The 100,286-nt window shown below is 72.2% G+C and carries 100 protein-coding genes and 1 tRNA gene; 46 read left to right on the top strand and 55 right to left on the bottom strand.

The genetic code is table 11. From position 1 onward, the window contains the following. The first annotated feature begins 261 nt into the window (after positions 1–261). The 4 genes from nhaA (at position 262) to ACZ7IF_RS14205 (ending at position 3,525) form a co-directional block, all read left to right on the top strand. Positions 262–1,707, top strand: coding sequence for a Na+/H+ antiporter NhaA (nhaA, locus tag ACZ7IF_RS14190; protein WP_470969345.1), 1,446 nt, complete (start codon positions 262–264; stop codon positions 1,705–1,707). Between the two features lie 54 nt (positions 1,708–1,761). Next, the gene (locus tag ACZ7IF_RS14195) at positions 1,762–2,220 is read left to right on the top strand and encodes a phage holin family protein (protein ID WP_007264954.1); all 459 of its coding nucleotides are present in this window, start codon (positions 1,762–1,764) and stop codon (positions 2,218–2,220) included. Further along, positions 2,217–3,176, top strand: coding sequence for an alpha/beta fold hydrolase (locus ACZ7IF_RS14200; RefSeq protein ID WP_470969352.1), 960 nt, complete (start codon positions 2,217–2,219; stop codon positions 3,174–3,176). Before ACZ7IF_RS14195 ends, ACZ7IF_RS14200 begins: the two co-directional genes overlap by 4 nt. A 175-nt stretch (positions 3,177–3,351) precedes the next feature. After that, complete coding sequence (locus ACZ7IF_RS14205) at positions 3,352–3,525, top strand: hypothetical protein (RefSeq protein WP_007264956.1); 174 nt, start codon at positions 3,352–3,354, stop codon at positions 3,523–3,525. A 61-nt stretch (positions 3,526–3,586) separates the two neighbouring features. On the opposite strand, the gene ACZ7IF_RS14210 is transcribed toward ACZ7IF_RS14205, so the two are convergent. The 3 genes from ACZ7IF_RS14210 to nth all read right to left on the bottom strand — a co-directional run bounded on the left by ACZ7IF_RS14210 (position 3,587) and on the right by nth (position 6,420). After that, positions 3,587–4,789 carry a MarP family serine protease gene (locus ACZ7IF_RS14210; RefSeq protein ID WP_470970379.1) on the bottom strand — a complete coding sequence of 401 codons (1,203 nt, stop codon included), beginning with the start codon at positions 4,787–4,789 and terminating at the stop codon, positions 3,587–3,589. A 13-nt stretch (positions 4,790–4,802) separates the two neighbouring features. After that, positions 4,803–5,519 carry an NUDIX hydrolase gene (locus tag ACZ7IF_RS14215; protein ID WP_470969364.1) on the bottom strand — a complete coding sequence of 239 codons (717 nt, stop codon included), beginning with the start codon at positions 5,517–5,519 and terminating at the stop codon, positions 4,803–4,805. 145 nt (positions 5,520–5,664) lie between these two features. After that, on the bottom strand, positions 5,665–6,420 hold the full coding sequence (gene nth, locus ACZ7IF_RS14220) for an endonuclease III (protein ID WP_470970385.1): 756 nt from the start codon (positions 6,418–6,420) through the stop codon (positions 5,665–5,667). A gap of 358 nt (positions 6,421–6,778) precedes the next feature. On the opposite strand from nth, the gene ACZ7IF_RS14225 reads away from it, so the two are divergent. Together ACZ7IF_RS14225 and ACZ7IF_RS14230 are read left to right on the top strand one after the other, a co-directional pair. Beyond that, positions 6,779–7,453, top strand: a complete 675-nt coding sequence (locus ACZ7IF_RS14225) for a Crp/Fnr family transcriptional regulator (protein WP_007264960.1) — start codon at positions 6,779–6,781, stop codon at positions 7,451–7,453. A gap of 157 nt (positions 7,454–7,610) precedes the next feature. After that, positions 7,611–8,414: a nucleotidyltransferase domain-containing protein gene (locus ACZ7IF_RS14230; RefSeq protein WP_470969371.1), complete on the top strand. Its 804-nt coding sequence runs from the start codon at positions 7,611–7,613 to the stop codon at positions 8,412–8,414. Here the strand turns inward: ACZ7IF_RS14230 and ACZ7IF_RS14235 are convergent. From ACZ7IF_RS14235 to ACZ7IF_RS14255, 5 genes are all read right to left on the bottom strand, one after another. Then, entirely contained in the window at positions 8,411–8,716 is a 306-nt protein-coding gene (locus ACZ7IF_RS14235; RefSeq protein WP_470969377.1) for a hypothetical protein, read from the bottom strand. The genes ACZ7IF_RS14230 and ACZ7IF_RS14235 overlap by 4 nt on opposite strands. Further along, a complete protein-coding gene (locus tag ACZ7IF_RS14240) occupies positions 8,713–9,558 on the bottom strand; it encodes an MBL fold metallo-hydrolase (protein WP_470969384.1) in 846 nt (281 codons plus the stop codon). The genes ACZ7IF_RS14235 and ACZ7IF_RS14240 overlap by 4 nt, the downstream gene beginning before the upstream one ends. Then, a complete protein-coding gene (locus tag ACZ7IF_RS14245; RefSeq protein WP_470969387.1) occupies positions 9,555–10,460 on the bottom strand; it encodes an NUDIX hydrolase in 906 nt (301 codons plus the stop codon). The genes ACZ7IF_RS14240 and ACZ7IF_RS14245 overlap by 4 nt, the downstream gene beginning before the upstream one ends. Positions 10,461–10,956: 496 nt before the next feature. After that, positions 10,957–11,427 carry a RidA family protein gene (locus ACZ7IF_RS14250; protein WP_470969391.1) on the bottom strand — a complete coding sequence of 157 codons (471 nt, stop codon included), beginning with the start codon at positions 11,425–11,427 and terminating at the stop codon, positions 10,957–10,959. Further along, positions 11,424–11,585 carry a DUF4177 domain-containing protein gene (locus ACZ7IF_RS14255; RefSeq protein ID WP_007264966.1) on the bottom strand — a complete coding sequence of 54 codons (162 nt, stop codon included), beginning with the start codon at positions 11,583–11,585 and terminating at the stop codon, positions 11,424–11,426. Before ACZ7IF_RS14255 ends, ACZ7IF_RS14250 begins: the two co-directional genes overlap by 4 nt. Before the next feature lie 46 nt (positions 11,586–11,631). On the opposite strand from ACZ7IF_RS14255, the gene bagA reads away from it, so the two are divergent. Both bagA and bagB read left to right on the top strand, forming a co-directional pair. Then, entirely contained in the window at positions 11,632–12,618 is a 987-nt protein-coding gene (gene bagA, locus ACZ7IF_RS14260) for an ATPase BagA (RefSeq protein ID WP_470969396.1), read from the top strand. Between the two features lie 17 nt (positions 12,619–12,635). Continuing rightward, positions 12,636–14,021, top strand: coding sequence for an ATPase BagB (gene bagB, locus ACZ7IF_RS14265; RefSeq protein WP_470970389.1), 1,386 nt, complete (start codon positions 12,636–12,638; stop codon positions 14,019–14,021). A 38-nt stretch (positions 14,022–14,059) separates the two neighbouring features. Here bagB and ACZ7IF_RS14270 read toward each other — a convergent pair whose 3' ends face one another. Beyond that, positions 14,060–14,410: a WhiB family transcriptional regulator gene (locus ACZ7IF_RS14270; RefSeq protein WP_361602800.1), complete on the bottom strand. Its 351-nt coding sequence runs from the start codon at positions 14,408–14,410 to the stop codon at positions 14,060–14,062. Between the two features lie 397 nt (positions 14,411–14,807). Between ACZ7IF_RS14270 and ACZ7IF_RS14275 the strand changes: the two genes are divergently transcribed. Further along, positions 14,808–17,195 (top strand): transglycosylase domain-containing protein, encoded by a 2,388-nt coding sequence (locus ACZ7IF_RS14275; protein WP_470969402.1) that lies wholly within the window; start codon positions 14,808–14,810, stop codon positions 17,193–17,195. 72 nt (positions 17,196–17,267) lie between these two features. On the opposite strand, the gene ACZ7IF_RS14280 is transcribed toward ACZ7IF_RS14275, so the two are convergent. Then, positions 17,268–17,729 (bottom strand): GatB/YqeY domain-containing protein, encoded by a 462-nt coding sequence (locus ACZ7IF_RS14280; protein WP_470969407.1) that lies wholly within the window; start codon positions 17,727–17,729, stop codon positions 17,268–17,270. A gap of 68 nt (positions 17,730–17,797) precedes the next feature. Between ACZ7IF_RS14280 and ACZ7IF_RS14285 the strand changes: the two genes are divergently transcribed. Continuing rightward, the gene (locus tag ACZ7IF_RS14285) at positions 17,798–18,736 is read left to right on the top strand and encodes a metallophosphoesterase (protein WP_470969410.1); all 939 of its coding nucleotides are present in this window, start codon (positions 17,798–17,800) and stop codon (positions 18,734–18,736) included. 101 nt (positions 18,737–18,837) lie between these two features. Further along, positions 18,838–18,911, top strand: a tRNA-Pro gene (locus ACZ7IF_RS14290). Positions 18,912–18,988: 77 nt separating this feature from the next. Here ACZ7IF_RS14290 and ACZ7IF_RS14295 read toward each other — a convergent pair. The 4 genes from ACZ7IF_RS14295 to ACZ7IF_RS14310 are packed head-to-tail and all read right to left on the bottom strand — an operon-like array spanning position 18,989 to position 22,111. Continuing rightward, positions 18,989–20,155 carry a site-specific integrase gene (locus ACZ7IF_RS14295; protein ID WP_470969414.1) on the bottom strand — a complete coding sequence of 389 codons (1,167 nt, stop codon included), beginning with the start codon at positions 20,153–20,155 and terminating at the stop codon, positions 18,989–18,991. Beyond that, positions 20,152–20,355, bottom strand: coding sequence for a helix-turn-helix domain-containing protein (locus ACZ7IF_RS14300; RefSeq protein ID WP_470969418.1), 204 nt, complete (start codon positions 20,353–20,355; stop codon positions 20,152–20,154). The genes ACZ7IF_RS14295 and ACZ7IF_RS14300 overlap by 4 nt, the downstream gene beginning before the upstream one ends. Then, entirely contained in the window at positions 20,352–21,743 is a 1,392-nt protein-coding gene (gene repSA, locus ACZ7IF_RS14305) for a replication initiator protein RepSA (protein WP_470970395.1), read from the bottom strand. The genes ACZ7IF_RS14300 and repSA overlap by 4 nt, the downstream gene beginning before the upstream one ends. Positions 21,744–21,769: 26 nt before the next feature. Further along, entirely contained in the window at positions 21,770–22,111 is a 342-nt protein-coding gene (locus tag ACZ7IF_RS14310) for a hypothetical protein (protein ID WP_470969421.1), read from the bottom strand. 196 nt (positions 22,112–22,307) lie between these two features. Between ACZ7IF_RS14310 and ACZ7IF_RS14315 the strand changes: the two genes are divergently transcribed. The 4 genes from ACZ7IF_RS14315 (at position 22,308) to ACZ7IF_RS14330 (ending at position 26,097) form a co-directional block, all read left to right on the top strand. Next, complete coding sequence (locus tag ACZ7IF_RS14315) at positions 22,308–23,066, top strand: GntR family transcriptional regulator (protein ID WP_470969424.1); 759 nt, start codon at positions 22,308–22,310, stop codon at positions 23,064–23,066. Positions 23,067–23,092: 26 nt separating this feature from the next. Beyond that, on the top strand, positions 23,093–23,590 hold the full coding sequence (locus tag ACZ7IF_RS14320) for a P-loop nucleotide/nucleoside kinase family protein (RefSeq protein ID WP_470969429.1): 498 nt from the start codon (positions 23,093–23,095) through the stop codon (positions 23,588–23,590). Between the two features lie 110 nt (positions 23,591–23,700). Continuing rightward, the gene (locus ACZ7IF_RS14325; RefSeq protein WP_470970402.1) at positions 23,701–23,916 is read left to right on the top strand and encodes an HAD family hydrolase; all 216 of its coding nucleotides are present in this window, start codon (positions 23,701–23,703) and stop codon (positions 23,914–23,916) included. A 1,737-nt stretch (positions 23,917–25,653) separates the two neighbouring features. Next, positions 25,654–26,097, top strand: a complete 444-nt coding sequence (locus ACZ7IF_RS14330) for a luciferase domain-containing protein (RefSeq protein ID WP_470969432.1) — start codon at positions 25,654–25,656, stop codon at positions 26,095–26,097. Between the two features lie 64 nt (positions 26,098–26,161). On the opposite strand, the gene ACZ7IF_RS14335 is transcribed toward ACZ7IF_RS14330, so the two are convergent. Further along, a complete protein-coding gene (locus ACZ7IF_RS14335; protein WP_470969435.1) occupies positions 26,162–26,863 on the bottom strand; it encodes a hypothetical protein in 702 nt (233 codons plus the stop codon). 251 nt (positions 26,864–27,114) lie between these two features. Between ACZ7IF_RS14335 and ACZ7IF_RS14340 the strand changes: the two genes are divergently transcribed. Both ACZ7IF_RS14340 and ACZ7IF_RS14345 read left to right on the top strand, forming a co-directional pair. Beyond that, positions 27,115–27,639 (top strand): potassium channel family protein, encoded by a 525-nt coding sequence (locus tag ACZ7IF_RS14340; RefSeq protein ID WP_470969438.1) that lies wholly within the window; start codon positions 27,115–27,117, stop codon positions 27,637–27,639. Then, positions 27,636–28,949, top strand: a complete 1,314-nt coding sequence (locus ACZ7IF_RS14345; protein WP_470969441.1) for a chloride channel protein — start codon at positions 27,636–27,638, stop codon at positions 28,947–28,949. The genes ACZ7IF_RS14340 and ACZ7IF_RS14345 overlap by 4 nt, the downstream gene beginning before the upstream one ends. Here ACZ7IF_RS14345 and ACZ7IF_RS14350 read toward each other — a convergent pair. After that, a complete protein-coding gene (locus ACZ7IF_RS14350) occupies positions 28,941–29,753 on the bottom strand; it encodes an alpha/beta fold hydrolase (protein ID WP_470969444.1) in 813 nt (270 codons plus the stop codon). The two genes, ACZ7IF_RS14345 and ACZ7IF_RS14350, sit on opposite strands and share 9 nt — an antisense overlap. Before the next feature lie 102 nt (positions 29,754–29,855). On the opposite strand from ACZ7IF_RS14350, the gene ACZ7IF_RS14355 reads away from it, so the two are divergent. Next, complete coding sequence (locus tag ACZ7IF_RS14355; protein WP_470969447.1) at positions 29,856–30,506, top strand: TetR/AcrR family transcriptional regulator; 651 nt, start codon at positions 29,856–29,858, stop codon at positions 30,504–30,506. A gap of 131 nt (positions 30,507–30,637) precedes the next feature. Here the strand turns inward: ACZ7IF_RS14355 and ACZ7IF_RS14360 are convergent, their stop codons facing one another. The 3 genes from ACZ7IF_RS14360 to ACZ7IF_RS14370 all read right to left on the bottom strand — a co-directional run bounded on the left by ACZ7IF_RS14360 (position 30,638) and on the right by ACZ7IF_RS14370 (position 32,785). Then, positions 30,638–31,231 carry an HD domain-containing protein gene (locus tag ACZ7IF_RS14360; RefSeq protein ID WP_470969450.1) on the bottom strand — a complete coding sequence of 198 codons (594 nt, stop codon included), beginning with the start codon at positions 31,229–31,231 and terminating at the stop codon, positions 30,638–30,640. Positions 31,232–31,241: 10 nt separating this feature from the next. Then, positions 31,242–32,543 (bottom strand): cytosine deaminase, encoded by a 1,302-nt coding sequence (codA, locus tag ACZ7IF_RS14365; RefSeq protein ID WP_470969453.1) that lies wholly within the window; start codon positions 32,541–32,543, stop codon positions 31,242–31,244. A 74-nt stretch (positions 32,544–32,617) separates the two neighbouring features. Continuing rightward, positions 32,618–32,785: a hypothetical protein gene (locus ACZ7IF_RS14370; RefSeq protein WP_164720908.1), complete on the bottom strand. Its 168-nt coding sequence runs from the start codon at positions 32,783–32,785 to the stop codon at positions 32,618–32,620. 109 nt (positions 32,786–32,894) lie between these two features. Between ACZ7IF_RS14370 and ACZ7IF_RS14375 the strand changes: the two genes are divergently transcribed. Both ACZ7IF_RS14375 and ACZ7IF_RS14380 read left to right on the top strand, forming a co-directional pair. Beyond that, the gene (locus ACZ7IF_RS14375) at positions 32,895–34,730 is read left to right on the top strand and encodes a S9 family peptidase (protein WP_470969457.1); all 1,836 of its coding nucleotides are present in this window, start codon (positions 32,895–32,897) and stop codon (positions 34,728–34,730) included. A gap of 43 nt (positions 34,731–34,773) precedes the next feature. Further along, positions 34,774–35,595, top strand: coding sequence for an SURF1 family protein (locus ACZ7IF_RS14380; protein ID WP_470969461.1), 822 nt, complete (start codon positions 34,774–34,776; stop codon positions 35,593–35,595). On the opposite strand, the gene ACZ7IF_RS14385 is transcribed toward ACZ7IF_RS14380, so the two are convergent. The 7 genes from ACZ7IF_RS14385 to ACZ7IF_RS14415 form a co-directional block, all read right to left on the bottom strand. After that, positions 35,573–36,724, bottom strand: a complete 1,152-nt coding sequence (locus ACZ7IF_RS14385) for a hypothetical protein (protein WP_470969464.1) — start codon at positions 36,722–36,724, stop codon at positions 35,573–35,575. The genes ACZ7IF_RS14380 and ACZ7IF_RS14385 overlap by 23 nt on opposite strands. Next, on the bottom strand, positions 36,721–37,272 hold the full coding sequence (locus ACZ7IF_RS14390) for a SigE family RNA polymerase sigma factor (protein WP_470970407.1): 552 nt from the start codon (positions 37,270–37,272) through the stop codon (positions 36,721–36,723). The genes ACZ7IF_RS14385 and ACZ7IF_RS14390 overlap by 4 nt, the downstream gene beginning before the upstream one ends. A 430-nt stretch (positions 37,273–37,702) precedes the next feature. Continuing rightward, entirely contained in the window at positions 37,703–38,773 is a 1,071-nt protein-coding gene (locus tag ACZ7IF_RS14395) for an aspartate-semialdehyde dehydrogenase (protein WP_470969467.1), read from the bottom strand. Then, positions 38,770–40,050: an aspartate kinase gene (locus ACZ7IF_RS14400; protein WP_470969470.1), complete on the bottom strand. Its 1,281-nt coding sequence runs from the start codon at positions 40,048–40,050 to the stop codon at positions 38,770–38,772. The genes ACZ7IF_RS14395 and ACZ7IF_RS14400 overlap by 4 nt, the downstream gene beginning before the upstream one ends. 173 nt (positions 40,051–40,223) lie before the next feature. Beyond that, positions 40,224–40,871: a DUF5063 domain-containing protein gene (locus tag ACZ7IF_RS14405; protein ID WP_470969474.1), complete on the bottom strand. Its 648-nt coding sequence runs from the start codon at positions 40,869–40,871 to the stop codon at positions 40,224–40,226. Beyond that, the gene (gene recR, locus ACZ7IF_RS14410) at positions 40,864–41,463 is read right to left on the bottom strand and encodes a recombination mediator RecR (protein ID WP_470969478.1); all 600 of its coding nucleotides are present in this window, start codon (positions 41,461–41,463) and stop codon (positions 40,864–40,866) included. Before recR ends, ACZ7IF_RS14405 begins: the two co-directional genes overlap by 8 nt. Positions 41,464–41,529: 66 nt before the next feature. After that, positions 41,530–41,874 (bottom strand): YbaB/EbfC family nucleoid-associated protein, encoded by a 345-nt coding sequence (locus tag ACZ7IF_RS14415; RefSeq protein ID WP_470969484.1) that lies wholly within the window; start codon positions 41,872–41,874, stop codon positions 41,530–41,532. A 274-nt stretch (positions 41,875–42,148) separates the two neighbouring features. Here ACZ7IF_RS14415 and ACZ7IF_RS14420 point away from each other — a divergent pair, with 274 nt between their 5' ends. Further along, positions 42,149–42,874, top strand: coding sequence for an SLATT domain-containing protein (locus ACZ7IF_RS14420; RefSeq protein ID WP_470969488.1), 726 nt, complete (start codon positions 42,149–42,151; stop codon positions 42,872–42,874). Between the two features lie 101 nt (positions 42,875–42,975). Here the strand turns inward: ACZ7IF_RS14420 and ACZ7IF_RS14425 are convergent, their stop codons facing one another. From ACZ7IF_RS14425 to ACZ7IF_RS14435, 3 genes are all read right to left on the bottom strand, one after another. Beyond that, positions 42,976–43,626 (bottom strand): hypothetical protein, encoded by a 651-nt coding sequence (locus tag ACZ7IF_RS14425; protein WP_405979981.1) that lies wholly within the window; start codon positions 43,624–43,626, stop codon positions 42,976–42,978. Between the two features lie 101 nt (positions 43,627–43,727). Next, positions 43,728–44,399, bottom strand: a complete 672-nt coding sequence (locus tag ACZ7IF_RS14430) for a GntR family transcriptional regulator (RefSeq protein WP_470969492.1) — start codon at positions 44,397–44,399, stop codon at positions 43,728–43,730. A 107-nt stretch (positions 44,400–44,506) separates the two neighbouring features. Next, complete coding sequence (locus ACZ7IF_RS14435; RefSeq protein WP_470969495.1) at positions 44,507–45,859, bottom strand: aminotransferase class III-fold pyridoxal phosphate-dependent enzyme; 1,353 nt, start codon at positions 45,857–45,859, stop codon at positions 44,507–44,509. Positions 45,860–46,023: 164 nt separating this feature from the next. On the opposite strand from ACZ7IF_RS14435, the gene ACZ7IF_RS14440 reads away from it, so the two are divergent. The 5 genes from ACZ7IF_RS14440 (at position 46,024) to ACZ7IF_RS14460 (ending at position 50,052) form a co-directional block, all read left to right on the top strand. Further along, positions 46,024–46,653, top strand: coding sequence for a DJ-1/PfpI family protein (locus ACZ7IF_RS14440; protein ID WP_470969498.1), 630 nt, complete (start codon positions 46,024–46,026; stop codon positions 46,651–46,653). Then, complete coding sequence (locus ACZ7IF_RS14445; RefSeq protein ID WP_470969501.1) at positions 46,646–47,122, top strand: MarR family winged helix-turn-helix transcriptional regulator; 477 nt, start codon at positions 46,646–46,648, stop codon at positions 47,120–47,122. The genes ACZ7IF_RS14440 and ACZ7IF_RS14445 overlap by 8 nt, the downstream gene beginning before the upstream one ends. A gap of 153 nt (positions 47,123–47,275) precedes the next feature. Beyond that, the gene (locus ACZ7IF_RS14450) at positions 47,276–48,892 is read left to right on the top strand and encodes a serine/threonine-protein kinase (protein ID WP_470969504.1); all 1,617 of its coding nucleotides are present in this window, start codon (positions 47,276–47,278) and stop codon (positions 48,890–48,892) included. Positions 48,893–48,973: 81 nt separating this feature from the next. Continuing rightward, the gene (locus tag ACZ7IF_RS14455; RefSeq protein ID WP_470969509.1) at positions 48,974–49,411 is read left to right on the top strand and encodes a nuclear transport factor 2 family protein; all 438 of its coding nucleotides are present in this window, start codon (positions 48,974–48,976) and stop codon (positions 49,409–49,411) included. Between the two features lie 5 nt (positions 49,412–49,416). After that, positions 49,417–50,052: a LysE family translocator gene (locus tag ACZ7IF_RS14460; protein WP_470969512.1), complete on the top strand. Its 636-nt coding sequence runs from the start codon at positions 49,417–49,419 to the stop codon at positions 50,050–50,052. A gap of 30 nt (positions 50,053–50,082) precedes the next feature. Here ACZ7IF_RS14460 and ACZ7IF_RS14465 read toward each other — a convergent pair whose 3' ends face one another. After that, entirely contained in the window at positions 50,083–50,562 is a 480-nt protein-coding gene (locus ACZ7IF_RS14465; RefSeq protein WP_470969517.1) for an HIT family protein, read from the bottom strand. Between the two features lie 288 nt (positions 50,563–50,850). Between ACZ7IF_RS14465 and ACZ7IF_RS14470 the strand changes: the two genes are divergently transcribed. The 8 genes from ACZ7IF_RS14470 (at position 50,851) to ACZ7IF_RS14505 (ending at position 58,775) form a co-directional block, all read left to right on the top strand. Further along, a complete protein-coding gene (locus ACZ7IF_RS14470) occupies positions 50,851–51,780 on the top strand; it encodes an alpha/beta hydrolase (RefSeq protein ID WP_470969521.1) in 930 nt (309 codons plus the stop codon). Beyond that, entirely contained in the window at positions 51,773–52,990 is a 1,218-nt protein-coding gene (locus ACZ7IF_RS14475) for an acyltransferase family protein (RefSeq protein WP_470969525.1), read from the top strand. Before ACZ7IF_RS14470 ends, ACZ7IF_RS14475 begins: the two co-directional genes overlap by 8 nt. A gap of 10 nt (positions 52,991–53,000) precedes the next feature. Then, a complete protein-coding gene (locus ACZ7IF_RS14480; protein ID WP_470969529.1) occupies positions 53,001–54,380 on the top strand; it encodes a sensor histidine kinase in 1,380 nt (459 codons plus the stop codon). After that, positions 54,377–55,048: a response regulator gene (locus tag ACZ7IF_RS14485; RefSeq protein WP_470969533.1), complete on the top strand. Its 672-nt coding sequence runs from the start codon at positions 54,377–54,379 to the stop codon at positions 55,046–55,048. The genes ACZ7IF_RS14480 and ACZ7IF_RS14485 overlap by 4 nt, the downstream gene beginning before the upstream one ends. 87 nt (positions 55,049–55,135) lie before the next feature. Beyond that, on the top strand, positions 55,136–56,461 hold the full coding sequence (locus ACZ7IF_RS14490; protein ID WP_470969535.1) for a sensor histidine kinase: 1,326 nt from the start codon (positions 55,136–55,138) through the stop codon (positions 56,459–56,461). Beyond that, positions 56,458–57,117 (top strand): response regulator, encoded by a 660-nt coding sequence (locus tag ACZ7IF_RS14495; RefSeq protein ID WP_285547313.1) that lies wholly within the window; start codon positions 56,458–56,460, stop codon positions 57,115–57,117. The genes ACZ7IF_RS14490 and ACZ7IF_RS14495 overlap by 4 nt, the downstream gene beginning before the upstream one ends. Positions 57,118–57,126: 9 nt before the next feature. Further along, positions 57,127–58,344, top strand: a complete 1,218-nt coding sequence (locus ACZ7IF_RS14500; RefSeq protein WP_470969540.1) for a cytochrome P450 — start codon at positions 57,127–57,129, stop codon at positions 58,342–58,344. Between the two features lie 89 nt (positions 58,345–58,433). Then, on the top strand, positions 58,434–58,775 hold the full coding sequence (locus ACZ7IF_RS14505) for a hypothetical protein (RefSeq protein WP_470969543.1): 342 nt from the start codon (positions 58,434–58,436) through the stop codon (positions 58,773–58,775). A 69-nt stretch (positions 58,776–58,844) separates the two neighbouring features. On the opposite strand, the gene ACZ7IF_RS14510 is transcribed toward ACZ7IF_RS14505, so the two are convergent. Next, the gene (locus ACZ7IF_RS14510; protein ID WP_470970412.1) at positions 58,845–59,663 is read right to left on the bottom strand and encodes a diacylglycerol kinase; all 819 of its coding nucleotides are present in this window, start codon (positions 59,661–59,663) and stop codon (positions 58,845–58,847) included. A 184-nt stretch (positions 59,664–59,847) separates the two neighbouring features. Here ACZ7IF_RS14510 and ACZ7IF_RS14515 point away from each other — a divergent pair, with 184 nt between their 5' ends. The 3 genes from ACZ7IF_RS14515 to ACZ7IF_RS14525 all read left to right on the top strand — a co-directional run bounded on the left by ACZ7IF_RS14515 (position 59,848) and on the right by ACZ7IF_RS14525 (position 62,498). Further along, entirely contained in the window at positions 59,848–61,131 is a 1,284-nt protein-coding gene (locus ACZ7IF_RS14515) for an adenylosuccinate synthase (protein ID WP_362458830.1), read from the top strand. A gap of 160 nt (positions 61,132–61,291) precedes the next feature. Continuing rightward, on the top strand, positions 61,292–61,921 hold the full coding sequence (locus ACZ7IF_RS14520; RefSeq protein WP_470969549.1) for a DUF6879 family protein: 630 nt from the start codon (positions 61,292–61,294) through the stop codon (positions 61,919–61,921). 82 nt (positions 61,922–62,003) lie between these two features. Further along, positions 62,004–62,498: a carboxymuconolactone decarboxylase family protein gene (locus ACZ7IF_RS14525; protein WP_470969553.1), complete on the top strand. Its 495-nt coding sequence runs from the start codon at positions 62,004–62,006 to the stop codon at positions 62,496–62,498. A gap of 21 nt (positions 62,499–62,519) precedes the next feature. Here the strand turns inward: ACZ7IF_RS14525 and ACZ7IF_RS14530 are convergent, their stop codons facing one another. Further along, a complete protein-coding gene (locus tag ACZ7IF_RS14530) occupies positions 62,520–64,151 on the bottom strand; it encodes an ADP-ribosyltransferase domain-containing protein (RefSeq protein WP_470969555.1) in 1,632 nt (543 codons plus the stop codon). A 170-nt stretch (positions 64,152–64,321) separates the two neighbouring features. Here ACZ7IF_RS14530 and ACZ7IF_RS14535 point away from each other — a divergent pair, with 170 nt between their 5' ends. After that, the gene (locus ACZ7IF_RS14535) at positions 64,322–64,999 is read left to right on the top strand and encodes a macro domain-containing protein (RefSeq protein ID WP_470969558.1); all 678 of its coding nucleotides are present in this window, start codon (positions 64,322–64,324) and stop codon (positions 64,997–64,999) included. Between the two features lie 23 nt (positions 65,000–65,022). On the opposite strand, the gene ACZ7IF_RS14540 is transcribed toward ACZ7IF_RS14535, so the two are convergent. From ACZ7IF_RS14540 to ACZ7IF_RS14560, 5 genes are all read right to left on the bottom strand, one after another. Next, the gene (locus tag ACZ7IF_RS14540) at positions 65,023–65,898 is read right to left on the bottom strand and encodes an alpha/beta hydrolase (protein ID WP_470969562.1); all 876 of its coding nucleotides are present in this window, start codon (positions 65,896–65,898) and stop codon (positions 65,023–65,025) included. 171 nt (positions 65,899–66,069) lie between these two features. Beyond that, positions 66,070–67,281 carry a kynureninase gene (gene kynU / locus ACZ7IF_RS14545; RefSeq protein WP_470969566.1) on the bottom strand — a complete coding sequence of 404 codons (1,212 nt, stop codon included), beginning with the start codon at positions 67,279–67,281 and terminating at the stop codon, positions 66,070–66,072. Beyond that, on the bottom strand, positions 67,274–68,122 hold the full coding sequence (locus tag ACZ7IF_RS14550; RefSeq protein ID WP_470969569.1) for a tryptophan 2,3-dioxygenase family protein: 849 nt from the start codon (positions 68,120–68,122) through the stop codon (positions 67,274–67,276). Before ACZ7IF_RS14550 ends, kynU begins: the two co-directional genes overlap by 8 nt. Positions 68,123–68,251: 129 nt before the next feature. Then, positions 68,252–68,665, bottom strand: coding sequence for a DUF3151 domain-containing protein (locus ACZ7IF_RS14555; RefSeq protein ID WP_470969572.1), 414 nt, complete (start codon positions 68,663–68,665; stop codon positions 68,252–68,254). 163 nt (positions 68,666–68,828) lie between these two features. Beyond that, entirely contained in the window at positions 68,829–69,929 is a 1,101-nt protein-coding gene (locus tag ACZ7IF_RS14560) for a CE1758 family FMN-dependent luciferase-like monooxygenase (protein ID WP_470969575.1), read from the bottom strand. 277 nt (positions 69,930–70,206) lie between these two features. On the opposite strand from ACZ7IF_RS14560, the gene ACZ7IF_RS14565 reads away from it, so the two are divergent. After that, a complete protein-coding gene (locus ACZ7IF_RS14565) occupies positions 70,207–71,394 on the top strand; it encodes an IS701 family transposase (RefSeq protein WP_470969578.1) in 1,188 nt (395 codons plus the stop codon). Positions 71,395–71,414: 20 nt separating this feature from the next. Here the strand turns inward: ACZ7IF_RS14565 and ACZ7IF_RS14570 are convergent, their stop codons facing one another. The 10 genes from ACZ7IF_RS14570 to ACZ7IF_RS14615 form a co-directional block, all read right to left on the bottom strand. Next, a complete protein-coding gene (locus ACZ7IF_RS14570) occupies positions 71,415–73,346 on the bottom strand; it encodes a helix-turn-helix domain-containing protein (RefSeq protein ID WP_470969582.1) in 1,932 nt (643 codons plus the stop codon). Between the two features lie 135 nt (positions 73,347–73,481). Further along, positions 73,482–74,189, bottom strand: a complete 708-nt coding sequence (locus ACZ7IF_RS14575; protein WP_470969588.1) for an AfsR/SARP family transcriptional regulator — start codon at positions 74,187–74,189, stop codon at positions 73,482–73,484. A gap of 73 nt (positions 74,190–74,262) precedes the next feature. Continuing rightward, the gene (locus tag ACZ7IF_RS14580; protein WP_470969592.1) at positions 74,263–74,970 is read right to left on the bottom strand and encodes a ScbR family autoregulator-binding transcription factor; all 708 of its coding nucleotides are present in this window, start codon (positions 74,968–74,970) and stop codon (positions 74,263–74,265) included. A gap of 228 nt (positions 74,971–75,198) precedes the next feature. Beyond that, on the bottom strand, positions 75,199–76,221 hold the full coding sequence (gene fbaA, locus ACZ7IF_RS14585) for a class II fructose-bisphosphate aldolase (RefSeq protein ID WP_007265022.1): 1,023 nt from the start codon (positions 76,219–76,221) through the stop codon (positions 75,199–75,201). A gap of 302 nt (positions 76,222–76,523) precedes the next feature. Continuing rightward, on the bottom strand, positions 76,524–77,063 hold the full coding sequence (gene pyrE, locus ACZ7IF_RS14590; RefSeq protein WP_267034081.1) for an orotate phosphoribosyltransferase: 540 nt from the start codon (positions 77,061–77,063) through the stop codon (positions 76,524–76,526). Positions 77,064–77,084: 21 nt separating this feature from the next. Beyond that, positions 77,085–77,873, bottom strand: a complete 789-nt coding sequence (locus ACZ7IF_RS14595) for an aldose epimerase family protein (protein WP_470969597.1) — start codon at positions 77,871–77,873, stop codon at positions 77,085–77,087. Between the two features lie 19 nt (positions 77,874–77,892). After that, the gene (locus tag ACZ7IF_RS14600) at positions 77,893–78,726 is read right to left on the bottom strand and encodes an SRPBCC domain-containing protein (RefSeq protein ID WP_470969601.1); all 834 of its coding nucleotides are present in this window, start codon (positions 78,724–78,726) and stop codon (positions 77,893–77,895) included. A 54-nt stretch (positions 78,727–78,780) separates the two neighbouring features. Further along, complete coding sequence (locus ACZ7IF_RS14605) at positions 78,781–80,421, bottom strand: polyamine aminopropyltransferase (protein WP_470969604.1); 1,641 nt, start codon at positions 80,419–80,421, stop codon at positions 78,781–78,783. 107 nt (positions 80,422–80,528) lie between these two features. Then, positions 80,529–81,047 (bottom strand): DUF2617 family protein, encoded by a 519-nt coding sequence (locus tag ACZ7IF_RS14610; protein ID WP_042801168.1) that lies wholly within the window; start codon positions 81,045–81,047, stop codon positions 80,529–80,531. A gap of 362 nt (positions 81,048–81,409) precedes the next feature. After that, complete coding sequence (locus ACZ7IF_RS14615) at positions 81,410–81,634, bottom strand: hypothetical protein (protein WP_470969607.1); 225 nt, start codon at positions 81,632–81,634, stop codon at positions 81,410–81,412. A 128-nt stretch (positions 81,635–81,762) separates the two neighbouring features. Between ACZ7IF_RS14615 and ACZ7IF_RS14620 the strand changes: the two genes are divergently transcribed. Then, complete coding sequence (locus ACZ7IF_RS14620) at positions 81,763–82,950, top strand: pyridoxal phosphate-dependent aminotransferase (RefSeq protein WP_470969610.1); 1,188 nt, start codon at positions 81,763–81,765, stop codon at positions 82,948–82,950. Positions 82,951–82,958: 8 nt separating this feature from the next. Then, on the top strand, positions 82,959–84,110 hold the full coding sequence (locus ACZ7IF_RS14625; protein ID WP_470969614.1) for a glycosyltransferase family 39 protein: 1,152 nt from the start codon (positions 82,959–82,961) through the stop codon (positions 84,108–84,110). A 13-nt stretch (positions 84,111–84,123) separates the two neighbouring features. Here ACZ7IF_RS14625 and ACZ7IF_RS14630 read toward each other — a convergent pair whose 3' ends face one another. Both ACZ7IF_RS14630 and clpB read right to left on the bottom strand, forming a co-directional pair. Beyond that, on the bottom strand, positions 84,124–84,663 hold the full coding sequence (locus ACZ7IF_RS14630; protein ID WP_470969618.1) for a type III secretion system chaperone family protein: 540 nt from the start codon (positions 84,661–84,663) through the stop codon (positions 84,124–84,126). A 110-nt stretch (positions 84,664–84,773) separates the two neighbouring features. After that, complete coding sequence (clpB, locus tag ACZ7IF_RS14635; RefSeq protein WP_470969622.1) at positions 84,774–87,374, bottom strand: ATP-dependent chaperone ClpB; 2,601 nt, start codon at positions 87,372–87,374, stop codon at positions 84,774–84,776. Between the two features lie 169 nt (positions 87,375–87,543). Here clpB and ACZ7IF_RS14640 point away from each other — a divergent pair, with 169 nt between their 5' ends. Then, entirely contained in the window at positions 87,544–87,948 is a 405-nt protein-coding gene (locus ACZ7IF_RS14640) for a pyridoxamine 5'-phosphate oxidase family protein (protein ID WP_470969625.1), read from the top strand. 175 nt (positions 87,949–88,123) lie between these two features. Here the strand turns inward: ACZ7IF_RS14640 and ACZ7IF_RS14645 are convergent, their stop codons facing one another. Then, complete coding sequence (locus ACZ7IF_RS14645) at positions 88,124–88,438, bottom strand: Rieske (2Fe-2S) protein (RefSeq protein WP_030228709.1); 315 nt, start codon at positions 88,436–88,438, stop codon at positions 88,124–88,126. A 312-nt stretch (positions 88,439–88,750) separates the two neighbouring features. On the opposite strand from ACZ7IF_RS14645, the gene ACZ7IF_RS14650 reads away from it, so the two are divergent. Beyond that, a complete protein-coding gene (locus ACZ7IF_RS14650) occupies positions 88,751–89,782 on the top strand; it encodes a helix-turn-helix transcriptional regulator (protein WP_470969628.1) in 1,032 nt (343 codons plus the stop codon). 104 nt (positions 89,783–89,886) lie between these two features. Here the strand turns inward: ACZ7IF_RS14650 and ACZ7IF_RS14655 are convergent, their stop codons facing one another. Genes ACZ7IF_RS14655 through dnaK form a run of 4 tightly spaced genes read right to left on the bottom strand, consistent with a single transcriptional unit; the run spans position 89,887 to position 94,077 of the window. After that, the gene (locus ACZ7IF_RS14655; protein WP_427708201.1) at positions 89,887–90,354 is read right to left on the bottom strand and encodes a heat shock protein transcriptional repressor HspR; all 468 of its coding nucleotides are present in this window, start codon (positions 90,352–90,354) and stop codon (positions 89,887–89,889) included. A 1-nt stretch (position 90,355) separates the two neighbouring features. Further along, the gene (gene dnaJ, locus ACZ7IF_RS14660) at positions 90,356–91,528 is read right to left on the bottom strand and encodes a molecular chaperone DnaJ (protein WP_470969631.1); all 1,173 of its coding nucleotides are present in this window, start codon (positions 91,526–91,528) and stop codon (positions 90,356–90,358) included. A gap of 39 nt (positions 91,529–91,567) precedes the next feature. Further along, positions 91,568–92,233: a nucleotide exchange factor GrpE gene (grpE, locus tag ACZ7IF_RS14665; RefSeq protein ID WP_470969634.1), complete on the bottom strand. Its 666-nt coding sequence runs from the start codon at positions 92,231–92,233 to the stop codon at positions 91,568–91,570. Further along, positions 92,233–94,077 (bottom strand): molecular chaperone DnaK, encoded by a 1,845-nt coding sequence (dnaK, locus tag ACZ7IF_RS14670; RefSeq protein ID WP_470969638.1) that lies wholly within the window; start codon positions 94,075–94,077, stop codon positions 92,233–92,235. Before dnaK ends, grpE begins: the two co-directional genes overlap by 1 nt. 254 nt (positions 94,078–94,331) lie before the next feature. Here dnaK and ACZ7IF_RS14675 point away from each other — a divergent pair, with 254 nt between their 5' ends. Next, positions 94,332–94,859 carry a sugar transferase gene (locus ACZ7IF_RS14675; RefSeq protein ID WP_470969641.1) on the top strand — a complete coding sequence of 176 codons (528 nt, stop codon included), beginning with the start codon at positions 94,332–94,334 and terminating at the stop codon, positions 94,857–94,859. Positions 94,860–94,969: 110 nt separating this feature from the next. Then, entirely contained in the window at positions 94,970–97,885 is a 2,916-nt protein-coding gene (locus ACZ7IF_RS14680) for a heterodisulfide reductase-related iron-sulfur binding cluster (protein WP_470969645.1), read from the top strand. 81 nt (positions 97,886–97,966) lie between these two features. Here ACZ7IF_RS14680 and ACZ7IF_RS14685 read toward each other — a convergent pair whose 3' ends face one another. Beyond that, positions 97,967–98,962 carry a hypothetical protein gene (locus ACZ7IF_RS14685; protein WP_470969649.1) on the bottom strand — a complete coding sequence of 332 codons (996 nt, stop codon included), beginning with the start codon at positions 98,960–98,962 and terminating at the stop codon, positions 97,967–97,969. A 232-nt stretch (positions 98,963–99,194) separates the two neighbouring features. On the opposite strand from ACZ7IF_RS14685, the gene ACZ7IF_RS14690 reads away from it, so the two are divergent. Then, entirely contained in the window at positions 99,195–100,148 is a 954-nt protein-coding gene (locus ACZ7IF_RS14690; protein ID WP_470969652.1) for a Yip1 family protein, read from the top strand. Positions 100,149–100,286: the final 138 nt, after the last annotated feature.

Consider the following 100,286-nt stretch of genomic DNA (forward strand, 5'->3'; position numbering starts at 1 on the left):
CCCCCCCCCCCCCCCCCCCCCCCCCCCCCCCCCCCCCCCCCCCCCCCCCCCCCCCCCCCCCCCCCCCCCCCCCCCCCCCCCCCCCCCCCCCGCGCGTTTAAGGTGAAGATCACCCGATATGACCGAACGGGCCCCGCAAAAGACGGACCCTGTAAAATATGAAAAGCGTCAAGATTTGACGTCCTAAAAATCTCAGGGTGCGCCGGGAAGTCTGGTCGGCAACTGCATGTGTCATGCCGTCGACCGACCGGAGGTTCCTCCGTGGCAACGCCCACCCCCCGCCACAAACTGCTCGGCCGCCTCTCCCTGCCCGAGCGCCGCTTCGTCGCGAACGCCCTGCGCACGGAGACCGTCGGCGGCGTCCTGCTGCTGGTGGCCGCGATCGCCGCCCTCATGTGGGCGAACATCCCCGCCGTCTCGGCGAGCTTCGACAGCGTCCGGTCCTTCCACATAGGCCCGGCCTCCCTCGGCCTGGACCTCTCCCTCCAGCACTGGGCGGCCGACGGACTGCTCGCGGTCTTCTTCTTCGTCGCCGGCATCGAGCTCAAGCGCGAACTCGTCGCGGGCGACCTGCGCGACCCCAAGGCCGCCGCCCTCCCGGTGATCGCCGCGATATGCGGCATGGCGGCACCCGCGCTCGTCTACCTGCTGGTCAACGCCCTGGGGAACGGCTCGAACGCCGGCTGGGCCGTCCCGACCGCCACCGACATCGCCTTCGCCCTCGCCGTCCTCGCGGTCATCGGCACCTCGCTGCCCTCCGCGCTGCGCGCCTTCCTGCTGACCCTGGCCGTGGTCGACGACCTGTTCGCCATCCTGATCATCGCGGTGTTCTTCACCAGCGACCTGAACTTCGCGGCGCTCGGCGGCGCCGTCGCCGGCCTGGCCCTCTTCTGGTTCCTGCTGCGCGCCGGCGTCCGCGGCTGGTACGTCTACGTCCCGCTCGCCCTGGTCATCTGGGGCCTGATGTACAACAGCGGCGTCCACGCCACCATCGCCGGCGTGGCCATGGGCCTGATGCTCCGCTGCACCCGCAGGGAGGGCGAGCAGCACTCGCCCGGCGAGCACATCGAGCACCTGGTGCGTCCCCTGTCCGCCGGACTGGCGGTTCCGCTCTTCGCCCTGTTCTCCGCCGGGGTCTCCCTTTCGGACGAATCCATCGCACAGGTCTTCACCCGCCCCGAGACCCTCGGCGTGGTGCTCGGCCTCGTCGTCGGAAAGGCCGTCGGCATCTTCGGCGGCACCTGGCTGGCCGCCCGCTTCACCCGGGCGGAGCTGAACGAGGACCTGGCCTGGCCCGACGTACTCGCCGTGGCCTCGCTCGCCGGCATCGGCTTCACCGTCTCCCTGCTGATCGGCGAACTCGCCTTCGCCGGGGACGAGGTCCTCACCGACGAGGTCAAGGCCGCCGTACTGATCGGCTCCCTCATCGCGGCGATCGTCGCGAGCGTCATGCTCAAGCTGCGCAACCGCACGTACCGGGCCCTGACGGAGGCCGAGGAGCGCGACGAGGACCGCGACGGGATCCCCGACATCTACGAGCAGGACAACCCGGACTACCACCTGCGGATGGCGAGGATCCACGAGGAGAAGGCCGCCGAACACCGCCGCAGGGCCGAGGCCGTGGCCCTCGCGCGGGCCCGGAGCACGGAGCCGGCCGCCGGCGAAGCGGCGGGCGGGTCCAGCGCCCGCGCCGACCGTCCGGCATGATCTGAGGGACGACGGAGGACAGCCGCCGGCAGACGACGACAGAGGGAGACAGAGATGAGCGCAGTGGACCAAGGGGCTCCGGGAGCCGAGCGCACACTCGGCCAGCTGGTCGCCGCGGCCACCGCCGAGATGTCCGCCCTGGTGCACGACGAGATCGCCCTCGCCAAGGTCGAGATCAAGCAGGACGTCAAGCGCGCGGGCATCGGCAGCGGCGCCGCGATCGCCGCCGGCGTGCTCGTGCTCTTCTCCCTCCCCGTACTGAGTTTCGCCGCGGCCTACGGCATCCACAATCTCGGTCTCGGGCTGGCCTGGTCCTTCCTCATCGTCGGCGGCGCGTTCTGGCTGCTCGCGGGCCTGATCGGGCTCCTGGCGGTGGCGAAGTTCAAGAAGATCAAGCCGCCCGTGAAGACCATGGACTCCGTCAAGCAGACCGCCGCGCTGGTGGGAACCGTCAAGCCGCACCCGCGGCCGGTGAGTGACCAGGCTGTGGGTGTGGCACGCTCGTCCTCATGACAGCGCCCTCGGCAGACTCCGGCAATCCGCCCACCGCCGCCACGGCGGTACGGCTCGACCTGCCCGGCGGGCGGGCGGTGACGCACCGGGACGTCGCCGCCAACGGCGCCCGCTTCCACGTCGCGGAGGCCGGTGACGGGCCGCTGGTGCTGCTGCTGCACGGGTTCCCGCAGTTCTGGTGGACCTGGCGGCACCAGCTGACCGCCCTCGCGGACGCCGGATACCGGGCGGTGGCCATGGACCTGCGCGGGGTGGGCGGCAGCGACCGCACCCCGCGCGGCTACGACCCGGCGAACCTGGCGCTCGACATCACCGGGGTCATCCGGTCCCTCGGCGAGCCGGACGCCGCCCTCGTCGGACACGACCTGGGCGGCTACCTCGCCTGGACGGCGGCCGTGATGCGGCCCAAGCTGGTGCGCCGGCTGGTCGTCTCCTCCATGCCGCATCCGCGCCGCTGGCGCTCGGCGATGATGGCCGACTTCGGCCAGACCCGGGCGAGTTCCCACATCTGGGGATTCCAGCGGCCGTTCATCCCCGAGCGGCAGCTCGTCGCCGACGGCGGGGCCCTCGTCGGGGAGCTGATCCGGGACTGGTCCGGGCCGCTGCTCCCGGAGGACGCCGATCTGGACGTGTACCGGCGGGCGATGTGCATCCCGTCCACCGCGCACTGCTCGATCGAGCCCTACCGCTGGATGATGCGGTCGATGGCCCGCCCGGACGGACTCCAGTTCTACCGGCGGATGAAGCGGCCCGTACGGGTGCCCACGCTGCACCTGCACGGCTCGCTGGACCCGGTGATGCGCACGCGCAGCGCGGCCGGCTCCGGGGAGTACGTCGAAGCCCCCTACCGCTGGCGGCTCTTCGACGGTCTGGGGCACTTCCCGCACGAGGAGGACCCGGACGGTTTCACCACCGAGCTGCTGAACTGGCTCAAGGACCCCGAGCCCGACCGCTGACGGACCGTCGCCGGAGTGCGGGGCAGCGCCGCCTGACTGACCGTCCGCGAAATGCCCGACGGGCCGTCGGTCCGCCCGTACGACAGTCCTACGGGCATTCAATTGCCCGGCGCATAGGCCAATTGGCCGCGCCGGACGGGGTTACGGACCTTGGACCCCGGGCACAGCTCGTTGTATGGGCTGGACGCACGACCACGGTGACACCGCACGCGAACGCCGCTCGGCCAGGGTGCCGGGCACGCACGACAGGACCGGCCGGGACGGCCACGACCCCCGGCTCGGGATTCCGCGCATCCTCCGCCGCCGCGCCCGCTGGGTCTCGGCGCGGCTGCGCCATCCACGCATGTAGGAGCAGCCGGTGACGCGCCCGGGAGCGGCGCCCCGCTGACCGGTACGCGCTCGCGTACCGGTCAGAGGGCGCAGCCCTGGGTGTCCACCCGGCGCTCGGCGGTCTTCCCGATGCGGATGTCCTCGCGGATCTCGTCCGCCGTCAGGGCGTAGCCGGTGTTCGGGTCGTCGAGCGACTTCGCGAAGACGACCCCGTACACCCTGCCTTCGGGCGTCAGCAGCGGGCCGCCGGAGTTGCCCTGGCGGACGGTCGCGTACAGCGAGTACACGTCGCGGCGGACGGTGCCCCGGTGGTAGATGTCCGGGCCGTTGGCGTTGATCCGGCCGCGGACACGGGCCGCGCGGACGTCATAGGCGCCGTTCTCCGGGAAGCCGGCGACGATCGCGTCGCTGCTGCCCGTCGCGTCCTTGTCGGTGAACTCCAGCGCCGGGGCCTTCAGCTTGGGCACGTCCAGGACGGCGATGTCGCGCTCCCAGTCGTAGAGCACGACCTTGCCGTCGTAGAGCTTGCCCTCGCCGCCGATCTGCACGGTCGGCTCGACGACCCCGCCGACGACGTGGGCGTTGGTCATCACCTTGCCCGGCGCGAAGACGAAGCCGGTGCCCTCCAGGACCTTGCTGCAGCTGGGCGCGGTGCCGACGACCTTCACGATCGAGAGCTTGGCCTGCTGGGCGACCCCGCTGCGGGCGAGGGCCGGGTCGGGGGCCTTCACCTCGGTGATCGGCTCGTTCGAGAACGGGCTGAATACCTGCGGGAAGCCGTTGCGGGCGAGCGTGGAGCTGAAGTCCGAGAACCAGGTGTTCGCCTGGGCGGGCAGCACGCGCGACACGCCGAGGAGCACCTTGGAGTTGCGGACCTCCTTGCCCAGGGTGGGCAGCGAGGTCCCGGCGAGCGCCGAGCCGATCAGCCAGGCCACGAGCAGCATGGCGACGACGTTGACCAGGGCGCCGCCGGTCGCGTCGAGGGCGCGGGCCGGCGACCAGGTGATGTGGCGTCTGAGCCGGTTGCCCAGGTGGGTGGTCAGCGCCTGGCCGATGGAGGCGCAGATGATGATGACCACGACGGCGATCACCACCACGGTGGTGGACACCTGGGTGCCGTTGTCGGTCACCCGGTCCCAGATCAGGGGCAACAGGGCCACGGCGATGAGGCCACCGCCCAGGAAGCCGATCACCGACAGGATGCCGACGACGAACCCCTGGCGGTAGCCGACGATCGCGAACCACACGGCGGCGACCAGCAACAGGATGTCCAGCACGTTCACGTGGGTCACCGTCTCATGCGTGCCAGTCGAGCGGGACGTGACGTGAGCGGTCCCACGGTCGCTCCCAGCCCGAGAAGTGCAGGATCCGGTCGATGACGCCGGCGGTGAAACCCCAGACCAGGGCCGATTCCACGGTGAATCCGGGGCCTTCGTGCCCCCGCGGGTGGACCACGGTGACCCGGTGGGCCGGGTCCGTGAGATCCGCCACGGGGACCGTGAAGACCCGGGCCGTCTCCGCCGGGTCCACCGCGCCGACCGGCGAGGGCTCGCGCCACCAGCCGAGCACCGGGGTCACCACGAACTCGCTGACCGGGATGTAGAGGCGCGGCAGCACCCCGAAGAGCTGGACGCCGGCCGGGTCCAGCCCGGTCTCCTCCTCCGCCTCGCGCAGGGCGGCGCGCAGCGGGCCGGTGGTGTGCGGGTCACCGTCCTCCGGGTCGAGGGCGCCGCCGGGGAAGGAGGGCTGCCCTGCGTGCGAGCGCAGGCTGCCGGCGCGCTCCTGGAGCAGCAGCTCCGGGCCGCGCGGGCCCTCGCCGAAGAGGATCAGCACGGCGGACTGGCGGCCCCTGCCGTCCTCCGGGGGCAGGAAGCGGCTGAGCTGGCGCGGCTGGACGCTCCGGGCGGCCGCCACGACGGGGTCGAGCCAGGCGGGCAGGCCGGCCGTCGTGAGGGCCAGGCCGTCTCCCCCGCGGGCGGCTGCCGTGGTCTCGTCCTGCGTACCGCGCGTCATGGGCACCCCTGTCCGCATTCCTCTGTCAACACCGTCTCCCACACCGCTGAACGCGGTCCGGTTCCCGATTCGTTCCGCGGGGGCGCGGGGGTCTGGCGCCGCACGCCCCCGCACCCGCCCCGCCGCCGCCCGCTACAGACCGCGCTCAGGGCTCCGTACGGGCTCCCAGCGGCAGCGCCGGGAGGCCCGGGTAGTCCGGGGGCGGGGTCAGGCGCTGGCCCGGCTGGCCGCCCTTCTCGTACTTCAGCAGCTTCTTCGCCTTCTCCGGGTCCGTCTCGCCCTCCCCGTAGGCCGGGCAGAGCGGGGCGATGGGGCAGGCGCCGCAGGCGGGCTTGCGGGCGTGGCAGATCCGGCGGCCGTGGAAGACGACGCGGTGGGACAGCATCGTCCACTCGCTCTTGGGGAAGATCGCGCAGATCTCCGCCTCGACCTTCTCCGGGTCCTCCTGCTCGGTCCACTTGAAGCGGCGCACCAGCCGGCCGAAGTGGGTGTCGACGGTGATCCCGGGGACCCCGAAGGCATTGCCGAGCACCACGTTGGCCGTCTTGCGGCCGACTCCGGGCAGGGTGACGAGGTCCTCGATCCGGCCCGGCACCTCGCCGCCGAAGTTGTCGCGCAGCGCCTGCGAGAGGCCGAGCAGGGACTTCGCCTTCGCCCGGAAGAACCCGGTCGGCCGGATGATCTCCTCCAGCTCCTCGGGCACGGCCGCGGCCATGTCCTCGGGGGTCGGGTAGGCGGCGAAGAGGGCCGGGGTGGTCTGGTTCACGCGCAGGTCGGTCGTCTGCGCGGAGAGGACGGTCGCGACCAGGAGCTCGAAGGGATTGCGGAAATCCAGCTCCGGATGGGCGTACGGGTACACCTCCGCGAGCTCGCGGTTGATGCGGCGGGCCCGGCGGACCATCGCGAGGCGGGATTCCGGCCTCGCCGCCACCGGTTTCTTGGCCGAACCTTTGCCCAAGGGGACAGGTCGCACCTTTTCGGACGCCTCCACGGGGGCTTGTTCGCCCACGGCTGAATTCTGGGTCGCCGTCACTCCCGCGGACCCCTTGGCCTGTGCTCTCACCGGCTTATTGGACACCCGGCCAGCCTAAGGCCGGCCGCTGACACCCGCCCGGACCTCAGGTAACACCACCCCGATCGGCCTCTCGCCGCACAGCACGCCCATCCGTCCGGCATCCTTGTGATTGATCGCACTGTTTGAGCCGTCCGGCAAAATGGGGAGCGGTCCCCACTGGCTGGTCGACATAGGAGAGAGACTCGTGGACGACGTTCTGCGGCGCGCCCCGCTCTTCGCGGCGCTCGATGACGAGCAGGCCGCGGAGCTCCGCGCCTCCATGGCCGAGGTGACCCTCGCACGCGGCGACGCCCTGTTCCACGAGGGCGACCCCGGCGACCGGCTGTACGTCGTGACCGAGGGCAAGGTGAAGCTCCACCGCACCTCGCCCGACGGCCGCGAGAACATGCTGGCCGTCCTCGGTCCCGGCGAGCTGATCGGCGAGCTGTCGCTGTTCGACCCGGGCCCCCGCACCGCCACCGCCACCGCGCTGACCGAGGTCAAGCTCCTCGGCCTCGGCCACGGTGACCTCCAGCCGTGGCTGAACGCCCGGCCCGAGGTCGCGACCGCGCTGCTGCGCGCCGTCGCCCGGCGCCTGCGCAAGACCAACGACCAGATGTCCGACCTGGTCTTCTCCGACGTTCCCGGCCGTGTCGCCCGGGCGCTCCTCGACCTGTCGCGCCGCTTCGGCGTGCAGTCGGAGGAGGGCATCCACGTCGTCCACGACCTCACCCAGGAGGAGCTGGCACAGCTCGTCGGCGCCTCCCGCGAGACCGTGAACAAGGCCCTGGCCGACTTCGCGGGCCGCGGCTGGCTGCGCCTGGAGGCGCGTGCCGTGATCCTGCTGGACGTGGAGCGGCTCGCCAAGCGCTCGCGCTGACCAGCTGAGGCAGTCTTCGCGGAGGGGCCCCGTCCGGGTGCGGACGGGGCCCCTCCGCGCGTTGCGGCGGCCGTACGGCACGGCCGGCGGTACGGCACGGCCCGGCACCGGCCGTTAATACCGGCCGGTCAGCGCCCGGGACGTGCACAGTAGGGCCATGGGGCACAGAGGGCTGGACGCGTACGGGTACTTCGAGCGGGAGGGGTCCCTCGGGCGGGTCCGGCCCGAGTTCGCGGGCCTGGTCGCGGCCGCGCGGGCCCGGGTCGCGGAGGCGTACGGGCGCCGGCTGCACAGCGCCTACCTCTACGGCTCCGTGCCGCGCGGGACGGCCCGGCCGGGGCGCAGCGACCTCGACCTGCTGATCGCCCTGTACCGGGAGCCGGGCGACGAGGACCGGGACACGGCGGAGGTGCTGGGTCGGGGGCTCGACCAGGACTTCCCGCAGATCGACGGGGTCGGCATCCTGCTGTACGGCAAGGACCGGCTGCTGAGCGAGCAGGAACGTTACGACCTGGGCTGGTTCCTCGCCTGCCTGTGCACCCCGCTGCTCGGCGACGACCTGGCCGAGCACCTGCCCCGGTACCGGCCCGACAGCCTGCTCGCCCGGGAGGCCAACGGGGACCTGGCAGCCCTGCTCCCGCGGTGGCGGGCCCGGTTCGAGGCCGCCTCGGAGCCCGCCGAGTTCCGCAGGATGAACCGGTTCTTCTCCCGGCACCTGGTGCGGACCGCGTTCACCCTGGTCATGCCCCGGTGGGGCGGCTGGACCAGCGACCTCGCCGAGTCCGCGGAGGTCTTCGGCGAGTACTACCCCGAGCGGGCGGACCAGCTGCGGCGCGCGGCCGCCGTGGCACTGGACCCGGTCGACGACCCCGCCGTGGCGCGGGCCTACCTCGACGACCTCGGGCCGTGGCTCGCGGACGAGTACACGGCCCGGCACGGGACGAAGACGCCGCGGGACTAGGCCTTGGGGGCGGCGGGCTCCTCCAGGGCCTCCACGGCCCGCTTGGCCTCCGCCAGGCCCGCGCCCGTGATCTTCCGGTAGACCTTGATCGCCGAGATGGTGCGGCCGTCACGCACCAGCGCGCGCACCTCGTCCATCCCGGCCGGCTCGGGCTCCTCGATGCCGAAGTGGTCCAGGACCAGGCCCAGCCTGCGCTCCAGCCGGTCGGCCTTGTCCTCCAGGGCCCGCACCTTGAGGTTCAGGGTCGAGGTGATCCATCCCGCCGTCGCGAGCAGCGCGAGCGTCAGGAACAGCGTGTTCATTCGGGTCCCCCCGGGATCAGTCCGTGATCACGAAGGTACTCCAGCTGTGCCTGTACCGACCACGTGGCGGCCGGCCACAGGGAGCGGTCCACGTCCGCGTAGACCCGGGCGACGACGGCCTCTGCCGTGGTCAGCCCGTTCTCCACGGCCGTCTCGATCTGGGCGAGCCGGTGGGCGCGGTGGGCGAGGTAGAACTCGACCGCCCCCTGCGCGTCGTCCAGTACCGGACCGTGGCCCGGGAGGACCGTGTGGACGCCGTCGTCGACGGTCAGGGAGCGCAGCCGGCGCAGGGAGTCCAGGTAGTCGCCGAGCCGGCCGTCGGGGTGCGCGACGACGGTGGTGCCGCGGCCGAGGATCGTGTCGCCGGTCAGCACGGCCCGGTCGGCCGGCAGGTGGAAGCAGAGCGAGTCGGCGGTGTGCCCGGGGGTGGCCACCACGCGCAGCTCCAGGCCGCCGGTGCGGATGACGTTCCCGGCGGCCAGGCCCTCGTCACCGAGGCGCTGCGCGGGGTCGAGGGCGCGGACCTTCGTACCGGTGAGCTCGGCGAAGCGGCCGGCGCCCTCGGCGTGGTCGGGGTGCCCGTGGGTGAGGAGCGTCAGCGCGACCCGCTTGCCGGCCTGCTCGGCGGCGCCGATGACCGCCCGCAGGTGCCCCTCGTCCAGGGGGCCCGGGTCGATGACGACGGCCAGCTCGGAGTCGGGCTCGGAGACCAGCCAGGTGTTGGTGCCGTCCAGGGTCATCGCCGAGGCGTTCGGGGCCAGGACGTTGACCGCGCGGGCCGTGGCCGGCCCGGAGGAGACGGTCCCCCGGGGCTGGCCGGGGAGGGCGGCGGCATCGGTCATGCGGGGTCTCCCGGGCGCACTCGCTTGGTGAACTCGTCGTGGCCCGGCCAGCTGAGCACGAGTACGCCGTCCTCCAGCGCGGCCCGGGCCAGAACGGGGGTCAGGTCCTGCCCGCCGGCCGCGGCGAGCGCGTCGGCGGCGCTCCCGTACGGCTCCAGGGAGCGCAGGGTGGAGATGGTCGGCGGCATCATCAGCAGCTCGCCCTTGTCGTACCCGTCGGCGGCGTCGGCGGGGCGGATCCAGACGGTCCGGTCGGCCTCGGTGGAGGCGTTGCGGGTGCGCTGCCCCTCCGGGAGGGCGGCGACGAAGAACCACGTGTCGTACCGGCGCGGCTCGAACTCCGGGGTGATCCAGCGGGCCCACGCCCCGAGCAGGTCGGAGCGCAGCAGCAGGCGGCGGCGGTCGAGGAACTCGGCGAAGGACAGCTCGCGCGCCACGAGGGCCTCGCGGTCGGCCTCCCAGTCGTCGCCGGTGGTGTCGCCGACGACCGTGTCGGGGGTCTGGCCCGCGAGCAGCACACCGGCCTCCTCGAAGGTCTCGCGCACGGCCCCGCAGACGATCGCCTGGGCGGTGGCGGAGTCCGTGCCGAGGCGCTGCGCCCAGAGGTCCAGGCCGGGTCCGGCCCAGCCGATGCGGTGGTCCTCGTCACGGGGGTCGACGCCGCCGCCGGGGTAGGCGTACGCGCCGCCGGCGAAGGCCATGGAGGAGCGGCGGCGCAGCATGTGCACGGCGGGGCCGGCGGGGGTGTCGCGCAGCAGCATCACGGTGGCGGCGCGTCTGGGCTCCACCGGGGTGAGGCTCCCGTCCGCGAGCGCGCGGATGCGGTCGGGCCACTCCGGGGGGTACCACTGCCCTCCGGCGGGCGGCTGGCTGGGCGAGGGCTGACCGTGCTGATTCGGCATGGCGGGATGCTACGGGCATCCGGCCCGATGTTCGAGGCCCCTGCCCTGGCCGGGCGGATCTTGGGGGCACTGCCGCTGCCCTGGCCGGGCGGTTACGGGAGGCAGCTGCCCCCGGCTGCGTCTGGGCCGGGCGGCGGCCCGCCGCTGCGCGGGACCGTCCCCTACCCGCCCTTCGCCCGTTCCCCGGGCCGCGCCCGGACCCGCGCCTCAGGCGCCGGCGGTGCTGAAAGGCCCTGGGGCTCCGCCCCAGACCCCGCGCCTCAAACGCCGAGGGGCTGGATTTGGCTGAGCCCGCCTCGAACATGCCGCGCGGCGGCTGAGGCGAGAACGGGTGAGGGGCGGGGAGGGGCCAGGCCCGCGCAGCGGCCCACCGGCCGCAGACGGGCACCGGCCCCAGCCACCGGAACCGGCCCCGCCCCAGGCCCGCCGGACGGGGTCCGGCGCAGCGGCGCGAAGCCGGTGAGGCCGCCTGCGGCCGAGCCGCGCGAGGGGGGTGTCAGGAAGGGAGCAGCTCGACCTGGATCTCGATCTCGACCGGCGCGTCCAGCGGCAGCACCGCCACACCGACCGCCGACCGCGCGTGCACGCCCTTGTCGCCGAGCACCTCACCCAGCAGCTCGCTCGCACCGTTCAGCACGCCCGGCTGCGCCGTGAAGTCGGGGGCCGAGGCGACGAAGCCGACGACCTTCACCACACGGGCGATCCGGTCCAGGTCACCGACCACGGACTTGACGGCGGCCAGCGCGTTCAGCGCGCACGTCGCCGCGAGCTCCTTCGCCTGCTCCGCGGAGACCTCGGCGCCGACCTTGCCGGTGACGGGGAGCTTGCCCTGCACCATCGGCAGCTGGCCCGCGGTGTACACGTACGCGCCCGACCGGACCGCCGGCTGGTACGTGGCCAGCGGCGGGACGACCTCGGGCAGAGTCAGGCCGAGCTCGGAGATCCGGGCCTCGACGACGCCGCTCATGCCTTCTCCCGCTTGAGGTAGGCCACGAGCTGCTCGGGGTTGTTCGGGCCGGGCACGACCTGGACGAGCTCCCAGCCGTCCTCGCCCCAGGTGTCCAGGATCTGCTTGGTGGCGTGAACCAGCAGGGGGACCGTCGCGTATTCGAACTTCTTGGTCATGGGGGCGAGCGTAACGCCTGAGAAGGAGTGGTTAGGCTCGGACGCTGTGAGCAGGCTCCAGGTGGTCAGCGGCAAGGGCGGCACCGGCAAGACCACGGTCGCCGCCGCACTCGCGCTGGCCCTCGCGCGCGAGGGCAGGCGGACTCTTCTCGTGGAGGTCGAGGGCAGGCAGGGCATCGCACAGCTATTCGGCACGGAATCGCTCCCCTACGAGGAGCGGAAGATCGCCGTGGCGCCCGGCACGGGCGGGGGTGAGGTGTACGCGCTCGCCATCGACGCCGAACGGGCGCTGCTGGACTACCTCCAGATGTTCTACAAGCTCGGCTCGGCCGGCCGCGCCCTGAAGAAGCTCGGCGCGATCGACTTCGCGACGACGATCGCGCCCGGTCTGCGGGACGTCCTGCTGACCGGCAAGGCGTGCGAAGCGGTGCGGCGCAAGGACAAGGCCGGGCGGTTCGTCTACGACCACGTGATCATGGACGCGCCGCCGACCGGGCGGATCACCCGCTTCCTGAACGTCAACGACGAGGTGGCGGGGCTGGCCCGGTTCGGGCCGATCCACAACCAGGCGCAGGCCGTCATGAAGGTGCTCAAGTCCCCGGACACGGCCGTGCACCTGGTGACCCTGCTGGAGGAGATGCCCGTCCAGGAGACCGCGGACGGGATCGACGAGCTGGTGGAGGCGGGGCTTCCCGTCGGCCGGGTGATCGTCAACATGGTGCGCCCGCACCACCTCGACGAGGACACCCTGCGCGCGGCCGCGGAGGGCCGCCGCACGGAGATCGCCAAGGCCCTGTCCCGGGCCGGGCTGGGCGGGGCGCGGCGGGGCGGGCTGGCCGAGCGGCTGGTGGAGCCGCTCCTGACGCAGGCAGCCGAGCACGCGAGCCGGGTGGAGCTGGAGCGGGAGCAGCGCGCGGTGTTGGCGGGGCTCGACGTGCCGACGTACGAACTCCCCCTGCTCGGCTCGGGGATGGAGCTGGCCGGGCTGTACGAGCTGGCGGCGGAGCTGCGCAAGCAGGTGGGCGCCGAATGAGCGGGGGCGGGGAGAGCATGGGGCTGGACACGCCGCAGCGGCTGGCGGTCGACGCGCTTCTGGACGATCCGGGGACCCGGATCATCGTGTGCTGCGGCGCGGGCGGGGTCGGCAAGACCACGACCGCGGCCGCGCTGGGCGTACGGGCGGCCGAGCGCGGGCGGAAGGTGGTGGTGCTGACCATCGACCCGGCGCGCAGGCTGGCCCAGTCGATGGGGATCGACTCGCTGGACAACACCCCGCGCCGGGTGCCCGGCATAGAGGGGAGCACCGGCGGCAGCGGGGCGGGCGACGGCGAACTGCACGCCATGATGCTGGACATGAAGCGGACGTTCGACGAGATCGTCGAGTCGCACGCGGACGCCGAGCGGGCGCGGGCGATCCTGGCGAACCCCTTCTACCAGTCCCTGTCGGCCGGGTTCGCGGGCACGCAGGAGTACATGGCGATGGAGAAGCTGGGGCAGCTGCGGGCCAGGGACGACTGGGACCTGATCGTGGTGGACACCCCGCCGAGCCGGTCCGCGCTGGACTTCCTCGACGCGCCGAAGCGGCTGGGGTCGTTCCTGGACGGGAAGTTCATCCGGGTGCTGATGGCTCCGGCGAAGGTCGGCGGCCGGGCCGGGATGAAGTTCCTCAACGTCGGCATGTCGATGATGACCGGCACGCTGAGCAAGCTGATGGGTGCCTCGCTGCTGAAGGACGTACAGACGTTCGTGGCGGCGATGGACACGATGTTCGGAGGGTTCCGGACGCGCGCGGACGCGACGTTCCGGCTGCTCCAGGCTCCCGGTACGGCCTTCCTGGTGGTCGCGGCTCCCGAGCCGGACGCACTGCGCGAGGCGGCGTACTTCGTGGAGCGGCTGGCCGCGGAGAAGATGCCGCTGGCCGGTCTGGTGCTGAACCGGGTGCACGGGAGTGACGCGGGACAGCTGTCGGCGGAGCGGGCGCTGGCCGCCGCAGAGAATCTTGAAGAAGGCGGCATTGTCGATCAGAAGTCCGGGAAAGCTGGACTTCGTGACGCCGCCGACGACGGCTCCCCCGGTGTGGGCGGCGAGGACGGGACGACCGCTGACGCGGACGGCACGACCGACGCGACCGACGCGACCGACGCGACCGACGCGACCGACCTGAACGACGCGAACGACGCGAACGACGCGAACGACGCGAACGACGCGAACGACGCGAACGACCTGGACCAGATCACCGCAGGACTGCTGCGCCTGCATGCCGAGCGGATGCAGGTGATCGCGCGTGAGCAGCGCACACGCGATCGCTTCACCTCTCTTCACCCGGAGGTGGCGGTGGCCGAAGTGGCCGCCCTGCCCGGCGATGTGCACGACCTCGCCGGGCTGCGGGCCATCGGAGAGCGACTCGCGGCCGGGGTTCCGGCCGGAGGAGCATAGGCGTACGTACGAGTGGTGCCGGCGCGGCGCCCGGGTGGTTACCCGGCTGCCGCGTAGGTCTCGTACGTCACGTCGATCTCCGCGTCGACATCCACGGTGAGGATGCCCGTACTGCGCTCGTACTCCGTGCGGGCGGTTTCGAGCAGCCGTCGCCACGAGGTGACGGTGGGACGCCTGCGCAGCAGTGCGCGTCGTTCCCGCTCGGTCATGCCGCCCCACACTCCGAACTCGACGCGATTGTCGAGTGCGTCGGCCAGGCACTCGGTCCGCACCGGACACCCGGTGCACACCGCCTTGGCCCTGTTCTGTGCCGCTCCTTGAACGAACAGTTCATCCGGATCGGTAGTGCGGCAGGCTGCCTGCGCACTCCAGTCGGTAACCCAGCCCATCCCGGTGCCGTCCTCTCCCGAATCGAGGCTCCCCCACGGCGGTAGCGGCATATTCACCGCTGCCAGTTGAGGACGTTACGGAAGGCGGGCACAGTGCAACACCCCCGACGGGCCCAATCTTGAATGGTCCGAACGGACTATGGGTAAGCGGCAGATCACCCGACGGAGTGATCCGGCGACATGCCCGGCCATTCCGGCGATTCGGGTGAAATCGGGGAGGCGCCGGTGAGCGGCCGTCAGAGCGAAGGGCGGGATTCGGACATGAGTCCACCCCATTCGGGGAGGGTGAAAATCAAGCCGAGGGGTTGATGTCGCACCGCACTGCTGTGACAGTTGGGGACAGCTTAGGCCAAGGCATTCGCGCATGTCCGGTGAATGAGAACGTAGGCTGCCCTCTATGGGAAAGAAGCGCTCGGGCGCAGGGCTGACGGGGCCGCAGCAGGCCGCCAAGTTCCTCGGGGTGTCGGTTCTCTCCGGAGTCGTACTTGCCGGCATCGCGATCCCGGGCGCCGGCGCTCTGGGCCTCGCCGCCAAGGGCACGGTCGAGGGTTTCGATGAGATCCCGGCCAATCTGAAGACGCCTCCGCTGAGCCAGCGCACCACGATCCTGGATGCCGAGGGTGGCTTGATCGCCACCGTCTATTCACGGGACCGGCAGGTCGTGCCGCTCACGGCCATGTCGCCGTACATGCAGAAGGCGATCGTCGCCATCGAGGACTCGCGTTTCTACGAACACGGCGCGGTCGACCTCAAGGGCATCCTCCGCGCGGTGAACCGCAACGCGCAGGAGGGCGGGGCGGCGCAGGGCGCCTCCACGCTCACGCAGCAGTACGTGAAGAACGTCTTCGTCGAAGAGGCCGGCGACGACGAGACGAAGGTGCGCGAGGCCCAGGAGAAGAGCCTCGGCCGCAAGATCCGCGAGCTGAAGTACTCGATCCAGGTCGAGGAGGAGCTCGGGAAGAAGAAGATCCTCGAGAACTACCTCAACATCACCTACTTCGGGCAGGGGGCGTACGGCATCGAGTCCGCCTCCCAGCGCTACTTCAGCAAGCCCGCCAAGGACCTGACGCTGGAGGAGTCGGCGCTGCTCGCCGGCCTCGTGCAGTCGCCGAGCCGGTACGACCCGGTGAACGACAGCCAGGAGGCGATGAAGCGCCGCAACGTCGTCCTCCAGCGCATGGCCGACGTCAAGGACATCTCGCAGGCCGAGGCGGACGAGGCGAAGGCGAAGCCGGTCACGCTGAAGGTGACCCGGCCCAAGAACGGCTGCATCACCGCGGTCAAGGGCGCGGGCTTCTTCTGCGACTTCGTGCGCGCCACCTTCCTCTCCGACCCGGTCTTCGGCAAGACCCGCGAGGAGCGGGCCAAGGTCTGGAACCAGGGCGGCCTGACCGTCCGTACGACGCTGGACCCGCAGTCGCAGGAGGCCGCCAACGCCTCGATCAAGGACCACGTCAACGAGGACGACTCGATCGCCACGGCCGTGACCATGGTCCAGCCGGGCACCGGGAAGGTCCTGGCGATGGGCCAGTCGAAGCCGTACGGCTTCGGGAAGAACGAGACGCAGATCAACTACTCCGTGGACAAGCGGATGGGCGGCTCCAACTTCGGCTTCCAGGTGGGCTCCACGTTCAAGCCGTTCATCGCGGCCGCCGCCATAGAGCAGGGCATGGAGCCGACGAAGGTCTACTCGGCCCCGAACAAGATGGAGTACCCGAGCCCGGTGTCGCGCTGCTCGGGCCCGGCCTGGCAGAACCTGCCGGCCGGCAACGGCAAGCTGCAGACCGCCGAGAACGAGACGCGGGACGAGGCCGGCCCGTACGCGCTGAAGACGGCGATGGAGAAGTCCATCAACACCTACTTCGTGCAGATGATCTCGGACATCGGCATCTGCCCGGTGACGGAGATGACGCAGAAGCTCGGCGTGGTCCCGGCCAGCGGCGTCAAGCTGCCCGAGGAGCCGTCCATCGCGCTCGGCTCCGCCGAGATGTCCCCGCTGACGATGGCCAACGCGTACGCCGCCTTCGCCAACCGGGGCGTCTACTGCACCCCGGTCGCCCTGGAGTCGATCACCGACGCGCACGGCAAGGCGCTCGCGGTGCCGAAGACCAAGTGCGACCGGGCGATGTCCCAGGAGACGGCCGACACCATCAACCACCTGCTGCGCGGGGTCGTCGACTCCGGTACGGGTGAGCGGGCCGGTCTGACCGACCGCGACAACGCGGGCAAGACCGGTACCACCGACAACCGCTACAACGCCTGGTTCGTGGGCTACACCCCGAACATGTCCGGCGCGGTGTGGGTCGGCTCCGGCGGTTCGAAGAAGATCTCGATGGAGGACATCACCATCGGCGGGCAGTACTACCCGAAGGTCTTCGGCGGCGGTCTGCCCGGCCCGATCTGGAAGGACGCCGTCTCGGGCGCGCTCGCCGGCCGCGAGGCCCCGAACTTCGCGGGGGTCAGCGTCCCGGAGCCCTCGGTCGGGGGCGGCGGCACCGGGAACGGCAGCACCGGTGGCGGCAACGGCGGCCGGGGCAGCACGACCCCGCCGCCCGTCACCCCGCGCAAGCCCGGAAAGCCCGGCAAGCCCGGCGGTGACAGCAAGCCCGGCGGCGGAGCTGCCGCCGGAGGTGCCGCGGCAGGCGGCGGGGCAGCCGCCGGAGGTGCCGCGGCAGGCGGCGGAGCTGCCGCCGGAGGTGCCGCGGCGGGCGGCGGAGGCGGCCAGGTCCCCGAGGTCCCGGTGGTCCCGGGCCCGACGGGCGATGGCGGAGGCGCGACCCCGTAGCAGGAGAAGGACGAAGGGGAGGGCCCCGGCCGGATCACCGGCCGGGGCCCTCCCCTTTCCGCTTGCCTGCCCTTACGACAGCTGCTTCTTGACGGCCGCGGCGACCCGGCCGCCCTCCGCCAGACCCGCCACCTTCGGGTTCACGATCTTCATGACGGCGCCCATGGCACGCGGCCCCTCGGCACCCGCCGCCTTGGCCTCCTCGACGGCCTGCGCCACGATCGCGGTCAGCTCGTCGTCGCTGAGCTGCTTGGGCAGGTAGGCGTCCAGGAACTCGCCCTCCGCGGTCTCCCGCGCGGCCTGCTCGTCGCGGCCGCCCTGGGCGAAGGCCTCCGCGGCCTCGCGGCGCTTCTTCGCCTCCTTGGCGATCACCTTGAGGACTTCCTCGTCGGAGAGCACGCGTGCCTCCTTGCCCGCGACCTCCTCCTTGGTGATGGCGGAGAGGGTCAGGCGCAGGGTGGACGAAGCGAGTTCGTCGCGCGCCCTGATGGCGGTGGTGAGGTCTTCCTGGAGCTTGGCCTTGAGCGTGGTCATGCCCCTGAGTCTGCCAGGTGCGGGGCCTGCGGCGTCCATCGGTTTTCCCGGTCTGCGACGATGGGGGCATGCACGCGCGTTACGGAGTCCCCCTGAAGGTGACCGCCTCGATCGCGGCGGTGGGGGCCGCCGGTGTGGCCTATGCCGCAGGTTTCGAAGCCCGCTCCTTCCGACTGCGCCGGATCACGGTTCCGGTGCTGCCCGCCGGGATGCGCCCGCTGCGCGTACTGCAGGTCTCGGACATCCACATGGTCGGCGGCCAGCGCAAGAAGCGCGCCTGGCTGCAGTCCCTGGCCGGACTCCGCCCCGACTTCGTCGTGAACACCGGCGACAACCTCTCCGACACGGACGGCGTGCCCGAGCTGCTCGACGCGCTGGGTCCGCTGATGGACTTCCCCGGGGTGTACGTCTTCGGGTCCAACGACTACTACGGGCCGCGGCTGCGCAACCCCGGGCGCTACCTGATCGAGAAGGTGCAGGGCCGGCACGGGCTGAACGGCAACAAGCCGGTCGTCGGCGCCGTCCACAACCCGTGGGAGGACATGCGGGACGCCTTCGACGCGGCGGGCTGGCTGAACCTCACGAACACCCGGGCCCGGCTGAAGGTGAACGGGCTGGAGCTGGCCTTCACCGGGCTGGACGACCCGCACATCAAGCGGGACCGCTACGAGCACGTCGCGGGCGGCCCGGAGGCGGACGCGGACTTCTCGATGGCCGTGGTGCACGCCCCGTACCTGCGGGTACTGGAATCCTTCACGGCCGACCGCTACCCGCTGATCCTCGCCGGGCACACCCACGGCGGACAGCTGTGCATCCCCTTCTACGGGGCGCTGGTCACCAACTGCGACCTCGACACGAAGCGGGTGAAGGGCCTGTCCACCTACGAGACGCACGGGCAGCGCTCCTACCTGCACGTCTCGGCCGGCTGCGGCACCAACCGCTTCACCCCGGTCCGCTTCGCCTGCCCCCCGGAGGCGACGCTCCTGACCCTGGCCCCGAAGGCCTGACCGCCCGTGCCGGTCCCTCGTGAAAACCGGATTTCGTCTCAGGCCGAGGGTCCGCTAAAGTAATCGATGTCGCCAGGACAGCAACACTTCAGGGCGACGATCGGGGTGTAGCGCAGCTTGGCAGCGCGCTTCGTTCGGGACGAAGAGGTCGTGGGTTCAAATCCCGCCACCCCGACAGAGTAAGACCAGGTCAGGCACCTAGTAACGTTACTAGGTGCCTGACCTGTTTCCGTTGAGTGACTAACTGAGTGACTACGGGTTCGAACCGGTCTTGAAGATCTCGTCCATGGCCGTCGCTCCGGTCTGGATCACGGGCCGGATCTGCTTCCGGTAGACCGCCTCCGTGACGGCCGTCCCCGAGTGGCCCACGAGCCGGGAGATCTCTTCCAGCGGGACCCCACTGTCGGAGAGCAGCGACACGAAGCTGTGCCGTAGCTCGCGCGGGGTCCACTCCTTCGCGTCGATCTCCTCGGCGCCGGCGATGGCCTGCCGGAAGGCCCGACGGACGTTGGTCGAGTCCAGCTCTGTCCCCGTCGCGGAGGAGAAGACGAGCCCCTTCTCCATCCACTGATCACCAGCGGCGAGCCGATCCCACCCCTGATCTTCAAACTGCTGCCACAGCGCATCCACGCACCGGGCAGGCAGGGCGATCGTCCGGCGCGACTTCTTGGTCTTGGTGTCCCCGGTGGAGCGGACCGACCGCCACACCGCGATGTGCGGGGGCACGGGCGGTACCGCGTCCGGGTCTCCCTTCAAGAAGACGTGATCCCAGGTGAGCGCCCTCATCTCCTCCGTCCGGGCCCCGGTGAGCAGGGCCACCACGATGTAGGCGTGCGCGGACGTCCCCTCTGCGGCCTTGAGCACCGCCTCGGCCTGGGCGAGGCTGAGCGCCTTCGACGGTCGGCCGGGCTGGCCGGTCGGGATCGAGCACAGCTCCACGATGTTCCGCTTCACCTTGTCCCGGACCATGGCCCGTTTCACGGACCTGTTCAGGCACGAGTGCATGGCCTGAAGCGTGCGGGTGCTGTGCGTCTTGGCCTTCGCGGCCAACCACCGGTCGACGTCCTCACCGCTCAGCTCCCGGAGCTTCCGCGCGCCGAGCGCGGGGATGACGTGGGTCTGGCTGAGCGAAGTGCAGGTGGCCACGGTGTTGGCGTCTCGGCCGGCCAGCCCGTACATGAGCCAGTCGTTCACCGCGTCGGCCACCGTGTAGTTGGTGGGCGCGATGGCGAGCCCGTCCTCGTGGTCCCTGAGTACCTCCTTCAGCTTGTTCTTGGCCTCAGTCTTGGTCCGGCCGCTCCCACGTCGCACGATGCGCTTGCCGCTCGCATCGAAGCCGAGCTGCGCAGTGGCGATCCAGCGCTGTCGGCGCTCGTCCCAGTGAAGGCCGCCATCCCCGCGGCTACGCCTCTTCGTCACAGCCGGGCCCCAGCTTCTCGCTCCAGCAGGGCGACGTACTCGGCTATGGCGGACGCCGGCACGAGCCGGGCCCGGCCTTCCGTGACGGTCCGGAGCCGTCCCGAGCGGATCAACTCGTAGAGGACCGTCCGGCTCAGCCCCAACAGCCGCGTCGCGTCGGCGACTCGGTAGAGAACCGGCTGCTGCACCATCACGGTCATCGCTCCCCCTCCTGGTCTTCAGTCAGATCCGCGAGCGCTTCGCGGGCGGTGTCTCGGTTGGTCTTGATGTCGCGGGCGATGGTCTGGGCGAGCCAGGACTCGCCGGGGGTGTGTCCGTGTCCGGCGTAGGTCCAGTGGGCGAGGACGAGCGTGGAGTCCTCCGGGGCGTCGTCGGGGTCGGGAAGTCCGCGTTCCCGGCGTTCCTGGGCGGCGCGGTAGTCGGCGCGGGTCTGACGGAGGGCGCCGAGGGTGGTGGAGTAGGCGCGGGACTTGGTGGAGAAGTGGCCGCGGAAGCCGAGCATGTGGGACCAGTGGGCGAGGAGCCGGTCCGGGTAGGCGGAGTCCAGCGTCCAGCAGGCTTCGATGAGGCGGCGGGTGTGGGTGGGCAGGTGGAGCTTGTCCAGTTCGGCGAGTTCGCCGATGCGTCGGTCGGCGGTGCCGGTGGTCTCGGCAGCCTTGGTGGCGTACTTCGCCACGTAGGAGGCCACCGCGGCTTCGGTCAGGTCCTCGTGTCCGAGCCCGCCGATCGGCTGGACGTCCACCTGCGTGCCCCAGCCGAGGGTGCGGGCGGGTAAGCCGCCGGAGGCGGGGATGCTCACGGCGACTCGGCCGGCGGCGGCCCGGATCGCGTCGTCCAGCAGGGCGACGGAGGCCCATACGGGTGGAGGAGTCTGCGGTCCGTCCGGTCCGTCGAGGCGTATGACGGTGTGGAAGTGGACCGCTCCGCGCTTCTGGAACTCGGCGACCTTGCCGAAGGAGACCCGGCAGGACTCCTTCAAGGCCGTCTGGGTGATCCCGGCGCGGGCGGCGATCTCGCGACACAGGTAGATCGTGAAGCGCTGCCAGAGCTGACCGGCGTAGTTGTTCCAGAGCACCGCGCCCGCGTAGTCGTACCGCTCCGGGTTCAGGGCCGTGCCCAGGAGAGCGTCTGTCTCGGGGTGGGTGGTGCCGCAGCGGCAGCGGCCGGAGGCGGGGCGGTTGTGGACGGGGCCGAAGGACGGGGCGGTGAGGGTGGCGAAGACCCGGGGGTGGGAGCGGACCGTGAGGGGGACGTCTTTGCCCTCGTCGCCGGTGATCCCGGCGCGGATCAGGTGGTAGGTGTCCCCGGCGTAGGTCCAGGCGCAGGAGGGGCAGCGGGAGGCCCGCCGGTTGCCGCAGGCGACCCGTAACCGGCCGCCGGGTTCGTCGGCGGTCGAGTACGAGTAGAGGACGTCGCCGGTGCGGCGGTCACGGGTCACGGTCGAGCCGGACAGGTGAATCGGGTCCGAGCAGCCACCGTTCCGGCGGACCTGTTCCTGCCAGCGGTCGAAGTCCGGGGCGGAGGCGACCCGCAGGAGATCAGCGAGGGTGAGCGGGTCGGTGCCCAGAGAGGCCGCAGCACCGGCCACGGCCTCGGGGGCGACGGGGAAGCGGGTCACGCAGCCACCGTCACGGGAGCCGGGGACACCAGTACGCGCGCGGTGAGGCGGGCGACGTGAGCCGCGTGCCGCCGCTTGGCACCCTCGCTGACTTCGATCAACGCGACCGAGCGGACGGTGTGCTCGTTGAGGCCGGAACCCCCGCAGTACTCGCAGAAGACCAGCGCCGGATCAGCGTCCTCACCCGCCCAGCCAGAACCCTCACAGGCGGAGCAGTCGGCCCACGGACGCGAGGTCAGGAAGTACAGGCACTCAGCGGGATCGGCACACCGGCCCTCCAGGCACGCGGGACAGGCCCCTAACGCCGACCGGCGGTAGACCACATCAGAAGCGGGCATGATGGAAGCTCCCTCTCTAGGGACGGGGGCGGCGGTTCTTCTTGGCGGTTGAGCGCCGTCCCCGGACAAGGCGTAGTTGGTGCCATGCCTCGCTCATCGATGCAGCGAGCGGCACATGCCTAAGGTTCCCTAGGGCACCCTAGGGTGTCAAGCGGTATGCTAGGGAAGTAGCCACAGGGATTGGGGAGTTGGAGCCATGGCGGACCAGGCCGACAATCGAGCGCCCTACGCGCAGATTGCCGCCCACTACGCGGAACTGATCACATCCGGCGATCTTCAGCCGGGCACGCTTCTGCCGAGCATCAAGAACCTCTCGCACGAGTGGAGCGTCAGCACCGCGACGGCGGAGAAGGCCCTGCGCAAGCTCCGCAACGAGGGGCTCGTCAGGGGGATTCACGGAATCGGGACCGAGGTTCTGGACCGCCCCGCCCCCATGTCCTCAGGTTCTCAGCGCCAGGACCGAGGCCACCGCACCGGCTCCAGCTGGGGAACCGGTGAACGGTCCGACTCCCATCAGGCTTCGGTCGTGCCGGCGCCCGCTGACGTGGCGCAAGCCCTGGACGTGAAGCCCGGCTCGAACGTCATCCGGCGGAGTCGGGTCTACCGCGACCGGCACGGCATCGTGGCGCACTCGACATCGTGGATCCCTGCCCGTTTCGAGGAGCTGGTTCCGCAGCTCGCGAAGAGCGCACGGCTGACCGGAGGAACGTCGCTGCAACTCATCGCTCAGGCCACCGGCCGACCGATCACGCACCGGTTCGACACCGCCTCCGCGCGGTTGCTGACTCCCGAGGACGCAGAGCTCCTGGGGCTGGACCCCGCCACGGCGCCGCACGAGCCGGTGGTCGTGATGACTGCGAAGTTCGTCGACAGCGAAGGCACCGTTGTCGAGTACGGTGTCGACCTCGGCAGCCCCGGACGCACGTGGCAAACCGAATCGGAAGTCGCTCAGTGACGGCCACTCAGCCTGTCTGCGTCCTCATGGCAGGGCTCCCTGGTTCCGGCAAGACAACCCTTGCCCGCGCTCTAACCGCCCGCGGGTTCATCAGGCTCTGCCCCGACGAGGAGATGTTCCGCCGGCACGGCGTGTACGGAGTCGATTTCCCCCGAGGCACGTTCCCGACGCTTGAGCGCCCGATCCTCGAAGAGATCTCGGCCGAGCTCCGTGAGCAACTCAAAGCAGGACACGACGTCGTGGTGGACCATGGCTTCTGGACGCCGCAAGACCGCTCTCGCTGGCGGGCAATCGCAACCGAGGCTGGCGCCATCTCGGTGATGGTCTACCTCCAGGCCAGCCACGAAGAGCTCTGGTCCCGCGTCAGCAAGCGCAACGCCCAGCACGAAGATGATCCGAACTCGATCTACTTCGCGGAGTCCGACCTGCTCCGATACCGCACCCGGTTCGTGCCCCCAGAGCCTGACGAGCCTCACCTTGTCTACGACGGCGACCCCAAGTCGGTGCTGAAGGCAGTGCAATAGGCCTGCTGAGCGTCCAGCGCTTCCTGGAGATTCACGGTTGGGGGGGCACCTCACGGTGGTCGACCGGGACACTGCCGGAGCTCCCTCCGATACAGCCCCCGTTCCCGATCATCAGGGCAGCGGAGCAGGCGCGGGTGGGGGTACAGGACTGCACCCTCACCGGTGACTCGCTCACCGACATCCAGGCCGCTCACGCAGCCGGCGCAACGGTCATCGCCTACGCCAACAAGCCCCACAAGGCCGCGCTCTTCGCCGAAGCGGGAGCCGACGCCATCACGGACGCCATGCGCGCTATCGCCGACGCATTCACCACGGCCAAGCCGTAGGAGTCACGCGGACCTGTTACAGGTTTCTCTACCTCATCAAGCACCCGGCTGCGCTCCGCTCCGCCGGGCGGGCTTCCCGGCTCCGCTCCGCGCGACGCTCCTGCCTTCGGCCCGCTCCGCGCGCGCTGCGCCGACGCCCGCCCCTACAGACGGGATAGGCCCGAAGGCATGAGCCGAGCCCCAAGCGGGGCCGCTGATTTCCTCCCTCACCGAACATGCCTCCGGCGGGGGCGCTCAGGCTCCGGGATGGCCAGGGCGCCGCTCGCGAGTGCCGGCCGAATGGGGCTGAGGCGGGGGAACTCCCATCCCGTCTGCCGTCGACCCAGGACAAGCCGAGCAGACACGGCACCGGGCGTCCAGGTCGTTCGTACAGTGGCGCGCTCCACCTGGACGCCCGGCACCGCGCCCGCTCCACATACGTGTGGGTCGACGGCAGACGGGATGGGAGTTGGGGACGGGGATGCTGGTAGGACGTGCGTGTCGCACGCCGCGCCGCCCAAACTGCCCACTCACCTGAGCTCGATCAGTTGCCGCCACCGAGCCGTGTGAGGTTAGCGCGCCAGTATGCTTGTTCATGCTCCATCTGCTTCTCCTTCGAACTCTCAACAAAACAAGAGGGTTTCAAGGCCCCGGCGCAACCTGGTGCCGGTCTGGAGAAGAGGGAGGGAGCGGTGATGACTCAGAACATGAGTAAGCCCCGCAAGAAGTGGACTAGCGCCGAGAAAGCGCAGATCTCCATCGGATTGGTGGGCTTACTCGTAGCGATCATCGCCTGCGCGGGCCAGTTCATGCAGTAGCTGCCCGTGGACGCTGGTCCCGCCGTTGCGGGCTCACTGAGTGAGCCCGGCCGGTAACAGGTCGGCCGGGCCCAGCCACTGCATCGCTAGGGCTCGACCTGGTTCCCGCCGGGTCGGGCCCTTTTGCATCACCCGACACGCCGGGTGAGCAGGCGATTCAACGATCGTTTCCAGAGTCTCAACGATCGTTGATTCACCCACTGTAGCAACGTTGCATCACTTGGATGAGGTAGCAATGTTCGCGAGGCCGATCGGATCGAATCCCTGACTGCATGTCATGCATCGTCTAGCCCAACGCCTGTTCCAGGTGGTGCGTGGTGCGGCTGCGGTGCTCCCGTAGCAACCTCCGTACGCCTGTCGGCGCGCGGCTTCCTTCAGCACCCTGTGCCCAAGGCCTGCTGGAGGCCCGGCATGGAGGTGGGGATGGCGAAACGACGGCGACCGCAGCCCAGAGACAAGCATGGGCGGTTCACCAAGGCCGGCGTTCCACTGTGGTTTGGTGTCCTGCTAGTGGCGGTGGTGGTGCTTTCCGTCGTCCGCTAGCCGTCGACACCGGCGAGGGGCGGAACCACGCAAGCAGCGCCAGGTGAGTGTCTAACTGAGTGACAACAGGGGTGTACGTCGGCGGACGGCCACGGACAACGACGGGCTATTGCCGCAGCTGGGACGGTCGATCAACCTTGTTCCATGCACCGCCCACGTTGATTCGGGACGAAGAGGTCGTGGGTTCAAATCCCGCCACCCCGACAGAGTAAGACCAGGTCAAGGGCCTGATCCGAGAAATCGGATCAGGCCCTTCCTGCATTTCGGCGGTCGGCCGGGCGCGTCCTCGACCGGCTCGCCACCAAGGCAAAAGCAGATGAGTGAAGCGTGGATGCCGCAGCTCTTTCGAGCGCTCACGCCGCGGCCGGCTCACCGCCGGCCGGAAAGGAACACCATCATGCTTTCCCTGCCTCCGCGCCCCGGCGCGGCCCCGCGTGTCTTCGGCCCGGCCCCGCACGGCCAGGGCTCCCAGATCTCCCCGATCATGATGCAGGAGGAGCTGTGGGGGCGGATGCGTGCGCTGCCCTTCGTCTACATGGCCCCCACGCTCGTCTCGGTCCCGCACGCCCGCTCGCTCTTCCTGCCCGAGGGCATCGGCACGGGCCCGGCCGAAGCCTTCCAGGGGGGCCGGGAGTTCGCCCACATCCACCCCCACCACGACGGCTCGCTCCACGTCACGCTCCCGAAGGAGATCGAGGCCGAGGTCATCGACGCGGGGTGGGGCGTACACCACCCGGTCCAGGACGTGACGCTCGTCTACGGTCCCAGGAACTCGGCGGAGCTGGAGATCGTCTGGCGGATCGTCCAGGAGTCGTACTGGTACGCCATCGGCGCGAACTAGCGCCCGTCGTCTTCTCCAGGTCAGGGGCCTGATCCGCGAAATCGGATCAGGCCCCTGCCGTACGTCACCCCGAGGGCAGCCGGCCCCTGGCGGCCCAGGCCCGGTACGCCCAGCGCGCCAGAGCGCCGACGGCGAGGGACGCGAGGATCGCACCCCAGTCGATCACGTGCGGGAGCCCGGGGAGGAACGCGAAGGCGGCGAGGGCCGCGACCGTCCCGGCGGTGACGGCGACGCCACCGGCACGTCGGCGCTTGCTCTCCCAGGCAGGGTCTTCGGGGGCGGGCTGGGTGGTCATGCGCGGCTCACTCGTGATGTGGTGGCCCTGGCTGACGCGGCGCACACCGTTGATGTTGAGGTGGGCGCACGCCTTGCCGTAGCGGGGGAGCGTCTGCGGCGCGTTGTTCCGCATGGGGTGGATCTCGCATTCGGCATGGGTCTTGCCGCGCGAGGTCTTGTAGGTCTTGCTGTTGGTGTCGGCGTAGGTGAAGTCGATGCGCCAGTTGCAGGGGCCCGCGTTGAGGGCTCCGACGAAGCCGCAGTCGACGCCGGCGTTCTGGTAGGTGATCTTCTTGCCGTCGCCCCGGAGGATATGGGTGAACATGCAGCCGGTGGGGACCTTCATGGTGACGCCCCCGACGGGGTAGTCGAAGGTGGCCACCGGCGTGGAGCCGATGGCGCCGGCGTGCGCCTGCGCCGGGGCTAAGAGCGCGATCGCGGCTGCCGCGGCGATGGCGGTCGTGATGCGGGCTGCGGGATGACGGGCCATGTCCGGTGCCCTTCGGTGGGGGTTGTCCTTGCAGAGACGGAACCCCTCCCGGCGGCTCCGGGGCTCTCCGGTGCGGGGACATCCACTACGAATAGTGATCAAATCGGCTGGTGGGCCGAGTACTCCGTTCGGGAGGGAGGGGGCGCGGCCGGGCCTGCGGGTCCGTGGGCCCGGGTGGACGTGTGTGGGGTGCGGGGTGGGGGTGGGGGTGCTGGAATGCGGGGAGGGTCAGGCGGCGGTGAGGAGCGGTCATGGGCGGCGGCTCCGGGCTCGTGGTGGTGCTGGGGCACCTGCTGCGGGCGGTCGGGTCGGGGGTGTTGCTGACCTGCCTGTACTACGCGGCTCCGCTCGACTACGGCTTCGGCGCCGCGGCCGTCGCGGCGCTGGCCGGGGGGTTGCTGCTCTTCGGGTGCCTGATCGTCTGGCAGGTCAAAGCCATTGCCCGTTCGGCCCGTCCGAGGCTGCGGGCGCTGGAGGCCATGGGCACCGCCGTGCCGCTGTTCCTGATGCTGTTCTCGGCGACGTACTTCCTGCTGTCGCGTGACCGGCCGGAGTCGTTCTCCGAGCCGCTGAGCAGGACCGACGCCCTGTACTTCGCGGTGACGGTGTTCGCGACCGTGGGCTTCGGCGACATCGCGCCCGCCGACGGGACCGGGCGGGTGCTGGCCACCGTGCAGATGGTCGCCGACCTGATCGTGGTGGGGCTCGTCGTCAAAGTGCTCTTCGGAGCGGTGGAGACCGGGCTGTCCCGACGGCCCGAAAGGAGCGATCCATGACGGCGACGCAATCGGCCCAGCCCGCCGAGCCGGTGGTGCTGCGGGGGCTGCTGAAGACGCCTCCGTACCGCAGGACCCTGCTGCTCTGCGCCCTGGTCGGGATCCCGGTCTCCCTGGTCTGCTTCTGGTTCCTCGCGGGGCTGCACGAGTTGCAGCGGCTGCTGTGGGAGAGCCTGCCGCACGCGCTCGGCTGGGACGGGCCGCCGTGGTGGTGGCCGCTGCCGCTGCTGCTGGCCGGCGGCATCGGCGTGGGGCTGGTGGTGGCCCGGCTGCCCGGGGCCGGCGGGCACGTCCCCGCCGCCGGGCTGGCCGTGGGCGGGTCGTCGACCAAGGTGCTGCCGGGTGTGGTGCTCGCGGCGGCGGCGAGCCTGCCGTTCGGCGCGGTGCTGGGCCCGGAGGCGCCGCTGATCGCCCTGGGCAGCGGGTTCGCCCTGCTGCTGAGGGACCTCGCGCGCGGGCCGGCCACCCCGCAGGCCACGGCGCTGCTGGGGGTGGCCGGGGCGGCCGCGGCCATCGCCGCCATCTTCGGGAGCCCGCTGATCGCGGCCGTGCTGCTGATCGAGGTGGTGGGGGTGGGCGGGCCGCAGCTGGTCGCCGTCATGCTGCCCGCCCTGCTGTCCAGCGGGGTGGGGGCCCTGGTGTTCACCGGGTTCGGGCGCTGGACCGGCCTGCAGACCGGCGGGCTGACCGTCAAACTCCCCGGGCCCGTGCCCCGGCTGGACGCGGCCGACGTGTGCTGGGCGCTGCTGCTGGCCGTGGTGGTGGCGGCCGTGCTGCGCGAGGCGGTGGGCGTGGGCCAGGTGGTGGCGGCCTTCGTGGCGAAGGGCCCCGTCGCCCGTACGGCCCTGTGCGCGCTCGGCGCCGGTGTCTGCGCGGCCGCGTACGCGCTGGTCACGGGCCGTTCCCCGGTGGACGTGGCCTCGTCCGGGCAGGCCACGATGGCCGCGCTGGCCGGTGATCCGCGGGCCTGGGGCGTGGGTGCGCTGGTGGCCGTACTGCTGTGCAAGACCGTCGGGTACGCGCTCTGCCTCGGCAGCATGCGCGGTGGCCCGATCTTTCCCGCGCTGTTCATCGGGGCCGCTGCCGGGGTGCTGGCGTCGCCGCTGCCCGGGCTGGGGGTGGTGCCCGCGGTGGCGGCGGGGCTGGCCGCGGCGGGGGCGAGCGTGCTGCGGCTGCCGGTCAGCAGCGCGGTGATGGCGATCCTGCTGGTCGGCAGCCCGGGTATGACGCCGGTGGTGATCCTGGCCGCTGTCGCGGCCCTGATCACCACCGAGCTGCTGCCCGGGCCCCGGCGGCAGCTGTCAGGCTGAGGGCAGGTCCCCGCCGAAGAACTCCGCCAGCGCGGGCGCCAGAGCGGCCGGGTCCACGTCGTGGGTCTGGCCGTCCAGGGTGCGGTGGCGGCCCGCCGGCAGCAGGTCGGCGAGGGCGCGGGCGCCGGACTGGAGCCAGGGGTCGCTCGCGCCGCCGCCGATGGCCAGCACGGGGATCCGTACGGCCGCCCAGCGGTCGGCGGGCAGGGGGTGGCCGGACATGGTGCCGTCCATGACCCGGGCGTCGTACGGCAGGGTGTGGGCCAGCGCCGCGAAGTGGCTCCAGATGCCGCTCGCGCGCATCTGGCCGACGAACTCGGCCGGGACGAGGACGGCGGCGGTCAGCATGAGGGTGACGGCGTCGTCGCGCCGGCCTTCGGCGATGGCGGTGTCCAGCCGGTCCACGTAGTCGGCGGGAACCGGGGGGCGGCTGCCGTCGACGACGAACGGGGGCTCGTACAGGGCCAGTTCCTTCATCGGGACGCCGTGGGCGGCGGCCTCCAGGGCCAGGACGGCACCGGATGACATGCCCATCACCCGGACGGGGCCTTCGAGTTCGGCGATGACGGCGGCCAGGTCCTCGATCTCGCGCGCCACCTCGTAGGGGGCGGTGTCGCCGCTGTCGCCCCGGCCGCGGCGGTCGTACGTCACGACGGTGAAGCGCTCGCCGAGGTGCCCGGCGAGCACGGCCCACCTCGGGTCTGCCCGGACCTGGTAGGCGCCTCCGACGAGGACGAGGGCGGGACCCCCGCCGGTGCGGTCGTAGGCGATGGCGGTCCCGTCGCGGGAAATGGCCTTCTGCACGGTCTGCTCCCCCCTGAAGTTATGTGGACGGCGTCCACATATCCCCCGTAGGCTATACCTGGAAGTTCACGCCGTCCACATATAGCGAGGGATCGAGGCCCCATGCCTTCGGAAGCCGAACCGCCACCGCCGCCCAGGCGCAGTACGTATCGCCACGGGAACCTGCGCAGCGCGCTGCTCGAAGCCGCCCTGGAGCTGGCGCGCGAGGGCGGACCGGACGCCGTCTCGCTGCGCGAGGTCACCCGGCGCGCCGGGGTGTCGCCCAACGCCGCCTACCGGCACTTCGCCGACCGGGGGGCGCTGGTGCACGGGGTCTCGCAGGCCGCGATGGCCCGGGTGGCCCTGGCGATGGAGGCGGAGATCGACGGCCTGCCCGCCGCCCAGGACCCCGCCGAAGGCGCCCGGGCCCGCTTCCGGGCGGTGGGGACGGGCTACATCCGCTTCGCCGTGACCGAGCCGGGCTGGTTCCGGACCGCGTTCCACGTCCCGGCCGACATGACGTACGCGGCCGACGCCACGGCCGCCGGGGCGGGCGGGCTCACGCCGTTCGAGCTGCTCGGCGCCTCACTGGACGGGCTCGTGGAGACCGGCGTCCTGCCGGAAGCCCGCCGCCCGGGCGCGGAGTTCCTCGCCTGGTCGGCGGTGCACGGCCTGGCCTCCCTGATCATCGACGGGCCCTTGCGGGGCATCACCCCGGAGCAGGCCCACGACGCGGGCCAGGACGTGATCGCCATGATCGAGCGGGGGCTCTGACCTCCGGCGGCGCCGGGCCGGGACCTCCCGGGGGCCTTGCCCGAGGCCTCGGGCAGGGCCTCGGCCGGGGCCTCCCGCGGGGCCCCGGGCGGGTCCGGGCCGGGCGAGGGGTTTCCGACCGGCCCGGCGCGTCACGCGTCCAGGGGGTTCGCGGCGATGCGCTTCGCCGCGCCGCCCGCGACGTAGGCCGCCGCCGCGCAGGCGGGCTTGCGGGTCGCCTGGTCCTCGACCAGGGCGAGGAAGGACGGGCCGAAGCCGAGGCGGGGGTAGTGCTCCAGCAGGCCGGCCAGGAAGGCGGGGTCGAAGTCGGACACGCGCAGCCCGGACACGTCCGCGCTGGTGCCCACCTGGAGGAGGTGGCTCTCGACGTCCTCGGCGGCGGTGACGTCGTCCCGCATGTGCAGCACGATGACCTCCTCCGCGCGGGCCCGGCGCGCCGGGGGCCAGCCCAGGCCGGCCGTGAAGAGCCGGGCCACGTGTCCGCCGGCCTCCTCGAAGGGCAGGGTGTGGCTGTCGAAGGGCGCGGTCAGGCCCAGGTCGTGGAGCAGGGCGCTGACGTAGAGGAGCTCCGCGTCGTACGAGAGCCCGTGCACGCGCGCGTACTCGGCGCCGAAGGCGTAGGAGCGCACGGAGTGGTTGAGGAGGGCGGTGTCGGCGTACTCCGAGGCGATCCCGAAGGCCGAACGGGCCGTGTCCGAGTCAAGGTTGTGAAGGGTCCACGTCATGGAACGCACCTTAGAGGGCTGCGGTGAAGTCCACTGCCGACGGGCCCGCCTCCCCCGGCCACCACAACCGGGCCGGTGCGGGCGGGGTTTCGGCGAGGACGCTGCCCCGCGAGACGACGTACCGCGGCCGGACCTGGCGGCGGATCGCCTCCGCGGGGCTCGGCGCCGGGAGGAGGACGAAGGAGGCGGGGACGCCCTCCGTGATCCCGTACTCGGAGGAGGACAGGCCGAGGACGCGCGCCGCGCGCTCCGTCACCATCGAGAACGCGAGCGGGATGTCGTCCGCGCCGGTGAGCTGGGCGGCGTACAGGCCGACGAGGGCGGTCTGGAGCGGATTGGCGGTGCCGAGCGCGTTCCAGGGGTCCATCACGTCGTCGTGGCCGAAGGCCACGTTGACCCCGGCGGCCAGCATCTCCTTCACCTGGGTGAGGCCGCGCCGCTTGGGGTAGGCGTCGAAGCGGCCCTGGAGGTTGAGGTTCGCGAAGGGGTTGGCGACCAGATTGATGCCGGAACGGGCGAGCAGCCGCTGGAGTTTGAAGCTGTAGGCGCCGTTGTAGGAGCCCATGGCGGTGGTGTGGGAGGCGGTGGCGCGCTCGCGCAGGCCCGAGCGCAGGGCGAGCGTGGCCAGCACCTCCACGAAGCGTGACTGTTCGTCGTCGATCTCGTCGCAGTGGGCGTCGACGCGGAGCCCGTGTTCCTCGGCCACCGCGAACGCGGTCCGCAGCGAGGCGACGCCGTCCTCACGGGTGTCCTCGAAGTGCGGGATCGCGCCGACGACGTCCGCCCCGCGCGCGACGGCCTCGCGGAGCAGCGCCTCGCCGCCGGGGAAGGAGACGATGCCCTCCTGCGGAAAGGCGACGATCTGCAGGGTCATGATGTCCCGCACCCGGTCGCGGACCTCCAGCAGCGCGTCCAGCGCGGTGAGGGACGGGTCGGTGACGTCGCAGTGCGTACGGACGTGCAGCACGCCGTTGGCCGCCTGCCAGCGCAGCACCTCGGTGGCCCGGGCGATCACGTCCTCGCGCGTCAGGGTGCGCTTGCGCTCGCTCCAGCAGGCGATGCCCTCCCAAAGGGTGCCGGAGGCGTTCGGGCGGGGCTGACCCGCGGTGAGGGCGGTGTCCAGGTGGATGTGCGGCTCGGCGAAGGGGGCGGTGAGCAGCCCGCCGTGGGCCTCGATGAGCACGCCGGTCGCCGGCGGCTCCTTCTGGTCGTCGTACGGGATCACCCGCGCGATCCGGCCGTCCTCGGCGACCTCCACGTCGGACAGGCCGTCTTCGTGCAGCAGCCGGGCACCCCGGACGATCATCCGCATGCGGTCCAGCGTACGCACGCGGCCCGACGTTTCACGTGAAACATGAACGTCGGGCCGGTGACCGGTGCCGAGGCTCAGCCGCGCTTGGCCTGTGCCTTCTGCTGCATGCCTCGCGTCTTCGCGGAGAGCGACTGGGCCTCTCTGCCCGCGGCCTTGGCACGTGCCTCGGCCGCCGTGTTCTTCGCCATCGCGCGTTCGGAATCCTGGTGGCTGTGGTGGCCGGTACGAGCCTTCTTGGCCATGATCAACACCCTCTCGCAAGCGTTCGGCGTACGCACACCACCATGCGCCCGTTCGGCGCAGTCGGCATCCCGGCCGCCCGCCGGGGCCGGACCCGTAAGAATGGAGCGCATGACCAGCGACAGCGACCTGACCCCCGGCACCGCCCCCGCTTCCGAGATGCCCGACTGGGAGAAGCGCTTCCGTGCGCCGCGCGTGGGCCTGCCCGACTGGGCCGAGGACGCCCCGGACCGCTCGCTCTTCGTCTCGAACGCCACCGGGACCTACGAGCTCTACGCCTGGGACCGGGCCACCGGCACGCAGCGGCAGGCCACCGACCGCCCCAACGGCACCACCGACGGCGCCCTCTCCCCCGACGGGGAGTGGATCTGGTGGTTCTCCGACACCGACGGCGACGAGTTCGGCACCTGGGTCCGCCAGCCCTTCGCAGGCGGCCCCGACGAGCCCGCCACACCCGGGCTGGAGCCCTCCTACCCGGCCGGGCTCGCCATCGGCCGCGACGGCACGGCGGTCGTGGGCCGGTCCACCGACGAGGACGGCTCCACGATCCACGTCGTACGCCCCGGCGGCGCCGCCCCGGAGGTCGTCTACCGGCACCGCGAGTCGGCCGGCGTTGGCGACCTGTCGCACGACGGGACGCTCCTCGCGATCGAGCACACCGAGCACGGCGACGCCATGCACTCGGCCCTGCGCGTGGTCACCCTCGACGGCGCCACCGTCGCCGAGCTGGACGACTCCCGGGGCGGCACCGAGGAGCTCGGCCTGGAGGTGCTCGGCTTCGCGCCCGTCGCCGGGGACACCCGGCTGCTCGTCGGGCACCAGCGGCGCGGCCGCTGGGAGCCGATGGTGTGGGACGTGGTCACGGGGTCGGAGGAGGACCTGGCCGTCGACCTGCCCGGCGACGTGAGCGCCGAGTGGTACCCGGACGGGAGCGCGCTGCTCATCGCGCACAGCTTCGAGGCGCGCAGCGAGCTGTGGCGCTACGACCTGGCCGCGCGGGAGCTCGTACGGGTGGACACCCCGCCGGGGACGGTTTCCGGTGCGACGGCCCGCCCGGACGGGACGGTGGAGTACCAGTGGTCCTCGGCCGCCGAGCCGGCCGCCGTACGGTCCACCGCGGGCGGGATCGTCCTGGACCCGCCGGGCATGCGGCCGCCGGGCTCGGTACCGGTGGAGGACGTCTGGGTGGAGGGGCCCGGCGGGCGGATCCACGCGCTCGCGCAGCGGCCCGTGGGCCACGGTGACGGGCCCTTCCCCACGATCTTCGAGATCCACGGCGGGCCCACCTGGCACGACTCCGACGCCTTCGCGGCCACCCCGGCGGCCTGGCTGGACCACGGTTTCGCGGTGGTCCGGGTCAACTACCGGGGCTCGACTGGCTACGGCCGCGAATGGACCGACGCCCTCAAGCACCGGGTCGGCCTGATCGAGCTGGAGGACATCACGGCGGTCCGGGAGTGGGCCGTGGCCTCCGGCCTCTCGGACCCGGCTCGGCTGGTGCTGTCGGGCGGGTCCTGGGGCGGCTACCTGACGCTGCTCGGCATCGGCATGCGGCCCGACGACTGGGCGGTCGGGCTGGCCGCCGTACCGGTGGCGGACTACGTGACGGCGTACCACGACGAGATGGAGGCGCTGAAGTCCCTGGACCGCACCCTCTTCGGCGGCACCCCGGAGGAGGTCCCGGAGCGCTTCGAGGCGTCCTCGCCGCTGACGTACGTGGACGCGGTGAAGGCGCCCGTGCACATCGCGGCGGGCGTGAACGACCCGCGCTGCCCGATCCGCCAGATCGACAACTACGTCGACCGGCTCGCGGCGCGCGGCGCGGTGCACGAGGTGTACCGCTACGACGCGGGGCACGGTTCGCTGGTGGTCGAGGAGCGCATCAAGCAGGTCCGGATGGACCTCGAATTCGCGCTGAAGCACCTGCCGCAGGGCCTGCCGCGCTGACCCGCCACCGGGCTTCCGGTGCACCCCCCGTACCGTTGGTGGGGTGCACCGGTTTCTCCTGACCCCGCGCTGGTGGGGGATCAACGTCTTCGTCGCGCTCGCCATCCCCTTCTGCCTGTTCATGGGGACCTGGCAGCTCGGCCGGTTCGAGGACCGCGTCGGCAGCCACAAGGAGGCGCGGGCCGAGCGCCCCGCCGACCGGGCGGCCGAGCCCCTCGACTCACTGCTCCCGGTGGACACGAAGACCTCCGGACGGCTGGCTTCCACGGCCGGCGAGTACGGGCAGCAGCTGCTGGTCCCCGAACGGGACCTCGGCGGGAAGCCCGGCTTCTACGTCCTGACCCTGCTGCGGACCGACTCCGGGAAGAACGTTCCGGTGGTCCGGGGCTGGCTGCCGGGGCCGGCCGACCCGGCGAAGGCACCGGCCCCGCCGGCCGGTCGGACCGAGGTGACGGGGGCCCTGCAGTCCTCGGAGAACTCGGGCACCAAGGGCGTGCACGCACAGGGCGGGCTGCCGCCGGGCCAGCTCGGGGTGATCGGGGCGGCCACGCTGGTCAACCTGGTGCACGAGCCGCTGTACGACGCCTGGCTGACGGTGCAGACGCCGGTGGACGGGATGACCCCGGTGCCGGCGAAGGCGCCGAACAACACCGGGCTGGACCTGAAGGCCTTCCAGAACCTCGGCTACACCGGCGAGTGGTTCGTCTTCGTCGCCTTCGTGCTCTTTATGTGGTTCCGGCTCTACCGGCGCGAGGTGGAGACCCTGCGCGACGCCGAGGCGGGACTGCTGCCCGCCCAGGCCCCCGCCGCGCCCGCGGACGCCGCCGGGGAACCGGAACCGGCTACGGCGCGCCCGGCGGAATGAGGCCCGTGCGGTAGACCGTGCCGCCGCAGGCCGCCGGGATGGTGGTCTGGGTGACGGGGGCGCCCGCTCCCGGAGTGTGGGAGACCTCCACCCCGGCCGCCTCCGGGCTCCTGGAGCCGGTCTGCGGATCCTTGGCCGGGGCCCCGTCGGCGCCCGCCGGCTCCGTACCGCCCGCCGCGCCGCCCTGCTGACCGGCCGGGGGCTGCGCCGCACCGCCCTCCTGCTGCGGCTTGAGGGACGGCGCGGGGGTAGCCGCAGTGCAGGACCGGTCGGAGGGCACCCAGGCGAACCGCACCTCGTAGGCGGTGTTCGGCTGGAGCAGCACGACCGGCGCCTCGGCGGACGGGTCGGGCAGCAGCGCGCTCGCCGGGTCCCCCGCCGTGTGGCCCGTCACCGTCACCGGCGGCGCGGCCGCCTGCGCGGGCGGCGGGCCGAGGGGCGCCACGGAGGCGGCGGTCACGGTGTCCGGACCGGAGACCGTGCACCCCCGGGCGGAGACGTTGGTGACCTTGAAGCTGCCGTAGACCTTGCCGTCGGTCCCGGGGGCACGGGCAGCACCCGACACGCCCAGCTGATCGGCCGTGCACCCCGGTGCCGCGGGCGCCGCGCCCACCGGGGGCAGCGGTCCGTGGCCGGCGCCGCCGGTGGGGGCGCCCGCTCCGGTGCTGGAGGGTCCCGCGACGGCTGCGCCCGACGGGGAGCCGCTCGCCTGCGGGGACGGCTGCGCGCCGCTGCCCGCGTCCTGGCCCTTGCCCGGGGACCCCACCGGCCTGGGCCCGGCCACGGCGTCGGAGCCGTTCTGGCGCGGGCCGGAGCCGTCGCCCGCCTTGGCGCCCTGCGAGTGCCCGTGTCCGGCCATGGCCGAGTGCCCGGCCACCGCCCCCTCGTCGGAGTTCAGGTGCAGCGCGGCCGGGATCGCGGTGCCCGCCAGCAGCGCCACCGCGGCCGTCGCAAGGAGGGCCTGCCGCTTGCGGGCCCGGCGCACGGGCACCGCGTGCCGCAGCCGCTCCAGGGCGCCCTCGGAGGGCTCCAGCCCCTGCACGGCTCCGGCCAGCAGGCTGCGCAGCGCCTGCTCGTCGGCCCCGGCCGTCCCGGCGGGGCCGGGCAGGTTCTCGTGGTCGTCCCTCATGACTGCGCAGCCTCCATCGCCACCCTCAGCGCGGCAATGCCCCGCGATCCGTACGCCTTGACCGAGCCGAGCGATATCCCGAGCGTCTCGGCGACCTGGACCTCCGTCATGTCCGCGAAGTAGCGCAGTACGAGCACCTCGCGCTGACGGCGCTGGAGTGCGCGCATCGCCCTGATCAGGTCGTCGCGCTCCAGCTGGTCGTACGCCCCCTCCTCCGCACTGGCCATGTCCGGCATCGGCTTCGACAGGAGCTTCAGACCGAGGATGCGGCGGCGCAGCGCGGAGCGCGAGAGGTTCACGACGGTCTGGCGGAGATAGGCCAGGGTCTTGTCCCGGTCCCGCACCCGGTTGCGGGCCGAGTGGACACGGATGAAGGCCTCCTGGACCACGTCCTCGCAGGAGGCGGTGTCGTCGAGGAGGAGCGCGGCCAGGCCCAGGAGGGAGCGGTAGTGGGCCTGGTAGGTCTCGGTGAGGTGGTCGACGGTGGTACCGGCCACGACCGGCCGCTCGGCGGCGGCCCCGGCCGGCGCCGGGTCCTCGGATACCAGCGCCTCCGGCGCCAGGGCCTCTGGTGTCAGGGCCCCGGGCAGGAGGGTCTCCGCCGGCGGCGGGCTCGTGGCGGTGTCCGCGCTATCGCGGGGCGAGGGCACGCGGCCGCCCCGGGTCGGTGTTGCGATGTGCGGCACGCTGGCCGGCGGGACGGGCACGATCACAGGGAAGCCGCCGCCGGGCGCGCCTGGACGCCGGCGCGAGGGAACGATCCCGCTGCGCGCCGGTAGGACGGCCACGTCCAACAGTGCCTCTGCCACGCCCGTTGGACACGCGTCCCCCCGTCAGGGTTGTACGCGCGAGGCAAAGTATTCAGCAATTTACCCATTGCCTTCATGCGTACCCGCTCTTCCCGATTGCCCCATTCATCCAGGCGGCAGTCGGGCCATCACCTTGATCAAGGGATCGATGCCGATCCTACAAAGCGAATTACGCGAATTCACCCGCGATCAGTTCCGAGATCTGGGCGGCATTCAGTGCGGCGCCTTTGCGTAGATTGTCCGCACATACGAAGAATTCCAGGGCCCTCGGATCGTCCAGCGAGGCCCTCAGCCGCCCCACCCAGGCGGGATCCGTACCGGCCGCGTCCGCCGGAGTCGGGAACTCCCCCACCGCCGGATCGTCGACGAGGACCACCCCGGGCGCCGCCTCCAGGATCTCCCGGGCGTGCGCCGCGGCCACCTCCCGCTCGAAGCGGGCCCGCACCGTCAGGGAATGCCCGGTCACCACCGGAACCTGTACGCAGGTCACGGCGACCGGCAGCGATTCCAGACCCAGGATCCGCCGGGTCTCCGCCCGTACGGCCAGCTCGTGCGAGGACCAGCCGTCCGCGCGCAGCTCCCCGGACCAGGGCACCACGTTCAGCGCGAGAGGCGCCGCGAAGGGCCCGGTGTCCTCACCCACGGCGCGGCGCACGTCCCCGGGCAGCTCCCCGAGGGGGCTCCCGGCGACCTGGGTCAGCTGCCTGCGCAGCGCCTCCGCGCCCGCCCGGCCCGAGCGGCTCGCGGCCTGGTACGAGGAGACGGCCAGCTCGGCCAGTCCGTACTCGGCGTGCAGCGCGCCCACGGCGGCGATCATCGCGGCGGTCACGCAGTCCGGGCCCGCGACGATCCCGCGCGGGCGGCTGCGTACGGCGTGGCCGTTCACCTCGGGCACCACCAGGGGCACCTCGGGGTCTTCCCGGAAGGCGGCGGACTGGTCCACCACGACGGCACCGCGCGCGGTGGCCACGGGGACCCAGCGCGCCGACACCTCGGCCGGGGTCAGGAAGAGCACGACGTCGCCCGCGCCGAGACCCTCGAAGGCGTCCTCGGTGAGGGCGAGCACCTCGGTCTCCTCGCCGCGGACGGCCAGCACGCGGCCGGCCGAGCGCGGGGAGGCGATCAGGCGGATGTCGCCCCAGACGTCCGCCCGCTGGGACAGGATCTGGAGCAGGATCGATCCGACCGCTCCGGTCGCCCCGACCACGGCGAGCGCCGGGGCCGACCGGTGCGGGCTCATCGTCCGGTGCCTCCGTAGACGACGGCCTCGTCGCTGTCGGAGTCGAGACCGAAGGCCGTGTGGACGGCGATGACGGCCGCGTTGACGTCGTCCTGGCGGGTCACGACCGAGATGCGGATCTCGGAGGTGGAGATCAGCTCGATGTTGACCCCCGCGTCGGAAAGCGCCTGGAAGAAGGAGGCGGTGACGCCGGGGTTGGTCTTCATGCCCGCGCCGACCAGGGAGATCTTGCCGATCTGGTCGTCGTAGCGCAGGGAGTCGAAGCCGATCTGCGCCTTCGCCTTCTCCAGGGCGTCGATGGCCTTGTGGCCCTCGGTCTTGGGGAGGGTGAAGGAGATGTCCGTCAGGCCCGTGGAGGCCGCCGACACGTTCTGGACGATCATGTCGATGTTGATCTCGGCGTCCGCGATGGCGCGGAAGATCGCCGCGGCCTCGCCCGGCTTGTCCGGGACGCCGACGACGGTGATCTTGGCTTCGGAGACGTCGTGCGCGACTCCGGAGATGATGGCGTGCTCCACCTGCGCGTCCCCTTGCGACTCGGGCTTCTCGTTGCTGACCCAGGTACCCGGCAGTCCGGAGAAGGACGAACGGACGTGGATCGGAATGTTGTAGCGGCGCGCGTACTCGACGCAGCGGTGCAGGAGCACCTTGGAGCCGGAGGCCGCCAGCTCCAGCATGTCCTCGGAGGAGATCCAGTCGATCTTCCGGGCCTTCTTCACGACGCGGGGGTCCGCGGTGAAGACGCCGTCGACATCGGTGTAGATCTCGCAGACCTCGGCGTCCAGCGCCGCGGCGAGCGCGACGGCGGTGGTGTCCGAGCCGCCCCGGCCGAGGGTGGTGATGTCCTTGGAGTCCGCGGACACACCCTGGAAACCGGCGACGATGGCGATGTTGCCCTCGTCCAGCGCGGTGCGGATACGGCCCGGCGTCACATCGATGATGCGCGCTTTGTTGTGGACCGAGTCGGTGATCACGCCTGCCTGGCTGCCGGTGAACGACTGGGCCTCGTGGCCCAGGTTTTTGATCGCCATGGCCAGCAGGGCCATGGAGATCCGCTCTCCGGCGGTCAGCAGCATGTCGAATTCACGCCCGGCAGGCATCGGGGATACCTGCTCGGCGAGATCGATCAGCTCGTCCGTCGTGTCGCCCATCGCGGAAACCACGACGACCACCTGGTGGCCGTTCTTCTTGGCATCCACGATCCGCTTGGCGACGCGCTTGATGCCCTCGGCATCGGCTACGGAGGAGCCTCCGTACTTCTGCACGACAAGGCCCACGTGCGCTCCTCGCTCGGTCCGTCTCATTGCGGGTGCAGTCTAACGAGCGGCCGGGATCCGACCGCCTCGTACCACATCATGAGATGAAAAGAACTGCGGAACGGTTGCCCGCGGACACCGCGAAACGGCCGGAACCAGCAGGAACCGGCCGGGCCGCCGCACTCCCGGGCCGGCTACCCGCGGCCCAGCCGGCCGAGTTCCTCGGCCATGACCGCTCCGGCCTGCTCCGCGAGGTCGTCCTCCGCCAGGTCCTCGTCCGTGTCCAGGCCGTCCAGGGCCGCGAGCGGCTGGTCGAGGCGGACGTGGGCGATCAGCGACTGGAGGGCGCGCAGCATGGCCGAGGCCGTCGGGCCCCAGTTGGTGAAGTACGAGAACTGCCACCACCACAGGGCCTCGGTGACCCGGCCCGCCTGGAGGTGGATCAGCCCGTGCCGCAGGTCGGCGACCACGTCGGCCAGGTCGTCGGAGATCCGGTGCGCGACCGGGGTCTTGCGCGGCTCGTAGGGGTCGAAGACCTCGGAGTAGACGTCGACCGGCTCCAGCATCAGGGCGAACCGCTCGCGCAGGTCGTCCACGTCCGGCTCCGGGCCCAGGTCGGGCTCGTAGCGCTCCTCGGGCAGGACGTCCTGGTACGCGCCCAGCCGGCCGCCCGCCAGCAGCAGCTGGGACACCTCCAGGAGGAGGAAGGGGACGGCGCTGTCCGGGTCCTCGCCCTTGGCCACCTCGGTGACCGCGACGATGAAGGACTCGATCTGGTCCGCGATCGAGGCGGCGAAGTCGTCCGGATCCTGTCCCAGGGCGTGCAGCGTTGCGTCAGACATCAAGAAGTCGCCTTCCTTCAAAGGCCCGCCCGAGCGTGACCTCGTCCGCGTACTCCAGGTCTCCCCCGACGGGGAGCCCGCTGGCCAGGCGGGTGACCTTCAGGCCCATGGGCTTGATCATGCGGGCGAGGTAGGTGGCGGTGGCCTCGCCCTCCAGGTTCGGGTCGGTCGCGAGGATCAGCTCGGTGACCGCCCCGTCCGCCAGTCGGGCCAGCAGCTCGCGGATGCGCAGGTCGTCGGGGCCGACTCCCTCGATCGGGCTGATCGCCCCGCCGAGGACGTGGTACCTGCCCCGGAACTCGCGGGTCCGCTCGATCGCGACGACGTCCTTCGGCTCCTCGACCACGCAGATGACCGCCGTGTCGCGGCGCGGGTCACGGCAGATCCCGCACAGCTCCTCCTGCGCCACGTTCCCGCACACCGCGCAGAAGCGGACCTTCTCCTTGACCTCCAGCAGCGCGTGCGCGAGGCGCCGGACGTCGGTGGGCTCGGCCTGCAGGATGTGGAAGGCGATCCGCTGCGCGCTCTTGGGCCCGACGCCGGGCAGCCTGCCCAGTTCGTCGATCAGGTCCTGGACCACGCCTTCGTACAACGGACTGCCTTCTTTCGTTTCTGCGTTTGTGCGGGTGCGGGTGCGGGTGTGGGTCTGCGGGAGCGATTAGAACGGAAGGCCGGGGATGCCGCTGCCGCCGCCCAGGGCCTGGGTCAGCGGTCCCAGCTTCTGCTGCTGGAGCGCCTGCGCGTTCTCGTTGGCCGCCTGGACCGCCGCGACCACCAGGTCGGCGAGGGTCTCGGTGTCCTCCGGGTCCACGGCCTCCGGGTCGATGACGAGGGCGCGCAGTTCACCGGAACCGGTGACGGTCGCCTTCACGAGGCCGCCGCCCGCCTGGCCCTCGACCTCGGCCACGGCCAGCTCCTCCTGGGCCGCGGCGAGGTCCTGCTGCATCTTCTGGGCCTGCTGGAGCAGCTGCTGCATGTTGGGCTGGCCACCACCGGGAATCACAGGTACTCACTCCGTACGTCGAAACGGCTGCGGATCGCCTTCGGGGAAGGCTCGGTCAATCTGAGCCTACGTGCTCCCCGGGCGCCGCGCCCTACGCCGGGAGGACCAACTCTTTCGGGTGAGAGACGGGGCGTGCGCGTACCTGATGGAGCCCTCCTTGTGGGCGGAAAACCCGGGATTCGTTGCCCATCGCGCGCCATTCGAAGGTAGGAAGAGCATGCGCACCATTGCGCACACGCGCACCACACGTCAGCGCAGGCAGAGGGAGTGCCGGGTGAGTCAGCCGGAGATGCAGCCCGAGGGGCCACCCCGGGATCCCGCAGAGGACGGCGACCTTACCGGCCGGCCGTTCCCTCTCGGGGACTGGGGAGAGCCCGCCGAGCGGCTCGACGAGCTCTACCGGCGGGTGGAGGCCGATGCGCTGCGCACGGCCGAGTGGTACCTCTCCGACCGGGCGTGGAAGCGCCGGGGCGCGCGGGCGCTGCGTGCGGGCGCTGCCGTGGGCGCCGTCGCGGGCGCGGCGATGCCGCTGCTGGAGCTGACGGGCTCGGCGCCGGGGGCGGCCTCGTACGGCTACCTGTCGCTGCTGCTGGCCGCGGCCTGCATGGCCTGCGACCGGTTCTTCGGGCTGACGTCCGGGTGGATGCGGGACGTGGCGACGGCGCAGGCGGTGCAGCGGCGGCTGCAGACGCTCCAGTTCGACTGGGCCTCGGAGAACGTGCGCGAGGTGCTGGGCCCCACCGAGGGGACGGCCAGTGAGGCCGCCGAGCGGTGCCTGACGGTGCTGCGCCGCTTCTCGGAGGACGTCACGGAACTCGTACGCTCGGAGACGGCCGACTGGATGGTGGAGTTCCGGGCGGGGCCGGCGCCGCTGCTGATGCAGTCCCTGGCCGGGGCGCCCTCCCGCCCGGACCCGGGCGTCCCCCCGGCCCGTTTCCCGCTGCCGCCGGGCACCCGCCCGAACATGCCGCGCCAGCGGCCGCCGGAGCAGCCTCGCTGAGCCCCCGGGACGCGCCGCTCACGGGGGCGGCGCGCCGCCGGGGCCGACTCCGTACCGGGCAGGCCCGGTACGGAGTCGGTGCGGTACGGCGTCGGTGCCGGTCAGCTGAAGATGATCATCGAGCCCTGGCCCAGGCTGCGGGTCGCCGCCGCGTGCAGGCCCAGCCACACGTGGCGCTCCCGGGCGAAGGGGCTCTCGTCGTACGGAATGGGCCCCGCGGGCTCCTCCAGCGCGGTCGGCCCCCCGGGCGGTGCCGGCGCGGCGGGCGGGTTCGCCGGGTCTATCCCGATCGCGGGGGCCACGAAGGCCAGCTCCCGCAGCAGCCCCTGGGCCGACCCCAGCGGGCCGCCGCCGGCCAGCAGCTCCTCGTTCGCCAGCGGCGCCGCGAAGTCCACCGGGACGTACGCCCCCGCGTGGTCGTAGTGCCACACCAGGTGCGACTGCTGCGCCGTGGCCTCGAACATCTCCAGCAGCTGCTCGTAGTCCCCGCCCAGCTCGTCCACCGGCGTCACCGGCAGTCCGCAGATCTGCAGCAGGTACGCCCGCCGCAGGAAGTGCAGGGCGTCGTAGTCGAAGCCGGCCACCGGGGCCACGTCCCCGCTCAGGCCGGGCATGTACGCGAACACGGGCACCGACGGCAGACCCGCCTCGCCCAGCGCCTTGTCGTACGAGGCGATCTCTTCCGCGAAGGGGTTGTCGGGGCTGTGGCACAGCACGTCGACAAGGGGGACCAGCCACAGGTCACAGGCCACGCGGGCTCCGATCAGTCGTTGCCGCCGATCGGGCCAGAGTAGTGCGCCGGACACGCTCCGCGAAGGGGTGCGCAGAACCCGGCCGGGGGAGACCGGCGGCGTCAGAGGCTCGCGGCCCAGTCCAGCCCGTGCTGGTTGTACGCGCGCACGAGGCGGCGCACCTCGTCGGCGTCGGCCAGCGTCACCGCGTCCACCAGCTCGTTGTGCCCGTCCCACAGCGCGGCCCGCAGCTCCGGGGCCCCCTGGAGGTGCGGAACCGAGAAGACCCAGCACTGCACGCGGATGCGGTGCAGGAAATCCGAGATGTAGGTGTTGCCGACCAGCTCGCTGAGCTCCCGCCAGAAACGCAGGTCGTAGCCGATCAGCACTTCGAGCGAACCGCTGCGCGCGGCCCGCCGCGCCTCCTCCGCGCGGCGGCGCACGGACACCAGCAGTTCACCCGTGCCGGGCGGGGTGCCGCGTTCGGCGAGCCGCCGGAAGATGCCGTCGAGTATCAGCGTCCGGGCCTCGATCATTCCCCGGAAGTCGTCGACGGTGAAGACCCGCACCCGGAAGCCCCGGTGCTGCACCGACTCCAGCAGCCCCTGCGCCGAGAGGTCGACCAGCGCCTCGCGCACCGGGGTCGCGGAGACCTCGTACTGCTCGGCGATCTGCTTGACCGTGAACTCGGTCCCGGGCGGTAGACGCCCCGCGAGCACCTCGTCACGCAGCGCGTCCGCGATCTGCTGCCGAAGGGTGTTGCGGGTGACTCCTCCGCTCCGGCTGCCTGGCATAGGGGTCCGTCTCCTCCGTAGAACTTCGGACACCTTAGCCAGGCAGCGCGGCTGAAACCGAGCGGTCTACGGCCGGTATGCGGATATAACGCCCGCTATCCGGACCGTCAGGCGCCGACCGTGTGCCGGTCGGCCACCGTCAGCGCCTCGTCGAGGAGGGCCAGACCTTCCTTGGCCTCGGCTTCCGTGACCGTGCACGGGGGGACGACGTGCGTCCGGTTCATGTTGACGAACGGCCACAGCCCGGACGCCTTGCAGGCCGCCGCGAATTCGGCCATAGGGGCGTTGTCGGCACCCGCGGCGTTGTACGGGACGAGCGGCTCCCGCGTCTCCTTGTCGCGTACGAGTTCCAGCGCCCAGAAGACGCCGAGACCGCGGACCTCCCCGACGGAGGGGTGGCGCTCGGCGAGGTCGGCCAGCCCGGGGGCGATCACCTCGGCCCCGATGCGGGCGGCGTTCTCGACGATGCCCTCCTCCTCCATCGCGTTGATCGTCGCGACGGCGGCGGCGCAGGCCAGGGGGTGGCCGGAGTACGTCAGCCCGCCCGGGTAGGGGCGGGTGGCGAAGGTCTCGGCGATGGCGGCGGAGATGGCGACGCCGCCGAGCGGCACGTAACCGCTGTTGACGCCCTTGGCGAAGGTGATCAGGTCGGGGGTGACGTCCCAGTGCTCGGCGGCGAACCACTTGCCGGTGCGCCCGAAGCCCGACATGACCTCGTCGAGGATGAAGACGATGCCGTGGCGGTCGCACAGCTCGCGCACGCCGGCCAGGTAGCCGGGCGGCGGGGTCATGATCCCGGCGGTGCCGGGCACCGACTCCAGGATGATCGCGGCGATGGACTGCGGGCCCTCGAAGGCGATCGTGTCGGCGAGGTGGGCGAGGGCGCGCTCGCACTCCTCGGCCTCGGTGGTCGCGTGGAAGGGCGAGCGGTAGAGGAACGGGCCCCAGAAGTGGACGACGCCGGCGGAGGCGGTGTCCGAGGGCCAGCGGCGCGGGTCGCCGGTCAGGTTGATCGCGGCGGCGGTGGCCCCGTGGTACGAGCGGTAGGTGGAGAGCACCTTCTGCCGGCCGGTGTGCAGCCGGGCCATGCGCACGGCGTTCTCCACGGCCTCGGCGCCGCCGTTGGTGAAGAAGATCTTGTCGAGGTCGCCGGGGGTGCGCTCGGCGATCAGGCGTGCGGCCTCGGAGCGGACGTCGACGGCGAAACCGGGCGCGAGGGTGCAGAGCCTGGCGGCCTGCTCCTGCACGGCCGCGACCACCTTGGGGTGCTGGTGGCCGATGTTGGTGTTGACCAGCTGGGAGGAGAAGTCGAGGAAGCGGTTCCCGTCGTAGTCCCAGAAGTACGAGCCCTCGGCCCCGGCGACGGCCAGCGGGTCGATCAGGGCCTGGGCGGACCACGAGTGGAAGACGTGAGCGCGGTCGGCGGCCTTGACGGTCGCGCCGGTGACATGAGGGGTCATGCGGTCACGCTAGAAGTGCGCAGGTGGGAAGGGATATCGGCGGACTGTATGGGGGTGGGGGGCCACTCTCGGCAGTCTGTCTGCCGACACCACCATTGACAGCACACTCCCAAAATGACAGTCTTCTGCCATAGCTTTCGTCCTGCCAACTGGAGGCGAGCACCATGACCGAGACCCCCGCCAAGCCCGTCCACCTCGCGGTCTACGACACGTGGGCTGACTGGGAGACCGGACACACCACCGCGCACCTCGCCCAGCGCGGCCACGAGATCCGTACGGTCGGCTTCGCCGCCGACACCCCGGTGACCACGATGGGCGGGCTCCGGATCCTGCCCGACCTGTCCCTCGCCGACCTGCGTCCCGAGGACTCCTCGCTGCTGATCCTGACCGGCGCAGCGCTCTGGGACTCCGGCGACGAGCTGGCCCCGTTCGCGGCCAAGGCCCGCGAGTTCCTGGCCGCCGGGGTGCCGGTCGCGGCCATCTGCGGAGCCACGGCGGGCCTGGCCAGGGAGGGCCTGCTGGACGACCGCCCGCACACCAGCGCGGTCTCCTTCTACCTCGCGGAGCAGCCCGGGTACGCGGGCGCCGGGCAGTACGCGGAGGCCGACGCCGTGACGGCGGGCGACCTCATCACGGCGGGCCCGACCGAACCGGTGGCCTTCGCCCGGGAGGTCTTCGCCCGGCTCGGCGTCTACGAGCCGGACGTCCTCGACGCGTGGTACCGGCTCTTCCACGACTCCGACGCGAGCGCGTTCCCGGTCCTGATGGCGGCGGCGGAGGCGGGCGATGCCTGATCCGCTGTCCGGGCGGGAGCGGCAGGACCTGCTCAGCCGCACCGCGCTCGGCGTCTTCCACCTCAACGGCCAGTTCCTCTCCGTCTCCGAGGAACTGGCCCGCCCGGCGGGGCTGACGGCCGCGTGGTGGCAGGTACTGGGCGCCGTACTGACGGAGCCGCTGCCCGTGGCGGGCATCGCCAGGACCATGGGGATCACCCGCCAGAGCGTGCAGCGCGTGGCGGACCTGCTGGCCGCCCAGGGCCTCGCCGAGTACGTCCCCAACCCGGCCCACCGCCGCGCGAAACTGCTCCGCCCGACGGAGGAGGGCCGCGCCGCGATCGCCCGCATCGACCCGGGCCACGCGGCACTGGCGACCCGCCTCACGGAGGCGCTCGGCGAAGCCGGCTTCGCGGAGACGGTCGCCGTCCTGGACCGCCTCTCGGCGGCCTTGACGGCCATCACGTCGGAGAGCGGGGAGCCGGCCTGAGACGGAGGGGCCGGCGCCGGCCCCGGCCCACACCGCACCCCGGCCCCGGAATCAGCCCGGCCGGGGCAAGGGCCCCCTTCCCCTCCCCCCGCGGAGCGCACCGCACTACGCTCGCCCCGTCCGGCCACCCCAGGGGGAAGGGACCACCCGGCGATGGAGCAGCTCCACCCCACCGACCCGCACCACATCGGCCCGTACCGCCTGCTGTCCCGCCTCGGGGCCGGCGGCATGGGCCAGGTCTACCTCGCCCGCTCCGACCGCGGCCGCGCCGTGGCCGTCAAGCTCGTCCACCCCGGCCTGGCCCTCCGCGAGGAGTTCCGCTCCAGGTTCCGCCAGGAGGTCTCCGCCGCACGGCGCGTCGGCGGCGCCTGGACCGCGCCCGTCCTCGACGCCGACACCGAGGCGGCGATCCCGTGGTTCGCCACCGGCTACGTCGCCGGGCCGAGCCTGCGCCAGGCCGTGGCCCGCGACTTCGGCCCGCTGCCCGCCCGCACGGTGCGGATCCTCGCGGCCGGACTCGCGTACGCCCTCCAGGACATCCACCGCGCCGGCCTGATCCACCGCGACCTGAAACCCTCCAACGTACTGCTCACCATCGACGGCCCCCGCGTCATCGACTTCGGCATCGCCCGCCCCCTGGAGGAGACCGACGGCGGGCTGACCCGGACCGGGCAACTGGTCGGCTCCCCCGGCTTCATGGCCCCCGAGCAGGTGCGCGGCGGACCGGTCACCCCGGCCTGCGACGTCTTCTGCCTCGGCGCCGTCCTGGCCTACGCGGCCACGGGGCGGCTGCCGTTCGGCGACGCGGAACACCCCGGCGGGACCGCCGGGCTGCTGCTGCGCATCGTCGAAGCCCAACCGGACCTGGGCGGCGTACCGGCCGAACTGCGTGGGCTCGTCGCGGACTGCCTGCGCAAGGACCCCGCCGCCCGGCCGGACCCCGGGACCGTCCTGGCCCGGGTGGGGGCGGGCGACACGGTGGCCGACGGCCGGGCGCTGGAACCCTGGCTCCCGGCACCGCTCGTGGCCCAGCTGGGCCGGCAGGCCGCGCAGCTCCTCGACCGCGAGGACGCCGGCCCGGCGCACACCCCCCGGCCGTCGGCCCCGCCCCCGCCCCCACCCGTGCCGCCCGCCGCCACCCTCGCGGCGCCGGCCACCGCCGGCCCCCCGGTGGCCGTCCACCCGGTGCCCGTCCACCCGTACGAGCCACCGCCCGCGGTCCCCCCGGCCCGCCCGGGGACCGTGTCGACGGCGCTGCTCGTCGCGGTGGCGGCCGTCGTCGCGGCAGCGGCGGGCGGCACGGTGTACGCGGTGATGAGCAAGGACTCCGCGCCCCGGCCCCCGGTCACGGCCCCCGGCACCTCCGCCCCGGCCCCCTCCGCACCGGGTTCCGGATCCGGCTCCGCTTCGGGGTCCGCCGTCGCGAGCCCCGGAAGCGGGACCCGGGCGGGCCGCCTCCCCCAGTCCTACGCCGGGACCTGGCGGGCCGCCTCCGGCTCCGCCGACTGGCACCTGACCCTCACCCCCGGAGCCGTCGGCGACTCCGTCATGACCCTGCGCGTCGAGCACCCGGGCTACTCCTGCTCCTGGCGGGCCTCCCTGCGCAGCGCGACCGACCCGGTGGAACTCGACGCCTCCGCCGTCATCTCCGGAACCCCTCCCACCTGCACGCCGGGCGGCTGGAGCCGGCTGCGGCTGCTGCCCGACGGAAGCCTGCTCCGCGAGCTGAGCGGGGGAGCCAGTCCCCCTCTCACGTATTACAGGGAGTAGTCACCGGCCGTTTGTGTCGAAGTCAATAAGCCTGCAAACAGAGCTTGTTGCGTACGAGGAGCCCATCGCACACTGCGGCACATGGAGCCCTTGAAGGTAGTGGCACGACTGTGGGAGCGGATCGAGGAACGCGACTGGGACGGCGTGGCCGGGCTCGTCGCCGAGGACGCCGTCATCGAATGGCCGGTCAGCGGCGAGCGGATCGTCGGCAGAGCCAACTTCATCGCCGTGCTCCGTGACGAGGGGGACGCCGCCGACGGGTCCGGCGGCGCAGACGGGCCGGACGGCACCTACGAGCGGTCCATCGGCTCCGTCGAGGTGCTGCGCATCCTCGCGGACGGGGACCTCGTCGTCACCGAGGTGGAGATACCCGAGGACCACGTCCTCTACCGGGCCGTATCGCTGTGGACGGTGCGCGACGGACGGGTCGTCGGCGCCCGGGAGTACTGGACCAGCCCTGGACAGGACCCTGCGCCCCGCTGGAGGGCCGTTTACGTCGAACCCCTGGTGGCAGACTGAGCCGTGTGCTCACGCAACTCGCCGCGGCGACCGGCGTCCTGGCCCTGCTGACCCTCGTACCCGGCCCCGACATGGCCGTCGTGACCCGGCGGGCCGTCTCACGGGGACGGGCCGACGGACTGCGTACCGTCGGCGGGATCGCCGTCGGGCTGCTGCTGTGGGGCGCCCTGACGGCGGCCGGGCTCGCGGCGCTGCTCGCCGCCTCGGCCGAGGTGTTCCTGGTGGTCAAGCTCGCGGGGGCGGCGTACCTCTGCTTCCTCGGCGCGCAGTCCCTGCGCCGCCCGGGCGCCGGCCCCGCCCTGGACGGCGCCGCCGGTGACGCGGGGAGCCGTCCCGCGCCCGGCCGCGGCAGCGCCTGGCGCACCGGCCTGGTCGCCAACGCCCTCAACCCGAAGATCGCCGTGTTCTACACCGGCCTGCTGCCCACCCTCGCGCCGCCTGGCCTGAGCCCGGCGGCGGGGATGGCGCTCCTCGTCCTGGTCCACGTGCTGCTGACGCTGGCCTGGCTGAGCACGTACGTCTACGTCCTGTCGCGCGCCCGGCGCTTCTTCACGCGGCCGCGCGTCCGCCGGACGATGGACCGGGTCACGGGCATCGTCCTGATCGGCTTCGGGGTGCGCGTGGCCACGTCCGCGACGTAGCTCCCGGGTAGGGGGCGGGGCCGTCCCCGGCTACGCGAGGAGGCGGTCGAGCTCCTCGGTGACGGCGGCCCTTATCCCGTCGTGGCGGGGCGCGAGCGCGTGGCGTTCGCCGCGCCAGCACTCCTCGTCCTCGTAGAGCCAGACCGGCATCCGGACGAGGTCCTCGGGCTCCCAGTCGTAGCGGGGCCAGATGTGGGCGTGCAGGTACGGGTCGGTGTTGCCGAGGATCTCGATGTTCACGCGGCGGAAGGCCGGGTCGAGCCGGGCGCAGGCCCGCTCGACGGCCTCGGCGAGCCGCTCCAGGTCGGTGAGGTAGGCGATCCGGCGCGCCGGGGGCAGGTCGGAGAGCCGGGTCACGGCGGGGTCGTCGGTCAGCAGCACCGAGTACCCGGGCAGGAACTGCCGGTCCCCGATGGCCGCGAATCCGGAGTCGAGGCGGCGCAGGACGGTGGGGTTCAGCCCCCGGTGCGCGCTGCCGATGCGGTCGTGTCGCCAGTCGGTCTCGTCCATCCCCGGACCCTAACGGGGCGCGGCGGAGGCCGATTTGCCGGTGCCGGGCGGCGGGCGGCAGGCGGCGCGGGCGGGATGCTGCCGCGTCCCGGTGCCCGGCCGGTGCTCGTGCTCGTGAACCGGTGGAGAACCGCTGCCGGCTGGCTCTCAGGTAGCGGTGGTCATACCTGAGAGCTACCTCTGAAGCCCGCTCCGCAGCGTGACGCCGACGAGGGGTGCCGATTCCTAACTTCGATACCAGAGCGGGCGCCTGCCCGCCGGACCGAAGGACAGGAAGAGGAATCCGACATGAGCACTGGCAGCCGCCTCCGCCGCACTCTGCTGGCCGGCCTCGTCGCCGCGGCCGTCGTGCTCCCCGTGTCCGCCGCCGCGTCCCCGCGGATCCCGGCGCCGGCCCCGGAGGCCGTCTCCGGGTCCGCGACCCTGGAGAGCCGGTACGCCGCCGCCCTCGCCGGCATCGCCGGAGCGGCGCGGACGGCCGAGGATTCGGGCCACGCCGGCCGGGCCGCGAAACTGCGGGCGATGGCGGGGCCCGGAGCCCAGTTCCTCACCTTCGACGGCCGCGGCCAGGGCCGCGCCATAGAGGTGTTCGGCGATCTGGGCGGCGCGGACCGGATCGCGGTCCTGGTTCCGGGCTCGGATACGAACCTGGACACCTACCAGCGCTTCCGGGAAGGGGCGCTCTCCCTCCAGCAGCGGCTCCAGGCCGCGCACCCGCGCTCCGCGGTGGTCGCCTGGCTCGGCTACGACACCCCCGGCACGGTCAGCACCACCGTCCTGACCGCCGACCGCGCCGACCGTGCCGCGGCCGAACTCGGCCCGTTCCTCTCCGGGTTGCGGAAGCTCACCCCGGCCGACGCCCGGATCTCCCTGCTCTGCCACTCGTACGGCTCGGTGGTCTGCGGCCGGACCAGCACCGGCCGGGAGGTGACCGACATGGCCCTGTACGGCAGTCCGGGTACGGGAGCGGCCACAGCGGGGGACTTGCCGACCGCCGCCCGGGTATGGGCCGGCCGGGGTTCCGGCGACTGGATCGGCAATGTTCCCCATGTCCGGCTCGGCGGGGTCGGGTTCGCCACCGATCCCGTGGATCCCGCCTTCGGCGCCCGGACCTTCGCGGCCGGCTCCGCCGGGCACAGCGACTACCTCAAGCCCGGCACCGAGTCCCTCGGCAGCCTGGCCCGCATCGTCATCGGAGCGGAGGCCCCGCATGCTTAGGCTCCACGCCCGCTGGTCGGCCCTCGCCGGCCGCGTCGACGGAGCGACCCCGGCGGACCGGGACCGCTCGGTGGACGCCCTGCGGGCCCTCGCGATCCTCGGAGTCGTGCTCGGGCACTGGCTGGTGACCTCGCTGACCAGTACCGACGGCGGTCTGCGCGGGGTGAGTCCGCTGGCCCACATGCCCTGGCTGGCCCCGGTCTCCTGGGTGCTCCAGACGCTGGCCGTGTTCTTCCTGGTCGGCGGCCATATGGCGGCCCAGGGGTACGCGTCGGCGCGGGCGCGCGGGGTCTCGTACGGGAGCTGGGTCCGGCTGCGGCTGGGGCGGCTGTTCCGCCCGGTGGCGGCGGTGCTCGCGCTGTGGGCGGTCGTGGCGGGCGGACTGCTGCTGGGCGGCGCGGAGCCGGACACCGTCCGGACCCTGCTCCGGCTGGTGTGGTCGCCGCTGTGGTTCCTGCTGGTGTTCGCCGCGCTGACCGCCGCCACCCCGCTGGTGGCCCGGCTGAGCCCGCTGTGGCCCGCGCTCGTGGTGGCGGGGGTCGACGTGTGGCGGTTCGGCCTCGGCGGGCCCGAGTGGATCGGCTGGGTGAATGTCGCCGCGGGCTGGCTCGTCCCGTACACCCTGGGCGCCGCCTGGGCGCGGGGGGCGTTCGCCCGGCGCCGTCCGGCCCTGCTCCTGCTGGGCGGGGGTGCGGCCGGCGCGGCCGCGCTGGTCCTGTGGGGCGGGTACCCGGCGTCGATGGTGGGGGTGCCGGGGGCGGCGGTGTCCAACCTGAACCCGCCGACGCTGGCGGCCGTCGCCTTCGGCCTGGCCCAGTGCGGGCTGGCGCTGCTGGCGCGCGGGCCGCTGGCGCGGGCCATGCGCCGGCCCCGTACCTGGGCGAAGGTGGCCCTGATGAACCTGTCCGCGATGACGGTCTTCCTCTGGCACCAGACCGCGATGATGTCCGTCACCGCTCTGGGGCTGCTGGTCTCCTCCGACCTGCCCGGGCTGCACACCGTGCCCGGTACGGCCGGCTGGATAGCCGCCCGGATCCTGTGGATGCCGGTGTTCGTGGCCGCCCTGGCCGTCTGCTGGGCCGCCTTCCACGTCTACGAGCGGCCGCGCGGCCGGCGGACCCCGCGCACCGTCCGCACCGGTCCGGGGTCGCGGTCCGCGCTTTCCCCGCGTCTCCGGCCCGCCCCCTTGAAGGAGACCACCCATGCCTAGGCTGGCCCGTGTGACCCTGCGACCCGTCCCCCCGGCCGAACCGACCGGTGCCCCCGGTGCCAGCAGCCTGGCCCACGCGCTGCTCACCCTGCGCCGGGACCCGCTCCCCCGGATGTCCCGCCCGCGCTGGCTGGCCCGCCTGCCGCACGTGGTGGTCGTGTACCTGGCCATCCTCTTCGCCTTCCTGACCAACCAGCAGCTGCACGACCACTACGACGTCACGGGCGGCCCCGCGCTGGTCCTGGCACTCGTGACCGGGGGGTCCGTCGCGCTCGCGATGTTCCGTCCCATCGCCGCCTGGTGGCTGGGCATGCTCGCGGTGGGCCTGATCGCCTGGACGACGCGCATCCAGAAATGGGAGGGCGGGTTCTGGCCCTGGGTGCCCGCCGAGTACAGCGCCTGGTCCGCCCATGTCCAGCAGTGGCAGGGCCAGGCCTGGCCCTGGATGCCGGGCGGTGCCTTCGCCTTCGCCCCCGTGATCCTGCTGGCCGCCCTGCGCGTGCCGCCCCGGGTCACCGCCGCGCTCGTCGGCATCCCCATAGCCTGCACGGGCCTGGCCGAACTGTTCTTCAAGCCAGTGGGGAGCACGACCAGCTTCTTCACCTCCGCGCTCGTCTTCGGCATCGCGGGACTCCTCGGGTACGCGCGGCGCGCGGTGCGCCTGGCCCGGGGCCAGCTGGTCGTCCAGGAGACCCTCACCGAGGAGGAGCGGGCCCGGCGGACACTGCTGGAGGAGCGCAGCCGGATCGCCCGTGAGCTGCACGACGTCGTCGCCCACCACATGTCGGTGATCTCCATCCAGGCGCAGGTCGCCCCGCACCTGGTGGAGAACCCGTCCGAAGAGCTGAAGGAGAACCTGGCGGGCATCCGGGAGAACGCCCTGGAGGCCCTGACAGAGCTGCGCCGTGTGCTGGGGGTGCTGCGCTCCGAGCAGCCCGACGATCCGGCCAATCCGCATCACCCGCAGCCCACCCTCGCCGAACTGGACGGCCTCGTGGACAATGTGCGCGGTGCCGGGCTGGACGTCACCACCGAGGTGGCGGGGATACAGCGGCCGCTGACCCCGGGGGTGGAGCTCACCGCGTACCGGATCGTGCAGGAGGCGCTGAGCAACTGTCTGCGCCATGCGCCCGGTTCACGTGTGGAGGTCGGCATCGCCTACGGACCGCGCGAGCTGCACCTGTGCGTGGCCAACTCCGCTCCGACCCGCACGGCCCCGCCCTCACCCGGAACGGGGCACGGGCTGCTGGGCATGCGGGAGCGGGCAGGCATGCTGGGTGGTGAACTGGCCGCCGGGCCCCGCCCCGGTGGCGGGTACGAGGTGACCGCCGTACTGCCCATGGATCCGCCCGGCGGTTCCACCCCGGCCGAGACGAAGAAGGACGCATGAGCACTCCGATCAGGGTGATGATCGCCGACGACCAGATGATGGTCCGGCAGGGCTTCACCGTGCTCCTGAACGCCCAGCCCGACATCGAGGTGGTCGGCCAGGCCGTGGACGGGGCGGATGCCGTCGCGAAGGTCACCGAACTCGCCCCGGACGTGGTCCTGATGGACATCCGCATGCCGGGGATGGGCGGCATCGAGGCCACCTCCGTCATCACGGGTACGCCGGACTCGGCGGTGAAGGTGCTGGTGCTGACCACCTTCGACCTGGACGAATACGTGTACGAGGCGCTGCGCGCGGGTGCTTCCGGCTTCCTGCTGAAGGACGCCTCGGCGGACCAGCTGGCCGAGGCCGTGCGAGTGGTCGCGGCCGGTGAGGCCCTGCTGTCTCCGAACATCACGAAGCGCCTGATCACCGAGTTCTCGCGGCTGGGCGCTCCGCGTGCGCCGTCCAGGGCCCGGATCGAGGAGCTGACGGAGCGGGAGACCGAGGTGCTGTCGCTGATCGCCCAGGGCCTGTCGAACGGGGAGATCGCGGCGCACCTGGTGGTGGCCGAGCAGACGGTGAAGACCCATGTGGGCCGGATCCTGGTGAAGCTGGGCCTGCGGGACCGGACCCAGGCCGCGGTGTTCGCCTACGAGACGGGTCTGGTCCGTCCGGCGGGCTACTGAGGGCCCCGTGTAGTACCTGAGGGGGACCCGGGGAAATCCCCTTCGGCGGCGACGCGGTCGAGGGGGGCACCGGCCTACGGTTTGGACATGACCGAGACGACCACCGGGGCGACCCCCCGGCCTCCCGAACTGCGGATGGCTTCGGGCCTGATCCAGAGCCTGCGCGACGATCTGATCACCGATGCCTTCGCCTACCGGCCGCTCCCGCTGATGCGGACGGACGGCCCGCTGGTTCGCCGGCTCCCCGAGGGGATACGGCCGAAGGCGGCCTATCTGCCGCATGCCGTGGTGGTCGTGACGGCGTTCTTCGTGACCATGCTGGCGAGCGCCGACAACCAGTACGGCGGGCCGCCGGTCCAGTTCGTGGTGCTGGGGCTGCTCGCGGCGGGTCCGGTGCTGATGACCCTGGTGCGTCCCGCTGGGGCGTTCTGGGTGGTGCTGGCGCTGACCACCGCCTTGTCGGTGTTCTCCGACCGGAACCTGTCCTGGCCGTGGTCGCCGAGCACGTTCGTGGCGACCCTCGTCGTGATGACCTTCGTGGCCATGCGGCTGCGGCCCCGGGCCGCCGCCTGGATGTGGTTCATCACCCTGCTGTACGGGACGGTCCTGCCGATCCTGGTCGGCGGGGAGGGCGGCGCCGTCGCGCCGATGGCCTTCTTCTCGGCGGTGGCCCTGCTGGTGGTGACGGTCCGCAACACGCGCAGGGAGGCCCGGCGGGAGGTGATCGCCGAGCGGGAGGTGACGGCCGTCGAGCGGGACCGGCGGACGCTGCTGGAGGAGCGGACGACCATCGCCCGCGAGCTGCACGACGTGGTCGCGCACCACATGTCGGTGGTGGCGATCCAGGCGGAGGCGGCCCCGTACCGGGTGAAGAATCCGCCGCCGGAGCTGGAGGCGGCCTTCGCCACCATCCGGGAGAACGCGGTGGCGGCCCTGACGGAGCTGCGCCGGGTGCTGGGTGTGGTGCGGTCCGCGGACTACGAGGCTCCGGAGGCCCCGCAGCCGACGCTGGCCTCCCTCGACGGGCTGCTGGCCAATGTGCGGGAGGCCGGTCTGAGCGTGGACAAGACCGTCACGGGTGCGGTGCGCGAGCTGCCGCAGGGCGTGGAGCTGTCGGCGTACCGGATCATCCAGGAGGCCCTGAGCAACAGCCTGCGGCACGCCCCCGGGGCGGCGGCCGGCGTGGAGGTCTCGTACGTACTGGGCGGTCTGGGGATACGGGTGGTCAACGGTCCGGCTGACGGGGACGTCCCGCCCTCGCCGGGAGCCGGGCACGGGATCACCGGGATGCGGGAGCGGGTGGCGATGCTGGAGGGGGAGATGACGGCCGGGGAGACCGGCTCCGGCGGGTACGAGGTGGCCGTGTTCATACCGGTGCGCAGCCGGCCGCAGCCCGAGGAGGAGCCGGCATGACGATCCGGGTGCTGATCGTCGACGACCAGATGATGGTCCGCGAGGGGTTCTCCGTCCTGCTGAACGCGATGGAGGGCATCGAGGTCGTCGGAGAGGCGGTCGACGGCAGGCAGGCCATCGCACAGGTGGCGGCCCTGAGGCCGGACGTGGTGCTGATGGACATCCGGATGCCGGAGATGAACGGCCTGGAGGCGACGCGGCAGATCGTGGCGGCGGACACGGACGCGAAGGTGCTGGTCCTGACGACCTTCGACCTCGACGAGTACGTGTACCAGGCGCTGCGTGCGGGGGCGTCCGGGTTCCTGCTGAAGGACGCCTCCGCCCGGCAGCTGGCGGAGGGGGTGCGGGTGGTGGCGGCCGGGGAGGCGCTGCTCGCGCCGTCGGTGACGAAGCGGCTGATCTCGGAGTTCTCGAAGCTTTCGGAGGTACAGAGGGCGGCGGACCCTTCGGGGGTGTCGGAGTTGACGGAGCGGGAGACGGAGGTGCTGGTGCTGATCGCGCAGGGGCTGTCCAACGGGGAGATCGCGGACCGGCTGCTGGTCGCGGAGTCCACGATCAAGACGCACGTGAGCCGGATCCTGGTGAAGCTGGGCCTGCGGGACCGGACCCAGGCCGCGGTGTACGCCTACGAGACACGGCTGGTGACGCCTGCTTAGGGTGCTGGGATGCGCTTTGATCCGTGGGATGCCGCGTTCGTCGCCGATCCGTACCCCGCCTACCGGGAGTTGAGGGAGCGGGGGAGGGCCGTGTGGTGCGGGGCGACGGGACAGTGGCTGGTGCCGCACTACGCCGATGTGAGCGCCCTGCTGCGGGACCGGCGGCTGGGGCGGACCTACCTCCACCGGTTCAGCCACGAGGAGTTCGGGCGCGAGGCGCCGCCGCCGGAGCACGAGCCGTTCCACGTGCTCAACGGGAACGGTCTGCTGGACCTTGAGGATCCCGCGCACGCCCGGGTGCGGCGGCTGGTGTCGAAGGCGTTCACCCCGCGCATGGTGGAGCGGCTCGCGCCGTCGGTCGAGCGGCTGGCCCGGGAGCTGGTGGGCGGGCTGCGGGCCGCCGGGGGCGGGGACCTGCTCACCGCCGTCGCCGAACCGCTGCCGGTGGCGGTGATCGCGGAGCTGCTGGGGGTCCCGGAGGGGGACCGGGGACTGCTGAGGCCCTGGTCGGCGGACATCTGCGGGATGTTCGAGCTGCGGCCGGACGCGGAGACCGCGCGGCGGGCGGTGACGGCGAGCGTGGAGTTCAGCGCCTATCTGCGGGAGCTGATCGCCGAGCGCCGCAAGGAGCCCGGCGCGGATTTGATCTCCGCGCTGATCGCCGCCCACGATGAGGAGGGCCGTCTCAGCGAGCAGGAGATGATCTCGACCTGCGTCCTCCTGCTGAACGCCGGGCACGAGGCGACCGTGAACACCACGGTGAACGGCTGGTGGGCCCTGTTCCGCAATCCCGGGCAGCTCGCCGCCCTGCGCGCGCACCCCGGACCGGCGGGCGCGGAAAAGTTGTCCACAGCTGTGGATGAACTGATGCGCTACGACACACCCCTCCAGATGTTCGAGCGCTGGGTGCTCGACGACATCGAGATCGGGGGCACGGTCATCCCCCGCGGGGCCGAGGTGGCGCTGCTCTTCGGGTCCGCGAACCGGGACCCCGCGCGCTTCGAGGACCCGGACGTGCTCGACCTCGGACGGGCCGACAATCCGCACCTGACCTTCGGGGCCGGGATCCACTACTGCCTGGGCGCGCCCCTGGCGCGGCTGGAGCTGGCGGCCTCGTTCGGGGCGCTGCTCGATGCGGGAGGCCCGCCGATGCGGCTCGTGCGGGAGCCCCGCTGGCAGGAGGGCTATGTGATCCGGGGGCTGCGCGAGCTGCTGGTGGAGTTCTAGGCCGGCCCCGGTGGCGGGCGGCGGGAGGGCTGCCCAGCGTGAATCGAACGCAGCTCCCCGCCCCGCCGCGAGAAGAGGCACGCCCCCTTATGCACGAAAAGCCCGCTATCGTCCTGGTCCACGGATTCTGGGGCGGCGCCGCCCACTGGTCCAAGGTCATCACCGAGCTGCACCGTCGCGGCTTCCGCGACCTGCACGCGGTGGAGAACCCGCTGACCTCGCTGGCCGACGACGCCGAACCGGGGCCGGCGACCTGCCCAACGTCTCCGGGCTGGTCTACATCGCGGCCTTCGCCCCCGACGCCGGGGAGAGCCCGGGCGCGATCACCGAACAGCACCCCCCGGCGGCCTTCGCACGCCTCCCTGGCCTCCCAGCCGGGCCCCGTCTGCGACCTGATCGAAGCCGCCGCGAACGAGACGGCCGGCCGGTAGGGCACCTCAGGTGCGGGGCGGGCGGGGCCGTCGGCCACGCCCGTCCCGCACCGGGCACCTCACCTCACCTCACCTCGGCAGCGTCAGCGCCCACGCCGCCCGCCGCACCGTCCACGTGCGCCGCCGCACCGGCCCGGCCAGGGCGTGGTCCGCGCGGTAGCGGAAGTCCTCACCGGACACCCCGACCGCCCCGGACACCGTGACCGCCTCCGCACACCCCCTCAGCGGCGGAGCTCCCGACAGCCGGACCACCACCTCCGCCGGCCCCGCGCCACCTCCGGCCGTCCGTACGGCCACGTCCTCCACCGGACGGTCCCCGTCGGCCAGCACCACCCCGTCGACCTCCACGCGCAGCCGGTGCACCGGCCACGCGGGCGCCGCCGGGCTCGGCAGCAGCGTCCGCAGCAGCGAGCGGTAGCCCCCGCCGCGCCGTACGGCCGACACCGGCGGGCTGATCCGCAAACCCCCCAGCACCACCCCGCCGCCGTCGTCCACCAGCAGGTCCCTCGGCCGCGGGACCCCGTCCAGCGCCGTCCTCGCCGCCAGCACCGCCGACAGCGGCACCCCGAGCGACCGGGCCAGCGCCAGCGACCCCGGCTGACCCACCGGAACCAGCGAGACCACGCGCTCGCCGGGCTCCCGCTCCCGGTGCAGCAGCCCCACGGCCCGCACCAGCGCCCGGTCGTCGCCCACGATCACCGGCCGCCGATGACCCCGGCGGGCGAGCGCCCGCGCAAATTCCTCCTGCGAATCCGGGAGGCAGATTTTCGCCGCGGCTCCCGCTGACAACACATCCTTCGCGATTCGCACGGACTCGCCGTCAAGACGGCGGGCGACCGGGTCGACGAGCACGAGCAGGCCGCCTACCGGCGCACCCGCATGGCTCATGGCGGGCTCTGGAGCCGACACCTCGGTCCTTCCTCGGGTAGCATCTTTGTGCAAGAGGCCCTTGCGCTATTGCGCCAGGGCCTTCGTCTATTCCGGGGCACCGGTCCGACGGCTCAGCCTGCGGTGTACATCGTCGTACGCCCCCTGACCTTGGACATGCCCCATCCGGAAGAGGTGTACGCCTGTGCCCGCTCTTGTGCTGCTCGGAGCTCAGTGGGGTGACGAGGGCAAGGGAAAGGCCACCGACCTGCTCGGTGGATCCGTTGACTATGTAGTGCGCTACCAGGGTGGCAACAACGCCGGCCACACGGTGGTCGTCGGCGACCAGAAGTACGCGCTGCACCTTCTCCCCTCCGGCATCCTCTCCCCCGGATGCACCCCGGTCATCGGCAACGGTGTCGTCGTCGACCCGGCCGTCCTGCTCTCCGAGCTGCGCGGTCTGAACGAGCGCGGCATCGACACCTCCAAGCTGCTCATCAGCGGCAACGCGCACCTGATCACGCCGTACAACGTCACCCTCGACAAGGTCGGCGAGCGCTTCCTCGGCAAGCGCAAGATCGGCACCACCGGCCGCGGCATCGGCCCGACGTACGCGGACAAGATCAACCGCGTCGGCATCCGCGTCCAGGACCTCTACGACGAGTCGATCCTCACCCAGAAGGTCGAAGCGGCCCTGGAGGGCAAGAACCAGCTCCTCGCGAAGCTGTACAACCGCCGCGCGATCGAGGCCTCCGCGATCGTCGAGGAGATGCTCCAGTACGCGGACCAGATCAAGGGCTACGTCGCCGACACCACCCTGATCCTGAACAACGCGCTGGACGAGGACAAGGTCGTGCTCTTCGAGGGCGGCCAGGGCACCCTGCTCGACGTCGACCACGGCACGTACCCCTTCGTCACCTCCTCGAACCCGACCGCCGGCGGCGCCTGCACCGGCACCGGCGTGGGCCCGACGAAGATCAGCCGCGTCATCGGCATCCTCAAGGCCTACACGACCCGCGTCGGCGCGGGCCCGTTCCCGACCGAGCTGTTCGACGAGGACGGCGAGGCGCTGCGCCGCATCGGCGGCGAGCGCGGCGTGACCACCGGCCGCGACCGCCGCTGCGGCTGGTTCGACGCCCCGATCGCCCGCTACGCCACCCGCGTGAACGGTCTGACGGACTTCTTCCTCACCAAGCTGGACGTGCTGACCGGCTGGGAGGAGATCCCGGTCTGCGTCGCGTACGAGATCGACGGCAAGCGCGTCGAGGAGCTGCCCTACTCGCAGACCGACTTCCACCACGCGAAGCCGATCTACGAAACCCTCCCGGGCTGGTCCGAGGACATCACCAAGGCCAAGACCTTCTCCGACCTGCCGAAGAACGCGCAGAACTACGTGAAGGCCCTGGAGGAGATGTCGGGCGCCCCGATCTCCGCGATCGGCGTCGGCCCCGGCCGCACCGAGACGATCGAGATCAACTCGTTCCTCTAGGCACCACGGCCACGGCCGGACACGACGCCCGAAGGGGCGGGGGGCGCACCGCGCTCCCCGCCCCTTCGGCGTATTCGGCAGACCCGCGCGAACACGTACCGCGTCCGCCGGATCACGTTCGGTACAGTCGGGACACCTTCACCCAGGCTGGGGATTCCAGATGCACGATCTCCGCGCGCCGGCGCTCCCGGCGACCCTCGGCGAGGCGCTCGACGCCGACGCCTACGCCGAAGAACTGCGGACGCGCCGCGCGTCGGTCCGCAACGGCGAGTCCTGGCGGCTGGAGCGGCTCCAGCACTTCGAGGAGACCGGCAACCCGACCCGGGAGGCGCTGCGGCAGGGCGACTGGCGGGAGGTGCTCCGGCTGATCGAGGCGGAGCGCACCACCGCGCGCCGGGCCGCCGACGAGGACAGCCGCAACGGCTCCCCCTTCCGCCGGCTGCGGGTGGTGGAGGAACCGCTGTCCCCGTACGTGCAGTGGCAGCTGCACTGGCTCCACATGCGCGCCGAGGCCGGGCACCAGACCCGGGTGCTGTCCGCCGAGGAGTTCTCCTTCGCCGAGGCGGCCGACGGCGGCCGGCTGCCCGAGATCGTGATCCTCGACGGCCGGGTCCTGTACGAGGTCCTCCACACCCCCGCCGGCGTCCACACGGGCAGCCGCCGGTACGAGGACCCGGCGATCGTCAGGCCCTGGGAGGTGTACGTGAAGCGGGCCTACGCGAGGGCCGAGGACCTGCGGACCTACTTCACCCACTCCGTCGCGCACCTGCCGCCGCCCCCGGCGGCCTGAAAAAAATCTCCCGGGCCCGTCACATCCGTGCTCTCCCCCGGGTCAGTGCTGTGAAGACACCGACCGAAGGAGAGCAGCAACCATGACGAACGCCCCCGCCTCGATCTCCCGGATGCCCAACCCGGGCGAGTTCGTGCCCGAGCTGAACGACATCAGCGCCGCCCTCTTCCGCGCCACCGGCAACCGCTCGGTGCCGCGCACCACGATCAGCCTGGTGCACCTGCGCGCCGGACAGATCGTCCACAACACCTACCTGACCGTCCTGAACACCGCCTTCCTCCGCAAGGCCGGCGAGTCCGAGGAGCGCATCACCGCCGTCTCCTCCTGGCAGGACGCCCCGTACTTCACCGCGGCCGAGCGCGCCGCGCTCGCCCTGGTGGAGGCCACCCTCCAGCCCGCCCCGCGCGGCCAGGAGCGCGTCCCGGACGAGCTGTACGCCGAGGTGGCGGAGCACTACGACGAGAAGGCGCTGGCCACCCTCACCATCGCGATCGGCCAGATCAACTTCTTCATCGCCCTGGCCGTGATCGGCAAGCCCCAGCCGGTGGCCTCCCTCGCCGACCAGCAGTGGGACTGAGGACCGGCGGCCCGCACCGGGTCAGGAGACCAGGGTCTGCTCCTCCAGCTCGGTCAGCCGCACCGTACACAGCCCGCCGCGCTCGGTCCTCACGTCCGTGACCTTCAGCTGCGTTCCCGGGGAGAGGATGAACTCCTCCTCCTCGGTGAACGCGGAGAAGTCCCGGATGCCCACCGCCCGGGCGGGCACCACCTCGAAGAGCGTCCGCTTGCCGCGGCTGCCGAGGAACCCCCGCGCGACACCGAGCTTCGGCGTGCAGGAGGACACGCCCCACCAGGTGACCGTGCGGCCCAGCGGGTACTGCGCCCGCAGGTCCAGCGCCACGCCCCGGTACAGCGGCTCGGTGCGCGCGGGCAGCCCGGACACGGCCGAGAACAGCAGCCGCAGGTAGGGCAGGTACGGGACGAGCCTGGAGCGGTCCGGGGAGCGCAGGACGGCGTTGATCTCCCGGTAGAACGCGGACTCGCAGGTGTAGAGGTAGAGCGCGGCGACCGCGTCGGCGGACAGCCCGCCGGCCGCTCCGTCCGCCCGCGTCCTGCCGAACTCGTACGACCGGTCGACGTGCCGGCCGAGTCCGGACAGCAGCTCGGCGACGGGTGCGACGGCGTCCCGGAACTCCATGAGCGGGGTGTCGAACACCCCGGTGATCGCGGGGAGGACGAGGCCCTCGTCCTTGACGCTGGAGAGGCGCTCCAGATACAGCTGGTGCAGTTCCATCGTGGACGCGATGAAGGCGCCCATGCGCGCCGCGACGTCCTCGCCGCCCGCCCCGCCGGCCCCTTCCGCACGCTCGTTCCACCCCTTCTCCGGGAGCCAGTCGACGGGGGCCGCGCCCAGTGACGCGAGCGCGTCGTTGACCGTCGCGAAGTGGTCGCCGTCGCAGAAGACGTCGCCCTGCGCCGCGGGATTGGCGTGGTCGATGTGCCGGACCTCGACGCCCGGGTACTTCTTCTGGAGTTCGAGGACGACCTTCTTCAGGCTGCGCGCGTGGGCGCCCCACCAGGCGAAGACGACCCCGCGGTCCTCCTCGTCGGCGTCCTGCTTGGCCTTGAGGATCTCCTCGACGATCCGCTCGGCGACCGGCCGCCAGAAGGCGGTGTGCGGATCGGCGCCGCCCCGGGTCGCGTCGCTGCTCGCGGTGAGCGCGGCGTTCAGCAGGAGCACGCCCTGGGTGAGCATCGCCTGGAACCACTCCGGCGGCTGCACGGTGTCCCGCTGCTTCAGGAGCGCGCGTATGTCGGCGATCGGGGTCTTCTTGGGAATTCCGTGCTTCCACATCGCCGCGGCCTTGATGATGCAGCGAATGCTGACGACCCGGCCGAACTGACTGTCCTTCCAGTCGTGGAAGGTGTTGTCGAACATCGCTATGCCGGTGGCGCTTTCCGGCCTCGGATACGGATTCTGTCCGAAGACGACGACCTTCCACTTGTGCGGCGGATTCGGCTTGAGCGCCTGGAAGGTCAGCTCGCGGACCGGGACGACTTCCGGGCTGCGGCCCGCGCCGATGAACGCGGCGGCGTTCGGCTGGGCCTCGATGACGGGCTTGAGCAGCGGGAACCACGGCTCGCCACCGCCCTTGAACAATTCGGCGAGGGCCAGCGGGTCATTCGGGTCGGGCTGTGCGGGATTTGCCGGGGAATTGGTTTCGGGCATGGCGGGGAACTCCGAAATGTCGGGCCGGACTTCGAATCTTTCCGCAGGCTAGCAGCGGGCACTGACAACGCTGACCGACCATCACCATCCGCTGCGTCGAAGGCGATTGTCAGTGCCCGCCGCTAGCGTGGTGAGTGGTCGGAAAGACCGATTCCCGATTGGAGTGGATGATGACCGAGGACCGCGTGCAGCCTGCGCTCAGGGTCGTACTGACCGACGTCAACGCCGATGTGGTGGAGTCGTGGCGGGCCGCCTTCGCCGACACCCCCGGGATCGAGATCCGCCGGGGCTCGATCCTCGACGAGGACGTCGACGCGTGGGTCAGCCCGACCAACTCCCGCGGCCGGATGGACGGCGGGGCCGACGCCGCCGTCAAGCGCTTCCTGGGAGCGGGCATCCAGCTGCGCGTGCAGCGGGCGATACGCGACCGGTTCGCCGGCAGCCTCCCGGTGGGCAGCGCGGTGTGCGTGCCGTCCGGGGCCCTGACCCCGCGCTTCCTGATCTCGACGCCGACGATGGAGACGTCCTCGCAGAACGTCAGCCAGACCCTGAACGTGGCCCTGGCGTGCGCGGCCGCCTTCCAGGCCGTCCACCGGCAGAACGAGGAGAAGCCCGGCAGCATCCGCTCGGTGGCGCTGGTCGGCATGGGCGCCCGCACCGGCCGGGTGCCGGCACGGGTCTGCGCGAACCTGATGTGGACGGGCTACACGCTCTTCAACGACCACCGCTTCGAGGACTACGACGACCTGCGCGCCACGATCACCGCGCAGCTGGACGACATAGAGAACGCCCCCGCCGAGAAGCGGGTGCGCATCACCCCGCCCAAGCGGGCCACGCCCCGGCGCTGACCGGCCGGCCCGTACGGGCGCTGCTACCAGGCGAGTTGGGAGATCTCCTCGGCGACCACCGCGCAGGCGTCCGCGGCCGGGTCGATCAGGGGGAAGTGGCCGACGCCCTCGACCAGGGTCAGGCCGACCATCTCGCCCGCCTTCGCCGCCGCGGCCACGTACGACTCCGCCACCGCCGGCGGGACCACGATGTCCTCGCGCCCGTGCACCACGGTGGTGGCGATGCCGGTCGGGAGCAGCGCCGCCGGGTCGGCGAAGGGCAGGCGGGCCTCCCAGTGCTCCGGCCCGCCCAGCAGCTGCGCCGACGCGCCGCCGCAGACGCCGAGTTCCTCCGCGACCGCGAAGTCCGCGATCGGGGCCAGCGCCACCACACCGCGCAGCGGCGGCGGGGCGGGCAGCCGCCAGGGGGAGCCGTGCGGCAGCACGTGCCGTGCCGCCGCCCACAGCGCGAGCTGTCCGCCCGCCGAGTGGCCGGTCACCACGGTCCGGCGGAAGTCGGCGGCGGGCAGGGCGGCCGCGGCCAGGCCGGGCAGGGCGTCCATGGCGGCGGCCACGTCGTCGAAGGTCTCGGGCCAGCGCCCGGCCACCGGCCCGCCGGCGTCCTGGTGGGGCAGGGAACTGCCGCGCCGGTACTCGACGTTGGCGACGGCGAAACCGCGCCGGGCGAGGAGGTCCGCGAAGGGGGTGATGTGCTGCCGGTCGTAGGGGGCCCGCCAGGCCCCGCCGTGCAGGACCACGACCAGCGGGGCGGAGCCGGTGGAGTCCCCGCGCGGGGCGTAGAAGTCGACGACCTGGTCGGGGTGTTCCCCGTACGCGCCGCTCGCGTCGGGCCCGACCGGGGGGTGGGCGAAGGCCGAGGCGGCCTCGGCGGCGTCCCGTTCGACTGCGGGGTCCGTCATCGGCTCAACCTCTCGGTAACGCGTGGGACAGGGGGGACAGATGTTCCGGTGTTCCGACTGAGCGGGACCGTACCAGGCCGACACGCGCCACTGACCGCCGGAACGAGCCCGCACGGAGGCGGGCGGAGCCGTAGCCCCGCCCGCCCCGTGCTGTGACGTTTCGCTACCGCGTCACCCGAAAATGTGACCCAGTGTGCGTGCCGCGCGCTCCACATCGGCGAATCCGACGTAGAGCGGGGTGAATCCGAACCGCAGGACGTCGGGGGCCCGGAAGTCGCCCACCACGCCCCTGGCGATCAGCTCCGCCATCACCTCGCGGGCGCCCTCGGCCCGCAGCGAGACCTGGCTGCCGCGCCGTCCGTGCTCGGCCGGGGTCACCGGCTCGACCTTGCCGTCCGGGACGTACGCGGCCACGCATTCGAGGAAGAAGTCGGTCAGCGCGAGGGACTTGGCGCGGACCTCCTCGACGTCCACGCCGTCCCAGGCGTCGAGGGCCGACTCCAGCGCCAGCATCGACAGGATGTCCGGCGTCCCGACGCGCATCCGGGCCGGTCCCTCGGCGGGGACGTAGTCCGGGGTCATCGCGAAGGGCTGCGCGTGGCCGTTCCAGCCGGGCAGCGGGGAGTCGAAGGCGCCCTGGTGCCGTTCGGCCACATAGATGTAGGCCGGGGAACCGGGGCCGCCGTTCAGGTACTTGTACGTGCAGCCCACCGCCAGGTCGACGGCGTGCGCGTCGAGCCCGACGGGCAGGGCTCCGGCGCTGTGGCACAGGTCCCACACGATCAGCGCGCCCGCGGCGTGCGCGGCCGCGGTGAGGCCGGGCAGGTCGTGCAGCCGGCCGGTGCGGTAGTCGACGTGGTTGAGCAGCACCACGGCGGTGTCGTCGCCGAGGGCGCCGGCCGCGTCGGCGGGGTCGACCGGGACGAGTTCGAGGCCCGTCATCCGGGCGGCGGACGCGGCGATGTAGCCGTCCGTCGGGAAGGTGGTGGCGTCGACCAGCATCCGGGTCCGGCCGGGCGCCGCCAGGCGGGCGGCACCGACGAGGGCCTTGAAGAGGTTGACGCTCGTGGAGTCGCCCACGGTCACCTGGCCGGGGGCGGCGCCGATCAGCGGGGCGATGCGGTCGCCGATCCGCTGCGGGGCGGTCCACCAGCCGCTCTCGTCCCAGGAGCGGATGAGGAGCTCGCCCCACTGGCGGTGCACGACGTCGGCCACCGCGCCAGGTACCCCGGCCGGCAGCGCGCCGAGGGAGTTCCCGTCGAGGTAGACGACCCCGTCGGGCAGGGTGAAGCGCTCGCGGAGCTTGCCGAGGCCGTCCTCGGCGTCGAGCCGCGCGGCCCGCTCCTGGAGCTCCGGTATCGGGTTCGCGGCGGCGTCAGACATGGCTGCGGGCCGTCCAGAGCTCGGGGAAGACGTTCTTCGTGGCGCGCTTCTCCAGCCAGGTCACCCCGGCGGAGCCGCCCGTGCCCGTCTTCGCGCCCATCGCCCGGCGCGTCGCGACCAGGTGGTCGTTGCGCCAGCGCCAGACCAGCTCGGCGACGTCCGTGAGCACCTCGCCGAGGCGGTGCAGGTCGGCGTGCCGGCCGGACGGGTCCGCGTAGAGGGCCGTCCAGACGGCCTCGACCTCGGCGGAGGGCTCGTACCGCAGGGCGAGGTCCCGGTCCAGGACCGCCTTGGGGACCGGCAGGCCGCGGCGGGCCAGCAGGCGCAGGGTCTCGTCGTACACGCTGGGCTCGTGGAGGGCCTTCTCCAGCTCGGCGTGGACCCGCGGGGCGCCCCGGTGGGGGACCAGCATCGACGCGGACTTCTCGCCCAGCAGGAACTCCATCCGGCGGTACATCGCCGACTGGAAACCGGAACCCTCGCCGAGGGCGGCGCGGTACGAGTTGAACTGCGCGGGGGTGAGCTGGGCCAGCGGCCGCCAGGAGGCGTTCAGGGCCTCCAGCTCACGGAGGGATCGTTTCAGCGCGTCCATCGCGACCGGGACGTCGTCCTCGCGCAGGGCGCGGGCGGCGGTCTCCCACTCGTGGACGATGACCGTGAACCACAGTTCCATGACCTGGGTGGTCACCAGGAACACCATCTCGCCGGGATCGTCCGAGCGCAGGTGCTGGAGGTGGGTGAGGACGTCTGCCTGGACGTAGTCCTCGTACGGAGTCGTGCCGGCGAAGTCGAGGTTCGGGGTGTCCGAACCGGCTCCGGAGGCATCAAGGGCGTGCGACATTTCTGTCTCCTCGACACGTGCTTCCGGGTAGCGGTCCGCTCCTTCCGGTGAGGTAAGTGGAGCCCCGGTCCCCTGCTCCGCATCATAAGCAGGGGATCCGGAAGCCCTCTAGGGCGCTCCTGGAGAGCGTTATGCGAGCGTGTCCGCCGCCGTCTCCGAGGAGTCGCGCAGGAAGGTCGAGCAGCGCTCGTACTCCTCCTTCTCGCCGATGGCCCCGGCGGCCCGCGCCAGGGCGTGCAGGGCGCGCAGGAAGCCGCGGTTCGGCTCGTGCTCCCACGGCACCGGGCCGTGGCCCTTCCAGCCGGCGCGGCGCAGCGCGTCGAGGCCGCGGTGGTAGCCCGTACGGGCGTAGGCGTACGACTCGACCGTGCGGCCGGCCGCGAAGGCCTGGTCGGCGAGGGCGGCCCAGGCGAGGGAGGACGTGGGGTGCGCGGCGGCCACTTCGGCCGGGTCGGTACCGGCGGCGAGGGCCTCGCGGGGCGCGGGCTCGTCGGGCAGGTGGGTGGGGGCGGGGCCCCCGAGCAGGTTCTGGTGAATCGACATGGCCCCAGTCTGGCCGACGGAGCCGACGGCCGGCGGCCGGGCCCGGATCAGGAGCCCGGATCACGCACCCGGATCACGCGCCCCGATCCGGGCGCCCGCGTCACGGCCAGCCGGGAGCGCGCGCCGGCCCGCCCGGATCACCCGCCCGCGTCACCCGCCCGCGTCACCCGCCCGCTTCGCGCCCCGGCCCCTGCCCCTGCCCCTGCCCCGTCGCCGGGTGCCGGGGGCCCGGGGGGACGGACGCCGGACGGGAGGCGGCCAGCTCCCGGCGCAGGACCGGAACGATCCGCTCGCCCAGCACGTCGACCTGCTCCAGGGCCGCCTCCAGCGGCAGCCCGGAATGGTCCACGGCGAACAGCTGGCGCTGGTAGTCCCCGTACACCTCCCGGAAGGTGAGGATCTTCTCGATCACCTGGTCCGGACTGCCCACGGCCAGCGGGGTCCGCGCCGCGCACTCCTCCAGCGAGTAGCGCCCGCCGTAGACCCGGGACCGGTCGAAGTACGGGCGGAACCCGCGCACCGCGTCCTGCGAGCGCGCCCGTACGAAGACCTGCCCGCCGAGCCCGACGACCGCCTGCTCGGCGGTGCCGTGGCCGTGCTCCTCGTACCGGGCGCGGTACAGCTCCACCAGACGGGCGTACTGGTCGACCGGCCCGAGGAGGTTGTCCGCGAAGAAGCCGTCGCCGTAGTACGCGGCCTGCTCCGCGGTCTCCGGCGAGCGCACCGATGCGTGCCACACGAAGGGCGGTACGCCGTCCAGCGGGCGGGGCACCGAGGTGAAGCCGTCGAGGCGGGCCCGGAAGCGGCCCTGCCAGTCGACGTCCTCCTCCCGCCACAGGCGGCGCAGCAGGGCGTAGTTCTCCCGGGCCAGCGCCATGCCCTGGCGCAGGTCCTGGCCGAACCACGGGTAGCAGTTCGGGGTGTTGCCCCGGCCGGTCATCAGGTCGAGGCGCCCGCCCGCCAGGTGCTGGAGCAGCGCGTACTCCTCCGCGACCCGGACCGGGTCGTTGGTGGTGACCAGGGTGGTGGCGGTGGACAGGATCAGCCGCCGGGTGCGCGCGGCGAGGTAGGCGAGCAGGGTCGGCGGCGAGGAGGTCACGTAGGGCGGGCTGTGGTGCTCGCCGGTGGCGAAGACGTCGAGCCCGGCCTCCTCCGCCCGCAGGGCGAGCGCGGTCATGGCCAGGATCCGCTCGTGCTCGGTCGGCGTACGGCCGGTCGACGGGTCGGGCACGACCTCGCCGACCGAGAAGATGCCGAACTGCACCCCGCCCCTCCCGTGTCGCCACCACCGCCGCGCGGGATGCGGCACCGGGGGGCAGGCCCCGGCACCGCGGCTCGTGGCCCCGCGATCCGACCGTGCCCGATTCGCGGCGGTCCGGCCAGGTCCGCCCCGGCAGTCCGTCAAGTCACCGGGGTGGTGGCGGCCCCACCACGTTCCGGCCAAGTGCGGTGACCGGCACACCTCCCCGGAAGGGGGGTGCTCGGCCGACGGTAGAGGTGCAGTGGACGCACGCCGAGGGGGGCATGTCGTGAAAGCGGTCATGAGCAGCATCAGCACTGGCACCGGTACGGGCACGGGCACGGTGGCCCCGGTCCGGCGGGACCCGGCCCGGGAGGCGGCCGACGACCTGTGTTCCGCGGTCCTGTCCTCGCTGCGCCGCAAGGACCAGCGGGAGAAGGGCCGGCAGTACGTGCAGGGGCTGCTCGCGCTGCCCGGCCGCAAGTCGATGCGCGGGATCGCGGGGCAGGTCGGGGGCGGGGCCGCCGAGCAGAGCATGCACCACTTCATCTCCGGCTCCACCTGGGACTGGGAGCCGATCCGCGCCTCCCTCGCGGGGTTCCTCCAGGCGGCCACCCCGCTGACCGCGTGGGTGGCGCAGCCGATGGCCATCCCGAAGGGCGGGGAGCACTCGGTGGGGGTGGCGCACCGCTTCGACCCGCACCAGGGGCAGATGTTCCGGGGGCAGCAGGCCTTCGGGACCTGGTTCGCCTCGGCCGGTCTGGTCACGCCGGTCGGGTGGCGGATGCACCTGCCGGAGGCCGACGCCCCCGACGCCCCCGGCGCCTTCGAACCCGCCGACGCGCAGGCCGCCTACGAGGAGTCCGCGGCGGACGCCGTCATCGAGACGGTGCGGCGCAGCGGCAACCGGCGCCCGGTGGTGCTGGACATCCAGCGGATCGGCACCCGCTCCACGATGAACCGCTTCGCCGAGGCCGGACTGCCCGTCATCGCCCGCGTCGCGCCGTCGACGCCGCTGCTCGTCACCGACCCCGCGCTGCCCGGCCACGGCGCCGGAGCGCGCCCCGCGCGGGACGTCCTGCAGTCGGTGAAGGGGCTGTGCACCCCGGTGGAGTGGACCGACCCGGACCCCGCGTTCCCGGGCGGCCGCCACCGCAGCACCCTGGCGGTCGCGGTGCGGGTGATGATGCCCGACCCCTCCCCGGCCCGCCGCCGCCACCTGCTGCTGGTCGGCGAGTGGACGGACCCGCGCCGCCCTCCGGCGCAGCTGTGGGTGACGGACCTGGTACGGCTCCCCGTGGGCCCGCTGCTGCGGCTGACCAAGCAGGGCCGGCGGGTCGGCTTCGCCGCCGAGCACAGCGGCCAGGAGGCGGGCCTGCGCGACTTCGCCGGGCGGGCCCTGCCCGGCTGGCACCGGCACGTCACGCTGGCCTCGGTCGCGCACGCGGCCCGCGCCCTGACCGGCGCGGAGCACTACGCGGCCGCGTAGGCGGACGGGGCCGGGCGGGATTACACGGCGTCCGAGCGGTCGGCGGCCGTGCGGCGGTCGTGCAGGACCGTACGGGCCTTGCGCAGCCGCAGGGCCATCTGGATCTCCAGCGCCCCGGCGGGCTTCTGCCAGTCGGGGCCGAGGAGTTCGGCGATGCGGTCCAGCCGGCGGGAGACTGTGTTGGGGTGCACGTGCAGGGCCTCGGCGGCGTGGGTGGGGCTGGCGCCCGAGGCGAAGTACGCCTCCAGGGTGCGGGTCAGCTCCGTCAGCCGGTCCGCGTCGTACTCCAGGACGGGGCCGATGGTGGCCGCGATGAACGACTCCACGTCGTGGTCGGCGGACAGCAGCATGCCGAGGAAGCCCAGTTCGCGCAGGGAGGCGGTACCGCCCACCCCGTCGAGCGCGGTCAGCGCGTCCAGGCAGCGCACGGCCTCGGCGTAGACGCGGGCCACCTCGCCCGGGCTCCCGGTCGGTCCGGCGGCCCCGGTGGACACGGCGTGGCCCAGCAGCGGCGACAGCTCCCCGGAGGCCCGGTGCGCGGCGGCGGAGGCGTCGGTGCCGGGCAGGACGAGGACGATGCAGCCGCGGCGGACGCCCTTGAGCCCGCCCATCCGGTACGCGTACGAGGACGCCCAGGCCACGGCCTTGCCCAGTTCGCCGCCCTCGGGCCGGGCGACGACCACCACGTGCGGGCGGTCGAGGTCGATGCCGAGGCGGCGGGTGCGCTCCAGCAGGTGCAGGTCGACGGAGTGCGGGCGTTCCAGCAGGTCGGCGAGGAGTTCGTCGTGTACGGGGCCCTCGGCGGCGGCCGTGCCGCGCTGGATCAGCATCAGGGAGGCCACGGACTGGGCTGCCAGCTGGAGCAGCCGTACGTCCTCCTCGGCGAGCGGTTCGGAGGCACTCAGCAGCAGCACCCCGAGGTCCTCGGCCCCCGCCAGCACGGGGGCGAGCCACAGGTCGCCGGGCAGGCGCACCGGGCGCCGGTCGGTGAGCGCCTGGAGGGCGCCCTTGGTCACCACGTCCTCGTCCAGGCCGGGCAGTTCCCCGGTCGCGGTCAGCGGCCGCCCGCCCGGGTCGCGTACCTGGAGCACGCCGTCCAGCGCGTCGGCGGTGGCCCGGGCGAGGGTGGCGAGGCCGGCCCCGTCCAGGACCAGCCCGGCCAGCCGGGCGTGGCACTCCCACAGGTAGCGGACCCGGGTGAGGGCGGTGTTGGTGCGCGAGCCGAAGGCCGCCAGCTCGGTGACCTCGTCGCGGGTCTGCTCCAGCAGCCGGGCCTTCTCGATGGCGACGGCGGCCAGGTCGGCGAGGGAGAGCATGATGCCGATCTCGTCCGGGGTGAACTCCCGTACGGCGCGGTCGGATCCGTAGAGCGCGCCGAGGGTGGAGTTACCGCGCCGCAGCGGGACCGCGATGATCGCGTGCAGGCCCTCCGCCTCGACCACGGCGTCGATGCCGGGGGCGTGCGCGATGGAGGAGTCGGCGAGGTAGTCGGGGGTCCACACCGGTGAGCGGCGGGCCTGCGCGATGCTGCCGAGGCCCCGGCCGGTGCCGAGTTCGAGGCCGACGTTGAGCGCGGTGGTCTCGCCCTCCGAGGTGCGCACGTACGCGGAGCCGTCCGGGCGGCTCAGCGACAGCCAGGCCATGTCGAAGCCGAGGAGGCGCCTGGCCCGGCGGGTGATCAGGCGCAGCAGGCCGTCGATGTCGTACGGGGAGGTCAGGTCGTGGGCGGTGTCGACGAGGGCGGTGAGGGCGGCCTCGCGCTGTCTGCCCCTGCTCGCGCGGGCCCGCACGGAGCCGGCCAGGTCCACGGCCCGGGTGAGGGCGGCGAGTTCGGCTTCGTCCGCGCCCGCGTCGCGGGCCTCGGCCAGCAGGGTCTCGTACCGGCTCGGCGGGGCGTCCTGCGCGAGCAGCTCCAGTACGGCCAGCGGGCCGCCCCCGTCCCCGCGTCGCATACCACCGCTCCCCCCACCCCGACCAGCCGCTTTCCGTCCCCGGCCCCGAACCTAGGTTCCGTCGGGCGAGGGGTCAAGCAGGCCGCCCGGGACCGGCCGGGGTCGGGTGGCGGCGGGTCCGGGTGCGGCCGCGGGTCAGGTGCGGGCGGCGCCGGTCAGGGTGGGCCCGGGGGCCGGCCGGATCCGCCGGGCGGCCTCGACGCGGGCCTCGGCCCGGCGCAGCGCCGCCAGGTAGGCGCCGCCGGGGCGGCCGGCTCCGGAGCCGCGCAGGACCGCGAGCGCGAGGCGCAGCTCGCGGTGGCGTCCGAGGGCGAGTTCCGCCTCGGCCCACTGGCCGAGCACGGAGAGCCGGTCGGCGTCGAGGCAGGCGATGCGGCCGCGGAGCCAGGTCCCGGCGTCGATGCCGTCCAGGGCGGGGCCGGTCCACAGGTCCAGTGCCCGGCGGAGCCGCGCGGCGGCCTGCGCGAAGTCGCCCCGTTCCATGGCCCGGTATCCGGCGCCGGCCTCGCGTTCGAACTCGCGGACGTCGCAGCGGCCGCCGGCGGTGTCGAGAAGATACCCGCCGGGCCGGGTGGACAGCACGGCCTCGGGAGTTCGTACCGAGCCGGCTCCCAGCGCCTCCGCGAACCGCTCGCGCAGCCGGCGTACGGCGGTGTGCAGGGCGGCGTGGGCGTGCTCGGGCGGGACGCGGCGGACCAGTTCGTCCGCGAGCACGGAAACGGGGACGACCCGGTCGGGACAGGCCGCGAGGACCGCCAGGACGTGCCGGGACTCCGGCGTGGGGGCCGTGATGGGCACACCGTTCTCGATGACCCGCGGTGTGCCGAGTACCTCAATGTCCACAGTGATCTCCCTGGGCAGGCGAGCAGAAAAATCATACCCAGAAGGATCTTTTTTGGAAGAGGGAGGGGCCGGCCTACTCGGCCGGCTCCCGCGGCGGCACACCGCCCTGGCCGCAGGGCCGGCACTCGTGCCCGCCCTGCGGCCCGAACAGCGCTCGCGCTCCCCGCCCGGGAGCGGTGTCGAGCCGGATCGCCACGGCCGGTACCACCACGTTCGGCATCACGTGCGTGTAGAGCTCCGCGACCTGCGCGTCCAGGTCGAGGCCGAGCGTGTTCGACATGGTGTTCAGCCCGGCGTACGCCCCCACGATCAGCCGGGACGGGACCACCGGGTCCACGTTCGGCAGCAGCTCCCCGCGCCGCTGTGCCTCCGCCAGCACCTCGCTGTGCAGGTCGATCCACGCCTGGTAGGGGGCTGCCCGGTCGAGGTGCTGGTTGCCGTACTCCAGCGTGAGCCGTGCGCTGGCCCGGATCAGCGCCTCGTGCCGCAGCCGGTGCGAGAAGACCATGCCGATGTCCACGAACTCCTGCGCCTTGTACTGCTGCGGCAGCATCTCGGGCTGGGACTCGTTCTGCGCGTCGATGACGGCCTGGGCCAGGGCCTCCTTCGAGTCGAAGTGGAAGTAGAGCGCGCCCTTGGTGACCTTCGCGATGTTGACGATGTCCGAGAGCTTGGCGGCGTCGTAGCCGTGCTCCTCGAACACCACGGCGGCCGCCTCCAGGATCGCCCGACGCGTGCGCACCGCCCGGTCCTGCTTCACCTGGGGTCGCTCTGTCTTCATCTGCGGCGTCGCCTCTCCTGGCCCGCCGGTTTTACATCCCCACGGGTACGTTTCTCTGGGTAGTAGATTCCACACCATCGCGCCGCCGCGCGTCCACCGGCGTATGTCACCTCGGGCGAATCCCTCCCGAATCCACCGCACGGCACGCGGAAAAGGGGCCCGTCGGCCCGTGACGGACCGGCGGACCCCTTCCTCAGGTCCTCGCGAACCCTTCCGGGTCCTCGCCGCTTACTTCAGCTTGGTGCCCGTGGAGCGCAGGTCGGCGCAGGCCTGGGTGACGCGCTTGGCCATGCTCGCCTCGGCCAGCTTGCCCCAGGTGCGCGGGTCGTAGGTGGACTTCTTGCCGACCTCGCCGTCGACCTTCAGGACACCGTCGTAGTTGCGGAACATGTGGTCCGCGACCGGGCGGGTGAAGGCGTACTGGGTGTCGGTGTCGAGGTTCATCTTCACGACGCCGTTCTCCAGCGCGGTGGCGATCTCCTCGGGCGTGGAGCCCGAACCGCCGTGGAAGACGAAGTCGAACGGCGAGGCCTTGCCGAACTTCTCGGCGACACCGGCCTGCAGGTCCTTGAGCAGCTCCGGACGCAGGACGACGTTGCCCGGCTTGTAGACGCCGTGGACGTTGCCGAAGGAGGCGGCCAGCAGGTAGCGGCCCTTCTCGCCCAGGCCCAGGGCCTCGGCGGTGCGGATCGCGTCCTCGACGGTGGTGTACAGCTCGTCGTTGATCTCGTGGCTGACGCCGTCCTCCTCGCCGCCGGTCGGGGTGATCTCGACCTCAAGGATGATCTTCGCGGCGGCGGCCTTGGCGAGAAGCTCCTGGCCGATGGCCAGGTTGTCGGCCAGGGTCTCGGCGGAGCCGTCCCACATGTGCGACTGGAAGAGGGGGTTCAGGCCGCGGGCGACGCGCTCGGCGGACACCTCCAGGAGCGGACGTACGTAGCCGTCCAGCTTGTCCTTGGGGCAGTGGTCCGTGTGCAGCGCGACCGTGACGTCGTACTTGGCGGCGACGACGTGCGCGAACTCGGCCAGGGCGACCGCGCCGGTCACCATGTCCTTGCTGTACTGGCCACCCAGGAACTCGGCACCGCCGGTGGAGATCTGGATGATGCCGTCGCTCTCGGCCTCCGCGAAGCCGCGCAGTGCAGCGTGCAGGGTCTGGGTCGAGGTGACGTTGATGGCCGGGTAGGCGAACTTGCCTGCCTTCGCCCGGTCGAGCATCTCGTTGTAGACCTCGGGGGTTGCGATGGGCATCTGTCCGCTCCTTGGATGTGCGGGGAGTGTGCTTATTGCGGGCCCTGACCTGGGGGCGACGTCGCCGTCGCGCCTATCTTTCCAGACTCGGCGCAACACTCCACCCCGCCTGTCAGACCCCGGTTACCGGCGCGGGCGGAGTGTTTCACGTGAAACACCCCGCCCGTCCGGAAAGCCGCAGGTCAGGACCGGAGCGAAGACTTCCGGGACCTTGGTCACCAGTTGTCCCGCACCCGGTCCCGGGCCCGCCCGTCACCCCCGCGCGACCACGATCCGAGACGGCCGGAGCCCGCGCAGAGGGGTCAGGCGAGGCCCAGGTCCCCGAGCTGGTAGCCCGTGAGGTAGGGCAGGCCGGCCCCGGCGATCGCGTCGGCCGCGCCCCGGTCCACGATGGTGGCGACGGCGACGACTTCGCCGCCGGCCTCGCGGACGGCCTCGACGGCGGTCAGCGGGGAGCCGCCGGTGGTCGAGGTGTCCTCGACGACCAGGCAGCGCTTGCCCTTGACGTCGGTGCCCTCGATGCGGCGCTGCATGCCGTGGGCCTTCTGCGCCTTGCGGACGACGAAGGCGTCCAGGCGCTCGCCGCGCGCGGCGGAGGCGTGCAGCATCGAGGTGGCGACCGGGTCGGCGCCCAGGGTCAGGCCGCCGACGCAGTCGAACTCCAGGTCGGCGGTGAGGTCCAGCATGACCTGCCCGACCAGCGGGGCGGCCTCGCCGTCGAGGGTGATCCGGCGGAGGTCGATGTAGTAGTCGGCTTCCTTGCCGGAGGAGAGCGTCACCTTGCCGTGCACGACGGCCTTGTCCTTGATCTGCTGCAGAAGCGCATCGCGTACGTCAGTCATGCCGTCGAGCTTAGTTGCGGGTCAGCCGAGCCGCCGCCACGTCCAGGTCGTGGAGACCTCCAGCGGGTCCACCGGCGTGACCAGGCGCGGGAGGGTGTTGAGGCCGTTCGGCGGGCCGGACTGCGGCTCGACGCAGACGGCCTCGGGCTGCTCGTCGTACACGACCACCCATTCGGCGGGGCTGGTGACCTTCAGCTCCAGCTGACCGGGCCAGGTGAGGGTGACGTCGACCCCGTAGGGCATCCCGAAGCAGTCGTCCCAGGGGCCGGGCTTCGGGTCGGTGCGGCGGCCGGTGGGGATGTGGTCCTCGTCGCGCTCCTCCTGCCAGGCGGGGTCGAAGCCGATCCGGGCCGGCTCCCCGCCCTCGGTCAGGACCCGGTTGAACCACGGGTGCCAGCCGGCCTGCGCCGGGAAGGAGTCCTGGTACGTCTCCACGCCCAGGCGGATCGTCAGCGCGTCCCCGCCCAGCTCGAAGAGCTGCGTCACCCGGCCGGAGTAGGGCCAGGGGTCGACGAGGTCGTAGGTGAAGGCCGCGGTGGTGCCGGTGGCCGAGGCCGTCTTCCAGGGCGCGTCGCGGGCGAAGCCGTGGATGGCGTGCGGCGGGTGGTTGAGCGGCAGCTGGTGGACGGCGGCGCCGTCGTGGAACCGCCCGTTCGCCGTGCGCCCGCACCACGGGACCATGGGGAAGGCCCCGAACTTCGGGCCCTGCCGCAGCAGCTCGATGCCGTCGACGCGCAGACCGCTGACCCGGCAGCCGTTTTCCTGATCGATGGTGAGTTCGGCGCCGCCGGCGCTCAGTCGCGTAGTCATACGGCGACCCTACGGCGCGTCAGCGACGGCGGCGCAACGCCCTTCCGACCACGACCGCCGAGGCGAGGGCCAGGGCAGCCGCCGGGGCGATCCAGCGCAGGCCGTTCCCGCCGCCCGCGGCGGAGGGCGCCGGGACCGGGGCGTAGCGGCCGCGCGGGGGCGCGTGGTCGACCTCCTCGGCGCTGCGGCCGATCATCGTGCGGCGGGCGTGGGCGGCCTCGGCCGGCGGGCGTCCGGGGCCGGCGGGGGCCGCCTCGGGCTCCTCCTCCTTCTCCGGCTCGGCGAAGGAGGCGAAGTCCGCGAACTCTCCTTCGAGGAAGGGGTCGAGGGACGGGGGCGGCACCTCGGTGTCGAACACGGACGGCACGGCCCCGGTGGGGCCCGGCGCGTCCTCCCCGGCCTCGGCGACGGGATCGCCCGCGGTGCCGGCCGCACCGGCCAGGTTGGCCGCGAAGCGGTCGAGGAGCCGTCCGGCGGCGGTGGCGGTGGCCCCCGGGTCGAAGGCGGCGGCCCGGCCGTCGGCGGCGGCCCCGCCGCTGAACTCCAGCAGGGTCCCGCCGTCGTGCGGGACCAGCCGCAGCACGAGCGCGAGGGTGATGGTGCCGCTGCCCCGCACCTCGGTGCCCTCGCCCTCCGCGGCGAAGTGGTCCGGGTCCCGCTCGGCGAGGGCCAGGGCGCCCCGGTAGGTCACGGCGTGGCCGCCGACCCGCACCTTGAGCCGCCCGGCCAGCGGCCCGGAGGCGGTGTCGGCGTCCTGCTGGAGCCCGGGGACGCAGCGGGCCACCCGGGCGGGGTCGCGCAGCACGGCGCGGACGTCTTGTGCCGGTACCGGAACGAACACCTGATGCTCCATGCGGCCGAGCCTACCGACGGGACCCGCCCCTGCACACGGACACGACGCCCCGACTCAGTGGTAACGCGGATGCGGCAGCGTGGACGGCGGGAGCCCGGCCGGCCTGCTCCGGGCGGCGTCCCGGGCCGCGTCCCGCAGCCCCCGGGTGGACACGGCCCGCAGGGCGGGGGTGTCGCGGTCCACGCGCAGCTCGGGGACCCGGTCGCGGGAGGCGAGCACGAAGCCCCAGTCCTGCGGCGGCGCGTCGGCCGCGCCCTGGGTGCGGTCGGGCCCGGCGGCGAAGCCGGAGAGCCGGCCGCCCGTGCTGTACGGGGTGGTGAGCAGCCCGGCCGCGCGCAGGGTGGACTCGACGGTCCAGTACGTGCGCGGCCTCGTGGTGAGGGGGCCGGCGTGCACCGCGATGCGCCCGCCCGGCTTCAGGGCCCGCGCGGCGAGCCCGTAGAACTCCTGCGAGTACAGCTTCGTGCTCGGTGTGATGCCCGGGTCGGGCAGGTCGGAGACGATGACGTCGAAGCGGTCCCGCGCGGCTGGCCCCCGCAGCCAGCGGAAGGCGTCCTGGGTGACGACGCCGAGGCGCGGGTCCGCGTACGCCCGGGCGTTGAGCGCGGAGAGCATCGGGTCGGTGCGGGCGAGGCGGACCACGCCGGGGTCGAGCTCGACGACGGTGACGGAGGCGACGTCCCGGTAGCGCAGCACCTCGCGGGCGGCGAGCCCGTCGCCGCCGCCGAGGACCAGGACGCGGGCGTGCGGGCCGGTCATCGCGGGGTGGACCAGGGCCTCGTGGTAGCGGTACTCGTCGTAGCCGCTGACCCGCAGCCGCCCGTCCAGGAAGAGGTCCAGGGAGCGCGGGGAGCCGGTGGACGGCCCCGTCAGCACCAGTTCCTGCACTCCGGTCTGCGCGGCGACCCGTACCTCGGCGCCGTAGACGGCGGTGCGCGCGGCCCGCTCGAAGTCGTCGACGAGGAGGGTGGCGGAGGCGAGCAGGGCGATGACGGTCGCGTTGGCGGTGACCAGCAGCCAGCGGCAGCGTCTGCTGAGGTCGTGGCGGAACAGCCACAGGACGAGTCCGCCGCCGACGACGGCGTTCACGGTGCCGGTCAGCATGGCCCCGGTGAGCTGGCCGAGCACGGGGAGCAGCAGGAAGGGGAAGGCGAGCCCGCCGGCCAGGGCGCCCACGTAGTCGGCGGCGAAGAGGTCGGCGACGGCCCCGCCGGCGTCCTGTCTGCGGATGCGCTGGATGAGGACCATCAACAGCGGGATCTCCGCGCCGATGAGCACTCCGATGCCGAAGGAGAACGCGACGAGGGCCGGCCGGGACTCCCCCAGCCAGGCGAAGCTCGCGTACAGGGACATGGCGGAGAAGCCGCCGAGCAGGGCGAGCGCGGCCTCGATGGCGCCGAACCCGAAGGCGGGCCGGTGGCGCAGGCGTTTGGCGAGGAGGGAGCCGACGCCCATGGCGAAGACCATGACGGACAGGACGACCGACGCCTGCGTGACGGAGTCGCCGATGAGGTACGAGCCGAGGGCGAGCAGCTCCAGCTCGTACACGAGCCCGCAGGCGGCGCAGACGAACACCGTGGCCAGCACGAGGAGTCGGCCGGTCCGGGGACGTACGGGCAGGGCGGCCTGGACGGTCTGCACGCCCCGCGGCTCCGCCGCCGGGAGCACCCCGCGGGGGGCGGAACGGTCGATCATGCAGCGAACCGTACGTCACCGCCCACCGGCGCCCTGTCACCCACATGGGTGCAAGTGCCGCCTCGATCGGGCCAGTTGGCGTAATCGCGAGGGGCGGCCCACGGGGATCAGACGGGGGCTCCCATGCGTACGCCCACCCGGGTGCGGGTGGCCACCAGCTGGCCCTCCTGCGGGTACGCGTGCCAGGTGCGCCAGCGCACCTGGCCCTCGTGCCGCTGCGCGAGCATCGCGGTGAACGCGTGCGGGTCACCGGGGAAGGTGCCGGCTAGCCCGTTCGGATGATCCGCGACCAGTGCGAGCAGCTCCTGCGCCCGCCCCGCGAAGGACCCCCGGGAGAGGGTCTCGACCCGCGCGGCGAACTCGTACTCCCAGTCGCCCACCCGCTTCGCCACGCCGAGCGGCAGCGGCGTACTGCTGCCGGGCATACAGGCGACCGTCTCCGAGCAGAGCACCTCGCCCTCCTCCAGGAGCACCTGATGAGAGGCCCCGAGCAGGCGCAACTCCACCTTCGCGTCCGCGAGCTGGAGGTTCAGTACGGCCAGGGCGGGCAGCCGGTCGCGTCCCAGGGCCCAGGCGAGATCGGCGGCACGCGTGTCGGTGTAGGTGGTCTGGAGGGTCGTGAGCATGAGTCGGCTCCGCAAACGCGCGAGGGAGATGGGCCGGGGCCCGCCAGCGGTAGTCAACGGGTGGGGGGACACCGGCACGGGTCCACAGGAAGTCCCGGGAGGTCCGGGGACTGGTCTACTCAACCGAGGGAATCATGAAAGGCACGGCACTCACAGCGTTTTTACCCAACTTGACGGGGTTTACATCCCCCCGGGGGCTTCACGGTTCACGTGTTCAACACGACGCCGCCCGTACGCCGTAGTGCCGGCCCGAACAAGAAGACGCCCGAAGGAAGTTGTCCCCGCCGGGCGTCTTGTCCACACGGGGTACGCGCGTCTTCCGCACACGATGCGGATCGCGGCCCGCGGCGCACGTACCAGTGTCAGCTGGACCCGCAGCCTCCGCCACCGCAGGAGGACGAGGACCCGCACGAGGAGGACGAACCGCAGGACGACGACGAGCCGCAGGAGGACGACGAGGAGCCCCCGCCGCCCGCCCACCAGCTCGAGCCGGAGCCGGAGCCGGAGCCCCCGCCCCCGGTGAAGCGCGACACCACGTAGATGAGGAATCCGGCGACCGCGACGACGATGACCACACCCAGGAGCATGGCTTCGCCCCCTTTCTGACACCCGGTCCCCCGGGCGGACGGGACCCCCGTGGCCCGCGTGCAAGGGGGATGCCCGCAGGCCAATGCCTCGAAAGCACACTTGAGCAACTCCAGAGGTTCCCCCCAGGATGGCGCTCATGAGCGCACCCGCGGGCAGCAGCAGCCGCCCCTTCCTCAACCGCAGCCTCGCCGCCTTCGGCACCACGATCTTCGCGGAGATGTCGGCGCTGGCCGCCCGCACCGGGTCGATCAACCTGGGCCAGGGCTTCCCCGACACCGACGGCCCCGCCGAGATCGCCGAAGCCGCCGTACGCGCGATCCGCGACGGCCGCGGCAACCAGTACCCGCCGGGCCCCGGCATCCCCGAGCTGCGCACCGCGATCGCCGCCCACCAGCAGCGCTTCTACGGCCTGTCCTACGACCCGGACACCGAGGTCCTCGTCACCGCCGGCGCCACCGAGGCCATCGCCGCCTCCCTCCTCGCCCTCCTCGAACCGGGCGACGAGGTCATCGCGCTGGAGCCGTTCTACGACTCCTACGCCGCCTGCATCGCCATGGCGGGCGCGGTCCGCGTCCCGCTCACCCTGCGCGCCCCGCACTTCCGCCCCGACCTGGACGCCCTGCGCGACGCGATCACCCCGCGCACCCGGCTGCTCCTGCTCAACACCCCGCACAACCCCACGGGCACCGTCCTGACCCGCGAAGAGCTGGCCGCCGTCGCCGGACTCGCCGTGGAGCGCGACCTCCTCGTCGTCACCGACGAGGTGTACGAGCACCTCGTCTTCGAGGGCGGGCACGTGCCGCTGGCCTCCCTGCCCGGCATGCGCGAACGCACCGTCACCATCTCCTCCGCCGGCAAGACCTTCTCCTTCACGGGCTGGAAGGTCGGCTGGATCACCGCCCCGCCCGCGCTGGTCTCGGCGGTCCGCTCCGCCAAGCAGTTCCTGACCTACGTCTCTTCCGGCCCCTTCCAGTACGCCGTCGCCGAGGCCCTCGCCCTCCCCGACTCCTACTTCGACGGCTTCCGCGCGGACCTCGCCGCCAAGCGCGACCTCCTCTCCGACGGGCTCGCCGCCGCCGGGTTCGAGGTCTTCCGCCCGCAGGGCACGTACTTCATCACCACCGACATCTCGCCCCTCGGCGAGAAGGACGGCCTCGCCTTCTGCCGCGCCCTGCCCGAGCGGTGCGGGGTCGTCGCCATCCCGAACCAGGTCTTCTACGACGACAAGTCCGCCGGGGCCACCCAGGTCCGCTGGGCCTTCTGCAAGCAGACCGCCGTCCTCCAGGAGGCCGTGGACCGCCTCCGCGCGCTCTGAGGCCCGGCATGGACGTGACGACGAGACGGACCCCGCCCGCCCCCGGACGGACCAGACGAAGACAGGGGACGGCCTGGTCGGCCGGGGTCGCACTCGGGGTGTTCGCCGCCGTGCGCGGAGCCGGGGCGCTGGTCATCGCCCTCGGCGCCTGGTGGGCCGGCCGGAACCCGGTGAAGGTGCTCGGCGGCTCCTGGGACTCCTTCTGGTACCTCTCCATCGCCGCTCAGGGCTACGGCCGCACCCACATGTGGCCCGCCTCCGACTCCATCCAGAGCGACTACGCCTTCTTCCCCCTGTACCCGCTGCTGGTGGACCTCACCGGCGGCGGCCCCGTCGCCGGGCTCGTGGTGTCCTGGACGGCCGCGGCCGTCGCCGCCGTCGGGGTGTACCGCATCGGGGAGCTGCTGCTCGGGGCACGGGCCGGGGTGCTGCTCGTCGCGCTGTGGGCCTCGCTGCCGCACGCGGTGGTGCTGAGCCTCGCCTACACCGAGCCCCTGCTGTGCGCGCTGGCCGCCTGGGCGCTGTACGCGCTGCTGCGGGAGCGCTGGCTGTGGGCGGCCTCCCTGGCGGCGCTCGCCGGGCTGACCCGGCCCACCGGGATCGCCGTCGCCGCCGCCGTGACCGTCCTGGCCCTGCGGGAGCTGGTGGTACGGGGCAACCGCGCGCCCGAGGTGTGGGCGGCCGGGCTGCTCGCGCCCGCGGGCTGGGCCTCGTACGTCGTGGCCGTCGGGGCGCACCGCCACGACCCCCTCGGCTACTTCACCGTCCAGCGGCAGTGGGGCTCGCGCTTCGACTTCGGCGGCGGGACCCTGGAGACGGCCTGGAAGGCCCTGTCCGGCGGGCCCGTGACCGTCCCGGTCGGGGTGACGCTGGCCGTGCTCGCCGCCGCGGGGCTGCTCGCGGTACTGGCCGTACTGGACCGGACGCCGCTGCCACTGCTCGTGTACGCCGGGACGCTGCTGGTGATCACCTTCGGCGGGGCGGGCTTCTTCGAGTCGAAGCCGCGCTTCCTGCTGCCCGCGTTCCCGCTGCTGCTGCCGGTGGCGGCCGCCATGGCGAGAGCCCGGCCGCGCACGGCGATCGCGGTGACCGCCGGGCTGGCCGGGCTCTCGTACGGCTACGGGGCGTACCTGCTCCTGATGGCGAAGGTACCCCTGTAGGAGGGGGGGACGGCTACTCGCCGTCCTCCTCCTTCTTCTCCTCGCCGTCGGCGGAGTCGACGTCCTTCTCCAGGCCGAGCTGCTCCAGCAGCCACTTGTCGAACTCGATCGACGCGCGGACCCAGCTGACCGTGGAGGACACGAAGTGCTCCAGGCTGACGCCGGTGCCGATCAGCATCTGCGCCTCGCCGATCAGGCGGACCGAGCCGTCGTCGTGCGTGTGGCTGTAGACCTTCGGCCACAGGGTGCGGCGGTTCCAGTCGTCGATCGACTCCAGCAGCTGCGGCTTGTCGTCGATGGCGTGCGGGCGGTCGTAGAAGGTCCGCACGGAGAAGACCTGCTGCTCGCCCTCGCCGCGGAACATGAAGTAGGTGCGGAAGTCCTCCCACGGCGCCGCGAGGTCACCCTCGTCGTCGACGACGTACTTCAGCTCCATCTGCTCCAGGAGCTGCTTCACCAGGTCCTGGTCGGGGACGACGGGGCCCGCCGGTCCTTGGCCTTGCGGTTCGGGCTGACCCCCGAAGTTCGGAATCGAGGCCGGGTCGATGCTCACCGTGTACTTCCCTTCGTGCGGATGACGCCATCCTCCCCCATCTCGCCTACCCCGTGTCCAGCCCCGCACCCGCGATCCGCTCCGGGCGGACACGGGGGGCCGCGCGGCCCTTACAGGGCCCGCCCGACCAGCAGGTCCTCGCCGGCCACGTCGACCCGTACGGTGTCGCCGTCGCGGACCTCGCCGGAGAGGATCTCCTTGGCCAGGCGGTCGCCCACGGCCGTCTGGATCAGGCGCCGCAGGGGGCGGGCACCGTACGCCGGGTCGTTGCCCTTGTCCGCCAGCCAGGCCAGGGCCTCCGGGGTGACCTCCAGGCCGAGCCGGCGGTCGGCGAGGCGCTTGGCGAGCCGGGCGATCTGGAGCTCGGCGATGTGCGCCAGCTCGTCGCGGGTCAGCGCGGAGAAGACCACCAGGTCGTCGAGACGGTTGAGGAACTCCGGCTTGAAGCTCGCCCTGACCACCTCCAGGACCCGGGCCTTCTTGTCCTCGGCGGAGGGCACCGGGTCCACCAGGAACTGGCTGCCCAGGTTCGAGGTGAGGATCAGGATGGTGTTGCGGAAATCCACCGTCCGGCCCTGTCCGTCGGTGAGGCGGCCGTCGTCGAGGACCTGGAGCAGGATGTCGAAGACCTCGGGGTGGGCCTTCTCGACCTCGTCCAGCAGCACCACGCTGTACGGGCGGCGGCGGACGGCCTCGGTGAGCTGGCCGCCCTCCTCGTAGCCCACGTAGCCGGGCGGGGCGCCGACCAGCCGGGCCACGCTGTGCTTCTCGGAGTACTCGGACATGTCGATGCGGACCATGGCCCGCTCGTCGTCGAAGAGGAAGTCCGCGAGGGCCTTGGCCAGCTCCGTCTTGCCCACGCCCGTCGGGCCCAGGAAGAGGAACGAGCCGGTGGGACGGTCCGGGTCGGCGATGCCGGCGCGGGTGCGGCGGACGGCGTCCGCGACGGCCCGTACGGCCTCGGTCTGGCCGATCAGGCGGCGGCCCAGCTCGTCCTCCATGCGCAGGAGCTTCTGGGTCTCCCCTTCGAGGAGCCGGCCGGCCGGGATGCCGGTCCAGGCGCCGACCACGTCGGCGATGTCGTCGGGGCCGACCTCGTCCTTGACCATCGCGTTCTTGGAGTTCTTCGAGGTCCCGGCCGCGGCCTCCTCCTCGGTGGCCTCCGCCAGCTCGCGCTCCAGCTGCGGGATCTCCCCGTAGAGCAGCTTGGAGGCGGTGTCGAAGTCGCCGTCGCGCTGGGCGCGCTCGGCCTGGCCGCGCAGGTCGTCCAGGCGCTCCTTGAGCTCGCCGACGCGGTTGAGGGACTGCTTCTCCTTCTCCCAGCGGGCGGTGAGGCCGCGCAGCTCCTCCTCCTTGTCCGCGAGGTCCTTGCGGATCTTGTCGAGGCGTTCGATCGAGGCCGGGTCGGACTCGTTCTTCAGCGCCAGCTCCTCCATCCGCATCCGGTCCACGGAGCGCTGGAGCTCGTCGATCTCCACGGGCGAGGAGTCGATCTCCATGCGGAGCCGGGAGGCCGCCTCGTCGACGAGGTCGATGGCCTTGTCGGGCAGGAAGCGGGAGGTGATGTAGCGGTCGGAGAGGGTGGCGGCGGCGACGAGGGCGCTGTCGTTGATGACGACCTTGTGGTGGGCCTCGTAGCGGCCCTTGAGCCCGCGCAGGATCGCGATGGTGTCCTCGACGGTGGGCTCGGCGACCAGCACCTGCTGGAAGCGGCGCTCCAGGGCGGGGTCCTTCTCGATGCGCTCGCGGTACTCGTCCAGGGTGGTGGCGCCGACCATGCGCAGCTCGCCGCGGGCCAGCATGGGCTTGAGCATGTTGCCCGCGTCCATGGCGGAGTCCCCGCCGGCCCCGGCGCCGACGACGGTGTGCAGCTCGTCGATGAAGGTGATGATCTGGCCCTCGCTCGACTTGATCTCGGCGAGGACGGTCTTGAGCCGCTCCTCGAACTCGCCGCGGTACTTGGCGCCGGCCACCATCGCGCCGAGGTCGAGGGAGACGAGCCGCTTGCCCTTGAGGGACTCGGGGACGTCGCCCTTGACGATGCGCTGGGCCAGGCCCTCGACGACGGCGGTCTTGCCGACGCCGGGCTCGCCGATGAGCACCGGGTTGTTCTTGGTGCGGCGGGAGAGGACCTGGACGACGCGCCGGATCTCGTGGTCGCGTCCGATGACGGGGTCGAGCTTGCCGTCGCGGGCGGCGGCGGTGAAGTCGGTGCCGAACTTCTCCAGGGCCTTGTACTGGCCCTCGGGGTCGGGGGTGGTCACCCGCCGTGCTCCTCGTGCGTTCTGGAAGGCGTCCAGCAGCTTCTTCGCCGTGGCGCCCTGGGCGGAAAGGACCTCACCGGCCGGTCCGCCCTTGGCGGCGATGGCGATGAGGAGGTGTTCGGTGGAGAGGTACTCGTCGCCGAGGCGGCCGGCCTGGGAGTCGGCCTCGGCCAGTACGGCGAGCAGGTCGCGGCTGGGCTGCGGGGGCGCGACGGTGGAGCCGGTGACGCTGGGCAGGGCGGCGAGCAGCCGCTCCGCCCCGGCGCGGACGGCGGCCTGGTCGGCGTCGGTGGCGACCAGCAGGTCGATGACGTTCTCGTTGTCCTCGCCGGCGAGCAGCGCCAGCAGGAGGTGCGCGGGGGTCAGGTCGGCGTGGCCGTCCTTGACGGCCCTGCTCGTGGCCGCGTTCAGGGCGTCGCGGCTCTTGTTGGTCAGCTCGGCGTCCACTCTCGGTTTCTCCTCTCCGGCGGGCGTACGTGACGCGTCGCACCCGGCTGGGCGGGTGCGGACTCTGACAGATTCAGCATCTGCAAAGTTGAGTCTATTCCACTCAAGCCTCCGCTCGGGGCCATTCTCCCGCCGGATCCGGCGGGTACGCGGGCGTACGCTTCGGCCCATGTCCCATGACGTACTCAACCCGACGCCCGAGTACCTCGCCTTCTGGCGGGAGCGGCACGTCTGCACCCTGACCACCCCCCGCCCGGACGGTACGCCGCACGTGGTGCCCGTCGGGGTGACCTACGACCCGGAGGCCGGGGTGGCGCGGGTGATCAGCAACAAGCACAGCAAGAAGGTCCGCAACGTCCTGGCGGCGGCCGGGGGCGGCGCGCGGGTGGCGGTCTGCCAGATGGAGGGCAGGCGCTGGGCCACCCTGGAGGGGCGCGCGGTGATCCGTACGGACGAGGCGTCGGTCGCCGAGGCCGTGACGCGCTACGCGGAGCGGTACGGGCGGATGCCCTCGCCCAACCCGGACCGGGTGGTCCTGGAGATCACCCTCGACCGGGCCATGGGCCGGGCCTGAGCCCCCGGGGCGGACCTGGAGGGACCTTCGAGCGTTCCTCCGCGGATCCCCCGGCGATTGTCCGGTTCAACCACTGGACGCGGACATCACAACGGCGCCATCGTGGTCAGGTCCACGATGGCGCCGTTGTGTGGGGGTAGCACCTGGAGCGATCTGCAACGACGGGGGAATCGCCTCAGGCACTGCGGGGGGTGGCGGTGGTGATATCGGGCTCGAAGAGCTGGTGGTCACGCTGGTCGAGGTTGACGAAGACCATGCCGTACCGCACTTCGCAGCGGACGGGCTGCGGTGCGCCCCGGGGGCGGCGCAGACAGCGGTAGGCGCGGACGTCCTCGTCCTCCTCGCGCACGACGACGATCGGCTGGCCGAAAAGGGTGACCATCAACGAGTCGCCGGCGTAGGGGATCGCCGTGGCGAGGTCGATGAACTGCCACCCGGAGCGGTACGCGGATGCCATTTCGCGGCGGAAGTCGCGGTCGTCGGGGGTCATCAGGAGGCCTTCGCAGGGGCCGTGTCCCAGCCGAGGTCCGCAGGACCCGAGTTCCAGCCGAGATCGCTCTTGCCTATGGACTCGACGTGCGCGGCGGCACTCGCCTGAGCACTTCCCGCGTCGCCGCCGTTGCCGGCTACGACTGCTCCAATGACCGCAACGACGGAGAAAACAACGGCAAGCGCCGAGCGAAGCATTCTCTTATACATGGTCGGCTTCGTCCTCACTTGATGGAATCCTCTCCCCCGCACTGACAGACGATGGCTCATTCAGGCACGTCAGTGCCACAGGGACGATGCATCATGTTCTTACATGTTCAGGACCCTGGGGGGTGGAGATTTGACAAGAAACGAGACAAACCCGACACATCCCCACCCCGTCACGGCGATGTGCAGCGAGGGCGCGCGACTGTACGCGGCGGCCCTGAGCACCGGCCGCGTCGCGCGCGGCGAGGTCCAGAACGCCCCCTGCCTGCTCGAATTCGCACTCCTGCGACCCGACCCGGATGACGCCAACCAGTTGCGCGCGGTTCCCCCGTCCGTCGCCCTGGCCCAGCGGCTCCATCCCCTCGAACGCGAGATCCAGGAACGCAGGCGCACCGCCGTAGATCTCACCGATGCATTCGAGCCGTTCCTCACCATCAGCGCCCAGAGCCCCTCCAACACCCACGCCATCACGGTCCTGGAGGGGATCGACCAGATCAACGCCGCCCTCGACCTGGCCACCGCCGAGTGCCATACCGAGGCCCTGACCGTCCAGCCGGGCGGCGCGCGGCCGACCTTCATCCTCAGCGAGGCCCTGGAGCGCGCCACGCCGCTGATCGACCGCGGGGTGAGCATCCGGACGCTCTACCAGCACACGGTGCGGCACAGCCAGGGGACGCTCGCCTACGTGGACCGGATCTCCACGGGGAAGGTCGAGATCCGCACGCTGGAGGAGCTGATAGAGCGTCTCATGATCTTCGACCGCACGGTGGCCTTCATCCCCGCCAGCGACGACCGCCGGGTGGCCCTGGAGCTGCGGCACCCGGGGCTGGTGGACTACCTCATCAAGGTCTTCGAACAACTCTGGCGCAGAGCCGTGCCGTTGGGCGACGAGGTCACTTATACGCACAACCCGGATGGTATCTCCGGAGTGCAACGTTCCATCGCACAGCTGCTGATCGAGGGCCACGTGGACGAGGCCATCGCCCGCCGGCTGGGAATGAACGTACGCACCTGCCGCGCGCACATCGCGAAGCTGGCCGCCGCCCTGGGCAGCGGCAGCAGGGCCCAACTCGGCTACCTCATCGCCCAGTCCGGGATCCTGCACGGCTCGAACCCGGCGCAGCTCCCCGAAGGCTGACAGGAGCCCGCAGGCGGCCGCCAGGAGCCCCCCGACGCGCGGAAGGCCCCGCCGGGGCCCCTCCTGTGCGGGAGGGGCCCGACGGGGCCTTCACGGCGCGTGGGTCAGTCGCCCGGGCGCTTGGTGGGGCGCCAGACGACCAGCGCGTTGCCCGGCACCGGCGGCTGGTACGGGACCAGGTCGCGGCGGTACGAGGCGTGCACCTGGGCCTCGCGGGCCTGGAGGGCGGCGGCCGCCCCGTCCACGGCGGCGGACAGCTCGGCCACGCGCTGCTGGAGCGCGGCCACCTGGTTCTCCAGTTCGATGATCCGCTTGATCCCGGCCAGGTTGATGCCCTCGTCCTGGGACAGCTGCTGCACCGTGCGGAGCAGTTCGATGTCCCTGGCCGAATACCGCCGGCCGCGGCCGGCCGTACGGTCCGGGGAGACCAGACCGAGGCGGTCGTACTGGCGCAGGGTCTGCGGATGCAGGCCCGAGAGCTGGGCGGCCACCGAGATCACGTAGACCGGGGTCTCGTCGGTGAGCTGATAGGCCCCCTCGCCGAAGCGGGGCTGTCGTCGGCGGCCGTCCATGTCATGCTCCCTTCGCGGACTCGAACAGGAGGGCGCGCGGGTCCTCGGCCCCGGTCGCGTCCCGGTACAGCTCCAGGGCCTCGCGGGCCTTGTCGGACAGCTCCGCCGGAACCGCGACCTCCACCGTGACGAGCAGGTCGCCGCGGGTGCCGTCCTTGCGGACCGCGCCCTTGCCCCGGGCCCGCATGGTGCGGCCGCCGGGGGTGCCCGGGGGGAGCTTCAGGGTGACCGGGGGGCCGCCCAGGGTCGGCACCTTGATCTCGGCGCCCAGGACGGCCTCGGCGAAGGTCACCGGGACCGTCACCGTGAGGTTGTCGCCCTTGCGGCCGAACACCGGGTGGGTGCCGACGTGCACCACCACGTACAGGTCACCCGCCGGGCCGCCGCGCTCGCCCGGAGCGCCCTTGCCGCGCAGCCGGATCCGCTGGCCGTCGGAGACGCCCGCCGGGATCCGGACCTGCATGGTGCGGGAGGACTTGGCGCGCCCGCTGCCCTTGCAGACCTCGCAGGGGTTCTCCGCGATCAGGCCGCGGCCCTTGCAGTCCGCGCAGGGGTCGGTCAGCGAGAAGCCGCCGCCGCTGCCCCGGGAGACCTGGCCGGTGCCGACGCAGGTCGGGCACACCCTGGGGGTGCCGTTCGTGTCGCCGGTGCCCGAACAGGCCTTGCAGGGGGCCTGCGAGGACATCCGCAGCGGCACGGTCGCGCCGTCCACGGCCTCCGTGAAGGAGAGCGTGACCTCCGACTCGACGTCCTGGCCGCGGCGCGGCTGGGTGCGGGTGCCCGCACCGGCGCCGGCGCCGCGGTTGAACAGCCCGCCGAAGACGTCGCCCAGGCCACCGCCGAAGCCGCCCTGGCCGCCCTGCTGCGTACCGCCGAACAGGTCGCCCAGGTCGAAGTTGAACGAGCCGCCGCCCGGGCCGGGGCGGAAGCCGCCGTTCCCGAACAGCGCGCGGGCCTCGTCGTACTCCTTGCGCTTCTTGGCGTCGCCGAGGATGTCGTTCGCCTCGGAGATCTCCTTGAAGCGCTCCTCGGCCGAGGTGTCGCCCTTGTTGGCGTCCGGGTGGAACTCGCGGGCGAGCTTCCGGTACGCCTTCTTGATCTCGGCCTCGGTGGCGTCCTTCGGGACACCGAGGACCTTGTAGTAGTCCTTCTCGACGAAGTCCTTCGTGCTCATCCCCGGTGTCCCTCCTCTCGGATCCCTACATGGTGTCCGTCAGCCCTTGTCGGGGGCATCCGTGTCCTTGTCGGACGGCGTGTCGCCGTCACCGGACTCGGACTTCGCTGCGGGTGCCGCGCCCGGCTGGGGCTCGGCCACCGCGACCCGCGCGGGGCGGATCGTGCGCTCGCCGATCCGGTACCCCGGCTGCAGGATCGCCACGCAGGTCGTCTCGGTGACGTCCGGCGCGTACGAGTGCATCAGGGCCTCGTGGATCGTCGGGTCGAAGGGCTCGCCCTCCTTGCCGAACTGCTGCAGCCCCATCTTGGCGGCGGCGGTCTCCAGCGACTCGGCCACCGACTTGAAGCCGCCGACCAGCTCGCCGTGCTCCCGGGCCCGGCCGATGTCGTCCAGGGTCGGGAGGAGCTCCGTCAGCAGGCTCGCGACCGCGATCTCCTTGACGGCGACCCGGTCCCGCTCCACGCGGCGACGGTAGTTCTGGTACTCGGCCTGGAGCCGCTGGAGGTCCGCGGTGCGCTCGCCGAGCGCGGTACGGGCCTGGTCCAGCTGCGCCAGCAGGGCCACATCCTGAGCCTTGTCCCCGGCCGGGGCCGCCTCGTCCTCCTCCTTGGAGGAGTCGGCGGCCTTCGGCTCCGCGTCGTCAGCGCCGGCGCCGGTGGGGACTTCGGGCTTCTCCTCGAAACCCGGGGTCTCCTCCGACATCAGGCAGCGCCGCCCTTCGGCTTCTCGTCGTCGACGATCTCGGCGTCGACGACGTCGTCGTCGGCCTTGGCCTGGCCCGCGTCACCCGCGCCGCCGGCGGCCTGGGCGGCCTGCGCGTCGGCGTAGATGGCCTGGCCGAGCTTCTGGCTGACCGCGGCGAGCTTCTCCGTCGCGGTGCGGATCTCGGCGGTGTCCTCGCCCTTGAGCTTGTCCTTCAGCTCGGTGACGGCCGTCTCGACCTCGGTCTTGACCTCGGCCGGGACCTTCTCCGCGTTGTCCGCGAGGAACTTCTCCGTCTGGTAGACGAGCTGCTCGCCCTGGTTGCGGGACTCGGCGGCCTCCTTGCGGCGCAGGTCCTCGTCCGCGTACTGCTCGGCCTCCTGGCGCATGCGGTCGACCTCGTCCTTGCCGAGCGAGGAGCCGCCGGTGACGGTCATCTTCTGCTCCTTGCCCGTGCCAAGGTCCTTGGCCGTGACGTGCATGATGCCGTTCGCGTCGATGTCGAAGGAGACCTCGATCTGCGGGACGCCGCGCGGGGCCGGCGGCAGGCCCGTCAGCTCGAACATGCCGAGCTTCTTGTTGTACGCCGCGATCTCGCGCTCGCCCTGGTAGACCTGGATCTGCACGGACGGCTGGTTGTCCTCGGCCGTCGTGAAGATCTCCGACCGCTTGGTCGGGATGGTCGTGTTGCGCTCGATGAGCTTGGTCATGATGCCGCCCTTGGTCTCGATGCCGAGGGACAGCGGGGTCACGTCGAGGAGCAGGACGTCCTTGACCTCACCCTTGAGCACACCGGCCTGGAGGGTGGCGCCGATGGCGACGACCTCGTCCGGGTTGACGCCCTTGTTGGCGTCCTGACCGCCGGTGAGCTCCTTGACGAGCTCGGCGACGGCCGGCATGCGGGTGGAGCCGCCGACCAGGACCACGTGGTCGATCTCGGACAGCGCGATGCCGGCGTCCTTGATGACGTTGTGGAACGGGGTCTTGCAGCGGTCGAGCAGGTCCGCGGTCAGCTGCTGGAACTGGGCGCGGGTGAGCTTCTCGTCCAGGTGCAGCGGGCCCTCGGCGGAGGCCGTGATGTACGGCAGGTTGATCGAGGTCTCCGTGGAGGAGGACAGCTCGATCTTCGCCTTCTCGGCGGCCTCGCGCAGGCGCTGGAGCGCCATCTTGTCCTTGGACAGGTCGACGCCGTGGCCGTTGGCGAACTGCTTCACCAGGTAGTCGACGACGCGCTGGTCCCAGTCGTCGCCACCGAGGTGGTTGTCACCGTTGGTGGCCTTGACCTCGACGACACCGTCGCCGATCTCCAGGAGCGACACGTCGAAGGTGCCGCCGCCGAGGTCGAAGACGAGAATGGTCTGGTCGTCCTTGTCGAGGCCGTACGCCAGGGCGGCGGCGGTCGGCTCGTTGACGATGCGCAGGACGTTCAGGCCGGCGATCTCGCCGGCCTCCTTCGTCGCCTGGCGCTCGGAGTCGTTGAAGTAGGCAGGAACGGTGATGACCGCGTCCGTGACCTTCTCGCCCAGGTACGCCTCGGCGTCGCGCTTCAGCTTCTGCAGGATGAAGGCGCTCATCTGCTGCGGGTTGAAGTCCTTGCCATCCAGGTTGATCTTCCAGTCAGTGCCCATGTGGCGCTTGACGGAGCGGATGGTCCGGTCAACGTTCGTGACCGCCTGGCGCTTGGCCACCTCGCCGACGAGGACCTCGCCGTTCTTGGCGAAGGCGACGACGGACGGCGTGGTCCTGGCACCCTCGGCGTTGGTGATGACGGTGGGCTCGCCGCCTTCGAGAACGCTGACGACGGAGTTAGTGGTGCCCAGGTCGATGCCGACCGCACGTGCCATTTCGATTCCTCCAGCTGACTTGAGTGGAACAGGCTCAAGAATGCCGTAACGCCGCCCTGGCGTCAACAGAGGTGAGTCGAGGGCGCTCAACCTTTAGGCTGCGCTTACGCTCAGGGGAACCCCGGCCCCCCGCCGGCGGTCGAGGCGCGGGGGCCGGGGCCGAGGCGGCCGGGCCGCACCCGAACGGGTACCCGGCGCAGCTCGCGGCCGCGCGGCGCGGCAGGGGCGCCAGGGGCTTCCGGCACGGTGCTGGCATGCGTCTGCCGCACCCCCTCACCGCCCGGCCAGGGCCACGACCGCCGGCCAAGCGGGTGTTCGACCTGATCGGCGCGGTGGCCCTGCTGGCGGTGGCGGCCCTCCCGCTGCTGCTGACCGCCGCCCTGCTGTACGCGGCGACCCGCGCGCGGGTCCTCGTGCGGGAGCCCGCGCTCGGGCTCGGCGGGCGGCCGTTCCGCGCCTGGCGGCTGCGCACCGAGGACGCGGGGCGGGCGGGCGCGCTGGTGCGGCGGTGCGCACTGGAGGGGCTTCCTCGGCTGCTCAACGTGGCGCGCGGCGAGATGTCGCTGGTCGGGCCGCGCCCTGAGGCCCGTACCGACCACCCGGAACGGCTGCTCGTACGTCCCGGAATGACCGGATTGTGGCAGGTCAGCGCGCGTTCCGACCTCCCCTGGGAGGAGATGGCCCTGCTGGACCGGCACTATGTGGAGAGCCATTGGCTGGGGATGGATCTCGCGATCCTCGCGCAGACCCCTCGGGCGGCCTACCGACAGAGGCATGCCTGAGCGACACAGATCACCGCACGCTCACCTACAGTGCGGCGCGGGAACTGGGTAACCTCAAGCCTTGACTCAATAAGTTACCGCTTAGTAAGTCCCGCCCGAGGAGCCCTCCCATGCAACTCGCCGCGATCATCGTGTCGCTGGTCCTGACCGTGGTCGGCGTCGCGCTGATCGCCCGAGCCGTGGCGCAGATCTACCGGTTCGTGAAGCTCGGCCAACCCGTACCGGCGGGCAGCCGCACGGACCGCCCGAAGGACCGAACGATCACCCTGGTCAAGGAGTTCCTCGGCCACACCCGGATGAACCGGTGGGGCATCGTCGGCTTCGCGCACTGGTTCGTCGCGATCGGCTTCCTGACGCTGCCGCCCACCCTGGTGCAGGCCTTCGGCCAGCTCTTCCAGGCGGACTGGCTGCTGCCGATCGTCGGCGACTTCCTGCCCTTCGAGCTCTACACCGAGTTCATCGGCGTGATGACGGTCGTCGGCATCGTCGTCCTGATGGTGATCCGCCTGCTCAACCTTCCCTCGCGGGCCGGTCGCAAGTCGCGCTTCGCCGGCTCGAAGGCCTGGCAGGCGTACTTCGTCGAGTACGTCATCCTCACCATCGGCCTCGCGATCCTCGCGCTGCGCGGCCTCGAGGGCGCGATCCACGGCGTGGAGTCCTACGAGCCGGCGTACTTCGCCTCGTACCCGCTGGTGCTGGCCTTCAAGGGGCTCTCGTTCAGCGGTATCCAGAACGCCATCTACTTCACCGCGATGGTGAAGATCAGCGTCTCCTTCATCTGGATGATCACGGTCTCGCTCAACACCAACATGGGTGTGGCCTGGCACCGCTTCCTCGGCTTCCCGAACATCTGGTTCAAGCGCAACGCCGACGGTTCGACGGCGCTCGGCGCCCTCCAGCCGATGACCTCGGGCGGCAAGGAGATCGACTTCGAGGAGCCCGGCGAGGACGACGTCTTCGGCGTCTCCCAGGTCGAGCAGTTCTCCTGGAAGGGCATCCTCGACTTCTCCACCTGCACCGAGTGCGGCCGCTGCCAGTCGCAGTGCCCCGCCTGGAACACCGGCAAGCCGCTGTCCCCGAAGCTCCTGATCATGTCGCTGCGCGACCACGCGCACGCGAAGGCCCCGTACCTGCTCGCGGGCGGCGGCAAGGACATGGAGGGCAACGAGAAGGCCACGGCGGAACAGCTGGCCGGCGTCCCGGCGGCGGCCCTGGCCGAGGCGGAGCGTCCGCTGATCGGCACGGCCGAGGAGAACGGCGTCATCGACCCGGACGTGCTGTGGTCCTGCACGACCTGCGGTGCGTGCGTGGAGCAGTGCCCGGTCGACATCGAGCACATCGACCACATCGTCGACATGCGCCGCTACCAGGTGATGATCGAGAGCGCGTTCCCGTCGGAGGCGGGCACGATGCTCAAGAACCTGGAGAAGAAGGGCAACCCCTGGGGCCTGGCCAAGAAGCAGCGCGTGGAGTGGACGAAGGAGGTCGACTTCGAGGTCCCGATCATCGGGAAGGACGCGGAGGACCTCTCGGAGTTCGACTACCTGTACTGGGTCGGCTGCGCGGGCGCCCTGGAGGACCGGGCGAAGAAGACCACGAAGGCCTTCGCGGAGCTGCTCAACATCGCGGGCGTCAAGTTCGCGATCATGGGCGGCGACGAGAAGTGCACCGGTGACTCGCCGCGCCGCCTGGGCAACGAGCCGCTGTTCCAGCAGCTGGGCCAGGAGAACGTGGCCATGCTGAACATGGCGTTCGGCGAGGACGACGACGACCCGTCGACGAAGAAGCCGAAGTCCGCGAAGCGGATCGTCTCCACCTGCCCGCACTGCTTCAACACCATCGCGAACGAGTACCCGCAGCTGGGCGGCGAGTACGAGGTCATCCACCACACGCAGCTGCTCCAGCACCTGATCGACGAGGGCCGCCTCACGCCGGTCACGCCGGTCGACGGCCTGATCACGTACCACGACCCGTGCTACCTGGGCCGGCACAACAAGGTCTACACGCCGCCGCGCGAGATCATGTCCGCCGTGCCGGGCCTGCGTCAGCAGGAGATGCACCGCCACAAGGAGCGGGGCTTCTGCTGTGGCGCCGGCGGTGCGCGGATGTGGATGGAGGAGCGGATCGGCAAGCGCATCAACAACGAGCGCGTCGACGAGGCCCTGTCCCTGAACCCGGACATCGTCTCCACCGCCTGCCCCTTCTGCCTCGTGATGCTCACCGACTCGGTGAACGGCAAGAAGAACGACGGCCAGGCGAAGGAATCCGTCCAGGTCGTGGACGTGGCGCAGCTGCTGCTGGAGTCGGTGAAGGCACCGGAGCCGACGGAGGAGGAGCTCGCGGCACTGGCGGCGGAGGCCGAAGCCGCCGAAGCCGCTGCCGCTGCGGAAGCCGAGGCGAAGGCGGCTGCGGAAGCCGAGGCGAAGGCGGCTGCGGAAGCCGAGGCGAAGGCGGCTGCGGAAGCCGAGGCGAAGGCCAAGGCGGAAGCCGAAGCCAAGGCCAAGGCAGCTGCCGCTGCGGAGGCGAAGGCCAAGGAAGAGGCGGAGGCCAAGGCAGCCGCTGAGGCTGCCGCTGAGGCGAAGCCGGAGGAAGACGCCGAAGACGAGGCCGAGGCGCCCGAGGCGGAGGCGACGGCCGACGACAAGGCAGAGGCCGACGCTCCGGCCGAGGAAGAGGCTCCGGCCAAGGCAGAGGCTCCGGCCAAGGCAGAGGCCGAGGCGGCGCCGAAGGCCGACTCCGAGCCGAAGGCCGACGACGAGCCCGCCGCGGAGACCGAGGCTGCCGACGAGGCGCCTGCGGCGGAGCCCGAGGCGGACGCCGAGCCCGAGGCGGAGGCTCCGGCCGAGCCCGAGCCCGAGGCGGAGGCTCCGGCCGAGGCCGAGCCCGAGGCGGAGGCTCCGGCCGAGCCCGAGGCCAAGGCGGACGCTCCCACTGAGACCGAGACCGAGGCCGACAACGAGGTCAAGGACGAGGCTCCCGCCGAGACCGACGGCAAGGGCGAGGCGAAGCCCGAGGCGGCCAAGTAGTCACGGGCCGAACACGGCAGTGAGAACGGCCGGTCCCCCACGGGGGGCCGGCCGTTCCGCGTATCCGCGCGCGTCGGGGGGTCAGTCGCTGGTGCGGTTCCGGCGGAGCATCGCGAAGCCGAGGCCCGCCGCGCCCGCCGCGGCCATGCCGCCGCCCGCGGCCAGCAGCAGCGGGGTGTCGGCCTGCGGGGCGGGGACCCCCTGGGCGCCGGCGTTCACGCCGCCCTTCGGGACGACCCGCTCGGACTTCGACGGCTCCGTCTTCACGTCCGTCTTCACGTCCGCCTTCGTCGTCACCTTCGCCGGCTTCTCCGCCTTGTACTGCTCGATCAGCTTGCCGGTGGAGAAGTCGTACACCCAGCTGTCCCCGCCCCCCTTGCCGTCGATGACGACGAACTTGACGCGCTTCCCGTCCTGGACGAGCTTGTACGTCCAGCCGTCGTTCAGCACGCTCGGGTTCTTCAGGTCGATCGCGCCGAGGACGTTCCCGTTCGGCATGGAGATCTCGGCGCGCTTGCCCTTCGGGCCGTCGACCAGCCGCGCGATCCGCCCGTCCGGCATGGTGATCCGTACCGAGGTCTCCTTCTTGACCTGCGGCTTCGGCTTCTCGGCCGGCTTCTCGGCGGGCTTGCGGGAGCCGCCCTCGATCCACGAGGTGACGGTGCCGTCCGGCTGGAGGACGACGTGCAGGCCGTTGTTCTGCCCGTACGCCGGCCTGCCGTTCCTGCTGACCAGGGTGTCCAGCTTCGTGCCGCCGGCGAAGACATCGGCCGCGAAGTGGCCGTCGCCGAGCTTGTAGACCTTGGCGACCGACCCGTCGGCCAGCCTCACGGTGGTGACGTACGCCCGGCCCTTCGACGGCTTCTCGACGGGCTTCTCGGACGGCTTCACGGACGGCTCGACAGACGGGTCGACGGACGGGTCCACCGCCGGCTGCTCGACCCCCGGCAGCACCTCGGGTTCCGGCACCGTCGGCGAGTCCGCGAAGGCGGACCCGACGGGCAGTGCCAGCACGGCGGCGGCGCCGGTGAGGACTGCGGCGGTACGAAGGGTGGTGCTGCGGCGGGTACGGCGCATGTCTTGGGTTTCCGTTCTGGTTCGTGACTCCGTGGCGGCGACACTCCCGAAGCTACGGACCCGATACGTACGCATTCCGTCGGCTGCGTAACGAACCACCACAGAAGCCCCCGCAACCGTGTAAATCACCCTCCCCCGGCTTCCCCTAGGGGATGTCACAGGTCAGCCGCAAAGGCCGCCCGTTCCGGTGGCCCGGCCACGGCCGCCCGGCGGAGCAGGTACTTTCGATCACGTGGCTGGATTCAGGATCGGACGCGGCAGGGACGACAACCACCCTCCGCAGCAACCCCCGCACACCCCGCGGCAGCAGCCGTACGGTCAGCAGCAGCAAGCGCCGTACGGTCATCAGCCCTACCCGCCCGCCGGCCCGCCGCCGCAGCAGCACTGGCCGGCCCAGGGCGGCGCGGGCGACCACGGCGAGCCGGAGTACTTCGACCCGTACGGCCAGCAGGCGCAGCCGGGCCGGCAGGGCCAGTACTCCCAGCCGCACCCGCACCCGCAGCCGCCGCAGGACCCGTACGCGGGCCAGCACGGGGCCTCGTACGCGAACGACCCGGGGTACACCCAGGCCTTCTCGGTCGGCGAGGACCCGTACGGCCAGGGCGCGACGTACCAGGCGGGCGCGGCCCCCGCGGCCCCCGCCGGGCCGCGGCTGCACTGGAAGGACCTGCTGCGCGGCATCGTGCTGCGGCCGGGACCGACCTTCCTCCAGATGCGCGACTACCCCGTCTGGGGCCCGGCGCTGGTCGTGACCTTCGTCTACGGCATGCTCGCGGTCTTCGGCTTCGACAAGGCCCGCGAGGACGCCATCAAGGCGACCCTCACCCAGGTGATCCCGATCATCCTCAGCGCCGGCGTGGCCTTCGTCCTGTGCGGCCTGATCCTCGGCGCGGTCACCCACACCCTGGCCCGCCAGCTGGGCGGCGACGGCGCGTGGCAGCCGACCGTGGGCCTGTCGATGCTGGTCATGACCATCACGGACGCGCCGCGCCTGCTGGTGGCGGTGTTCCTGGGCGGCGACAACATGTTCGTGCAGGTGCTGGGCTGGGTGACCTGGCTGGCGGCCGGCGCGCTCTTCACCGCGATGGTGAGCAAGTCGCACGACCTGCCCTGGCAGAAGGCGCTGGGCGCGTCCGCGATCCAGCTGGTCGCACTGCTCTCGATGATCAAGCTGGGCACGCTCTAGCCGTCCCGGAGCGTACGTACGGGAAGGGGGCGGGGGGGGGGGGGGGGGGGGGGGGGCGCGCGGGGGGGGGGTGGTCTGGGGGGCTTGGGCGCGGTCTCTCTCTTTCTTCCCCCTAGGCGTGGCGCCCTCAAGGAACCC

Source organism: Streptomyces sp. NPDC037421, assembly GCF_055602105.1.

Excerpts from the sequence above, each read along its gene's own strand:
- ACZ7IF_RS14255 (WP_007264966.1), bottom strand. The coding sequence starts at position 11,585 with ATGACCAAGAAGTTCGAATACGCGACGGTCCCCCTGCTGGTTCACGCC.
- ACZ7IF_RS14620 (WP_470969610.1), top strand. The coding sequence starts at position 81,763 with ATGGCGCTCATGAGCGCACCCGCGGGCAGCAGCAGCCGCCCCTTCCTC.
- ACZ7IF_RS14580 (WP_470969592.1), bottom strand. The coding sequence starts at position 74,970 with ATGAAGACAGAGCGACCCCAGGTGAAGCAGGACCGGGCGGTGCGCACG.
- ACZ7IF_RS14230 (WP_470969371.1), top strand. The coding sequence starts at position 7,611 with ATGGGGCACAGAGGGCTGGACGCGTACGGGTACTTCGAGCGGGAGGGG.
- ACZ7IF_RS14550 (WP_470969569.1), bottom strand. The coding sequence starts at position 68,122 with ATGTCGCACGCCCTTGATGCCTCCGGAGCCGGTTCGGACACCCCGAAC.
- bagB (WP_470970389.1), top strand. The coding sequence starts at position 12,636 with ATGGGGCTGGACACGCCGCAGCGGCTGGCGGTCGACGCGCTTCTGGAC.
- ACZ7IF_RS14570 (WP_470969582.1), bottom strand. The coding sequence starts at position 73,346 with ATGCGACGCGGGGACGGGGGCGGCCCGCTGGCCGTACTGGAGCTGCTC.
- ACZ7IF_RS14235 (WP_470969377.1), bottom strand. The coding sequence starts at position 8,716 with ATGAACACGCTGTTCCTGACGCTCGCGCTGCTCGCGACGGCGGGATGG.
- ACZ7IF_RS14505 (WP_470969543.1), top strand. The coding sequence starts at position 58,434 with ATGCACGAAAAGCCCGCTATCGTCCTGGTCCACGGATTCTGGGGCGGC.
- grpE (WP_470969634.1), bottom strand. The coding sequence starts at position 92,233 with ATGTCGGAGGAGACCCCGGGTTTCGAGGAGAAGCCCGAAGTCCCCACC.
- ACZ7IF_RS14330 (WP_470969432.1), top strand. The coding sequence starts at position 25,654 with ATGCTTTCCCTGCCTCCGCGCCCCGGCGCGGCCCCGCGTGTCTTCGGC.
- ACZ7IF_RS14530 (WP_470969555.1), bottom strand. The coding sequence starts at position 64,151 with ATGCCCGAAACCAATTCCCCGGCAAATCCCGCACAGCCCGACCCGAAT.
- nth (WP_470970385.1), bottom strand. The coding sequence starts at position 6,420 with ATGGTCCGCCGGGCCCGCCGCATCAACCGCGAGCTCGCGGAGGTGTAC.
- ACZ7IF_RS14520 (WP_470969549.1), top strand. The coding sequence starts at position 61,292 with ATGCACGATCTCCGCGCGCCGGCGCTCCCGGCGACCCTCGGCGAGGCG.
- ACZ7IF_RS14385 (WP_470969464.1), bottom strand. The coding sequence starts at position 36,724 with ATGAGGGACGACCACGAGAACCTGCCCGGCCCCGCCGGGACGGCCGGG.
- ACZ7IF_RS14650 (WP_470969628.1), top strand. The coding sequence starts at position 88,751 with ATGTTCAGGACCCTGGGGGGTGGAGATTTGACAAGAAACGAGACAAAC.
- ACZ7IF_RS14285 (WP_470969410.1), top strand. The coding sequence starts at position 17,798 with ATGCACGCGCGTTACGGAGTCCCCCTGAAGGTGACCGCCTCGATCGCG.
- ACZ7IF_RS14335 (WP_470969435.1), bottom strand. The coding sequence starts at position 26,863 with ATGGCCCGTCATCCCGCAGCCCGCATCACGACCGCCATCGCCGCGGCA.
- ACZ7IF_RS14600 (WP_470969601.1), bottom strand. The coding sequence starts at position 78,726 with ATGGAGCATCAGGTGTTCGTTCCGGTACCGGCACAAGACGTCCGCGCC.
- ACZ7IF_RS14510 (WP_470970412.1), bottom strand. The coding sequence starts at position 59,663 with ATGAGCCATGCGGGTGCGCCGGTAGGCGGCCTGCTCGTGCTCGTCGAC.
- dnaK (WP_470969638.1), bottom strand. The coding sequence starts at position 94,077 with ATGGCACGTGCGGTCGGCATCGACCTGGGCACCACTAACTCCGTCGTC.
- ACZ7IF_RS14240 (WP_470969384.1), bottom strand. The coding sequence starts at position 9,558 with ATGACCGATGCCGCCGCCCTCCCCGGCCAGCCCCGGGGGACCGTCTCC.
- ACZ7IF_RS14490 (WP_470969535.1), top strand. The coding sequence starts at position 55,136 with ATGACCGAGACGACCACCGGGGCGACCCCCCGGCCTCCCGAACTGCGG.
- ACZ7IF_RS14615 (WP_470969607.1), bottom strand. The coding sequence starts at position 81,634 with ATGCTCCTGGGTGTGGTCATCGTCGTCGCGGTCGCCGGATTCCTCATC.
- ACZ7IF_RS14655 (WP_427708201.1), bottom strand. The coding sequence starts at position 90,354 with ATGGACGGCCGCCGACGACAGCCCCGCTTCGGCGAGGGGGCCTATCAG.
- ACZ7IF_RS14375 (WP_470969457.1), top strand. The coding sequence starts at position 32,895 with ATGACCAGCGACAGCGACCTGACCCCCGGCACCGCCCCCGCTTCCGAG.
- ACZ7IF_RS14280 (WP_470969407.1), bottom strand. The coding sequence starts at position 17,729 with ATGACCACGCTCAAGGCCAAGCTCCAGGAAGACCTCACCACCGCCATC.
- ACZ7IF_RS14470 (WP_470969521.1), top strand. The coding sequence starts at position 50,851 with ATGAGCACTGGCAGCCGCCTCCGCCGCACTCTGCTGGCCGGCCTCGTC.
- ACZ7IF_RS14360 (WP_470969450.1), bottom strand. The coding sequence starts at position 31,231 with ATGACGTGGACCCTTCACAACCTTGACTCGGACACGGCCCGTTCGGCC.
- ACZ7IF_RS14640 (WP_470969625.1), top strand. The coding sequence starts at position 87,544 with ATGTCCCATGACGTACTCAACCCGACGCCCGAGTACCTCGCCTTCTGG.
- ACZ7IF_RS14315 (WP_470969424.1), top strand. The coding sequence starts at position 22,308 with ATGGCGGACCAGGCCGACAATCGAGCGCCCTACGCGCAGATTGCCGCC.
- ACZ7IF_RS14395 (WP_470969467.1), bottom strand. The coding sequence starts at position 38,773 with ATGAGCCCGCACCGGTCGGCCCCGGCGCTCGCCGTGGTCGGGGCGACC.
- ACZ7IF_RS14645 (WP_030228709.1), bottom strand. The coding sequence starts at position 88,438 with ATGACCCCCGACGACCGCGACTTCCGCCGCGAAATGGCATCCGCGTAC.
- codA (WP_470969453.1), bottom strand. The coding sequence starts at position 32,543 with ATGCGGATGATCGTCCGGGGTGCCCGGCTGCTGCACGAAGACGGCCTG.
- ACZ7IF_RS14685 (WP_470969649.1), bottom strand. The coding sequence starts at position 98,962 with ATGCGCCGTACCCGCCGCAGCACCACCCTTCGTACCGCCGCAGTCCTC.
- dnaJ (WP_470969631.1), bottom strand. The coding sequence starts at position 91,528 with ATGAGCACGAAGGACTTCGTCGAGAAGGACTACTACAAGGTCCTCGGT.
- ACZ7IF_RS14675 (WP_470969641.1), top strand. The coding sequence starts at position 94,332 with ATGCGTCTGCCGCACCCCCTCACCGCCCGGCCAGGGCCACGACCGCCG.
- ACZ7IF_RS14215 (WP_470969364.1), bottom strand. The coding sequence starts at position 5,519 with ATGACGCGCGGTACGCAGGACGAGACCACGGCAGCCGCCCGCGGGGGA.
- ACZ7IF_RS14680 (WP_470969645.1), top strand. The coding sequence starts at position 94,970 with ATGCAACTCGCCGCGATCATCGTGTCGCTGGTCCTGACCGTGGTCGGC.
- ACZ7IF_RS14250 (WP_470969391.1), bottom strand. The coding sequence starts at position 11,427 with ATGAGCGGCGTCGTCGAGGCCCGGATCTCCGAGCTCGGCCTGACTCTG.
- ACZ7IF_RS14610 (WP_042801168.1), bottom strand. The coding sequence starts at position 81,047 with ATGCTCACGACCCTCCAGACCACCTACACCGACACGCGTGCCGCCGAT.
- ACZ7IF_RS14475 (WP_470969525.1), top strand. The coding sequence starts at position 51,773 with ATGCTTAGGCTCCACGCCCGCTGGTCGGCCCTCGCCGGCCGCGTCGAC.
- ACZ7IF_RS14200 (WP_470969352.1), top strand. The coding sequence starts at position 2,217 with ATGACAGCGCCCTCGGCAGACTCCGGCAATCCGCCCACCGCCGCCACG.
- ACZ7IF_RS14430 (WP_470969492.1), bottom strand. The coding sequence starts at position 44,399 with ATGCCAGGCAGCCGGAGCGGAGGAGTCACCCGCAACACCCTTCGGCAG.
- ACZ7IF_RS14565 (WP_470969578.1), top strand. The coding sequence starts at position 70,207 with ATGAGCAGCATCAGCACTGGCACCGGTACGGGCACGGGCACGGTGGCC.
- pyrE (WP_267034081.1), bottom strand. The coding sequence starts at position 77,063 with ATGACTGACGTACGCGATGCGCTTCTGCAGCAGATCAAGGACAAGGCC.
- ACZ7IF_RS14455 (WP_470969509.1), top strand. The coding sequence starts at position 48,974 with ATGGAGCCCTTGAAGGTAGTGGCACGACTGTGGGAGCGGATCGAGGAA.
- ACZ7IF_RS14195 (WP_007264954.1), top strand. The coding sequence starts at position 1,762 with ATGAGCGCAGTGGACCAAGGGGCTCCGGGAGCCGAGCGCACACTCGGC.
- ACZ7IF_RS14345 (WP_470969441.1), top strand. The coding sequence starts at position 27,636 with ATGACGGCGACGCAATCGGCCCAGCCCGCCGAGCCGGTGGTGCTGCGG.
- kynU (WP_470969566.1), bottom strand. The coding sequence starts at position 67,281 with ATGTCTGACGCCGCCGCGAACCCGATACCGGAGCTCCAGGAGCGGGCC.
- ACZ7IF_RS14555 (WP_470969572.1), bottom strand. The coding sequence starts at position 68,665 with ATGTCGATTCACCAGAACCTGCTCGGGGGCCCCGCCCCCACCCACCTG.
- ACZ7IF_RS14370 (WP_164720908.1), bottom strand. The coding sequence starts at position 32,785 with ATGGCCAAGAAGGCTCGTACCGGCCACCACAGCCACCAGGATTCCGAA.
- ACZ7IF_RS14450 (WP_470969504.1), top strand. The coding sequence starts at position 47,276 with ATGGAGCAGCTCCACCCCACCGACCCGCACCACATCGGCCCGTACCGC.
- ACZ7IF_RS14535 (WP_470969558.1), top strand. The coding sequence starts at position 64,322 with ATGACCGAGGACCGCGTGCAGCCTGCGCTCAGGGTCGTACTGACCGAC.
- ACZ7IF_RS14595 (WP_470969597.1), bottom strand. The coding sequence starts at position 77,873 with ATGACTACGCGACTGAGCGCCGGCGGCGCCGAACTCACCATCGATCAG.
- ACZ7IF_RS14320 (WP_470969429.1), top strand. The coding sequence starts at position 23,093 with ATGGCAGGGCTCCCTGGTTCCGGCAAGACAACCCTTGCCCGCGCTCTA.
- ACZ7IF_RS14495 (WP_285547313.1), top strand. The coding sequence starts at position 56,458 with ATGACGATCCGGGTGCTGATCGTCGACGACCAGATGATGGTCCGCGAG.
- ACZ7IF_RS14605 (WP_470969604.1), bottom strand. The coding sequence starts at position 80,421 with ATGATCGACCGTTCCGCCCCCCGCGGGGTGCTCCCGGCGGCGGAGCCG.
- ACZ7IF_RS14245 (WP_470969387.1), bottom strand. The coding sequence starts at position 10,460 with ATGCCGAATCAGCACGGTCAGCCCTCGCCCAGCCAGCCGCCCGCCGGA.
- ACZ7IF_RS14540 (WP_470969562.1), bottom strand. The coding sequence starts at position 65,898 with ATGACGGACCCCGCAGTCGAACGGGACGCCGCCGAGGCCGCCTCGGCC.
- ACZ7IF_RS14300 (WP_470969418.1), bottom strand. The coding sequence starts at position 20,355 with ATGACCGTGATGGTGCAGCAGCCGGTTCTCTACCGAGTCGCCGACGCG.
- ACZ7IF_RS14405 (WP_470969474.1), bottom strand. The coding sequence starts at position 40,871 with ATGTCTGACGCAACGCTGCACGCCCTGGGACAGGATCCGGACGACTTC.
- ACZ7IF_RS14270 (WP_361602800.1), bottom strand. The coding sequence starts at position 14,410 with ATGGGCTGGGTTACCGACTGGAGTGCGCAGGCAGCCTGCCGCACTACC.
- ACZ7IF_RS14310 (WP_470969421.1), bottom strand. The coding sequence starts at position 22,111 with ATGCCCGCTTCTGATGTGGTCTACCGCCGGTCGGCGTTAGGGGCCTGT.
- ACZ7IF_RS14525 (WP_470969553.1), top strand. The coding sequence starts at position 62,004 with ATGACGAACGCCCCCGCCTCGATCTCCCGGATGCCCAACCCGGGCGAG.
- ACZ7IF_RS14205 (WP_007264956.1), top strand. The coding sequence starts at position 3,352 with ATGGGCTGGACGCACGACCACGGTGACACCGCACGCGAACGCCGCTCG.
- ACZ7IF_RS14275 (WP_470969402.1), top strand. The coding sequence starts at position 14,808 with ATGGGAAAGAAGCGCTCGGGCGCAGGGCTGACGGGGCCGCAGCAGGCC.
- fbaA (WP_007265022.1), bottom strand. The coding sequence starts at position 76,221 with ATGCCCATCGCAACCCCCGAGGTCTACAACGAGATGCTCGACCGGGCG.
- ACZ7IF_RS14625 (WP_470969614.1), top strand. The coding sequence starts at position 82,959 with ATGGACGTGACGACGAGACGGACCCCGCCCGCCCCCGGACGGACCAGA.
- ACZ7IF_RS14355 (WP_470969447.1), top strand. The coding sequence starts at position 29,856 with ATGCCTTCGGAAGCCGAACCGCCACCGCCGCCCAGGCGCAGTACGTAT.
- ACZ7IF_RS14500 (WP_470969540.1), top strand. The coding sequence starts at position 57,127 with ATGCGCTTTGATCCGTGGGATGCCGCGTTCGTCGCCGATCCGTACCCC.
- ACZ7IF_RS14485 (WP_470969533.1), top strand. The coding sequence starts at position 54,377 with ATGAGCACTCCGATCAGGGTGATGATCGCCGACGACCAGATGATGGTC.
- ACZ7IF_RS14340 (WP_470969438.1), top strand. The coding sequence starts at position 27,115 with ATGGGCGGCGGCTCCGGGCTCGTGGTGGTGCTGGGGCACCTGCTGCGG.
- ACZ7IF_RS14465 (WP_470969517.1), bottom strand. The coding sequence starts at position 50,562 with ATGGACGAGACCGACTGGCGACACGACCGCATCGGCAGCGCGCACCGG.
- ACZ7IF_RS14435 (WP_470969495.1), bottom strand. The coding sequence starts at position 45,859 with ATGACCCCTCATGTCACCGGCGCGACCGTCAAGGCCGCCGACCGCGCT.
- ACZ7IF_RS14445 (WP_470969501.1), top strand. The coding sequence starts at position 46,646 with ATGCCTGATCCGCTGTCCGGGCGGGAGCGGCAGGACCTGCTCAGCCGC.
- ACZ7IF_RS14440 (WP_470969498.1), top strand. The coding sequence starts at position 46,024 with ATGACCGAGACCCCCGCCAAGCCCGTCCACCTCGCGGTCTACGACACG.